This window comes from cyanobacterium endosymbiont of Epithemia clementina EcSB (genome assembly GCF_029919255.1).
Lineage (GTDB): Bacteria > Cyanobacteriota > Cyanobacteriia > Cyanobacteriales > Microcystaceae > Rippkaea.
This window is the reverse complement of sequence record NZ_CP123991.1, coordinates 2,883,579-2,998,921: the sequence shown is the minus strand read 5'-3', so window position 1 is coordinate 2,998,921 and position 115,343 is coordinate 2,883,579. Positions and strand designations below refer to the sequence as shown.

Annotated in this window: 71 protein-coding genes, 1 tRNA gene and 7 pseudogenes (1 of these 79 only partly in view); 34 read left to right on the top strand and 45 right to left on the bottom strand. The window is 34.7% G+C overall.

Features of this window, described 5'->3' with window-relative positions:
* Positions 1-2,101: the 5' portion of an alpha-mannosidase gene (locus tag P3F56_RS10025; RefSeq protein WP_281153800.1), read on the bottom strand. Its footprint begins 965 nt before the window's first position; 2,101 of the gene's 3,066 nt are visible here — the first part of the coding sequence; it begins with the start codon at positions 2,099-2,101; its stop codon lies beyond the left edge, outside the window.
* Between the two features lie 588 nt (positions 2,102-2,689).
* Between P3F56_RS10025 and gloB the strand changes: the two genes are divergently transcribed.
* Positions 2,690-3,469, top strand: a complete 780-nt coding sequence (gloB, locus tag P3F56_RS10020) for a hydroxyacylglutathione hydrolase (RefSeq protein ID WP_281152703.1) — start codon at positions 2,690-2,692, stop codon at positions 3,467-3,469.
* 441 nt (positions 3,470-3,910) lie between these two features.
* On the opposite strand, the pseudogene P3F56_RS10015 reads toward gloB, so the two are convergent.
* Together P3F56_RS10015 and sir are read right to left on the bottom strand one after the other, a co-directional pair.
* Positions 3,911-4,147 (bottom strand): annotated as a pseudogene (locus P3F56_RS10015) (AIPR family protein); the annotation flags it as partial.
* A gap of 1,546 nt (positions 4,148-5,693) precedes the next feature.
* On the bottom strand, positions 5,694-7,628 hold the full coding sequence (gene sir, locus P3F56_RS10010; protein WP_281152702.1) for a sulfite reductase, ferredoxin dependent: 1,935 nt from the start codon (positions 7,626-7,628) through the stop codon (positions 5,694-5,696).
* A 381-nt stretch (positions 7,629-8,009) separates the two neighbouring features.
* On the opposite strand from sir, the gene aroC reads away from it, so the two are divergent.
* The 6 genes from aroC (at position 8,010) to P3F56_RS09980 (ending at position 13,608) form a co-directional block, all read left to right on the top strand.
* The gene (gene aroC, locus P3F56_RS10005) at positions 8,010-9,098 is read left to right on the top strand and encodes a chorismate synthase (RefSeq protein WP_281152701.1); all 1,089 of its coding nucleotides are present in this window, start codon (positions 8,010-8,012) and stop codon (positions 9,096-9,098) included.
* 36 nt (positions 9,099-9,134) lie between these two features.
* Positions 9,135-9,869, top strand: a complete 735-nt coding sequence (locus tag P3F56_RS10000; protein ID WP_281152700.1) for a nucleotidyltransferase family protein — start codon at positions 9,135-9,137, stop codon at positions 9,867-9,869.
* The gene (locus P3F56_RS09995) at positions 9,863-10,843 is read left to right on the top strand and encodes a GHMP family kinase ATP-binding protein (RefSeq protein ID WP_281152699.1); all 981 of its coding nucleotides are present in this window, start codon (positions 9,863-9,865) and stop codon (positions 10,841-10,843) included. Before P3F56_RS10000 ends, P3F56_RS09995 begins: the two co-directional genes overlap by 7 nt.
* A gap of 55 nt (positions 10,844-10,898) precedes the next feature.
* On the top strand, positions 10,899-11,219 hold the full coding sequence (locus tag P3F56_RS09990) for a hypothetical protein (protein ID WP_281152698.1): 321 nt from the start codon (positions 10,899-10,901) through the stop codon (positions 11,217-11,219).
* 205 nt (positions 11,220-11,424) lie between these two features.
* On the top strand, positions 11,425-12,204 hold the full coding sequence (locus P3F56_RS09985) for a photosystem II S4 domain protein (protein WP_281152697.1): 780 nt from the start codon (positions 11,425-11,427) through the stop codon (positions 12,202-12,204).
* Between the two features lie 519 nt (positions 12,205-12,723).
* Entirely contained in the window at positions 12,724-13,608 is an 885-nt protein-coding gene (locus P3F56_RS09980; RefSeq protein ID WP_281152696.1) for a sigma-70 family RNA polymerase sigma factor, read from the top strand.
* A gap of 298 nt (positions 13,609-13,906) precedes the next feature.
* Here the strand turns inward: P3F56_RS09980 and P3F56_RS09975 are convergent, their stop codons facing one another.
* The 3 genes and pseudogenes from P3F56_RS09975 to P3F56_RS09965 all read right to left on the bottom strand — a co-directional run.
* Positions 13,907-16,441 (bottom strand): DUF3769 domain-containing protein, encoded by a 2,535-nt coding sequence (locus P3F56_RS09975; protein WP_281152695.1) that lies wholly within the window; start codon positions 16,439-16,441, stop codon positions 13,907-13,909.
* 131 nt (positions 16,442-16,572) lie between these two features.
* Positions 16,573-16,689, bottom strand: a complete 117-nt coding sequence (locus P3F56_RS09970; RefSeq protein WP_281152694.1) for a photosystem II reaction center protein I — start codon at positions 16,687-16,689, stop codon at positions 16,573-16,575.
* A 1,389-nt stretch (positions 16,690-18,078) separates the two neighbouring features.
* Positions 18,079-19,398, bottom strand: a pseudogene (locus P3F56_RS09965) (arginine dihydrolase); the annotation flags it as partial.
* Positions 19,399-20,062: 664 nt separating this feature from the next.
* On the opposite strand from P3F56_RS09965, the gene acnB reads away from it, so the two are divergent.
* On the top strand, positions 20,063-22,642 hold the full coding sequence (gene acnB / locus P3F56_RS09960; protein WP_281152693.1) for a bifunctional aconitate hydratase 2/2-methylisocitrate dehydratase: 2,580 nt from the start codon (positions 20,063-20,065) through the stop codon (positions 22,640-22,642).
* Between the two features lie 1,557 nt (positions 22,643-24,199).
* Positions 24,200-25,100 (top strand): annotated as a pseudogene (locus P3F56_RS09955) (protochlorophyllide reductase).
* An 81-nt stretch (positions 25,101-25,181) separates the two neighbouring features.
* On the opposite strand, the gene P3F56_RS09950 reads toward P3F56_RS09955, so the two are convergent.
* From P3F56_RS09950 to P3F56_RS09935, 4 genes are all read right to left on the bottom strand, one after another.
* Positions 25,182-25,367 carry a hypothetical protein gene (locus tag P3F56_RS09950; protein WP_281152692.1) on the bottom strand — a complete coding sequence of 62 codons (186 nt, stop codon included), beginning with the start codon at positions 25,365-25,367 and terminating at the stop codon, positions 25,182-25,184.
* A 288-nt stretch (positions 25,368-25,655) separates the two neighbouring features.
* A complete protein-coding gene (locus P3F56_RS10630; RefSeq protein WP_405054754.1) occupies positions 25,656-25,877 on the bottom strand; it encodes a hypothetical protein in 222 nt (73 codons plus the stop codon).
* Between the two features lie 975 nt (positions 25,878-26,852).
* Complete coding sequence (locus P3F56_RS09940; protein WP_281152691.1) at positions 26,853-28,142, bottom strand: O-antigen ligase family protein; 1,290 nt, start codon at positions 28,140-28,142, stop codon at positions 26,853-26,855.
* A gap of 66 nt (positions 28,143-28,208) precedes the next feature.
* Positions 28,209-29,039, bottom strand: a complete 831-nt coding sequence (locus P3F56_RS09935; RefSeq protein WP_281152690.1) for a YaaW family protein — start codon at positions 29,037-29,039, stop codon at positions 28,209-28,211.
* Positions 29,040-32,277: 3,238 nt separating this feature from the next.
* Here P3F56_RS09935 and argC point away from each other — a divergent pair.
* The 3 genes from argC (at position 32,278) to P3F56_RS10625 (ending at position 35,456) form a co-directional block, all read left to right on the top strand.
* Positions 32,278-33,336 (top strand): N-acetyl-gamma-glutamyl-phosphate reductase, encoded by a 1,059-nt coding sequence (argC, locus tag P3F56_RS09930; protein WP_281152689.1) that lies wholly within the window; start codon positions 32,278-32,280, stop codon positions 33,334-33,336.
* Positions 33,337-33,561: 225 nt separating this feature from the next.
* Entirely contained in the window at positions 33,562-33,720 is a 159-nt protein-coding gene (locus tag P3F56_RS09925) for an alpha-amylase family glycosyl hydrolase (RefSeq protein ID WP_281152688.1), read from the top strand.
* A 1,547-nt stretch (positions 33,721-35,267) separates the two neighbouring features.
* The gene (locus P3F56_RS10625) at positions 35,268-35,456 is read left to right on the top strand and encodes a biliverdin-producing heme oxygenase (protein WP_405054753.1); all 189 of its coding nucleotides are present in this window, start codon (positions 35,268-35,270) and stop codon (positions 35,454-35,456) included.
* 1,240 nt (positions 35,457-36,696) lie between these two features.
* Here the strand turns inward: P3F56_RS10625 and P3F56_RS09920 are convergent.
* Positions 36,697-37,602, bottom strand: coding sequence for a J domain-containing protein (locus P3F56_RS09920; protein WP_281152687.1), 906 nt, complete (start codon positions 37,600-37,602; stop codon positions 36,697-36,699).
* A gap of 500 nt (positions 37,603-38,102) precedes the next feature.
* Here P3F56_RS09920 and crtH point away from each other — a divergent pair, with 500 nt between their 5' ends.
* Together crtH and P3F56_RS09910 are read left to right on the top strand one after the other, a co-directional pair.
* Complete coding sequence (gene crtH / locus P3F56_RS09915) at positions 38,103-39,620, top strand: carotenoid isomerase (RefSeq protein WP_281152686.1); 1,518 nt, start codon at positions 38,103-38,105, stop codon at positions 39,618-39,620.
* A 1,521-nt stretch (positions 39,621-41,141) separates the two neighbouring features.
* On the top strand, positions 41,142-42,830 hold the full coding sequence (locus P3F56_RS09910; RefSeq protein WP_281152685.1) for an ABC1 kinase family protein: 1,689 nt from the start codon (positions 41,142-41,144) through the stop codon (positions 42,828-42,830).
* Positions 42,831-42,872: 42 nt separating this feature from the next.
* Here the strand turns inward: P3F56_RS09910 and P3F56_RS09905 are convergent, their stop codons facing one another.
* From P3F56_RS09905 to rpsB, 3 genes and pseudogenes are all read right to left on the bottom strand, one after another.
* Positions 42,873-43,730, bottom strand: coding sequence for a hypothetical protein (locus tag P3F56_RS09905; protein WP_281152684.1), 858 nt, complete (start codon positions 43,728-43,730; stop codon positions 42,873-42,875).
* Positions 43,731-43,994: 264 nt separating this feature from the next.
* The gene (tsf, locus tag P3F56_RS09900) at positions 43,995-44,666 is read right to left on the bottom strand and encodes a translation elongation factor Ts (RefSeq protein WP_281152683.1); all 672 of its coding nucleotides are present in this window, start codon (positions 44,664-44,666) and stop codon (positions 43,995-43,997) included.
* A 638-nt stretch (positions 44,667-45,304) separates the two neighbouring features.
* Positions 45,305-46,105: pseudogene (gene rpsB / locus P3F56_RS09895) on the bottom strand (30S ribosomal protein S2); the annotation flags it as partial.
* Between the two features lie 1,215 nt (positions 46,106-47,320).
* Between rpsB and map the strand changes: the two are divergent.
* Positions 47,321-48,082, top strand: a complete 762-nt coding sequence (gene map / locus P3F56_RS09890) for a type I methionyl aminopeptidase (protein ID WP_281152682.1) — start codon at positions 47,321-47,323, stop codon at positions 48,080-48,082.
* Between the two features lie 651 nt (positions 48,083-48,733).
* A complete protein-coding gene (locus P3F56_RS09885; protein ID WP_281152681.1) occupies positions 48,734-49,618 on the top strand; it encodes a carbohydrate ABC transporter permease in 885 nt (294 codons plus the stop codon).
* Positions 49,619-49,629: 11 nt separating this feature from the next.
* Here the strand turns inward: P3F56_RS09885 and rnc are convergent, their stop codons facing one another.
* On the bottom strand, positions 49,630-50,325 hold the full coding sequence (gene rnc / locus P3F56_RS09880) for a ribonuclease III (RefSeq protein ID WP_281152680.1): 696 nt from the start codon (positions 50,323-50,325) through the stop codon (positions 49,630-49,632).
* 163 nt (positions 50,326-50,488) lie between these two features.
* Complete coding sequence (locus P3F56_RS09875) at positions 50,489-50,740, bottom strand: hypothetical protein (RefSeq protein ID WP_281152679.1); 252 nt, start codon at positions 50,738-50,740, stop codon at positions 50,489-50,491.
* Between the two features lie 183 nt (positions 50,741-50,923).
* Between P3F56_RS09875 and P3F56_RS09870 the strand changes: the two genes are divergently transcribed.
* Complete coding sequence (locus P3F56_RS09870) at positions 50,924-51,211, top strand: DUF6439 family protein (RefSeq protein ID WP_281152678.1); 288 nt, start codon at positions 50,924-50,926, stop codon at positions 51,209-51,211.
* Between the two features lie 19 nt (positions 51,212-51,230).
* On the opposite strand, the gene P3F56_RS09865 is transcribed toward P3F56_RS09870, so the two are convergent.
* Positions 51,231-51,680, bottom strand: a complete 450-nt coding sequence (locus P3F56_RS09865) for an ATP-binding protein (RefSeq protein WP_281152677.1) — start codon at positions 51,678-51,680, stop codon at positions 51,231-51,233.
* Positions 51,681-52,162: 482 nt separating this feature from the next.
* Complete coding sequence (gene rlmD, locus P3F56_RS09860; protein ID WP_281152676.1) at positions 52,163-53,527, bottom strand: 23S rRNA (uracil(1939)-C(5))-methyltransferase RlmD; 1,365 nt, start codon at positions 53,525-53,527, stop codon at positions 52,163-52,165.
* A gap of 132 nt (positions 53,528-53,659) precedes the next feature.
* Between rlmD and P3F56_RS09855 the strand changes: the two genes are divergently transcribed.
* Positions 53,660-55,030, top strand: a complete 1,371-nt coding sequence (locus P3F56_RS09855; RefSeq protein ID WP_281152675.1) for a DEAD/DEAH box helicase — start codon at positions 53,660-53,662, stop codon at positions 55,028-55,030.
* Positions 55,031-55,229: 199 nt separating this feature from the next.
* Here the strand turns inward: P3F56_RS09855 and pdxH are convergent, their stop codons facing one another.
* Positions 55,230-55,868, bottom strand: coding sequence for a pyridoxamine 5'-phosphate oxidase (pdxH, locus tag P3F56_RS09850; protein ID WP_281152674.1), 639 nt, complete (start codon positions 55,866-55,868; stop codon positions 55,230-55,232).
* A 127-nt stretch (positions 55,869-55,995) separates the two neighbouring features.
* Between pdxH and P3F56_RS09845 the strand changes: the two genes are divergently transcribed.
* Positions 55,996-56,778 carry a sulfite exporter TauE/SafE family protein gene (locus P3F56_RS09845; protein ID WP_281152673.1) on the top strand — a complete coding sequence of 261 codons (783 nt, stop codon included), beginning with the start codon at positions 55,996-55,998 and terminating at the stop codon, positions 56,776-56,778.
* 90 nt (positions 56,779-56,868) lie between these two features.
* Here P3F56_RS09845 and glgB read toward each other — a convergent pair whose 3' ends face one another.
* The 3 genes from glgB to P3F56_RS09830 all read right to left on the bottom strand — a co-directional run bounded on the left by glgB (position 56,869) and on the right by P3F56_RS09830 (position 63,436).
* Entirely contained in the window at positions 56,869-59,175 is a 2,307-nt protein-coding gene (gene glgB / locus P3F56_RS09840) for a 1,4-alpha-glucan branching enzyme (protein WP_281152672.1), read from the bottom strand.
* Between the two features lie 396 nt (positions 59,176-59,571).
* Entirely contained in the window at positions 59,572-60,258 is a 687-nt protein-coding gene (locus tag P3F56_RS09835; RefSeq protein ID WP_281152671.1) for a tetratricopeptide repeat protein, read from the bottom strand.
* Positions 60,259-61,267: 1,009 nt separating this feature from the next.
* Entirely contained in the window at positions 61,268-63,436 is a 2,169-nt protein-coding gene (locus P3F56_RS09830) for a recombinase family protein (protein ID WP_281152670.1), read from the bottom strand.
* A 75-nt stretch (positions 63,437-63,511) separates the two neighbouring features.
* On the opposite strand from P3F56_RS09830, the gene P3F56_RS09825 reads away from it, so the two are divergent.
* Positions 63,512-64,870 (top strand): proton extrusion protein PcxA, encoded by a 1,359-nt coding sequence (locus P3F56_RS09825; protein WP_281153799.1) that lies wholly within the window; start codon positions 63,512-63,514, stop codon positions 64,868-64,870.
* A 431-nt stretch (positions 64,871-65,301) separates the two neighbouring features.
* Here the strand turns inward: P3F56_RS09825 and P3F56_RS09820 are convergent, their stop codons facing one another.
* The gene (locus P3F56_RS09820) at positions 65,302-65,625 is read right to left on the bottom strand and encodes a DUF760 domain-containing protein (RefSeq protein ID WP_281152669.1); all 324 of its coding nucleotides are present in this window, start codon (positions 65,623-65,625) and stop codon (positions 65,302-65,304) included.
* A 182-nt stretch (positions 65,626-65,807) separates the two neighbouring features.
* Between P3F56_RS09820 and petG the strand changes: the two genes are divergently transcribed.
* Positions 65,808-65,924: a cytochrome b6-f complex subunit V gene (gene petG, locus P3F56_RS09815; RefSeq protein ID WP_281152668.1), complete on the top strand. Its 117-nt coding sequence runs from the start codon at positions 65,808-65,810 to the stop codon at positions 65,922-65,924.
* Between the two features lie 128 nt (positions 65,925-66,052).
* On the opposite strand, the gene tsaE is transcribed toward petG, so the two are convergent.
* From tsaE to P3F56_RS09800, 3 genes and pseudogenes are all read right to left on the bottom strand, one after another.
* A complete protein-coding gene (gene tsaE / locus P3F56_RS09810; protein WP_281152667.1) occupies positions 66,053-66,517 on the bottom strand; it encodes a tRNA (adenosine(37)-N6)-threonylcarbamoyltransferase complex ATPase subunit type 1 TsaE in 465 nt (154 codons plus the stop codon).
* Between the two features lie 12 nt (positions 66,518-66,529).
* Positions 66,530-67,906 (bottom strand): gluconeogenesis factor YvcK family protein, encoded by a 1,377-nt coding sequence (locus P3F56_RS09805; RefSeq protein ID WP_281152666.1) that lies wholly within the window; start codon positions 67,904-67,906, stop codon positions 66,530-66,532.
* Positions 67,907-68,150: 244 nt separating this feature from the next.
* A pseudogene (locus P3F56_RS09800) lies at positions 68,151-69,328 on the bottom strand (Coenzyme F420 hydrogenase/dehydrogenase, beta subunit C-terminal domain).
* Between the two features lie 442 nt (positions 69,329-69,770).
* Between P3F56_RS09800 and P3F56_RS09795 the strand changes: the two are divergent.
* The 3 genes from P3F56_RS09795 to P3F56_RS09785 all read left to right on the top strand — a co-directional run bounded on the left by P3F56_RS09795 (position 69,771) and on the right by P3F56_RS09785 (position 73,086).
* Entirely contained in the window at positions 69,771-70,643 is an 873-nt protein-coding gene (locus P3F56_RS09795; protein WP_281152665.1) for an aldose epimerase family protein, read from the top strand.
* A 147-nt stretch (positions 70,644-70,790) separates the two neighbouring features.
* Positions 70,791-70,862, top strand: a tRNA-Lys gene (locus tag P3F56_RS09790).
* 1,021 nt (positions 70,863-71,883) lie between these two features.
* On the top strand, positions 71,884-73,086 hold the full coding sequence (locus P3F56_RS09785; RefSeq protein WP_281152664.1) for an amino acid ABC transporter permease: 1,203 nt from the start codon (positions 71,884-71,886) through the stop codon (positions 73,084-73,086).
* Positions 73,087-73,180: 94 nt separating this feature from the next.
* Here P3F56_RS09785 and P3F56_RS09780 read toward each other — a convergent pair whose 3' ends face one another.
* The 6 genes from P3F56_RS09780 to tmk all read right to left on the bottom strand — a co-directional run bounded on the left by P3F56_RS09780 (position 73,181) and on the right by tmk (position 79,888).
* Positions 73,181-73,645 carry a hypothetical protein gene (locus P3F56_RS09780; protein ID WP_281152663.1) on the bottom strand — a complete coding sequence of 155 codons (465 nt, stop codon included), beginning with the start codon at positions 73,643-73,645 and terminating at the stop codon, positions 73,181-73,183.
* Between the two features lie 81 nt (positions 73,646-73,726).
* Entirely contained in the window at positions 73,727-74,776 is a 1,050-nt protein-coding gene (locus tag P3F56_RS09775; protein ID WP_281152662.1) for a glucokinase, read from the bottom strand.
* A gap of 209 nt (positions 74,777-74,985) precedes the next feature.
* Positions 74,986-75,519 carry a deoxycytidylate deaminase gene (locus P3F56_RS09770; protein WP_281152661.1) on the bottom strand — a complete coding sequence of 178 codons (534 nt, stop codon included), beginning with the start codon at positions 75,517-75,519 and terminating at the stop codon, positions 74,986-74,988.
* A gap of 80 nt (positions 75,520-75,599) precedes the next feature.
* A complete protein-coding gene (gene dut / locus P3F56_RS09765; RefSeq protein WP_281152660.1) occupies positions 75,600-76,028 on the bottom strand; it encodes a dUTP diphosphatase in 429 nt (142 codons plus the stop codon).
* A gap of 432 nt (positions 76,029-76,460) precedes the next feature.
* Positions 76,461-77,966 carry a thymidylate synthase gene (locus tag P3F56_RS09760; protein WP_281152659.1) on the bottom strand — a complete coding sequence of 502 codons (1,506 nt, stop codon included), beginning with the start codon at positions 77,964-77,966 and terminating at the stop codon, positions 76,461-76,463.
* Positions 77,967-79,255: 1,289 nt separating this feature from the next.
* Complete coding sequence (gene tmk / locus P3F56_RS09755) at positions 79,256-79,888, bottom strand: dTMP kinase (protein WP_281152658.1); 633 nt, start codon at positions 79,886-79,888, stop codon at positions 79,256-79,258.
* A 271-nt stretch (positions 79,889-80,159) separates the two neighbouring features.
* Here tmk and P3F56_RS09750 point away from each other — a divergent pair, with 271 nt between their 5' ends.
* Both P3F56_RS09750 and clpB read left to right on the top strand, forming a co-directional pair.
* A complete protein-coding gene (locus P3F56_RS09750; protein ID WP_281152657.1) occupies positions 80,160-80,366 on the top strand; it encodes a hypothetical protein in 207 nt (68 codons plus the stop codon).
* A gap of 1,223 nt (positions 80,367-81,589) precedes the next feature.
* Positions 81,590-84,208, top strand: a complete 2,619-nt coding sequence (gene clpB, locus P3F56_RS09745) for an ATP-dependent chaperone ClpB (protein ID WP_281152656.1) — start codon at positions 81,590-81,592, stop codon at positions 84,206-84,208.
* 1,187 nt (positions 84,209-85,395) lie between these two features.
* Here clpB and fabG read toward each other — a convergent pair.
* On the bottom strand, positions 85,396-86,151 hold the full coding sequence (gene fabG / locus P3F56_RS09740; protein WP_281152655.1) for a 3-oxoacyl-[acyl-carrier-protein] reductase: 756 nt from the start codon (positions 86,149-86,151) through the stop codon (positions 85,396-85,398).
* 1,446 nt (positions 86,152-87,597) lie between these two features.
* Here fabG and purL point away from each other — a divergent pair.
* Together purL and purF are read left to right on the top strand one after the other, a co-directional pair.
* The gene (gene purL, locus P3F56_RS09735) at positions 87,598-89,904 is read left to right on the top strand and encodes a phosphoribosylformylglycinamidine synthase subunit PurL (RefSeq protein ID WP_281152654.1); all 2,307 of its coding nucleotides are present in this window, start codon (positions 87,598-87,600) and stop codon (positions 89,902-89,904) included.
* Between the two features lie 405 nt (positions 89,905-90,309).
* Positions 90,310-91,803: an amidophosphoribosyltransferase gene (gene purF, locus P3F56_RS09730; protein WP_281152653.1), complete on the top strand. Its 1,494-nt coding sequence runs from the start codon at positions 90,310-90,312 to the stop codon at positions 91,801-91,803.
* Between the two features lie 1,331 nt (positions 91,804-93,134).
* On the opposite strand, the gene P3F56_RS09725 is transcribed toward purF, so the two are convergent.
* From P3F56_RS09725 to folB, 5 genes are all read right to left on the bottom strand, one after another.
* Positions 93,135-93,275 (bottom strand): hypothetical protein, encoded by a 141-nt coding sequence (locus P3F56_RS09725; RefSeq protein WP_281152652.1) that lies wholly within the window; start codon positions 93,273-93,275, stop codon positions 93,135-93,137.
* Between the two features lie 1,508 nt (positions 93,276-94,783).
* Positions 94,784-97,810: an exonuclease subunit SbcC gene (sbcC, locus tag P3F56_RS09720; protein ID WP_281152651.1), complete on the bottom strand. Its 3,027-nt coding sequence runs from the start codon at positions 97,808-97,810 to the stop codon at positions 94,784-94,786.
* A 106-nt stretch (positions 97,811-97,916) separates the two neighbouring features.
* Entirely contained in the window at positions 97,917-98,126 is a 210-nt protein-coding gene (locus tag P3F56_RS09715; protein WP_281152650.1) for a hypothetical protein, read from the bottom strand.
* Between the two features lie 376 nt (positions 98,127-98,502).
* On the bottom strand, positions 98,503-99,117 hold the full coding sequence (locus tag P3F56_RS09710) for a DUF3318 domain-containing protein (RefSeq protein ID WP_281152649.1): 615 nt from the start codon (positions 99,115-99,117) through the stop codon (positions 98,503-98,505).
* Positions 99,118-99,516: 399 nt separating this feature from the next.
* Positions 99,517-99,882 carry a dihydroneopterin aldolase gene (folB, locus tag P3F56_RS09705; RefSeq protein WP_281152648.1) on the bottom strand — a complete coding sequence of 122 codons (366 nt, stop codon included), beginning with the start codon at positions 99,880-99,882 and terminating at the stop codon, positions 99,517-99,519.
* A 128-nt stretch (positions 99,883-100,010) separates the two neighbouring features.
* Here folB and P3F56_RS09700 point away from each other — a divergent pair, with 128 nt between their 5' ends.
* Both P3F56_RS09700 and pgsA read left to right on the top strand, forming a co-directional pair.
* Positions 100,011-100,604, top strand: coding sequence for a rhomboid family intramembrane serine protease (locus tag P3F56_RS09700; protein ID WP_281152647.1), 594 nt, complete (start codon positions 100,011-100,013; stop codon positions 100,602-100,604).
* Positions 100,605-100,672: 68 nt separating this feature from the next.
* Positions 100,673-101,260, top strand: a complete 588-nt coding sequence (pgsA, locus tag P3F56_RS09695; protein WP_281152646.1) for a CDP-diacylglycerol--glycerol-3-phosphate 3-phosphatidyltransferase — start codon at positions 100,673-100,675, stop codon at positions 101,258-101,260.
* A 438-nt stretch (positions 101,261-101,698) separates the two neighbouring features.
* On the opposite strand, the gene rpsJ is transcribed toward pgsA, so the two are convergent.
* From rpsJ to P3F56_RS09665, 6 genes are all read right to left on the bottom strand, one after another.
* On the bottom strand, positions 101,699-102,013 hold the full coding sequence (gene rpsJ, locus P3F56_RS09690) for a 30S ribosomal protein S10 (RefSeq protein ID WP_044107444.1): 315 nt from the start codon (positions 102,011-102,013) through the stop codon (positions 101,699-101,701).
* 105 nt (positions 102,014-102,118) lie between these two features.
* Complete coding sequence (gene tuf, locus P3F56_RS09685) at positions 102,119-103,348, bottom strand: elongation factor Tu (RefSeq protein ID WP_281152645.1); 1,230 nt, start codon at positions 103,346-103,348, stop codon at positions 102,119-102,121.
* Between the two features lie 124 nt (positions 103,349-103,472).
* Entirely contained in the window at positions 103,473-105,560 is a 2,088-nt protein-coding gene (gene fusA / locus P3F56_RS09680; protein ID WP_281152644.1) for an elongation factor G, read from the bottom strand.
* Positions 105,561-105,670: 110 nt separating this feature from the next.
* Entirely contained in the window at positions 105,671-106,141 is a 471-nt protein-coding gene (gene rpsG, locus P3F56_RS09675) for a 30S ribosomal protein S7 (RefSeq protein WP_281152643.1), read from the bottom strand.
* Between the two features lie 275 nt (positions 106,142-106,416).
* Positions 106,417-106,791: a 30S ribosomal protein S12 gene (gene rpsL / locus P3F56_RS09670; RefSeq protein ID WP_119260200.1), complete on the bottom strand. Its 375-nt coding sequence runs from the start codon at positions 106,789-106,791 to the stop codon at positions 106,417-106,419.
* A gap of 118 nt (positions 106,792-106,909) precedes the next feature.
* Positions 106,910-107,341 carry a HesB/IscA family protein gene (locus tag P3F56_RS09665; protein ID WP_342637149.1) on the bottom strand — a complete coding sequence of 144 codons (432 nt, stop codon included), beginning with the start codon at positions 107,339-107,341 and terminating at the stop codon, positions 106,910-106,912.
* 165 nt (positions 107,342-107,506) lie between these two features.
* On the opposite strand from P3F56_RS09665, the pseudogene P3F56_RS09660 reads away from it, so the two are divergent.
* A pseudogene (locus P3F56_RS09660) lies at positions 107,507-107,997 on the top strand (Hsp33 family molecular chaperone HslO); the annotation flags it as partial.
* 148 nt (positions 107,998-108,145) lie between these two features.
* Here the strand turns inward: P3F56_RS09660 and thiL are convergent.
* A complete protein-coding gene (gene thiL / locus P3F56_RS09655; protein WP_281152642.1) occupies positions 108,146-109,144 on the bottom strand; it encodes a thiamine-phosphate kinase in 999 nt (332 codons plus the stop codon).
* Between the two features lie 1,029 nt (positions 109,145-110,173).
* Between thiL and P3F56_RS09650 the strand changes: the two genes are divergently transcribed.
* From P3F56_RS09650 to P3F56_RS09645, 3 genes and pseudogenes are all read left to right on the top strand, one after another.
* Entirely contained in the window at positions 110,174-110,278 is a 105-nt protein-coding gene (locus tag P3F56_RS09650) for a DUF3120 domain-containing protein (RefSeq protein ID WP_342637187.1), read from the top strand.
* 490 nt (positions 110,279-110,768) lie between these two features.
* A pseudogene (locus P3F56_RS10620) lies at positions 110,769-110,825 on the top strand (FHA domain-containing protein); the annotation flags it as partial.
* Between the two features lie 1,606 nt (positions 110,826-112,431).
* Entirely contained in the window at positions 112,432-113,475 is a 1,044-nt protein-coding gene (locus P3F56_RS09645; protein WP_281152641.1) for an adenosine deaminase, read from the top strand.
* Positions 113,476-115,343 lie beyond the last annotated feature (1,868 nt).

Below are 115,343 nucleotides of genomic sequence, written 5' to 3'. Positions count from 1 at the left end.
CTATATTGCCAGTTTCAGAATTTATAGTGACTTTTAAGTATTGATTTTCAAGACTGTAATCCCTATTATTAATTTTATCAGTATTTTCTAGAGTTTTTTCAGTAGGACATAACCAAAAAACGCGGTATCCAATTGATGGAATATTTTCTGCCAAGAATAAAAGTTTATTATTAGCTGATAGTTGAGAAGTTAATTTATTTCCTTCTAAATCGTAAATTTTATAGTTATCCTCTGTAGTTGAACATTCAATTACTTCTGATCTATGCCAATTTAGAGAGTTAAAAACTATCAGTGGAATAGCATTAGTTTGAGGTGATTGTGGCAAGGAAATTTTAAAAATTATTGCTTGCAAAGAATCGTCTAATAAAGATTGACTAATTTTTAATGCTTTCTGCCAATCTTTATTAGCCTGAGTAAAAACTTCAGGAATAGAAGTTCCAGGTAAAATATCATGAAACTGATTAAATAAAACTTTTTTCCAGGCTTTTTCTAAAGATTTTTTATTGTCAATATTTACATTTTTTCTTTGAACAATTGTTGCAATAGAAAACCATAATTCAGCTTGATATAGTAAATCTTCACAGCGACGATTATAAAATTTTTGATCAGCATGAGTTGTATAGCAGCCGCGATGTAAATCTAGATAAAGTTCATTATCCCAAACCGGAATATAATCAGAAGTTTTTACTAACTTATCTAAATAATCAATAGCTTTAGTAAAACTGATCTTAGGAAAAAAAGGAGACTGTCTCCAGCGATTTTGAACCATTAACATATCGCGAGTTGGACCTCCTCCATGATCTCCAACTCCAGGCAACCACAAAGCATCTTTTAAGCCTGTTTGTTGCTTCCATGAGATAGAATAATCAGTCATTCTCAGAGGATTAGTATTCATAACTCCAGCGACGTTTGGAGGAGAAATCAGAGTTAATAATTGGGTTCCATCGGGAGATTGCCAATAAAAAAAACCATAAGGGAATTTTACACTGGTATTCCAGTGAAGTTTTCCAGTTGCAAAATATTTAATTCCGCTCTGATGAAAAATCTGTGGTAATTGCCAAGTAAAACCAAAACTATCAGGAAGCCAAGCTACTTGGGTTATTTTTCCAAATTTTTTCTTAAAAAAACGTTGTCCATACAACAGTTGTCTAACCATTGATTCCCCCGATGCTAAATTTACTTCTGGTTCAACCCACATTCCTCCTAAGATTTCCCATTTTCCTTGTTTATATACTTCTAGAATTTCTTGAAAAAGCTGAGGGCGATGTTTTTCTATCCATTCATAAAGAACAGGAGTTGTATGACCAAAGATAAGATCTGGAAACTCTTTCTGTAGGTTTATGACAGAAGAAAATGTCCTCTCTCCTACATACCAAGTTTCATCAACTAGCCATAACCAAGCCATATCTAAATGAGCATGTCCTAACAAATTTAAAGAGTGTTCTTTAATATTTTTCGCCAAAGGTTTAAGAGTATCACGCAATTCTGATAAATGGCAATCAAATTTTTCTTTATTATCGACAATATTCCAGTCAATTTGATAAATTGATACTTTAAATATATTTATATTTTGAGGTTCAAAAGCAGATAAGTAATTATATAATATGGTAAACTCATCAGCAACAAAACCAGGATCTATTAAACCTATATCTGTTTCATAAATGAGTCTAGAACTCATCAGTCCACCAATATCATGACTAGGACTAACTAAACGTAATAAAATTAAGAATTCCTCTCCAGGTTCAGCAGATGGACTTACTAAAATCCTGGCTGAAGAGTCAAATAAGTCTCCCTCTTGCACTAATTTTTTGTTAATAAAAATTTCTGCTTTTTCTGCCCACCAAGTTAAAGCTAATTTTACAGTTAGTCCTGATAGAGGATACTCTCTAATTTGTTTAGGAATTATAAGCCTTTTAGCTAACCATTTAACCTGTTTTCCTGCAGTCCAAACAATGTAACCTTTTTGATTAAGACTAACAGGTTCCCAAGCATCTATGTCAATAGAATCAAAAGAGATTTCATCAGAAATACTAAGCCAAGAAGATTGGATATCAATCTGTGTTAATTTACGGAGTCTATCAAGTATTTCTGTAATAATCATAAATTTTTCTCGCATACTTTTTCCAAATGAAACTTGAAAACTATAAGATAAGCAAATTAAAATAGTTGTCTTGAATAAGAGTATATTAATGTATCCTTGCTTACCCTAGAAAACCTATACTATGTGTTGAGAACAATAAGAATAACTAAAATATTTATTAAAATTGGTCCAGTAATAGTTAAAATTTTCTAAAAATTTATTGGTTAAAAACGACATAATTTTGGTGGTAAATAAGACAAGAAACAACTTGTAATATAAAAGTCCTTAGAAAAAAACACAACAGCTTAAGTTTATTTAACCAATAATCTAACGAGTACAGTTAAATTAAAAATAAGTCATATATTATCCATAATTTGTCAGTGAATAATAGTTTAACGTCAAGGAATTGCATCGGACCCTAAGATACTGAACTCTAAAAATATTGCCAATATGGATAAGTCTTTCGTAAGATAATAGAAACGCAAGAATTTCTAAATAAATTATTGTCCATGTGTGTGAAACTAAATTTCTGACGATTTCCATCATGTTGGACAAATCTGTCTCGGACTAAAAAACATAACCCATCTTAGCTCAATTTACCCCTCATTTATGGATATTAAACGACTTTCGGCCCTATCTAACAACTATATTTTTGTGCTTCATAATCCTACTGATAATACTACGGCTGTAGTTGATCCGGCTGAGGCGACTCCCGTTTTACGATGTTTAGATCAGCTAAAAGCCCGACTAATAGCCATTTTTAATACCCATCATCATTACGATCATGTTGGGGCAAATAATATTTTAATTGAAAAGTTTCCTAACCTTTGTGTCTATGGAGGAATAGAAGATAGGGGTAGAATTCCTCACCAACAGGTATTTTTAAAAGAAGGTGATCGCGTTGAATTTGCTAACCGGGTTGGAGAAGTTTTCTTTGTACCTGGACATACTCGGGCTCATATTGCTTACTATTTTTTCCCAGAATCGGATCAAGATACCGGAGAATTGTTCTGTGGCGATACTTTATTCTCGGGAGGATGCGGACGGTTGTTTGAAGGGAATTCAGCACAAATGCTTAATTCATTAGATAAGTTACGGAATTTACCCGATAAAACTCGTGTTTGGTGTGCTCACGAATATACCTTAAAAAATCTTCAATTCGCAGTAACAGTTGATCCTGATAATGCGGTCTTAAAAAAGAGATTTAATCAAGTAAAAAAAATTCGTCAACGACGACAAGCAACCGTTCCTTTTTTATTAGGAGAAGAAAAACAAACTAATCCCTTTTTGCGATGGGATAGTGTGAGTTTGCAATCAATAGTAGGTGTGAAAGACCCGGAACAAGTTTTTAGTAAAATTCGAGCTATGAAGGATAATTTTCCAGAATAGAACTATGAGTATTTCAGTAATAGTTTGTGGCAATATACATAATATGTATATTCAATATTTTTATATTTATAAAGTCAATTGTATGTAATTGATTTAATAGATAAATATATTTATCTATTTTTACTGTTTTAAATTACTACGTATCCAGTTTTTGTACTTCTATTTTGGTAGAAAGAAATACGGTTATCACGGTCTAAGTATTTTTACTTCAGAAAATAGAATTAGGTTTTGGTCGGCTAAATTTAAAGTACGATTTATATCAGTGTCTATTCTTAGATTGATTGACCAGTAATTTTACTCTTATTTATTAGTCTAATTGATATTGATATTGATATTGATATTGATATTTTATTCTGTATTAGTGTAAGCTAATCTTGAATTACATGACAGGGAGACTAATAAAATTTAACGAGTAAAGAACCTAGTCTAATATAGTTTTTATTACCAAACTGCCAACATAACTTTAGCAGCAATACATGACGTAATATCTGTAGATTTTGTGCTAGTGTCAGAACGTTTACGGCGATAATTAAACCCCAATTCTTGAATATCTTTTTCTAAACTTTGTTGACATTCATCATGAGCACTTAACTCAGCAAGATCTATAGGGCTTTGACTATTCATTGAATAGGTTATTTTCTTAGCCAAGTCATTCGGTAACTGACAAAGTGAAAGTAGAACATTGGTTTGAGTATTTTTTTATTATAAATTTTGTTTCTACAAGGGTTTAAACATTGTTATACAAATCTAATATTCATTAATAATTTGTAAGTTATAAACTCTTACTTTATAATCACTGTTTTACAGCACATTATTTTAATAATGGTTGTTATAATTCAGTTTAATTACATTTAATTAACAATAAAAATTGCTTTTATCATCGTTTGACTAACGTATCGCGGAGAGCCTAATTAACAATGTTAATTTGTAATTTCAAATAGTGGCGGACATTAAGTTCTAATAAATATCCACCATGTCGTTTAAGAATATCTGCAATTTTGGTAACAGCAATTTATCCTACTACTACCTAATTAAAATTTATATCTTCAACAATTGCTTTGCCACTTAGTTGCAAGATATCTTTAACATGTTCCCAGGCAACTTAATTACCAAATTTAGCTACTTGGATGGTTTTTTTCATACCTAGTTTCATTTTATCCTATAATTATAGGCCAGCGTCTGTAATTGAGAAATATATCCGCCCTCAATTAAGCTATGAACTTGTTCTATCTGAGCAAGAAAACGTTGATTAATATGTTCTGGTTGTAAAGTCAGCTTGAAGAAATAATTAATTAAAAGTGTTTGTTAAGGCGATTACATAATTTTTAGACAAACTACTCTTCTTTTTTAAGTTATTCTTATACTCTTCTTGAGATAAATTAATAGTCAATTCTTCGTTGTGTTCTTAAGATATATGGATAGCGTTTAGACAAATATTGCCCCTTTTTTTGTTAGATAATCAAAACTATCTTTCCCTTCTAAATATTAAATCACTTTAGCCCATAAATTAAGAGTTAAGCTGACTGTTATCTTAAATTTCTAGTCCTTCAATAGTCCGTTATTGAATAGATTTGCAACTAATACCAATTGTTGATCAATAATAGGGGCCTTAATATATAAGATTCTTAATTCTAAGATACTAGAAAACTGCTAAACTAAAACATATTATTATATGATATTGCAAAATTTATTGTTAACCGATAATGACCAATTTAACGAATAATTGATAATTAGTTATATGTTGATAAAAACTATAAATTAGAGATTTAGAAATAAGATTTAATTCTGTAATCAGTTTGATTTTTATCTCTTTAATAAGACCGTTGACAACCTGCTTCATTTAAATACCATTTACCTTTTGAGTGATGGCACTAAAACTGAAATCAGTAATGTATTTTCTTGATTGAGTCATCAGAGAAATTTATTTTTAAGAAAATCCTCCTCACCTTATTCTTTTATCTCAAATAAACCTAATGTCATAGTTCAGAATCATCTCCTGTTAACTCACCTTCTATATTAGCTAGATTTAAGGATTGACAAAGAATTTATTAGTTAGCATTATCTTGAGGAGTATATCTCATAGTTATTAAACTATGACCAAAACCTACCTCGTAAAGTTGTAAGCTAGATTGTTTATTTATAGCATTTTGAGTGGTCATGAAACACGGCAGGATCAATTTTTCAATCGACCCCACCAGTAGAATTCTCACTTAAGTCTTGTAATTTAATCTTCTGTCTCTATTGACTCCAATTTTTCTTGACTAAAATAAACATCTAACGCTTTATGAACAATCTGATTCATCGGTCGTTTGTCTGTCTCTGATACAGCTTTGAGTTGAACAAACATCTCATCAGAAATACTTACCCGATGTTGATTTTTGCGAATACGACGCGGTTTTATGGGCTTATAAGTTTTACTAAACGCTCTTAGAGACTCAAAGCCAACTCGACGACAAAATTGACCAAAACTTTCTTGTCCTATCTTCTCTTGCTTAAAATAAACAAATAGAGGCTCTAAAAATTTCTCTATGTCTTTGTCAAGTAATTTTTGGAGGTAAGGTTCAGCTAGGTTAGTTTGATTAGGACTTCCCCCTAACCAAATTTGGTAAGTGTTTGGCGCACTTCCTACAAATCCCAATTCAGCCATGTAAGGACGGGCACAACCGTTGGGACATCCAGTCATCCGAATGACAATTTCCTCTGATGCCATGTTTAATTTAGATAAAACTGTTTTAATCCGCTCAATAATCCCAGGTAGAACGCGTTCTGATTCAGTAATGGCTAACCCGCAAGTTGGTAAAGCTGGACATGCTATCGAATAACGGGTTAAAGCATCAATTTCTTGAGAATTAGTAATTACGCCGCAATCTTGTAGAATCTCTTCAATCGCCTCTTGATGACTTGGGTCAATCTCATAAAGAATAACGTTGTGGTTAGCTGTTAACCGCATAGGTAATCTAAATTGTTCGGTGATGTGGCGTAAGGCGGTTTTAAGTCGTAAATTTCCTTCGTCTTTCACTCGACCATTTTCAATTGAAATCCCCAGGAATAAATGACCATCTCCCTGTTCATTCCAGCCCAAAAAGTCTTGATATTTCCATTCAGGAAGTGTTTTAAACGGATGTAAGGACTTACCAAAATATTCTTCAACTTTAGCGCGGAATTTTTCTACTCCCCAGTCATTAATCAAATATTTCATGCGAGCGTGACGACGTTGAACTCTATCGCCGTAATCCCGTTGAGTGGCAACAATGGCCTTTAATGCATCATAAACATCTTCTTTAGCTACATAGCCGATGGGGTTAGCTATCCTTGCAAAGGTGTCTTCTTTATTATGGGTGCGTCCCATGCCACCTCCCACCAGGATGTTAAATCCTTGCAGGGTTCCCTCATTGTCCGTCATCACCACTAAACTGACATCATGGGTGTAGACATCAATGGAATTATCCCCTGGAACAGTGACGCTACATTTAAATTTACGGGGCATATAATGTTCCCCATAAATAGGTTCCTCTTTGCCAGCAAAAATGGCTTTATTGCTATTAAATTGACGGGCAGCCACCACTTCGGGGGACTCTTCCACACTGAGGATTTTTTCTCCATCAAGCCAAATCTCATAATAGGCTTCAGTCTGAGGTCTGAGCAAATCAGCAATTTTCTCAGCGTATTCCCAGGTGTATTGGTACTCAGGGCGATTTTTAAACGGTGCAGGAGGAGCCATAACGTTGCGGTTGAGGTCTCCACAAGCTCCAAGGGTTGACCCCATATTTTTTACAATTGCTGACACTGCCGCTTTAAGATTCTTCTTCAAGATACCATGAAGTTGAAATCCCTGGCGTGTTGTCACCCGTAAGGTATGGTTTCCATATTCATCACTGAGGCGATCAAGGGTTAGATAAAGTTCAGGTGGGATAAACCCTCCAGGGTTGCGAGTCCGCAACATCATTTGATAGTCTTTTTCTTGTCCTTTAACTCGATTATCTCGGTTATCCTGTTGATAGGATCCATGAAATTTGAGAATTTGAACAGCATTTTCTGTAAAATGAGTCGTCTCTTCTAAAAGTTCTGTAGCTAGAGGTTCTCTTAGAAAGTTACTCTTTTCCTTAATTGCTTCTAGCTTAGATATTTTCCCGGTGGGTGAGACTGAAGTATTGACCATTTCTATAAAATTAAACGAGGAACAAATTTGGAGCTTCTCGCCCTTAAGCTAAGTTAGATTATAGTTTATATACTTATATTTTAACGTTATTAATACCTACTAATTCTTTAAAAAAGATGACGGTTTTTATGCAGACATTACCTTGAATTACTTATATAATTATTTTCCCTAAATTAGGGGAAATTTTCTAATAGAGAAGCAACTATTTTTTAAAATAAAAAATATTTTTAGACTCTTTATTCTCTGTAATATTTACCATAAATTAACTTCTCTTTTTTTACTTTTACCTTGCTTTACCTTGCCTATTGGCTATTTCCTACTTTAGACTAGAGAATAAGACCATCAAACTTAACAAACACTAGTTAACAGGCATTACATTACATGGGTAATACCTTTGGACATTTATTCCGCATTACCACCTTTGGCGAGTCCCACGGTGGAGGGGTTGGAGTTGTTATTGATGGTTGTCCTCCACGCTTAGAAGTATCCGAAGCTGACGTTCAGGTTGACTTGGATCGTCGTCGTCCTGGCCAAAGTAAGATTACTACCCCTCGGAAAGAAACCGATACCTGTGAGATTATATCAGGAGTTTTTGAAGGGAAAACCCTAGGAACCCCCATAACTATTTTAGTTCGAAATAAAGATGCGCGATCGCAAGATTATGATGAAATGGCCATGAAATTCCGTCCCTCCCATGCAGATGCAACCTACGAAGCGAAATATGGAATTCGTAACTGGCAAGGAGGAGGAAGAGCTTCAGCAAGAGAAACCATTGGGCGAGTGGCTGCCGGGGCAATCGCAAAAAAAATTCTCAAACAAGTAGCCAATGTGGAAATTGTCGGTTATGTTAAGCGGATAAAAAACTTCGAAGGTATCATTGATCCGTCAACAGTTACACTAGAAGAAGTAGAAAACAACATTGTACGTTGTCCTGATGAAGAAACCGCAAAAAAAATGATTGATTTGATTAATCAAACTCAACGAGATAAGAATTCTGTCGGTGGAGTAGTTGAGTGCGTTGCGCGCAAGGTTCCCAAAGGGCTAGGACAGCCTGTTTTTGATAAGTTAGAAGCAGATTTAGCCAAAGGAGTGATGTCTCTTCCAGCGAGTAAAGGCTTTGAAATTGGCTCAGGGTTTTCCGGGACCCTATTAACCGGAAGTGAACATAACGACGAATTTTATACCGACGGAAGTGGAAGTATTCGCACTACTACTAACCATTCTGGTGGAATTCAAGGGGGAATTAGTAACGGAGAAAATATCATTATTCGGGTGGCTTTTAAACCTACAGCAACTATTGGAAAAGAACAAAAAACGGTGAGTAAAATAGGCAAAGAAACTACACTGGCTGCAAAGGGAAGACATGATCCTTGTGTGTTACCTCGCGCTGTTCCGATGGTGGAATCAATGGTCGCTTTAGTCTTATGTGATCATCTCTTGCGTCAACAGGGACAATGTGGAGTGATTTAGTTAATGGTTAATAGTCAATATGTTGATGGTTGAAGCATGAGGAAGATTACATCAGTTATTCTAGCCGGAGGGTATGGAACGCGAGTTAAACATTTGCTTCCAAACGTGCCTAAACCTATGGCTTCTGTCGCTAATAAACCTTTTTTAGAATGGATTTTAAGATATCTTAAATCTCAAGGGATCACCAAAAATATTATCTCAACAGGTTATTTATCAAAAGTAATTGAGGAACATTTTCAAAATCAGCCTGTCCTAGACATAGAGGTTTATTGTTGCCAAGAAAAACAACCGTTAGGAACTGCAGGCGGTTTTCTTAATGGAGTTGAGCAAACTAACATTTCTTCTGATGCATGGTTAGTGATGAATGGAGATTCTCTAATCGTTGCCCAATTCAACAAAATGATAAGTTATTTAGATAAATATGAAGTTGATGGAGTGATTTTAGGGGTATCTGTAGAAGACACTTCTCGTTATGGTTCCTTAGTGATTGATAAATCAGAAAATCTTATAAGTTTTGCTGAAAAATGCCAAGGTGCAGGAATTATTAACGGCGGAGTTTATTTATTTCGTCATCAAGTTTTAGAGAAGTTTCCATCAAAGCTTCCCCTAAGTTTTGAATATGACGTTTTTCCGGCATTGCTCAAGAAAAAAAAATCAATTAAAGTACATCAAATTAAAGCTCCTTTTTTAGATATTGGAACTCCTGAAACTTTACCCAGAGCAGAAGCTTTTATCTTAGAAAACTTTAGCCAACTACTTAACCCATGCTAATTTCACGCGCACCAGTTAGAATTAGTTTTTTTGGAGGCGGAACCGATTATCCTGAATATTTTTTACAACATGGAGGTGCAGTGTTAGCGACTTCAATTGATAAGTATTCTTATGTTACAGCAACTCCATTTCCTAGTCATTTGTTTGATTATTTGATTCGTGTGTCTTACCGAAAAGTAGAATTGGTTAAAACTGTTGATGAATTAGAGCATAATGTTTATCAACAATGTTTAAAATTCTGTGGTTTAGAAAAGGATATTGAGTTGCATAATGTAGCTGACTTACCGGCGTTTACAGGGTTAGGTTCCTCTTCTGCTTTTACGGTATCTTTACTCCAAGCACTACATAGTTTTAAAGGGGAATTTGTAAAGCCATTAGATTTAGCTTATGAAGCCATTTATGTAGAACGCTATTTAGTTAAAGATCGTGTAGGATGTCAAGATCAATTAATGGCAGCGATGGGGGGATTTAACTTAATAGAGTTTAGAACTGAAGAAGATATAATTGTTACTAGAATTCCTCTATCTTCCCAAAGATTAGCAGAGTTTGAATCTCATATTTTTATTGTTTTTACTGGAATTAAACGCAAAGCATCCCAAGTGGTGGCTAAGCAGTTAAAACGGGTTGCTAATAATATCGATATTCTAAAAAAAATGCGGAAAATGGTCGACCAAGGATGGGATATTTTAACCACTAATCAACCTTTATCAGCTTTTGGAGAATTATTGCATCAAGCATGGATAGCTAAACGCAGTTTAGATACTATAATTTCTAACCCAGAAATTGATAATCTTTATAAATTAGGTCGAGAATCAGGGGCTTGGGGTGGTAAACTATTAGGGGCAGGGGCAGGAGGGTTTATGTTGTTTTTTGCACCTCCGGAATCGCATGAAAACCTAAAGCAAACTTTTACCCACCATGAGGTACTTTCAGTCAAAATCAATGCCCCAGGTTCTCAAATTATTTTTTCATAATTTAGATTCGTTCTATGTTTGTTGAATTTATTTTTGACTGGATCTTACATTAATCGTGAACTATTCCATTGTTGTTGTTTCAGATTGGATTAAAGCCGAAGAGACCAATACAGTCATCGATAAAGCTAGCATTCCCTTTGGTCAACTTGCTCTTTTGGGAAAAGGAAACGAAACCGTCGATGAGTTTATTTCATTGATACACAATCGTAAAGTTAAAGAACAAGCGATTATGATTGCATGTTGGTTAGTTTCCTTCGTTTTTTTGAAGGGTATTTGTTTGATCTTATTACCAAAGTGGATCTCTTGGGATGTACAAGAAAACCAGCTAATTCCATTTTGGGAGGCGTTGCTATGCAATGAAGTGGGCAACTGGTAACGTTTTTTTGGGGTTAAATTGGCGCTTATCCATTGCTAGCAAAGACACTTTGCCGTATCGTGGTCGATCAATTGAATTAGAGTGAGTATATTATCTTGATTCAAAGATCTTTAATTACTCAGAAATAAGAGCACCTCAATTCTAGAAAAATGTAACTCTAAAAATACCTAAGGATATAGCTAATATAGTGAATGGTTAATGGTTCATGTTACCCAGAGAAAAATTATTAAAAGGGATCAAAAATCGAGAAGCGATTACCCGTATTGTTGATCAAGCGGAAATAGCCTTAAAAACTTGGGAGGTCGTAGTCAGTGACTTTCTTTGTCCTCCTGTCATCGCTGAAGTTCAAGGACTGTTTAAAAAATTGACTGAAGTCGAAATTGTAGCATGGGGAGGCTATCCTCAAGCAGAACGGCAACGAGTGGGTATAGCTCGTCCTGAAATTTCTCTGAATACTTCCGATATTCCACTAGCTGCTCTGTGTGTTGCCGGAAACTTTTTATTTGATCCTGCTAACCATCGAGACTTCTTAGGGGCGATTTCAGGAGCAGGAATTGTCCGCGAAAAGGTTGGAGATATCATAGTACTAGGAGAACGGGGAGCACAGTTAATAGTAGCTCCAGAAATGGCGAAATTTCTTGAAATTTCCCTTGTTCAGGTGCGTTCAGTTCCGGTGACAACCGAATTAATAACATTAAGTGAATTAAAAATCCATTCCCCCAAAACCAAGACAATGACGACTGTAGAAGCGTCTATGCGCTTAGATGCGATCGCCTCAGCAGGTTTTGGGATGTCTCGTAATAAAATGGCTAATGCAATTAATTCAGGAGATGTACGAGTTAATTGGAAAGACATTACTCAGGCAAGCCATACTGTTGAATCTGGGGATTTAATTACTGTCCGAGGTAAAGGCCGTTTAGAAGTTGGGGAAGTTGCTATTACTAGAAAACAACGTTATCGGATTCAACTAACCCGATTTCAATAGGGGTAAATCTAATCCAATCTCTATTTTTGTAGAGTAAATAAAAGTTGTTTATATTATGTCTTTCTAAGAGCTATCTTTTGTCTTAGGAAGATTTTAAAGTTACTTGATTTCTGTTTTCTTGCCATAATTGATTGCTCCCCTCTTTCTCTTTATTTGAGGAGGATGATGTTTTGATAAAAATCTAGGATATTCTCTTTGACTTCTGTACAAAACATAAAAAATTTGCTAAGTTATGTATATATGATTAGGTTAACGCGAGAATTAAGTTAACGCAGGGCCGAGCCGTTATCTCAACGGCTTGATTCAAGTCTTCGAATTAAATCGTTGATCGTCGAGATAAACATTACTCAAAAATAAGTTGGGAATGGAAAAACGATTTAAAGTGACTCAGGAAAATACATATCATCATCAAGTATTCAGTTAAGACAATAGAAATTACTTTCATCTCCAGAATTAAACCAACTCTCCAGGTATCAGATTTAATATTTTCTGACGTATCCTAACTAAACTAACCATAAAATGGCTAAATCAATTGACAGCATCCGTATCTATTTGCAAGAAATTGGACGAACCCCTTTACTAAGTCCTGAAGAGGAATTTAACCTCGCTTCTCAGGTGAAAGAAATGGTGTATTTTTTAGACAAAGAAAAATTAACTCCGGAAGAACAAAAAACAGTCAACAGAGGAGAACAAGCTAAGCAAAAAATGGTTAAAGCCAACTTGCGTTTAGTGGTTTCTATCGCTAAAAAGTATCAAAACCGTGGATTATCTTTATTAGATTTAGTTCAAGAAGGAAGTATTGGGTTAATGCAAGGGGTTGAAAAATTTGATCCTGATCGGGGTTATAAATTTTCTACCTATGCTTATTGGTGGATTCGTCAAGCTATTACACGAGCGATTGCTCAACAAGCACGAACCATTCGTCTTCCTATTCATATCACCGATAGTCTCAATAAAATCAAGAAAACACTGCGGGAACTTTCTGTTGAATTAGGACGGAAACCTACCGAAGAAGAAATAGCTCAAAAGCTAGAAATTCCTCTAGAGAAATTACGAACTGTCAGCCAAGCTGCTTATAAAACGAACTCTCGTAGTTTAAACATTGTTCTGGACGAACATAATACAGAATTAGAAGATATTCTACCCGATGAAACAAGATCACCAAATGATTTTGTAAATAAAAAAGAACTTGAATCAAAAATTGATGAATTATTAAACAATCTACCTCCTAGTCAGAGAGAAATTATCACTTTACGTTATGGTTTACAAAATGGAAGACGAATGAGTTACAAAGAAATTGGCCAACAATGCGGGTTAAGCCATGAAAGAGTACGACAATTAAACAATCGAGCCATGAGAACCTTAAAACGGAAAGCCGTTCCCTTTCAAGAATTAACAGGATGAACAGCATTGTAGGGTGGGCAATGCCCACCTGGGGCTCTCATCTCATATAGAGTAAATTGTGACTCACATATTGATATCAGTTCCCCTCTTAATCTCATTTAAAATGTGATAATGGGTAATGTTAAGTCTTTCTAAGGTTAGAATCTCATTGATTAAACTTAATTGAGCATTTGATTCTATAGCTATAAATCAAGTTAGAATGCTCAGCTTAGCATAATTTGATTCAGACACGACACCTCTAGAAAAATCTCATGACAAAACTTTTTGATCATCATAAACACACTGAAAGTGAAAAGTATTAGCGAGGAACTCCTTGAATAACTGGACGAATTCCCGTCCCATCAAATGGACCTGGATCACCACTCCAATTAAAGTCGCTAATTCGTAAGCTGATAGAACCTACTTGAAGACGGCTATTGTAACGGAGGAGAATACTATAGGTACGGCGACTATATTCAAGAAATAAATCCGTGTTAATTTCATCATCAGTATCGATATTTAAAGCGCTTTGAACTCCAAAGCGTACAGGCCCATACAGCTGTTGGGTTAATGCCCAAGAGATAGTTTTGAGATCGGCAAAACGATCAAATAAAAATGGAGAAGGATCTCCGCGCAATGCCTGACTAAAGGAAAGATTAAACCCTGTATAATCGAAAAAGGGACGGGAAAAATTGCCCAATTGTCCTGAGACTCCAATACTGCCTGAAATCGAAGGTTGAGAATCACCATTACCATAAAGACTGGCCACTCCTGTCACACTAGTGGAAAGCTGAACAAAAGGTAGCACAGGAGTAGAAGTGTAACGCAGCCCTTCTCCAGAAGTTGGGGGTAAGGCTTTCCCCACCCACAACATAAATGGTCGGCTTACCGATGCAGCCCCTTGAGTACGAAAGAGGGTAACACGATTATTCTCTCGAATTGGGGAAAGTAACTTTAGTTGATCCGTGTCAGCATTGACATTTTGCAGAGATGCTTGATAACTCAGCAGCAGTAGCCCTTTCTGATCGAGAGGAATTTGAGGAGAAACGAAAAGCACCCCCAAACTATCCCGGACAGTTTGAAATCCCAAGGAGCCATTAAAGAGACGTTCACGATAATTATATTCAAACCGCAAATCATTATCCATGCTGAACAAGGGAACTTTCTGTTCAAAATAGGTTTTCGTTCGGATATGTTCTTCAGTGCGGTTATTAAAATCCAGACTCGTCAGTGAGGTTCGGGAAAATAATTTAGTGTTCTCACTAAAGTTAGCCTCAATTCTGTTAATAAGTCCGAATGTTGGGGGACTAATAGCATCAATGTCGTCTGTGTCCGCATCAAATAGATCAGTATTGGGATTATCTGTAGTAATACTGTCTGGAAATAATCCTTTTTGGATGTAATATTGCGGCTTAAGTTCCCAACTGACTGTATCATTATCAACTAGATTAAAGCCCCGTTCCACATACAATCCTCCGCGATCGCGGTCATCATAGCCAAAAGAAATTACCCCAGGTTGGCGATCACGTCGATCTAAAATCAACCGATCTTGGGTGGGAAAGGAATTTGTTTGATCGAGCACTACTCGTGAGTTAGTCAATTTTACTTCATCTACCAAAGGGGCAATATTGCGAAATGTTGCTGTTTCTGCTCTAATTTCTAACTCAGGGGGGGAGAAGGGATCATTAGTTAAACGAGCATTAGTGGCACTCCATCCATCTCCATCAAATTCCATTCGTTCGGCTTGGAAGCGGATGCGATTGATTTGTCCTCCTTTAGGCGGCACTTGGGCCGCTGGTAAATTAGAAACATCAGTTCCTAGTCCTAAGGCTTCCTTTCCAAAATCAAAAGAAGTTCCGAAACGAAACCCTTCAGTAGTGGTGATTCGTTGTAGAGGTTGATTGACCGCGAGGCGTTCATTTAAGGTTTGGTTGGGAATAAGATCATTAGTGGAATCGTTGGGTAATCCTGGCGAAAAGTCTTTCCCTGTTGTAGGTTGATAAATCTCTCCATTGGCGTTGAAGACCACCCCTTGATCCTGCACAAAATAATACTCAAACTTTTCTCCGCGTAGGGTTTGTTCTCCCCGTTCAAGTACCACTTCTCCCTCGGCGACAACAAATTGATCGGGGAGGTTAACGCGCAGGCGCTTTGCTAATAGAACCCCATTAGCAAAGCGCATTACCACATTGCCTTCGGCGTAGACTACCTGTTGTTTAGAATCATATTCCTGACGATCAGCAATTAATTCCACCACCCCTATGGCTTCTTCTGGAATTGAGGAGGTATCTAGCTCTGGTGAGAATTCAGGAATAATTTCCAATGCTTGTTGACTTATAGAGGGTCCTTGTCCTTTCGGTGTAGAAGAGGTTAGAATCCTAAATTCTCGTATTGGTCCTCCTCGTTTACGGGTAACGATACGATGGACTGTATTTGAGAGGCTGTCATGACTTCGATTTAGCCCAAAGACTAGGTCAACAACTGGATTAACCGCTGTTGATGTAATTTTTGTTGAAGAAGGTTGACCAACAGAAATCGGACCTCCTAATGCCCCAGCATTATTGTCTTCAGATGAAGGATTAGGGAGTAAAGACTTAGTAGGAATCTCTTTGGGGTCAGACAGATAAAATTCAATAACTCCAGGTGGTTTTGTCGTTGGGATTTTTTCAGACAACTTCAATGGTGGAGGTTCGAACATTAAAATTGGGATTTGAGAAATAAGGGGGGGACGTTTCCCAAGGAGGAGGTGAGTGGACAATCCTTCAGTCAGAATCTCCAGGCGATTGCCTTGGGAGTCAAGGGCCATAGGTTGGATTAGCGCGGGCGGATTAGGTGGCGGAACGAATGGGGGCATCTTGTTCGATAAAAATCAAGCTTAAGGGGTCAATTGCTACCTGCAGCGTGACTCAGCAGAAGAACGCTCGGGACGAGCCGTACCTCGCCCCTGTCGTCTTAATCACCTAAGTTAACACAGTCAAATTATGCTTACTCGGAATCTTTCCGTCTAGGGTTACGAGTTGGGTCACTCGATATAAAGCCGAAGACAAACACAGAAATGAATAAGGCAACGACTATATAAACTGCAATTTTTATGGTTAGCATCTTATTTGAATCTCCTGATTAAATATAGACTCCAGTTCCAAAATAAACGTTTCATCCTGCTAACTTTATCGCATTTTGTGATCGAGTTGGAAAGGATCAGAGGGGAACGGACTGATGAAGTCACGCAGTGACACAGTGATAGAGTGGTCAAACTTAACCGAGGTTGTTGAGATCACAAGATACCAACAACTTTTATTTAACTTCAAAAAAATTCCTAATTTTACCAATTTTAGTTTTTGGTTAATTAGATATTTTTTTTATTGAACTATACCAACGCTTTTTCAGTTTAACGCTGTTTTTATTTATATATATCAATATTCTTAATATGTATGCGATTTTTTCAAAAAAACCTATGATTCAAACTTGATTTACTTTTTATTTCTTTTGTCAAACATCAATTTTATATATAAAAAATATTAATTATAATGAAGTTTATTAAATATTAGATATCTTATTTTTTTGTTAGGTTAATTAACCAGTTTTCCGCAAAAAATAGGCAAAGATATGTATTGCTAATTTAGATAATTAGAATATGCTGCTGTTTTAGATATTAAGAACTCATAGGTTAATATATTAATGTTTATTAATTAATATTTATTAATTTCTGGTTTTAAATCAGTAAAACTATATTTTTTGTGGTTCTATGTAATTTTCTTGTTCTGACATTAAAGATCATAAAATCAGCGTCATTAAGCAATTCAACACTACTATTCTAGTAACAAAATATTATATCTAACTATTAAATAGGTCTAATATATTTAGGTATATATAATTTTAATTGCTTGTAATAAGCTTACAATAATTATTGTACTTTACAATTGAATCTAATAATTGTTCACACTTTATACATCATTTTAATCTGCTACTTATTTTCTGCACTACATATTTAATTATGGTAGATTTAATATTAATTATTTTTCTGATTTTTTAAACCTAAATTTAAATACAAATCTCACCTAGATATCTTCCAGCACATTTTTTATAAAAAAATATACATTACCTAAAACAGATATGATAATTATCATTTTTTAGGTTTAAAAATTGTTCAATAATAAGCCACGTGATAAACAAATAGATATTCTCAAAAATAGAAATCTAAGCTGAATTTTAAATTATATATTTTATAATTAAATTTTCTTATAAGAGGTGATTACAGGAAATTACCGTTGTTTATTAACCCATAAAGGGGTTCCGAGCTTGTTCGACGATGTATTTCATTACATCAGTATGAATCACTGTATTACCTTGATTTAACGTAAATTTACGATTTTTATACCGTATTTAATGCATTTACAATTCGACTAACAATTCTACCTAGCGTTCACTCGAGACACCCGCTCTTATCAAAATAAATTCCTATTTTGTGCTGCAGGTTTCCATTTTTTAGGTTTGACAGACTGTACGAATACCATCGACCTCTACCATAACGTAATCGCCAACTTTGAGATCCAGTATTAACTTACATTTAGTAATAGCTCCAATTTTGATGGACTGAACCACAATAGCAGCATCCATCCATCAATGTTTGAATCCAATCTATTCATACTTAATCTACAATTGGGTGGGATAGATAGTACTGATATAAAAGTCTCAGGTGCGACTACCTCTTGAGTCACAATTTCCATATTAACCTCAAAAATTTCTTGAGGATAGACGACTGCACCGAAGTCGATTTACCCTATCATAATTTCTTATATGATCTCACGGCAAGGGACTGAGTACTCTCGCACTTCAGCGTTCGACTTCTCAATTAAAGTTCATAATCTTGAAGCTGCCCAAATTTTCCACAATTCAGTTAATAGGGTTATCAATCACCCCTGCATCGAGAAGACAACCTTGCAGTTAAATAATACAGTTTTCGATAAGTTGGTTAGCGTAAACGTAGTTTAGGACGATTCTGTTACTCTTAGTGTCAAACATTTAGCCGCTCCCCCCGCTTTGAGAAATTCTGTTAAAGAGGTTTGCACAACTTCAAAACCCACATCTGTTAAACGTTTTTCGAGTTCATCACTAATTCTATTCATAATGATGCTTGAATTAATGTCAACTGCGTTGCAGGCATAGGTTATCGCATCAGGATCTTCAACAAGAAGACGGTTTTGTGCAGGTATTCGCGTCTCTATGAGGGCGGTTCGAGTAAGCATCAAAAGCAGGGGGATAATAGAGCAAATAACCGCCACTGAGAGGACAAAAACAAATATTTAGATGGTAGAATCTCTCGTCCATCAAGTGTAGAGAGAGGACTTCTGTATCCAACCATTCGGCGATATAAGGGTGTGAGTCGAGTTCAGATCGAAAACCGTATCCCGCCCATAACCAGCGTCCTTTACGGTCAAAAAGAGCATCTCCTGCCCCTTCAAAGGGAAGATCGGCCGGTATTTCATGCACGGTGAAACCATTCTTCTCGAACCATTGTTTGAAGTAGGGTTCTTCTCCTTGGCGTTCTTTGTGATAGAATCGACTCAAGACAACATTGTCACCTAAAACTAACCCTACATTAGCAGTGAATACCATGTCTGGCCAACCTTTTTCGGGAGTCATTAGATTAACGATTGCCCGATCTTTGATGATTCGGTAGAGATTTTGCCACTGTTCTACAGCACGATTACGGATTGATTTATGAATGTTCCCTTCCATCCATGGATTAATAACATAATCTACGTCATAATGGTCGGGATCGTACATAAGAAAACGAATCGAATCAATCATACAATACTTCCCAAAAGGTAATCAGTAAATGAAATACCGCCCGCCGCAATGACTTAATATCTTTGTTAACTAGCTTGTGGTTGTGGCCAGGACCACGTTTTTACTCTTCACAAAAAGCTTTACTACATTAATGCAGTTATTTTATAGACCGAGTTTTTATTCTGCCTTACTGAGTGACTTTTCTTCAGTCTATTTCTATGATATTGTTATCAATTACTTTAAAAATTAAACAACATCAAATATTTATATTATTTAGTTTTTTTTAAAAAATAGCCTTTTAAAATTGAAGATATTTAGTTAATTTTTTTTAAAAAAATACCCAGATTGCCACTGTATATGAGTAGATATTTTATATCATAAAACAGTGTCGTAAAATCATGTCAGGTTACATGTGAGCGTTACCACTTTTTGTATCATTTGTACATGAGCATCTCTATTTAATAAATATTGTTAAAATAAGTGCTCAAAATTACTCAGCTTTTCAAAAATAAGAATTGGTTGTATTAAACAGTAATGTTTTACTACAAAAAAATATAGCTCAATTTTACAGATTTTTTAATAAAACTATTTATATTATAACAGAATAAAATTGATACCCTTAAGGGTATCACCCTTAAGAGTTTCCATCAAAACATAAAGAATTAAATCGCAGGAGAACAACTGAATGTTAGAAAGTTATCATAAACATGCGGAAGAACGCGCAAAACTTGGAATTCCTCCTTTACCCTTAATAGCAGAACAAACTTCGCAACTATGTAAACTTTTAAAAAGTCCTCCCGAAGAACTCAAAGAAGAACTGTTAATGTTACTACGAGATAGAATTCCCCCTGGTGTAGATGAAGCGGCTTATGTTAAAGCAGGATTTTTAACAGGGGTGGCTAAAGGTGAAATAACCTGTCCTATAATCTCCCCTCAAGGAGCAGTGGACTTATTAGGAACCATGATGGGGGGCTATAATGTACAATCATTGGTCGGCTTGCTCAAATCTCCTGACAGTAACTTAGCATCAGCAGCAGTCACCGCATTAAGTAAAACTATTTTAGTCTTCGATGCGTTTAATGAAGTCTTAGAATTATCAGAAACTAATTCCTACGCTAAACAAGTCATCGATGCTTGGTCTAATGCTTCCTGGTTTATCAATAAACCTAAAGTCCCTGAAGCCATCATTGTCATTGTCTTTAAAGTCTGTGGAGAAACCAACACCGATGACCTTTCTCCTGCCCCTCATGCAACCACAAGACCGGACATTCCTTTACATGCTTTAACTATGCTAGAATCTCTTGTCCCAGAGGGAATAGAAACTATTGTTAGACTCAAAGATAAAGGCCATCCTGTTGCTTACGTAGGGGATGTTGTTGGAACTGGTTCCTCCCGTAAGTCTGCCATCAATTCTGTTTTATGGCACATTGGAAATGATATTCCTTTTGTCCCCAACAAACGTTCAGGAGGATACATTATTGGCGGAAAAATTTCCCCTATTTTCTTCAATACGGCTGAAGACTCCGGTGCATTTCCTATTGAATGCAATGTCAGCGAGATGGAAACCGGAGACATTATCATTATCCACCCCTACAAAGGAGAAATTACTAACGGAGCAGAAAAAATTATTGCAACCTTCATGCCTAAACCTGAAACCATTTTAGACGAAGTACGCGCAGGGGGACGTATTCCCTTACTTATTGGACGCGCGTTAACTGATAAAACTCGTCATGCATTGGGACTTGAACCTAGCACTATTTTTATTCGTCCTCTCCCCTCTATTGAAGACGGGGAGAAACCAGGGTTTACTTTAGCACAAAAAATAGTGGGTAAAGCTTGCGGTTTACCCGGGGTTCGTCCAGGGGATTCTTGCGAACCCATGATGACGACTGTAGGTTCTCAAGATACAACAGGACCTATGACCCGTGATGAATTAAAAGAGTTAGCCTGTTTAGGATTCAATGCAGACTTAACTCTACAAAGTTTCTGTCATACTGCCGCTTATCCCAAACCTGTCGATGTCAAAATTCATAAAGAGTTGCCGGACTTTTTCTCAACCCGTGGGGGGGTTGCGTTGCATCCTGGGGATGGTATCATTCACTCTTGGTTAAACCGAATGTTATTACCCGATACAGTAGGGACTGGCGGTGACTCCCATACTCGCTTCCCCTTGGGTATATCTTTCCCAGCAGGTTCAGGGTTAGTTGCATTTGCAGCCGCATTAGGGGTGATGCCCTTGGATATGCCAGAATCAGTGTTGGTTAAGTTTACCGGGGAATTACAACCTGGGGTAACCTTACGGGACATTGTTAATGCTATTCCTTGGGTAGCCATGCAAGAAGGTAAATTAACCGTTGATAAAGAGAAAAAAATTAATGTTTTCAATGGCCGTATTATGGAGATGGAAGGTTTACCGGATTTGAAGGTTGAACAAGCATTTGAATTAACAGATGCTACGGCAGAAAGGTCTTGTGCAGGATCTACTATTAAGTTAGGAAAAGGGACTATTACTGAATATTTACAGTCCAATGTTGCCCTAATTAAAAATATGGTTGCGCGAGGTTATCAAGACTCTAAAACTTTGGTGCGTCGTGCGGAAAAAATGGAACAATGGTTGAAAGACCCTGTATTGTTGGAAGCAGACAAAAATGCTGAATATGCAGATACTATTGAAGTCAATCTAAGTGAGATAAAAGAACCTATTGTTGCTGCACCAAATAACCCAGATAATGTTAAATTAATGTCCAAATGTTCAGGGAAAAAAATAAATGAGGTATTCATCGGTTCTTGTATGACAAATATTGGACATTATCGCGCTGCTGCTAGGATTTTAAAAGGAAAAAAAATAGGAGGAAATAGCGGTTTACACGTGCGTCTATGGATTTGTCCCCCAACTCGAATGGATGAAAAACAGCTACGGGAAGAAGGTATTTATGATATTTTTACAGCTGTTGGTGCGCGAACAGAAGTACCTGGATGTTCTCTCTGTATGGGAAATCAAGCACGTGTAGAAGATAACACAACGGTGTTTTCTACTTCTACCCGCAACTTTAATAACCGTATGGGTAAAGGGGCTCAGGTTTACCTTGGTTCTGCAGAATTGGCTGCGGTGTGTGCCTTGTTAGGAAAAATTCCAACAGTTGAGGAATACATGACCATTATCACAGAAAAAATTGAGCCCTTTTCTAGTCAATTATATTGTTATTTAAATTTCAATAAAATTGAAGGTTTTGAAGACGAGGGACAGGTTATTCCGTTACAATAAATACCCAAGATTGAAGATATTTTAGGTATTCCAGAAGGAGCTTTAAGTTAGAATAATAGGGCGGGTAATGTCCGTCTTATTATTAAGATATATAGGTGCAACATTAATCAACATAAGTTTAAAGAAAATTTGGGGATAGACAAATAAGCAGCAGATCTATCCCAGGAGCAGCATTTGTTTAGATTCGGTGCTATGAATATAAAATCACGTCTCGATCTTGATTCAAGTATTTTGTGATCTATATGATTTGTATCAAAGATTTGAATAGTATTGTCATTCTGTTCCTTGATTGACAGTATTTATTGGAGAAAGAAGATGATTTTTTCGTTTAAGAGAAGGTCAGATATTATGACCATTAAAATTATTTAAAGGTTAAAATATCTGACCTTTAAATAATTTTAAACATTACAGAACATATTTTTTCGTTGCAAAAAAAACATTTTCTAATCTAGTCAGCAATAATCGTATTGTGAATATAATAACTTTGTTCATACTGTTAATGTCCTGTTTTTTACAGACTTGCAAATGATAAATAATAGAAATTAGTTTATAGCAAATAATTAGCTTTACAATTAATTTTAGTCAACATAAATGACCGTTAATTTGTTCTTTAATTAAAGCAAAATTTAATTTTTAAACTGTTTGGAGACCGAGGATGGATTTTTCTTTGAAAGATTAAATCAACAATAACTCTAAATAATTCTTTCTTATAAAAGAGGCTAAAAAAGATAAATTTATGAATAAAATTCTATCTTTTAAAGGTTATTTAATTAACCCAGTTAATGACAAATTTGAAAATCTATTTCAGATAGAATATTTTTAAAAATTTAAGTTTTTCTGACTTTTTTGTTAACTTCTCTTTACTAGAGTTAAATAACTTCTGATTGCTTATCTATATTTACTTACTAAACCTTCTCTAAATTTAGGGTTAGAAGGTAGATCTGATTTACGCTTTTCTATTATTAGATAATAATTTAAGGATTTTTTTGTAGCTACAATATTAGGTAATTGTAATTTTCTAAAAAATAATTATTTTTTAATAAAAATTATTATTAATATAAATAAACATCTTTACTTAAATAACAATTTAACCATTTAAACTAAATAAAAAAATATTAAATTCTATGTTAAAAAACAAAGTTTAATGTAAAAATAGTTTCTCTCAATAGAGATATTAGTGTTAAGTATTTTAGGTCAAGAAATAGTATAAATTAATAGTTTATTTAATTTCTAAGTAATGTTTGATATAGCATTACTTATTTATGTCTAACTACTAAGGTATTGCAATTAAATTATTAAAATAAGCTATCCCTAAAGACAATTTTTTAGACTTTTATGATTCTGAAACTCGTAAATATACTGAATTTACGAGCAAATAGTGTGCCTTTGATATTTTCTAAACCACTAAATAAATATACTTGTTAAGCTGATGAACATTTGTCCCAACGATCACCCTAGAATGAAGACCTATGGTTAAGTGGTATAAGATTAGCTGTAAAAGAACAACTTTCAATTGACGAAGTGTCAAAGTAAACGAAATAAACTCAAAAAACTGTAATTATCATAGGGGCTTCGTCAGGAATCGGGTTACACGCAACGAAAGCCCTCACTCAAAAGTGGAATTGCCACGTTGTCATTGCCTGTCGTAATTTAGAGAAAACCTATAAAGCAGCCCAGGAAATAGGCATCCCTCAAGACAGCTACACCGTCTTACCTATTAACCTAGAAAGCTTGGGGAGTCTTCGATGGTTTGCAGAAACTTTTTCGGATACTGGGCAATCTTTAGACGCTTTATTGTGTAATACAGTCATTCAGATGCCATTAGTCAAAGAACCCTTGCGATCATCTTAAGAGTATGAGTTAACCATGACTACCAACCATTTTGGACATTTTCTCCTATCTAACTTGATGTTAACCCATCTCAAGCACTCACTATCTTCAGAACCCAGACTGGTTATTTTAGGAAACGTTAGCCACAATCCCGATGAATTAGGTGAAAAATTCTACCACGACTCGACTTAGGAGAGCTTCAAGAGTTTATACAATGCTTTAAAGAACCATATTCCATGATTGATGGGAAAGCCTATAAAGACAGTAAAGTGTGTAATGTTCTGAGCATGCGAGAATTACATCGACGGTATTATTGAGTCAACTGAAATTACTTTTAGTTTTCTTGATTCTGGATGTGTGACTACTACCGCTCTTTTCCGTAACCATTATCCCCTGTTTCAAAAACTTTTCCCTTTGTTCCAAAAATATATTACTAAAAGATTTGTTTCTGAAGAATTAGCCGGAGAACGGGTAGCCAAAGTTGTCACTGCTCCTGAATATAATCAATCAGTAGCCTATTGGAGTTGGGGAAAAACCTTTTGTCCAAAAGGTTTCTCCCCAAGCTAAGGACAATGAAAATGCCGAGCGTTTTTCGGGTTCTAGTACAAAATTAGTAGGACTTACTTGATTTTCGATAGGGAGGGTTTTTGGTTGGCTCTATTTGGCTAGCCTCTAGGTCTCATTAGTGAGCTAACGAGATTCTAATCGATTATGGTAATGGCTGAAAATTTTCTATAGAGGTTTCTGGTATATATCGACGATTTTGTGGAGAATAATAAGCAATGGCAAACATCGGTAAGGTAAGTGTTAACAAAGCGATCGTGGTTCCTATAATATAAGCCCACCTGCGAGCCGGAGGCTCTACAACCTTCCCTGACGAGGTACTATTTTCCATAAAAATGGCTAATTGACCTTAACTCAATAAATTGTTATCAATGAGGTTTGAATTATAACCTCGTTACTCTCATTGTAATAATTTTTTCTTGACAAGTGTTAGTGTTGTTAATTCTTAATTAAATTTCGATGAAATCTATAAAAAAAATACAACTAAACGGTGGGCAGTCATCCTAAGCAATTGGAGGCTAATAATTGACTTTATGTCTTATTACTTAATAAGTGATGAAACCTGCAATCTGTATGTAACTAATTGGACAGTTAGTTCTCCAATATGCAACAGTCCTAATTATTTTCCTGAATAGACTTTAAGGGGTTCTTGAAAAAAGCGAATGGAGAAATGTTTCAAAGTAGAATGGAGAACCCTAGGTAAACCAACATCAATAGGCATCAATGTCCCTAGCAACTTCCAATCAATGACTTTTAACTGCCCTAGAGAAAGCAGGGAGAAGGTGAACGAGATCAGATATGAACAGAGGCTAAAGTATGTTTGTGCAGCGACAGTAGACACAACTGAGAGGTAAAACCCCAAAATAAAGAAAAGCTTGCCTCCCATCTTTGACCAACTCAGCCATACAGTGAACTATGTCAGGGCAGATAATACATTCCTTAGTGAGGGTTGCTGTTTATAAAACTTGTGCTGATGAAATGATTCCTTGTTGGTTTATCAGTTATCAATGTCTTAATAAGAATTATCATTATTTTATGATAAATAATGATAATTCTCGTTTATAAAGGAGACAACCCACTCTTAAGAGAATTAGAAACTTGGAAAAGTTAACCTATACGCCATGTTAATCGTGAATTCGATGGAAAGTTAGGAGCAACAGGAAAGTGGTAGTTTTATCCTAAAAGCAGTATTTATTAAGGTCTGATGGAAAGGTTCGAACAGCACTGCAACACTGTTCCCCAGTTGACAGCTATTTGAGAAAAAGATGCTATTCTCGTTTGGGCAGAGGTGGAATTACCGCCATCATAATTACTTTTCATGGTTCATAATATTGGACATTCAAATAATTTTATATATCAAGGATTCCTCCCCATGACAAAAAAGCATTTCCTGCTCGCAGTAGAGTATCCTAAGTTTTTGAAAGTCTAGTTGGACAGGACTAAGTTCTGTAGTATACTACTTTTGATTCAAACTACATTTGATTATAAACAACTGCGATCAATTATTGACTTTTAAGTTGAATTTAGGCGGCAATGACGGTGGACTTATTTCAGAGTTGAGGTCAGATTTAATTGATAAATTATTTAGATACCGAGAATATATTATTCAATAACTTTTTGAAAAGTCTATCAACAGGGACTTAAAATAATCAATTACCATTAACAGGATATGAAGTACAAGTTTGTAAAACTTGTTTAGATCGTTATGGTTTAACTTGTATATTGAGAATAATAATTGTGTTTTAAATTTTTTATGACTCACATTAATAATTATATTTTTTAGTAATTTAAGCCTAAATTAGGACAGCTTGAAAAGCTAACGTCTAACTTTTGTGATACCAGTGATAGCTGATAACAAAAACCATCCTAATAGATTGACCCGAACATCAAAAAGAGTGACATCAAATAGATTGAATAAAATACAACTACAAAAACTTATTAAATAAGTAAACAGTAGTAAATGTTCTTCACGCTTTTCTTGCTTATTAGACCATTGAACTAAATTTCTTACCGCTCGAAATATCACATTCCCCACAATGGCACAAAAAAGTAAGGTTCCAGGGATGCCAATTTCAGCAAACAACATTAAAAATAAGTTATGGGGATGTCCCATCCACACATTCATTTCAGTTTGGTAGACTGGGGTAAAATTCCGCAGTCCCCATCCCAACCAAGGCTGTTGTAATATCATTTCTGTAGCGACTTTCCATTGGGTAGTCCGTAAAGCAGTGACGTAGCGATCATCATATAATTCATCCGTCAATCTCGTCCAAAAATAAGCAGGAACTAGTTCACGCATAGTTCCCTGTCCCCAAGGAGCCCAAGCAGCCCAAACAACCATTCCAACAGCGATAACCGCTAGGTAAATGACCCAATACCGACGTAAATAAACGGCAAAGGCCATCACCCCTAACAAGGCTAATCCCCAGGCACTGCGAGAATTGGTAAAAATTAGTCCCAGGCTATTTCCTACCATCGCAAGACTTAGAATAATTAGTTTCCCAACTATCTCTGGTCTGTGTTTCTCTTGCCAGTGACGATAGATATCAATCCATAACCCCAAAGCCAATAAAAAAGAAATTAGAAGATAAATAGCTAAAGTATTAGCATACATCAAAAAAGAAGACATTCTGCCGTCAGGGTTACCATAAGCTAGTAATTTAATCCCAATACTGCTAAAAATGGGGGGACTTTCCCAACCCCACCCTAGTTGCATAAACCCAAACCCAGTCAGAAGAATAGACGTTAAAACCAACCACCAAGCAAATTGATACAGTCGACATAAATTAGCAAAAAAAATGGGGAAAGCGGCTAATAAGAGAATTCCTGGCAAAAAATTCGGTAATCCTTGGAAGGCAAGAATAGGTTGAAAGGCAAAAAATGTTGTAATAACTAGCCAAAGACTAAATAACCCTAAGAGCCAGGTAAACCGCTCAGAAACAATTTGGTAAAAACGTTGCTGCCACAGGCTAAACAAGGCAATCGTTAAACCTACACCCCCGATAGTGGCAGAAAAGGGGAATAAAAAGACCCCAAATTTGAGAGAATTCTCTACCCATTGAAGATCAATATATCTTGACTGAGGACTCGACAACAAAGACTTCACAATATCAATTGAATAGTTGACAATATTTAGAGTATAAACGATAAATATTGACTATTTTTCACTTATTTAAGTGGTTTCCCAACATTCGGTACGAGTAAGGCGAATCTGAGCTAAAGTAAAAATGACTGGAATAATGCGATTGTAATTAGTAGCAATTGCCCGCCATCCTAAATCAGCCAGTAACCAACCCCATAACACTGGACCAACAAAGGCAAAAACTCCACGAAACGTCCCATAACGGGCAGCCGTCGTAACCATCCCTAGTCTAGCAGTGTTAAGTACAATTCGATTAGTTGCCACTGCCCCACCCCCAACTACAGCTTGTTTGGCAACTTGGTAGCGAGCAAAATAAAGTACAAATTGTTGAGCAATATGTTTAAGTAGCCAGGGTTTTACGAAAGAGTTTATGGCAATCACGCTGCTACCTTTTAACAGAAGACTAAGGCGATTGTTGTGAAAGTTAGCATGGCGGAGTTCGCCCCGGTTAGAGTTAAGCAATGATAGCTCTATTTCTTTAGTCAGGATCTTTTGTTCGCAAAGAGGAAGTTTTTTCCAAGCTTTACTGACCAAATAAAGAAAAATGTCTGCTTCGATATCGGTGGTAGTCATCTGGTTAGAATAAGTAATCTTTAAATACTGGCAAACACGAGTAAGAATTTGACGGTAGCTAACTTGATTACTCTTTTTTCGCAGGACTGTGATGCCATCAGCTCCGAGATAACGAAACCGTTTTTCTACCGCATCTATCCAACTTCTCCAGTCTTGACTTTCCACTTCAATGGGGTCAGGGGTTTGCCAATAATCGAGGGGATTAAATTTACGACAAAAAAGAATTTGGGTTAAATGACGTAGATCGTCTTCTGTCGCTAATTCTAGCACTGTTCGCAGTTCATCCAATGTTGGTCCCTCCATCAAGGGGTTTTGAGATTTACTTTATCTTATTGGTTTTTAGGTTTGCTGTGGGTTAGTATATATCACAAGTAGTGAGACAGACTGATATACTAGGCAACTTTCTAAAAGTTCTCTCAGCTATCTAGGTCTTTTAAATTCAAGTCTACGACTGCCAACTGAATATTGGTATGTCATCAGGGACAGGTAAGGAGGAGTTGACTTACAAACTTCACAGGGTGAGCAATGGGTGATCACACAGTAGGATTATGCATTTCTCCTTGGAGTAAATAAGCCGTTGCGAGATCTTCTCCTTTCCAGTCAAAACACACTTCATAATCAAGAATTTACCCCCATCATTCACTCACCAGTTGCAAGACTTTGTAGATAGATTCGAACAAGGCAGATGCCGCAAGCAAATAAAATTGGTTTTAATAAAGCAGAATTATATCAATCATCCCTTTGTTCAAAACTTATCTACTGAATAGTAGAATTAACAGGTCGGTGTAGCATCCATATCCACTACTAGAAACCCTAAGGGACAATGTCCAAATATTCCCAGACCTCTATTTCTACCTGAGGAATATTCTGTTTAGAAATAAATTCCTCCATAATGGTTTGATGGAAATGTAAGCCTTCTTCTCATCCCACCGGATTTAATGTTTATATGAACATACCAAAATGTATTATGTCTTCTATTTTAATGCTTATACTTCCATGAATATAAGTTGATTAACAAATCGTCTTTGTAAGAAATTTGGAGTAGTCGGGTTGTCATGGATAGGTTACGGTCACAACGAATCTAAGAAAATTTGGAAATGTATTTCTCCTTGTTCTCATAAAATCATCTTTTTACTATCTCAATACTGTTTCTAATACAAAGATAAGTCTTTTTCAACTAATTACTCAACGTCTCAGTCAGTTTAACTTTATCTGGAGGTAATGGCTAAGACAAAAATATAAACTTGTTCTAGGACATCTGCTTTTGGCAGGGGTTCCAAAAGTTGGGTTTGACTCGATAGATTAGTCCCTATAGAAATCCTTTCTAAGTGCTTAATAGCCAGAATTACTTCAACATAAGCAGACTAATATAGACATTTTATTATTATCCTAATCATGGCATAAGTGAGGTTTTATTTTCAAACTTTTACCGAAGAAAGTTGTCCTCTCTATTGAGTAAAATTAGTTTTGAGAACTTGGACTAGGATTTCTTCTGTTTATGTGGCAGTTATTTTCCGACATTCTCTGTTAATCATAAGAAGAAAGAGCTTCTGTTATTAAAATATCTACAAGGGGTCTTACCCCATAATGTTGTTCAACGATGCTGAAAAAGATCGAAACAATTAAACCTACACTTAAACCTTCAATAATTTGCTATTGAGGCGGTTCAGTCTATTATTCTCTGAGTTTATGAGTTTTTCTAGGAGATGGTCGTCAAGGTCTATAAGGACTTCTACTATTAGACCCAATTGCCATACTATCCTAAAAAAAAATACAGAAAATTTAATTTATTAAAATTGGTTAGATTCTCGATTTTTCTTTGATTTTATTGAGTAAATAATAACGATTCAGCAAAATTTTTTTATTGATCGTTTCAAAAGACTCATTAACTGAAGGTTCATCTACTAACGTCTATAATCTTTCTGCCAACTCTAATTATGGAGAATAATCTAGAAAACATTTTTTAAGGATTTATTCAAGTTTTTTTTATGATGCTATCTTTCATTACATTGAATCTATTTTTTTTAAAAAATAGATTTTTTTGCTAGAAATCCAATAATTTAATTTAACTATTTCGCATTTATTTCTGATGCTAGATATTATAATATTTATATTTTTTTAGTTAGTAATTTTATAAATATATATACATATTGCCATTCATAGCCTTGGCTTACCATAACAGTTTATATTTTTTAAATGAGACTCTGAACTTCTCTTTAAATTGGCTTTAATCATACTCTAGTTTTATCAAACAACCATATGTATACTTCGGCTTACGGATATCTTTTTTCTGATTTTTAGAATTTTAAAAGTAGATTTTAAATAAATCTTTCTTGTTCAAGAGGCTCTCTATTTTTAGGTTTTAGTGTCAGACTCTAACAAAAGTAGATGAGCTTTTTAAGTAAAATCATTTTTTTGTTTAGTCCAAAACTTTTTCAACACAATTCTCTTTTTCTATTCAACGAGCTATTCTCATTCCTTTCCACATTCCTCTATCTGCATAGTCTTGATTTTATTAATTAAAAAATTAGATTATATTCCTATATATAGGTAATTAAAGTTATATATTTAATACTTGAATCTATTTAAAGATTAATTATTTTTAGCAGAAAATTTAAAAAATAGCTAAATAATATTTTTGATAAAATATGCTCATAAAATTATTATGAGTATGTTTTATACTTTTTTTCTGAAAAATTTAATCCTGGACTATAAGTCAATAAGAAATATAGATATTTTTTATTGACTTATAGTTTTAGCTTTGGTTTAACTAAACTACGTATATATACTGAATTATTGTCGAGAATTATCACTGGATTAATTCCTTTATTTTCTTGCATTATTTTTGGTTTTGTCTGAAAATTTTGATATTTTTATTTTTTTAAAAAAAATCTAGTAAATTTATACTTTTCAAATTCTAGTTTTTTAATTAACTTACTTTTTTTAAAAAAGGAGTTAATATTTCTATTTTTTATAGGATAAAATTTAAATACAAATATTATCTTATTGTTCTGATTTTATAGAGAAGTTAACTTTTATACTTATTGACTATTTAATTAGACTAACTTTTTTGGCAGATAAACTATTATCTGTAATATTTGCTTGTTTTAAACAATATTTCTATATTAGACTGATTTAAACTTACCTGCTTGGCTACCCATCTATCATATTTAGTTTAAAAGAGCTATCATCTAAAAGGACTACTTATAAAGTTTATTTTCAGAGAACTCTAGAGTGTGTTAAAGCAGTACAACACTTATGTATCGTAAAAATCCATAAAGAACTTGAAGAACAATTTCAAGGAAATAAAAATAAATTAGTATCGTCGATTTTCATGAAAATTACCTATTATCTATAGAATGGTACTCAAAATAAATTTATTGATTTAATTTTTATTAAAGTGATGTATTTTCTCTAAAGACTAAGCGAGAAGCTTCAACAATTTTTTCGATTCAAGAGGAAGATTTGAGACTACAATAACCAAAGTGAGATAGAGACGGTGGCTTAACTCTAGGAAGTAGTATTTATGGGCGAATTAGAGAAAATACCAGTCGGGATTATTGGAGCTTCAGGGTACGGTGGTATACAACTGGTGCGGATATTACTGGAACATCCAAACATAGATATTGTCTATCTTGGAGGGAGTGAAAGTGCAGGGAAACCCTATTGGAATCTCTATCCTCATTTAGCACATCGCGTTGATCTGATTATTGAACCCATTGACATAGATGTAATAGCTACCCGTTGTAAAGTAGTATTTTTGGGACTTCCAAATGGGCTGGCTTGCGAGCTAGTTCCTCAATTACTGGTAAAAGGCTGTAAAGTTCTCGATCTGTCTGCCGACTATCGTTTTCGTAATTTGGATACCTACACTGCCTGGTACAACAAAGATCGCACTGATCACGAAACCGCTATTCAATCTGTCTATGGGCTTCCTGAATTGTACCAAGAAGAAATTAAATCTACTTCTTTGGTGGGATGTCCTGGATGTTATCCTACAGCAAGTTTGATGGCTTTGTCTCCCCTCCTCAAACAAGGCTTAATCCTTCCTGAGACTGCCATTATTGACGCTAAGTCAGGAACATCAGGGGGAGGCCGTCAAGCTAAAACCCATCTCTTACTTTCAGAAGCAGAGGGATCATTTATGGCTTACGAAGTCGCTAAACACCGCCACACACCAGAGATCGAACAAATTTGTTCTGATTTAGCTGGGCATGAAGTTAGGGTTCAGTTTACTCCTCATTTACTCCCCATGGTTCGAGGTATTCTAGCAACAGTTTATGCATCTCTGCGAGATCCTGGGCTAGTTAGAGATGATATTCTGACCATTTATAGTGCATTTTACCGTTCTTTCCCTTTTGTAAAAATTCTCCCTCACGGCATTTATCCTCAAACTAAATGGGCCTGGGGAACTAATCTTTGTTATATTGGGGTTGAAACAGATCCCCATACTGATCGCGTCATCGTTATGTCTGCGATTGATAACCTAGTCAAGGGTCAAGCGGGACAAGCAGTGCAGTGCTTAAACTTAATGATGGGTTGGGACCAAACCCTAGGATTACCTCAATTGTGTTTTTATCCTTAAATAAGAAACAGACAATAACAACAATTTTAGTTTTCCATTGATTTTAACTATGTCGATTCGTACTCTAGATTGAGTTAAAAATGCTGTTTTTTACGAAGTTTATACTGATAGTTTTGCTAAAACAGTCCTTCTAATCAACAATGGTTGTTGAATCCCACCCTGGAAGACTTACCCCCTTATAACTTTTAAAAAGATATAAAGGGGTAAGTCTTTGGGGAGTTTTTGATGGACTTGATTCTTGATTATTTACAGGATTTAGGTATTACTGCCTTATGTTTTAGTCCTGTTTTTTATTCTGCGAGTAATCATCGTTATTACTCGCATAATTACTATACAGTTGCTCCTCTTTTAGGTAGAAATAAAGCTTTTGAAAAACTATTTTAAAAAACATCTAAGACCACTTTAAAGTCATCTTGAGATGGGGTTTTCAGCATACTAGTCAGGGCTTTTTTTAAAATGAAATCTTAAAAAACGGACTCAATTTACTTTGGTTAAATTAATTTAAAATCATCGATTGGCCATTGTCTAGGTTATGATGGCGATTTATTGGTAAATAACCTCTTCTGGATTAATTATCATGCTTTATCCCAATTTAACCACAATAATACCGCCATTAGAGAACACAGAGTGCAGGTGGAGAATGTTGACTTCATTATGGGATTGACAGTTGGCGGTCAGATATACCAGATTGTGTCAAAGTTGAAGGATTTCGATAGAAATTTAGAACACGAGTGAAAGGTCAACTCTGAGGCTTATATTTTTGGGAAAATTGTTATAGATGCTAGTCATTAGTTAGATGGAACGCAATTTGAATGAATTATATTTTTGCTAGGGCGACAACCACTTTTATCGCTGGTGATCGCGTAGCTAAAAAGAGGTTTCTTCTTTTCATAAACACTATTCTACTATTGATGCAGCTCAATATGCTAAAGAAACTAACAACTTATTAGAATGTCATCTTTGGAAAATAGGATTGACCCAATTCAACTTATTTAATAATCATAACACGGCTCAATTATTAACTATTGCTGGAAGGGATCATACCACATTCAAATTAGCAACCTTACTATTATTTATCTTCCCAGGAACCCGTAATATCTTTTATGAGAATTAGATTGGCTGATCTGGAAGTCATGAACCTGTAAGCTAGGGTTCACCAAAAAAGATCAATGGAATCAATAAGTTTTAAATTATCATCGTCAATTAATTAGATTACGTCATACTCATAAAGCTTTACGCATTGGAGAATATCATACCCTATATTCAAAAGAATCGGTTTATATTTTTGCTTTTATTTTAGGAAATAAAGCATTAATTATTGGGGTGAATGGTAATAGAAACCATAGAGAAATTCAGATCTCTTTAATCGAGAAAGCTGAATCAGTTTTCTCGATTAAACCTGATCAAGTTGTTTATGAAGAAATAACTCTCAAGTGGAATGATTCTGATATTATTTTAAATTTTCTGTCCCGTAGTCGTCTAATGGTTACGCCCTCATCTTTTTTTGAAAGAGAGTTTCTTGACTTCACTCCTACTTTCTATCTAGTAAGAATCTTTATTCAACGAGTTTTTAATCGTTATAAGTTTAGCTGTGCCGCTGCAAAACTATTATTAAGTAGGTTATAAACCCTAATCATAAAAAAACAGTAATATTCTTGTAAAACTTTTGAAAAATTACAATATTGAATTATTTTTAGATACTTAACTACAAATTCTATTCCAGAAAGTATCTTAATAAGGATTATTCTTAATACAGTTTAGTTTACACAGTTAGGAGTTTTTTAGTGTTTGCAATGAGTGACTAATTTACTGATCTAGTATTCACTTTTAAGAAACATAATAATAACATGAGCATAAATTTAGCAACCATGTTACAGAAAGTGACAAATTAATTCCACACTTTTACTGAAAGGATTAGTTTTGTCAAGTGTTTGTTGAAAGGAGTTGTTGAAAGAAACTCATACCAAAAATTGATAGTAAACTTCTACTTTGTTTACTCAGCAATAGAAGAAGAAATAGACAAACTTCGCGACTATGAGATGGTCTCTAAAATTTACTTTTACCAATCAAATTGTAAACAAGCTTTAGAGCAAGATTTATACTATGCTCACAGAGCATGAGGTGATGAGATTACTCTCTCAATCTGGACGAGCCTATATACAGCGTATTCAGGAATTAGCTACCCCTTTATTTAAATTATTAGTCGTCTAAGAGCTATGAATTTAGGTGAAGATAGGGATACTGCTTTGTATTAATTTCTCACAATTCCAGATAAAAAAGTTTTTTAAAACAACTATTGTCAAACATGTAATGACTTGCGCATTTTTTGAGCAATGGGCAAGTCATTCTCAATAGAGCCAATGTTATTTTTGTAATGAATATGAAGTGTTCTAAGAATTAGAGGGCAATCTTATCAAAGCTATTAAAAAGCGACGTATTACGTTGCAAGTTTTTAAAAGAAAACTTAATTCTTTAATAAACAATGTTATTGCACAACGTTTATTAGATTCCTGGCAATCTTGGAATCTCGATTCTGATTAGTTAACTTTATTACTATCAAGTGATCAGGATTGTTGAGGTTTATTAAAGAAAAATAAAAGTCTAATACTAAAAATATGCGTCTCAAATTTATTCAGAAAATCCCCTTGTTTCGTAAATCAAACTTAGAGAACTGTTTGTTTTAGATCTGAATAATATATTTATTATTCATAATTATTGAGTAATAAAATCAATAAAAGCTATTTAATAAAATTTAATATCAATCCAGTAATTGAATTATGACTCCGTAACGCAAGAATTGTTTTAACTGTAGTTTTCTTTTCAGAGGCACAGTCTCCCCCTAAGAAAGAAATTACATTCGATGTCATATAATTTAAAAGTCTTCATAGAGCGTTCAATTAACATAAATTAGAGTAAACTTTGGCTTCTCCGCGGAAGTACCATACTACAAATAATGGATACACATCGAACATAGCGAGGCTCGACAGTGTCTTGGTGCAGAAATAAAAAAGTAGTCAGGGTTTGAGACAAAACTATAAAAGCCGGAGGAATAGAATAAATCTAATCGGCGTCTGGAAACGGGCTAAGAAATCAAAGGGCGAACCTCAAGTTTAGGACAGTGAGGATACGTATCCCTAGATTGTGCCAGACAGTCGACAATGTTAAGAAGCCAGAAAGGGGTGAAAGAGTTTTTCTGGTAGTTAAAAACCTATATATTGACAGCTGCTCAATAGCTTGTAGTTTTAACTGTGGAGGTGTCTAGACAAGGGTGGATAAAGAGATAATTTCTTATCTAGAAAAGACCAGTGGAGCAGCTGGGAAGTCTATACTGTATGCTTGGGTAGCTCCTCGGGCGGAATATCAGGAATAAAATTGTGATTTGAACCATTGTTGAACTAAACTAAGTTTTTGAGAATTCCTCTGCTGACGCAGTTGATATTCTTCGTAAGCGCCATTAAGACGGGCTGTGACATAATGAGCTAGGGGATGTTGAGTTCGATCAGGATGCCAAAGACGAATTAAACTCTTATAAGTTTGCTCAACTTGCAGCGAAGTGGGAAAAGGATGAAGGTCTAGAACTTTCCACCAAGGAGACGACTCATCAAAGAGCGCACGGTTAAGGGGGAGAGGGTGTTCACTCACAATAGGTTGCAACCGTTCCCAAGACATTCCATAAAACACCTGATAAATAGTCTGAAGGTTACTTAACCCTAGACGTTGGGTAGCTTGATGGTGCCATTGCCGAAATCTATCGATAGTTTCTTGGTTCCAAAAAGACTGATCCTCTTTGGCCAAAGATTCTAGGATCAGCTTTGGAGTTCTTTTAGGTTCAGGCAAACTCCATAACCAGAATAATTCTGGGACAACTTGGGTGGCAAGGGGAAAATTTTTCCACTCCCAATAATTAACCCCAGGTTTGGCTAATCTTTGATGGTAAAAAATATACCATCCTTTATCCCAGATACACGCGAAAGGGGTCATAAGAGGGGTTGCCAATGGATAAGCTTGTCCACGCAAAGAACTTTGGGGAGCATCTTCTAATAGACACGCGAAAGGGGTCATAAGAGGGGTTGCCAATGAATAAGCTTGTCCACGCAAAGAACTTTGGGGAGCATCTTCCAATAAACAAGTTAGTCGTCTAAATTGGCCCTTAAGCTCTTTGTTTGAAGACTCAGACGGAGGTAATAGCCAACAAATGCCACAGAAAATAAGAGTTAAAAGCAACAAATCCTGGAGTAAATCTCCAACAAACGTTAGAAAATTCATGATTCAGATAATCAATAACCTTCAACGCTCGTAAAAAAAGACGAGCAGAAAACATCTTTAACTTTATATCATAAATAATCTTGGAAAATAATCCAAAATATAATCAACAAGGATTACGAAATATTAAGTTTAAACCAAATTGTTATCTCCATTCTTGATGAGAATCCCTAATATCAATTTTTTTAAAAAAATTCTAAAACTACTAATATATCTTTTTAAGAAAACTACAGTTGAAGTTATATTGCTATCTTTAGCAATAGTTCTAAAGCCAGCATAAGCAAGGTGATAAAGTAAGTTTCTGTAGATGTCTGATGTGTTCTCTTCTCAAAGCTCTGCAGGTGGAATTGTTCAAGAAATTGAGGACTTTTCCCCTGTTTTTTAACACTTAATCTTTTTATTATTCGACAAGATACACTAGAAAAGTCAATCAATAAGTTGTTATCCTAACTAAGGATATGGATGAAAGAAAAAAAATGATCGTACAAAGCGAGTCTTCAATAATGATGTCTACAAGCATAGGGAAGACTCCAGACTATGATGTCATCGTGATTGGCTCAGGAATCGGAGGGTTAGTCACTGCTACTCAATTAGCAGCCAAGGGAGCAAAAGTCCTAGTATTAGAACAGTATTTAATTCCTGGAGGAAGCGCGGGATATTTCGAACGGGAAGGATACCGCTTTGATGTGGGTGCGTCTATGATTTTCGGGTTTGGTAGCCAAGGAACGACCAACTTACTCACCCGCGCTCTAGAAGCCGTTGATGTTAGCCTGGAAACAATTGAAGATCTTGTGCAGATTCATTATCATTTACCTCAAGGATTAGACCTAAAAGTCCATCGAGACTATGAGAAATTTTTAGAAGAATTAATTACTAAATTTCCGCAGGAAAAAACAGGAATTCGCCGTTTTTACGGCGAATGTTGGAAAGTATTTAATTGCCTTAATACTATCGAGTTACTTTCCTTGGAAGAACCTCGTTACTTAACACGGGTCTTTTTTCAAAATCCCGGGGCTTGTTTTAAGTTGATTAAATATTTACCGCAAAATGCGGGAGAAATTGCCCGACGCTACATCAGTGATCTACTTTTATTAAAGTTCATTGATATGGAATGTTACTGCTGGTCAGTGGTTCGGTCCGATCTCACCTCGATGATCAATGCAGGGATGGTATTTTCTGACCGTCATTATGGAGGAATTAATTATCCCAAAGGGGGAGTAGGACAAATTGCCCAGAAATTAGTGGAAGGACTTGAAAAAGTTAAGGGAAAGGTTCAGTTTAAGGCTAAAGTTACTAAAATTTTGCTAGAAAAGGGAAAAGCGGTAGGCGTAGAATTGGCCAGCGGACAACAATATTTTGCTAAGCGTATTGTTTCTAATGCCACTCGTTGGGATACTTTTGAAAAATTATTGGACCCCAAAGTAATGCCGGCTAAGGAAAAACGATGGAGGAATCGTTATCAAAAATCCCCCAGTTTTCTCAGTTTACATTTAGGGGTTAAGGCTGATTTATTGCCTCCTCGAACTGAATGTCATCATGTTTTGTTGGAAAATTGGGATAAGATGGAAGCTGAACAGGGGACGATTTTTGTTTCTATTCCTACTCTTCTTGATCCGAGTTTAGCTCCTCGTGATCATCATATTATCCACACCTTTACTCCAAGCTGGATTAAAGAATGGCAAGGACTCTCTGCTAGGGAATACCAAAAACAAAAAGAAAGATCTAGTAACGACTTAATTGAAAGGTTAGAAAAGATTTTTCCAGGTTTAAACCAAGCTTTGGACTATAAAGAAGTGGGAACACCCCGCACTCATCGACGGTTTTTAGGACGAGATGACGGAACCTATGGCCCTATTCCAAAGCAGAAATTAGCAGGGTTGTTGGGAATGCCTTTTAACCGGACTGAGATCACTGGTCTTTATTGTGTGGGAGACAGTACTTTTCCCGGACAAGGGTTAAATGCAGTTGCCTTCTCTGGGTTTGCTTGCAGCCATCGTATTGCCGTTGATCTAGGTTTGTAAAATTTTTCCCATATTTGAAGTGCAAATACAATTGAATCTAACCAAGTGGTGCAAAAAACATTTTAAGTCATCAGTAAATGGTTAACAGCCAATAGTGACTCGTTAATGATAAATGTTTATCTCCTGATTGTTCATTCAATTTATAGAAACAGGGTATTATTGAAATGCCAGATTCTAGACAATTCTATTGTTTAGAGTAATGCACTATTCATGCTATTGAAACCATTGCTAATTAAAAGGTTATACCATCAAGTACTGGTCCCATTGTTACTGAGATAGATAATTAGCTACTATTCAAGTTTATTAGCTGGACAGCTAGGGATATGTCTTAAGTTTATAAATAAATCCTGTTATAGTTAATATTTTAACCTTGGATCAATAAGTCAATCTAAACCACTTAAAGTGAGGGCAATTTTTAGTTTCTCTAAAACTATCAACGAGATCTTAATAATACAATTATACTTTTACTGAGATTTTTGAGGGATTTTTTTTAGAAAAAGATGATATTCAATAGGAAAATAAATGTGATTTTAATAGAAAAAAATTGAATCTCTATTTAATTAGATAGTAATCGCTTGTAGCTTTAGTCATTTCAAATTATCTATCACCAATAATTTATCTGAACAAAGATTATTCTACTAATTACTCTTTAGTCGGAATATCTGCAGTCCTTAAAATAAAAGTATATATTTAAACTTTGGTGGATAACAACCCGCCAACAACTTGTATGGAACAAACAACTAATAATATTGATTAGTTGTTATGAGGTATAATACTCGCAATTTTTTGACTTTTATTAAAATGGTAATCGCGATTCTATGTCACAAAGAATTTATACATGATGTTCTTAAAGAACAGTTATTTTTTATCGAAAGAAAATGGGTAAACCTAAAACTAGATAAAACAAAAAAATCTACACTTAGAATATAAAATGTTGACATTAGAGAAATTAAGGTTTTATTTTGACTTTAACTCCTCTCAATAGATTAATTGAAGAGATGATTTTTTTAAAAAAACAAAAAAATACAAACTTAAATATATATAAAAATATAAATTCAAATATATATATCAACTTTGATAAGCTCCTATCGGAGAGTCAAACTATTGACTTGACTTCTTGTAAGTTTACAAGAGATACTAATTTAATGAAAAAATGTTCAAGATATCTAGTATTACTGAGTATTTTGAATAATTCTGTTTCCATAAAAAATAAATAAGAAATCCGTATGAAAACTTCTTAGACTATAATTATCTTCCAGGATTTTAGTATATGTTTTTTTTAAAAAAAATGTCATCGTCTTGACAGTCAAATTTTATTATACTTTTTTGAGCTTTTTTACGGATAACAATTGAGTATTTGTACGGCGATTCCTAGTATTAACTTAAGGTTGACTATCTTCAAAGAAGTAGTAGAATCACTTAATGACATAATTAAAATAATTTATGAATTAATAGGTAATTTTGAATACGGTATAATTGTTGTAGGATTAAGTTATTACTTAATAGCTATTTTTGATTTTTATGCTTACCCAGAGAGTATTGTCTAAGTCGCCGCGTTGGCAACGTTCTAAACTTTCTCCTATGATGCGTCAATGGGATATTTTTGGGGTTATTTTTAAATTTTTTTTAGGGTTAGGATGGGATAAACTAATTCGAAATAATTCCTCTAAACGTAGACACAAACGTGCAAGATGGTTGGTGAAAAACTTGTTAGAATTAGGTCCAACATTTATTAAAATTGGTCAGTCCCTTTCTACCCGTGTTGATATTATTCCCTTTGAATATATTCAAGAATTGAGTCAATTACAAGATCGAGTTCCTCCTTTTAATTCAGATGAGGCAATCAACGTAATAGAAACTGAACTAGGTAAGTCAATTGATAAGTTATTTAAGGACTTTGAGTCAATCCCCCTGGCCTCAGCAAGTTTAGGACAAGTTCATCGCGCTAAATTGTATACAGGACAAGAAGTTGTTGTTAAAGTTCAACGAACTGGATTAGAAAAAATTTTTAATTTAGATTTTGAAATTCTACATCGTTTAATTTGTTTACTTAATCGCTATTTTTCTAAATTTAGACAATATCAGCTTGAAGCAATTTACAAAGAGTTTTTTGAGCTTTTATTTCAAGAAATAGATTATATTCGCGAAGGAAAAAATGCAGATCGTTTTCGAAAAAACTTCAAATGCTACTCGCAAATTAAAGTTCCTAAAGTATATTGGAAATATACCACTAAAAGAATCTTAGTGTTAGAATATCTCCCTGGAATTAAAATAGATGATCGTACCACTTTAAAGGATAATGGAATTAATTTAGATAGTATAATTCAACTAGGAATTTGTTCCTATCTAAAACAATTATTAATTGATGGCTTTTTTCAATCCGATCCCCACCCTGGAAATATGGCTGTGAGTCAAAGAGGAGAGTTGATTTTTTATGATTTTGGTACCATGGCAGAAGTTAAATTGATGGCTAAAGCACAAATGATTCAAGCCTTTTTTGCTGTCTTAAAAAGAGATACAGATAAAGTCGTTGAAACTTTAGTCTATATGGGGTTAATTGAACCATTAAAAGATATGAGTTCCATTAAACGGATTGTTGGATTTATCTTGGAAAATTTTCGAGATAAACCGGTAGACGTTAAAGCATTTGAGGTGATTGGTGATGAAGTGTATTCAATGTTCAAAAAACAACCATTTCGTTTACCGCCTCAGATGACGTTTATTATTAAATCTTTGACTACTCTCGATGGTATTGCTCGTGCACTAGATCCTCAATATAACTTGTTAGCAGCAAGCAAACCTTTTGTTAGAAGTATTGTCTTAAGTAAGGGGCAAGGAATAATTATTAGTGCCACAGCTAAACAAGCAAAAGACTTTATCAAAAAAAACTGGCAAAATCCTAATTCAACCAATCGATTAATGCAAAGGCTGGTCCAAAAAATTGACCAAGGGGAACTGCAATTTCGGATTTGTTCTCTAGAAAACAAAAGAACCCTTAAACTTATTAATTTAGGGATTAAATGCTTAATTTATGCCTGTTTAACAGGATTTACTTTGTTATCAACTTTTATGTTAGTCATCACCACATATCTTAAATTGGCTGTGATTGGTTTTGGATTATCAGGGTTATTTGGTTTGTTTTTTTTGGGTTCCATAATTACTTTGATGAATCAGGAAAAAATCAATAATTCTTTTGATCAAAAAAGTTGATTATCTAACTTTTTTGTTTTGTATTTTTCTTATGTAGAAAAACTATTCATGCCAACTTGAACGCCAGGCAGTTTCGGCCTCTACTTTTGCGTATTCCTGTTGCGCTTGACGATAGCTTTGATGTATTTTTTTTAACTTTTCTAAAAACTTACGAATCTCCTTCCGTTTCAAACTTAAAGTCGCATTAGCAAAGACGATTTCTGATAATTGTAACTGAATAGCAGAAAATCTAGTAATTTCTGATTCAGATTCTTCTCCTTTTTCCTTTTTTTCTCGATTAGTCTCCACCAACAAATTAATTATGTTAGGTGTTCTCCCTGCAGACAGTTCTCCTTCTTCGGCTTTAAAAGCCATTTCTAATAACTGAGGAGGTAAATTAGGAGGAATAATTTGAGCTTGCTGCAAATAATTATTAGTTTTTTTAGAAAGACTTTCTAAAGTATCATTAATTCTCTGTTCTATCATCTTACACCAGTTCACTAACTCTTCAGGATTTTCAATTTTTAAAACTTGAAATTCTGGATCTACTTCTGAATCATTTATCTTAGATAAAGGTTCTTCTAACTCAGATAACTGGAATACTATTTGCTCAGTAACAGTAGTCTGTAGAACAGAAGAAGGGGGTTTTGAATAAAATAAAAGTTGGTCCTGAATTTCTTGACCTAATTGACGTAAATTATTTTGTAACTTTTCCCTTTTACTAAAAGATAATTTTAAAAATTGTTCAGGATAAATTTGAGTACAAATATGATAGCAAGCTAAAATTAGTTGTTGTTGAACTGATTGACTCAAAGATTCTAAGTAGTTACTATAAAGTCGACTTAATTCAAGTGCAAGTTCCTTAGTTTTCTCTTCAAAGACTGTCAGATCCTGTCGAATTTGCTGGAGAGATTTGGGCATAATTTTAAGTTCGATTTCGATTACTTTCTAACTAACAGTTTACTTAGTAGATTTACGATCAATGTTAAAAAGGCAAAAGTTTAGCAATATCGCTCTTTCTTTTGCCTTTTACAAAAAGTCTATATAAGAAGAAGACTATTTTTCTTTTTCCCTTTTTTACAGAGGATCTTTAAGGGGATTTCAGCCTTGGCTGACGGAGCCAATTATTTCTACAGAAGTTCCAGTCTGAGGGGCAACTCCTTCCACTTTCTCTTCTCCCTTAATTTATAGATCAGAACTTATTTGACCAGTTTGTTCCGCTACTTCTTTGGCAAAATTGGTTTCCAGCTTTTCAATCCCTTCTCCAAGAACAAAGCGAGTAAAACGGCGGACTTGAATATTTTCTCCTAGTTGAGAAATAGTTTGTTTAATCAACTCTTCAATATCAATGCTTTGGTCGCGAATATAGGGTTGATTCATCAAAGATAATTCTTTTATCCGCTTTTCAATCCGTCCTTGAACAATCTTTTCCTTGATGTTGTCAGGTTTACTGCCTAAATCATCTCGCCCCATCTCAATTTCTTTTTCCTTAGCGATGACGGCTTCCGGAATATCTGCCCCTTGAATGTACTCTACATTAGGACAGGCGGCAATTTGCATAGCCACATTACGAACAAGATTTTTAAATTCATCTCGGCGAGCAACAAAGTCAGTTTCGCAGTTAACTTCTACGAGAACTCCAATGCGGCCTCCTGTATGAATATAACTTTCTACCAATCCTTCTGCCGTTTGTCGTCCAGATTTTTTCTCGGCTGAGGTGATCCCTTTTTGCCGTAGCCATTCTATAGCTTTAGTCATATCGCCTCGGTTTTCTCGGAGTGCTTTTTTGCAATCCATCATGCCAGCACCCGTTTTTTCTCGAAGCTCTTTAACCTGTTTTGCTGAGATTTCCGCCATGTTAACTTTATGTTCCTAATGCTTTAACTATAATGACTTGAACCGCTAAGATTAAACTGTAGTTGCCGTCTTAGATTCTCAGCAACATCACTTCTGCCACATCCCTTCTATCGAAATTAGTGTTTCGACAGAAGGGATTTCCAGGCTTATTAGGTTTTCCTGATCATCTTTCCAAAATTACCCTGTTGGCTTGAGTGTTAGGCTTAACTTGTTGAGTGACCCTCAGTAGGTGTTTTTCGATTCATCTTAGAATCCTATCACAAGTTATACTCTACAGTTCCCCTTCAATGATAAGGAAACTTAGTCGTGGTTATTTTATTTAACCAGAAGGGTGGAAGATCTCTAGACATTACAAAGACATCTCGTTAACTTAGACCACCTAAAATGAGGCGAATTTACTCCTCTTCATGATTAGTTTCTTCATGATTCGTTTTGTCGTTAATGATTTCCTGTGAGTCTAGACTTTCTGTCTCATCCTCTTCTTCCTTAATGATTTCCTGTGAGTCTAGACTTTCTGTCTCATCCTCTTCTTCCTTAATGATTTCCTGTGAGTCTAGACTTTCTGTCTCATCCTCTTCTTCCTTAATGATTTCCTGTGAGTCTAGACTTTCTGTCTCATCCTCTTCTTCCTTAATGATTTCCTGTGAGTCTAAACTTTCTGTCTCATCCTCTTCTTCCTTATAATCATAATAGTCCTCATAATCATCTCCTTCGAGGTTTTCTTCAAACTCTTCGTAATCCACTTGAGAGTCAAGTTCGCCATGACGACCTTCGTAAATAGCATCAGCTAATTTACCCAGAATCAGCTTAATTGAACGAATAGCATCGTCGTTAGCTGGAATAGGAATATCAGCGAAGTCAGGATCACAGTTAGTATCTAGAAGAGAGATAATGGGAATTCCTAGTTTTTGGCACTCAGAAATGGCATTGTATTCCCGTCGCTGATCGACAATAACTACCACATCGGGAGGCTTGCGCATGGTTTTAATCCCACCCAGGTACTTATCGAGTTTTCCTAGTTCTCGTCGTAACATCGATCCTTCTTTCTTGGGACGGCGAGCTAGGTTTCCACTAGTTTCCATAGACTCTAATTCTTTGAGGCGTTCAACTCTGGTTTTAATGGTTTCCCAGTTGGTGAGCATTCCTCCTAACCAACGTTGGTTAACGTAATTTGCTCCACAACGAGAGGCTTCTTGAGCAATAATCCCAGCTGCTTGACGTTTAGTCCCCACAAAAAGAAACCGCTTCCCTTTACTTGAAGAGACGCGTACATATTCGTAAGCATCTTCCATTAATTGGGCGGTTTGTACTAAATCTATAATATGAACCCCATTACGAGCTGTGTAAATATAGGGGTCCATTTTTGGGTTCCAGCGGCGGGTCTGATGACCGAAGTGAACTCCAGACTCTAGCAATTCTGCAAGGGAAACAACTGACATTTTAATTTTCTCCTATTCGGGTTTATCCTCCATTCAGATGGATTTCTCACAAGAAACACCCGAAGTCCTGAATGTGCGATATGTTGACTGCATTTTAACTATATCACATTTAGTCTCTAAAATTTTGAGTGTACTTTCAAAAAATGTTAAGTCTTAACTTTAGTAAAGTTACAGACTAAATAATGGTGGTGATCGCGAGATCAGTAGGGAATTAAATTTTATTTATTAAAATGAAAAAGTAACTCTAAATAAATATTCAAGAAAGCTAATTATTTTGTATCTTTATATTCAAGCTAAGCAATTAGAGCTCAATTTATATTAATTTAATTGGTATTTCTCAGGGCAACTCTTTTGAGTAATACCTTGTTTTTCTTATTTTTACTAAATTAAATTTATCTTCAAACATACCTTCAGCAATTTCCTCAGTTAGATCTGATATCATCCCCCTCCTATTAAATTAGTTCCTAGACCATAAATTAGTAAAAATTATAGATATAGTTATTTTCTTTTGTTGTTTAATTAGGATTTAAACAAGTAGCTTATTTGTAGACACTCAATAATAGTTAATTGTTGCAAAATGGAGTATCCACGATTTTTATATACCTCTTAATTTAAGATAGTTACTATTTTTTAAATTTTTATGTAAGATGTAAATTAATTATTTTTTATATTCATTTTTTTACAAATATTTTTAATTTTTTTTGTAAAAAATTATCTTTACTTATAGAAAAAAATGAATATTTTCTCTATTTTAAAACACATAAATATTAAGTCCCTGTAACCACTAAATATCAATATACTTGGCATATTTTTATATAGAATTAGATATAAATGCCATGATTATAAACCTCCTAAACTATGATAAATTAATAGTAAATACGGAACTAGAATTGATAATCATGGAAAAATAACTTCTTTAATGGATTAAAAATATTTAGATATTCTGGAAAAATTTTAAACTAAAAATACTTTAATTTTTTCCTCGTTGTTTGTTCCCAGAATAAATATCATCTTCTTATCAATGTAAAAAAAAATGTTAAATAATTCCTACCCCCATGCCTCTAATTATTCTTAATCTAAGAGAATTAATTTTGTAGTGTAGAGCAAGTAATAATAAATATGCCTCAAATCCATTTTTTTATTTTTAAATTAATGTCCTTTGTTCAAAAAGATGTTAGTATCAAAGTCTATACATTATAATTACTGATAGAACTGATGGGAGAAACAATCACCCTATTATCAAAACGAGAAATAGAAAAAATGCGACGGGCTGGACGTTTAGCAGCCCAGTTATTGGATTATCTAGCCCCAATGGTAAAGTCAGGCGTAAGTACCTTGTACTTAAATGACGAGGCCGAACGCTGGACTCAATTGCACAGTGCTACCAGCGCGCCCCTAGGTTATCATGGCTTTCCTAAATCAATTTGTACTAGTATCAACGAGGTGATTTGTCATGGTATTCCTAATGCTAGGCAAATTCTTAAAGAAGGAGACATTATTAACATTGATGTTACACCTATTCTTGATGGTTATCATGGTGATACATCCCGTACTTTTTTTGTCGGAACCCCTTCCTCAAAAGCTCGACAATTAGTAGAAGTTACAGAAGAATGTTTAAGAAGGGGCATTGCTGCGGTGAAGCCTGGAGCTAAAATTGGGGATATTGGGGCTGCAATTCAAGAATACGCCGAATCTTACGGTTTTTCAGTAGTTAGAGATTTTGTTGGTCATGGGGTTAGCAATATTTTCCATACACCTCCCCAAATTCCACATTTTGGACAACGGGGGAAAGGAAAACGCATCCGTCCGGGGATGGTATTTACGATTGAACCCATGATTAATGAGGGAACTTGGGAGGCAGTGATGTTAGACGATGGCTGGACAGCAATTACGAAAGACGGCAAACTTTCAGCCCAATTTGAACATACTCTAGCGGTAACAGAAACAGGGGTAGAAATTTTAACTTTACCTACTTAATAATTTTACTTAGGATTTTGTGCTCTATTTAAAATTAGCTAGTACTGTTTTAAATTAATTTCCTTTACATTTTTTATTATTTTTTTTGTGCTACGGGATAAGTTATGCTAAACTATCTCAAATTATTAATTTAGACTCTGAAAAGTATACAAACAAGGCTTGAGTTTTTTATTAGTTATTAGTCGAGTATAGTAAATGGAGCAGGAATAATTTTTGTGTTAGTGCAAGATCTTTGTTTAAATTATCAGACGGCATTTATTACTATAGCTACTGTAATTTTTGGTACGACAGTTAGATTTTAGCAGCAACTTTCGGGCTAATCTCCTAACTTTCATTTTCCCAAACGTTATGCTGAATTTTAGCTATCTAGATTACGATTAGGAATTTTTTATCCTAAATTAAGTCATCAAGAAAAGTTTATCAGCTCTGTCAGTGGTAGTATGAGTTTCCATTTAGAATATAGAAAATTTAGAAAATGCGATTACCTGTTTGAATTCATTGAGGGCTAGGCTATCCAATTCTATTACCATTACTATTACTTCTCACGGCAGGAAAATCTAGGCTTACGACCCTGCGGGGAATTGATTGACGTTACATCAGTCGGTTTCTTAATTAGCTATATAAGTTACCTGATAGATAAGAGCATAATTAATGCTAACAAGCAAATTAAAAATTATGTCTAGAATTACTCCCTATTTATTTTTATTTCCAGCTATTTTAGTGTTGGTAATGACTGTTCTTTTTCCAGCATTGCAAGCTTTTAGCTTGAGTTTTACCCAGTACGACTATGATATCACCCAAGCACCAAAGTGGATCGGGTTAGAAAATTTTCAACATTTGGCTAAGGATCCTGTGTATTGGAAAACTCTCTACAACACTTTTTTGTACTTAATAGTCGTTGTTCCTGTTTTAGTAACTGTCCCTCTAGGATTGGCAATATTAGTTAATAAAAGAATACGAGGAATTAGTTTATTTCGGGTTGCTTTTTATACTCCTGTTGTTATCTCTATGGTAGTAGCTGGTATTGCTTGGAAAGCCCTTTATCTTTCTAAGGGATTGCTTAATCAATTTCTCAAAGAATTTGGATTTTCTGAAGGAATCTCCTGGTTGACAAGTCCCCAAATTGCTATTTTTAGCGTCATGGCAGTTACTATCTGGAAAGGACTAGGTTATTACATGGTTATTTATCTAGCCGGACTACAATCAATTCCTAATGAGTTATATGAAGCTGCTGCTATCGATGGGTCAGATAGTTTGCGTAAACACTGGGATATAACTATTCCTTTAATGCGTCCTTATTTACTATTAGTTGGGGTCATTTCGGCTATTGCGGCGACTAAAGTATTTGAAGAAATTTATATTATGACCCAAGGAGGCCCTATAAATAGTACTAAAACTGTTGTTTATTATTTGTATGAAAAAGCTTTTCAAGATTTAGAGATTAATTATGCTTGTACTATGGGATTAATCTTATTTTTGGTAATTCTTATACTTTCTATTATTAATTTGAAAATCTCTCAAAATTCTACTTTGTAAAAATTAATAATTCATCTTAACTCATCAAAAATTGATAATTTATTTAAAGCATCTTGGGCGGCGGCTTTAGTCGCCTCCTGTTTACGGCGACCTTTTCCCGTCCCTAATAGTTGTTTATTAATCTGTACACCGAAAATAAACTCTTTTGCATGATCAGGACCTAATTCCTCAATTAAAAAGTATTTAGGGACTTTTTTATAGTTAGCTAATGCCCATTCTTGAAGACGATTCTTGACATCAATAATTTTACTAGAAACTTTTTTTGACTCAGGGATTATTAGAGTATCAATTGCATCTTTAAAAAGTGATCGCACAAACCTCTGTACCGCTTCTATTCCTGCATCGAGAAAATATGCCCCTATAATAGCTTCAAAGGTATCACTCAATAAAGCGGGATTCTTCTGTCCCCCATCTTTGATCGCCCCTTGTCCAAGATACATAAATTCTCCTAAGTCTAAGACCTTTGCAAATTGAGCTAATTGAGGTTCATCAACTAATTTTGACCGCAAACGAGTCAATTGTGCTTCGTTTAATTCAGGATGGCGTCGATAGAGTTCTTCACTTACGACAAATTGTAATACTGCATCACCCAAAAATTCTAAACGTTCATTATGCTCTGTAACGTCACGATGTTCGTTAACGTAAGAGCGGTGGGTTAACGCACAGTCTAACAACGCTTGATTTTTAAACCGAAGAAATATAGTCATAATTAACTGTAAACTATTAACTAACTAACCCAAGTTTTTAATAACCATCCTAAAATAACTCTAACACCACTAGAATAGATAAATTGCCCAAATTTTCCAAAATTTTAACAAATAAGACTTTCTAAAAAAAATTAATGCTTGATTTTCTTTTTTAGAAGACAGTCTACTTTTTAAGATAAGCGATAATTCTTTTAATTCCTCTTGTAGACTTTTCAATTGTTTGTCTAAATAAATGAAGAAAAGGTTTTCTTGAAAAGGAATTTCCTACAAAGTATTGTTGAATTTTTACTGGGCAAATTCGTTGGCAGCTTTCTTTGAGTTCTATGAGAGATAACTGTGTGTTCTTGAGAACCGCTTCAAACAATTCAAAATTATCATACTCATCTTCTGGCTGTTTTAACTTAGCTAAAGGCATACTAGAGACAATTATTGGTTACACTAAAGAATAAGGCATAGCAGTCGCGCCGTCGGGATTGACCAATTAAAGTTAGGTAAACAGCTAAAACCTTGGTTTAACAGGCAACCTGGTTGACTTGTGTTTTTGCTGACCGACCACGCAATAGTTCTATGCATTCTAATTCTAAACCCTAGACTTCCTATGTCTCAAATCACTCAGGTTTATAACTCTGGACAAGCTCGAACTATCAGTTCTATAGAACTTGCCCAGGCATTAGCTGAACAACTTGCCATTACACCCAATGATTGGCATCGTCTAAAAAATGACCGTAAGGCACAGGCTCAGCAACAAATAGCCTCCGCACTGGTTTTTTTAATCAAAGATCAATCACAAGAAGCCCTAGACCATTTGAATCAAGCAGTTGGCTGGTTAGACCGTTCTATTTCTGCTTTTCCTTGTCCAGGTCATGGGACTTCAACTAGAACTTGACCTGGAAAGCTCCAACTATCTAAGTCAGCAAGGGTTTAGTTGTTTTTTTAATCACTTGCTTACATAATTTAACGCGAGTTCCATCTTGATCCCAGTAAACTTGATCAAAAATTTCGTGGAGCAGACATAAACCTCTTCCATGTTCAGCTTCTTCGGGCGGTAGATGTTGGGATGTTAGGTTGTGACAATTGCACCCACGGGTAAACCCTAGTCCTTCGTCTGAAATTACCCAGGAATAACCTTCTTCAGTGACCGAAAAGTTGACTACAATTGATTTACTGGGATCTAATTTATTGCCATGTTTAGCAGCATTAACTAATGCTTCTTGTAAACCCAACCTAATTTCTGGTCTTAAATAGATAGGGATATTAGTTAATAACAAGTCAAGCACTGGACATAAATAAAGAGTAGATGTAAAGCTCATTGTTGTCCAGCTTTTCTTTGTCGGAGGCAGTGAAATAGAAATCACGCGTTTTACCTCAGTTGTTAATCTTTTAAGGATCTCATCTGTTTGAAATGCTTGTTTGTGTCATATTTATCAAGTCTTAGCTAGAGTCAGTTTTGGCAAATGCCACGTCAAGCTTTTACAAAAATCTAATTCATATATCAAGATGTAATTTATATAAGTCATAGTTGAGAATTAGAAAAAAATTAATCAACCCTAATTTTAGGGACTACCATCACTATAGTCAGATCGTAATGTTAATTAATAAAATACTTTTTGGAAAAGCCATTAAAAAATGAACCGCTTCCACTACTATAATAAACTCTTAGTTCATGGTTGTCTAAAATAAATTGATTTAATAAGGCTACTAAATAAATGACAAGTAATAAAAAATTAGATTCTCCTAAAATTGAAGACTATAAAAAAATAGGCTAAAACTACGAACTACCATGGAAAAATAGCTAAAAATACTTTCATAAGTTAAAGCTAGTATTATCATAGCATACTTAAGAATTGAGTCTTAACAAGGCTGCACATTCAATGTGGACAGTCTGTGGGAAAAAATCACTCGGTTGTACCCAAATTAACTCATAAGCTTTTCCCTGACATAATTTTTGGAGATCTCGTGCTAGAGTTGGTGGTTGACAGCTAATATAGACGATATAAGATGGTCGAACGTTTCTAAGAGTTTCGATGACTGATTGATCGCAGCCTTTACGAGGAGGATCAAGAATTACAATATCAGGTGAGAATGATAGTTGAGGTAATAAACTTTCGACAGTTCCCACCAAAAACGAAACATTGTTGATATCATTAAGCCGGGCATTTTTCCGCGCCTGGGTAACCGAATTGGAATTAACTTCTAGACCAATAACTTGTTGTACCTGTTTAGCTAAAGGTAAGGTAAAAGTCCCGATGCCGCAGTAAGCATCGACTAACTGTTCTGTTCCAGTTAGATCAAGTTGCTCAATAATTTTGTTTATCAGGTTTTCGGCCGCTTCGGTATTGACCTGAAAAAATGTATCAGACCCTAAGTGTAGTTCCAGTCCTACAAAGATTTCCCGTAAATAGGAACGACCAGCAATAGTTATAGTTTCTTGTCCGGAAATGACATTGCCCCGATGAGGGTTATGATTCAGGGAAACTCCTACTAAATCGGGATACTTTTTTAACCATATCTGTGCCTGTGTATCAACATTTTGCAGTTTTTTTTCTGTACTAACCAATGTCAAAAGTACTTCTCCGGTGTGCCGTCCTATCCTTAGAGAAAGATGGCGCAGTCTTCCCTGATGACGTTTTTCATCATAAATAGACCACCCTTGTTCTTGAATATCTTTTTTTACCTCGGCGAGGAGAGGGTTAAGGCGAGAATCTTGGATAGGGCATTGGTTAAGATTAATGATTTGATGACTATTTCTGCGAAAGTAGCCTCCTTGAACGTTGCCTGCGGCTGAACGTCCCAGGGAATAGGTGACTTTATTACGATAGCCCAGCACCGTTTTCTGTGCCAAAATAGGGGCAACAGGAGGATTTTCAAACCTACCAATATGTTCTAGAGATTTGATGACGTGGTTCTGTTTAACGATGCGTTGGTAATTCTCATCGATATGCTGCCATTGACAACCTCCACACTTATCAGCCACGATACAAGAGGGACGAAGACGATGTGGGGAAGGAGAGAGAAGTTTCTGTAATTTTCCGTAGGCATATTGTTTTTTGAGGTGAACTAATCGGACTGAGACGTGATCACCCGTTACTGTATCAGCAACAAAAATAGCACGTCCTTCAAAATGTCCAACGCCATCACCACTGTTACTAAGATCGGTAATTTCTAGTTCAATGAGACTTCCTTGTTGGTAGCCTTGGGTCATGGCAATGAAGCGTTTAATCTTCGCTAAAATTTAGAATAATTTCATTTTAGCTTGTCCTCTCTCACCCTTGGAAAAAGTGTTCGATTATTCCTAACCATTTCATCTTGAAAATCTCATCTCCTCTTTCAAAAAATGTCTTGTCCCCCAAAACTCAAATATGATCGCGGAACTCTAATTCTTCATCCTCCCCCCAAGGGAAAAGCTTGGATCAAATTGGCAACTTGGGATGTTCGCATCGGAAAGTTCCGTATTCAAGCCATTCACTATCACCTTTTGGTAAAGACTCTACAAGCTGATAAAGTTTACTTTATTGATGAAGCGAAAGCCTTTATTTCATTAGAATTAAAGCCTAGTTTCCAACGAACTCCCTATCCCCATCAACTTCAAGCCCTTGCTGCTTGGAAACAACATAACCGTCGAGGGGTAGTTGTCCTTCCCACAGCAGCGGGAAAGACTTATTTAGCCCAATTAGCTCTAGAGTCTACTCCCAGGACTACTTTAATTTTGGTTCCTACCTTGGATTTAATGCACCAATGGTATACTCAGATCATGGGGGTGTTTCCTAATGTTGAGGTGGGGTTATTAGGAGGGGGCTCGCGTGATCGCACTCCAATTCTAATCGCTACTTACAATAGTGCAGCTATTCACGCGGAAATTTTAGGAAATCAATATGCTTTTCTGATTTTTGATGAATGTCATCATTTACCGACGGATTTTTTCCGAGTTATTGCTGAATACGCTATTGCACCCTATCGGTTAGGGTTAACAGCAACGCCAGAAAGGGCTGATGGTAGTCATCGGGACTTGGAAACTCTTATTGGTCCGGTAGTTTATCACAAAGAGGTGAAAGATCTCGCGGGAGAAACTTTAGCGCAACATCAAATTGTTCAAATTAAAGTTAAATTATCCGAATTAGAAAGAGAAAAATATAAACAAGCAATCATTATTCGTAATGAATTTTTAAGAAAGTCTAATATTTCTTTGGGTAGTTTAAATGGTTGGCACTTGTTTGTTAAAACAAGTGCTAGATCTTCTTCAGGAAGACGGGCGATGTTCGCTCATAGAGAGGCTAAAGAAATCGCAGCAGGAACCGATGGAAAGTTAAGAATATTAACGGACTTAATTTGCCAACATTCCGAAGAATCTATCTTGATTTTTACTAAAGATAACGCCACCGTTTATCGAATTTCCCAAGAATTTTTAATCCCCGCCATTACCCACCAAACTCCTGTGAAAGAACGTTACAATATTTTAACTCGATTTCGAGAGGCAATTTACACAACTTTGGTCACTTCTCATGTTCTCAATGAAGGTGTAGATGTTCCTGAAGTTAAGATTGCAATTATTTTATCGGGGACGGGTTCCGTACGAGAGTACATTCAAAGATTAGGTCGAATTTTACGAAAAGGAACCAGCAAAAATAAATTAGCTATTTTATATGAGGTCGTAGCTGAAGATACTAGTGAGGAAAGAACATCTCAACGGCGACGAGGAGAAAATTAATATATCTCTCAACTAACTAAGTGAAGTTCCAAATAAAACCTAAAAACTAGAATTGCTCCCTAACAATTATTCCTAATAATATCGCTTTTAATTTAAAGTATGAAACCGCAGAGTATAAATTCTATCTAGACTAGAATTTTTGAGTTTTTTCTAATTAAATCAGTTAATTTTAACAATTCTCTTTATAAGAAGTAAAACTTTAAGGAGCTAAGCGGTCAATCTCCCAAGTTTTATTATCCTGCAAATTGTAACAAAAGCGATCATGTAATCGATTAGGTCTACCCTGCCAAAACTCAAAATAATGAGGAACAATTCGATAGCCACCCCAAAATGAAGGAAGAGGTACTTCTCCTTGAGCAAACTTACGCTGTATCTCATTAAATTTAATTTCTAAAAGTTGTCTAGAAGAGATAACAGAACTCTGAGAAGAAGACCAAGCACCTAGTTGGCTTCCTCTTGGCCGAGTGACAAAGTACTTAAGAGATTCTGCCGTTGAAACTTTAGCGGCTTTTCCTTTTATTTTGACCTGACGTTCCAGAGGAAGCCAAAGAAATAAGAGAGCGACAGAGGAATTTATTTCTATCTGTTTAGCTTTATTGCTTTCATAATTCGTAAAAAAAACAAACCCTTGAGAATCAAAGTATTTTAAAAGAACGGTTCTTAATGATGGTTCACCTTTAGCTGAAGCAGTTGCTAAACTCATGGCGTTTGGTTCAGGCAGTTCAGCTTTAACAGCCTGTTTAAACCAGGTTTCAAATTGTTTAAACGGTTCAGTTTCAAGGTTCTCACGAGATAAACCATTATGGGTGTATTCTTCTCTTAAAGCTCCAATGTCCATGAATTTTTGAATATGTTGGTAGCCGATAGTCCATTTTAAACTAATAACTCAGCTAATAACTATTGATGCTTACAATCAATTGTAAAATACCAGAGATTGTAAAATACCAGAATGCTAAAATCGCCAGATGTTAGATAATTTATTAATTTTAATTGTTAGTGGTTTATTTTCGGGTTTTTTGGCTGGACTATTAGGCATTGGGGGAGGAACTGTATTAGTTCCTCTATTAGTAACCCTTGGTTATATTCCTGTACAGGCTGTTGCTACAAGTAGTTTAGCTATTGTTATTACCTCTTTATCAGGAAGTCTTCAGAATTGGCGTATGGGTTATTTAGATTTACAGCGGGTCATCCTTTTAGGGTCTCCGGCCTTAATTACAGCTCAATTTGGAGTATATATTTCTAATTTACTTCCTGATTATATGTTGTTAACCAGTTTAGGGATTTTACTAATTATTAATGTTTTCTTAGGAAATTTACGTCAACGGTTAGCCACCAGACCAACTTCTACTTCTACCAAAACTGCCAAAATCTTTCCGATAATAGCTCGTTTAGGAACTGGAGGAACCGCCGGATTTCTGGCAGGTTTATTCGGTATTGGTGGGGGAGTGATTATAGTTCCGCTACAAATATTATTTCTAGAAGAAACCCTTAAAATTGCTATTCAGACTAGTTTAGGAGTGATTGTTATGACTACCGTATCTGCTACTATAGGCCACGCCTCACAAGGAAATGTTTTATTCCCTATTGGACTTATATTAGGAGCTGGAGGATTAGTTGGCTCACGAATCAGTACCAGTCTTCTACCGAAATTACCCAATAGAGTGGTTCAATTTTGTTTTTGTGGACTATTGGCCATTTTAGCCGTTTATACTTTTTGGCAAGCTTGGCAAAGTTATAGCAGAACGTAAAATTTAGAATAAACGACTTTCTAAAATCAGGAGAAATAAACAACTGTTGACCCCTAGATTAGTTGTTGGTCTACTATTGATGATTCATGATTAACCTGATAAATCCTTAGATTCTACTATCGTTTGAGTCTTGGTTCGATCTAACTTCAGAATTAAAGTACCTAAAGGCGGTAAACATAAATCAAGAGAACAGGGAAGGCTATGGAATGACCATTTATCAGTCCATTTACCGCCTAAATTCCCCATGTTACTGCCACCGTATTTCCTAGCATCACTATTAAATAACTCAGTATAAAATCCCTCTTCAGGAACACCAATTCGGTAATGACTATGAGGTTGAGGGGTGAAATTGCAAACTACAATCACAAACTCTGTAGGTTTCTTACTCCATCGAATGAAAGACACTACACTATGACGGTTATCGCTACAGTCAATCCACTGAAACCCTTCTTCTTCAAAATCACGGTCATAAAGGGCGGGTTCACTTTTATAAAGGGCATTCAGTTCAGCAAAAAACCGTTTAAGCTGTCGGTGGGGGTTATATTCCAACAGATGCCATTCTAAATCTTCCCAAACATTCCACTCACTCCACTGGCCAAATTCCATGCTCATAAACATGGTCTTTTTCCCAGGATGGGTGAACATATAGCTAAATAATGCGCGTACGTTAGCATATTTTTGCCATTCATCCCCTGGCATTTTTCCTATCATATTGCTTTTGCCATGTACCACTTCATCGTGGGACAACGCCAGCATATAGTTTTCACTGTGGTGATACCACATACTAAAAGTGATATTATTTTGGTGAAATTGGCGGAACCAAGGGTCTATCCCAAAGTAATCGAGCATATCATGCATCCACCCCATATTCCACTTGAGGTTAAACCCTAGTCCCCCAACATAAGTAGGCCAAGAAACCATTGGCCAAGAGGTAGACTCTTCAGCAATAGATAATACCCCTGGAAAATAGCTATAAAGAACACTGTTGACTTGTCGCAAGAAATCAGCGGCTTCTAAGTTTTCCCGTCCTCCATATTCGTTGGCTATCCATTCCCCGTCCTTTCTTAGATAATCACGGTAAAGCATAGAGGCAACCGCGTCTACTCGAATGCCATCAACATGATACTTATCGAACCAAAACAGAACATTAGCCACTAAAAAGTTACGAACTTCGTTACGGCCATAGTTAAAGACGAGAGTCCCCCACTCTTTATGTTCTCCTTCACGAGAATCAGCATGTTCATATAGGTGAGTGCCATCAAAAAAAGCTAACCCATGACCATCTTTAGGAAAATGACCCGGAACCCAGTCTACAATGACACCAATGCCATTTTCATGACACTTGTCTACGAAATACATGAAATCTTCGGGACGGCCATAACGCGAGGTGGGAGCATAGTATCCGGTGACTTGATACCCCCAAGAACCATCAAACGGATGTTCAGCAATGGGTAATAATTCAATATGGGTATACCCCAATTCCTTAACATAGGCAATTAGCTTATCTGCAAACTCATAATAGCTAAGAAAACGCGCCCCTGTATTCCATTCTGAGACTTGGACAGGGTCTAATTCTCCATTAAGGACAGAAGTCTTTTCTTCCAAAGAAGCGTGTAACCATGAACCTAAATGAACCTCATATACTGAAATTGGTTGACTAAGGGGATCTTGATTGCGGCGATTTTCCATCCAGTCAGCATCTTGCCATTGATAGCTTTCGAGATCGGCAACAATAGAGGCAGTTTTTGGACGAACTTCCTGAAAAAAACCATAGGGATCAGATTTTTCATAAATATGGCCTTCCCAGTTTTTAACTTCATATTTATAGTGTACTCCCACACCAATTCCGGGAATAAACAATTCCCAAACATTATTAAGGCGTTTACGCATTTGGTGTTGACGGCCATCCCATTGGTTAAAATCTGCCAAAATAGAAACATTACGAGCATTGGGAGCCCACAAGGCAAAATAAACTCCCTTTACCCCGTTAACTTCCGCTAAATGTGCCCCTAATTTTTCGTAAATGCGGTGGTGGTTTCCTTCAGCAAACAAATGTAAATCAAATTCGGTTAATTTAGGAGAACAGAAACCATAAGGATCATATATAATACGCTCGTTTTCTCCTTCTTTTACCCGCAATTGATAATTGTTTAATTGGGAAGTTTCAATAATGCACTCAAAAAAGTTAGGATGATGAACCGCTTCCATCTCATATTCTTGGCGTTCAGTAGGATATACTATCCAAGCGGCTTGAGCGTTTGGTAGATAGGCGCGGACAACCCATCGAGGAGAAGAGCTATCGCTACTGAGAGGATGGCAACCCAACACCTCAAAGGGATCATGGTGTAGGTTGTAGACAATTTGATTAACTTGATCAGGGGAAATAGTTGGGATCATTGAGTTACCAATCTTAACAAACTCCGAAGGCAAAACTGCCCTAGTGAATCTTACTACTTACTTTACAATTAGCTGAAAAAAAAGCATACTAGCCCTAGTTATACTGATGCAGTTTGCCCTGATAGGTAAAGGTCTGTAGGACGGTTTAATATACTCCTTCTTGAGTGAATTGTTCCGAATTCGCATCTAGGTATCACTGACCTATTCAGACCGCTTAACTATCTCTACTTTCACAGTAGTTAGCTAGAGGTGGAGCTTCCTCCGTCGTCCGATCAAACCTAGTTTTCGGACGTCTTCTAACATTGTTTAGCGAAATTCGTATATTTTTTTGTATATGTTATTTAAGTGATTAGTCTAAGTATAACGGTAAGCAACCGCTCTAAAGTAATCGGTACCTTAAAAGTTGAGGAGTTCTGATAACCGCCGTTGAACTTTACTAATGTAGGGATCACCGGTCAATAATTCTGATAAAGCGCGGCAATAGTCTGCGGTTGCACAATTCCAATCTCCACGGAGATAGTACGTATATCCCCTTTCCCCATAAATTCTTCCTTTAAGGGGTTTTCCAATCACTAAGGAAAAATCAAAGGTTTCCAAGGCCAGATCGTGCCATTCCAATTCTCGCAAGGTAATTCCTTTGTTAATCCACGCTCTTTGATTATAAGGGTTTAAGTCTAAGGATATTTCGTAGTCTTCTAACGCCTTAACTAAATTACCTAAATTAGCATGACAGTTACCTCGATTATTATAGGCTTTGTCGAGGTAGGGGTTAAGGATAATAGCTTTTTCAAAGTCTTCCATGGCCCTGAGACAGTTCCCTTGTTTACAGTACATTAACCCTCGGTTATTGTAGTCTATAGCACTATTAGGATGACGGTTAATCAATTGGTTAAGCAGAGCAATAGCTCCTCGATAGTCTTCTTGTTTAGCTTTTTCTCTGATATACGTCCGTAACCCTTGGTCTGAGATTTTCTGATGCTCTATTGAACAACCTAGAATTATAGAACGCCAATGATTCCCTTCAGTTTGTATTGGTAGTTCAGATCTTCTTGAATTAGAGTTGTAAATTGTATTAATTTCCATGATTTACTCTCTTTATCTATTTTAATATTCACCGTACTCGACGATTTTTACGATAACTAGTTACATTGTGTCAATCTAATAATTGTCTTAAATTAATAAGTTAGCTTTTATAGAACAATCATAAAAAATAAAAATAAATAATAGCTAAAAGCCTTACTAAATAAATATCATAAGTCTATAAATAAATATTTATACAGTTTTTAAAAAAAAATAAAATAAGATTCAATAAATAGTCATTGAAGTTATTAGTTATAAATTTATCATACCTAGCTTAAAATAGCCAATATCCAATATTTTTTAAGCTAAAAGACTTTTTTGAACACTACATTAGCCTGTTTTAACAATTTCCAAATTTTTTCTAAAATTTTGGTTTATTCTGTATGTTTACAGAAAATAGGAAATAGAGAAACAAGAAATTCTACACCATGTAAGATGATGTTTTCCTTAGTCTTCATTCACTTATAGTATCATGACCAGCTTAGGAAGAAAAGTATCAAGATAAATATTAAATTATAGTATAATTTTATGTGTAGATTTAGAGTGTATTTTACATTTTATGTTTAAAGCATAAGAAACTATTTTCTGTATCTTAGATGTAAAATCAAGATTTTTTATTTTAGCAAAATTATCAATAACTCTTGTATAAGAGTTACATAAAAATATATTTTCACAATATTTAGTTATTTTTTACTTTTATAAAAAGAATAATAATCTTGGTATAAGCTGGTCTGCTCTGACTATTTTATTTACACGAATTAATTATTGCTTTTTTTAGTTATTTCTTATTTTCTTGAGAGGCAATTTTATAAAACTATTAAATCATTCCAGGTTATATCATTGCAATCAATTATCGTGTATATATTAATAGTATTATCCGTTTGATTATCTTAGGTCTAAGAAAGTACAGGATAATTTTAGTTAATTACGAAATCCTTAATTGTAAGTAAATAGTTAAAAGGTTTTTAACTTCTAACAATTACTATAGTCGACATTTCTTTCTCTACTTCTTTCATATTTTTTCCTCGCTCTCTAACCACTCCCCGACAAACTCTAAAGAACTATTAACCAAAGTTAATAAAGGGCCAGTTTGTTCGGTTCCTTTTACGCTGAGATCGCTATGACATAAAATAATTTTTTCTTCAACGCGTCCCAACAAATCCTTTAATATTCTTTCTAGACGAGCTTTATCGGCTTTGAATTCATCTTCAGGAATTAACCTTCTTCTTGGCCATTCTCGTGCAAATAAAGGTGCACCAAATAACACTGATGCCCCCCCTTTTTCCCATAAGATTGAAGACGCATCTAGCCAAAATTGCCAACGGTGGGAATTACGTAATGAACGGTACTGAAAAATCGTTGCCAATGTAACAAAACCAGGTGTTTTACCTAAATAACGAACTGGTTGAGGATTGGCTGTAATAGTTCCCCGACACAACAATTCAATAAACTTGGTCAGGGTTTCGCGGTGTGGTGGAGGTGTGACATTATGTTGACGTAAACGGCGATCAACTTCCCAAAAATGTTGGGCAGTTTCCATCAATTTCCGTAATGCTGCAACTTGCTCGTAAGGTATGTAACTCCTGATCATCACAAAGCGTTTAATTGCCAGATCTAAGATAGTCACTGGAGTGGTTAATGGTTTCTTTTGTAACAGGGTTTTACTGTCGGTGATCCATTGACAAATTGCTTGATAAGCTTCGGTAGCACGATGTCCTAGGCGATCCCAACGAGAAAAAGTTTCAATAGATAATAATTTAGGGCATTCCGGATCGATATGGTAGCAATAATCTGCAATCAAGCCCGCCCTGACTGGATCGATCGCCGAAACTAAAGTTTGAGTTTCATCTATGATTTGTTGACTCAATACCGTTAACATTTGGGCTACATCATCAGTCAAAATCAGTCTTCCTAACCCTGGATATACCAACCCCAATAAGGATAATAAAGCACGGACTATCGAACAACTAATTAAAGATCTTTGTTCATTTAGGGGTTGAATAGGAATTCCGGCGTTTGAAACAATTGAAATTAAAGTATAACGGGCAATTTCGTCTAATCCTGGGGCGATAATAGCGATATCTTCGGGAATAACTCGGTTAACTTTAATCGCTTCAATAATCAATTGTGCAGTTTTACGTAATAAGTCCGCACGGGAGATAGTTTGAATTGATGAAATATACTCAGGCAAATTACTGATTTCTGAGGGATCAGTGGCTAATTTCACTAATAATTCTCCACAGTCTGCAACTAGTCTTGAAGGTGAGGGTAACACTTCTACCCGGCAGCGAGAGGCTAATTTAGATAGATATTGAGGATCAGCGTCGAGTCCTAGACGAACTTGTCCATTATAATTATATGTAAATACCCCAAATACCCCATTGTCAAGAAGAAAGTCGAATAAATTTTTAGTTATCGCTGGATAATCATCAACATCATCGGCAAAAACACCTTGATAGCGATTAATTAAATGTTGTTGATACCTGGAGTTAGGGAGAAGATATCGCCAATAGAGAGTATAAACTAATCCATAAGTAAGTAAACCTTTATCCAAACACCAATTCTGCCATTTTAAAATCAACTTTCCTCTCAATTGCCAATTTGATTCTAAAGAAAGTTCCGGGTTATTTAAGGAATCATTATAGCGATCGTCTTCGAGTAAACCCTGTTTTAGAATATAGGGGATATCTTCGATCGGAATACCACTAGCCCCTGCAAGCTGTAATAAATCTAAGGTTTGACGGACAAAGCGAGACTCACTGGTTTTAGTTAGTTGAACCTTGGCTGGCTCTAAATGCGACCGCCATAGCTGGAGAGCTAATTCCTGTTCTGTTTCTGGACGCAATAGTAGGGGAAATTGAGCTTCCAAGGTTAATTCTTCAAATAGAAGTGGCCAAAAAAGGGTGACCTCCTTGGTGATAAATCCTAAAGGAGTTTTACAGATAATGGGATAGCTACTCTGAATAGATAAAGAAAGTTTTTCGGCAAGTTTTCGAGAATTGTCACTGTTTGCCGATAAAACCAAGAGTGAAGACGCTAAATTTTTAGGAACGAAATCAGGAACCGAAATTGTTTGAAGGGAATCATGTTTTTGGTTAAGCCAATGACAAAATTCCTTAGCAAGATAAGTTGTTTTCCCACTGCGGGTTGTTCCTTCAATCCAAAGGGGTTTACTATTCACACAGACTCCTTAATCCAATTTGTTAACATAACATAATACAATCTCCTTATTTTAAGAATGCAAGTTCCTATTCCCATGAAACTTAAATCCTTCATTCAAAATACCTCAGATTGGTTCTTAGCAATCCCAGAAAAATCATTAAGTAGCGCTTATAAATCTGCTTTGAAAATCAAAGAGATTGAAAACAAACATTTTGGAGGAAAAAAAGTATCTGTCGAAAATTCTAACTATGGAACAAGCATTATTACTTATTTTGAAACAGAAGTTAATGGCTATTTACAAAAAATAAATACGGGATTAGCTTTTTTTAAAGCTAGTCGTTTTTTTTTAAAAATATCCGATCTGCAAGATAAACAACCTTATTTAAGAAATCAACAAGATAACCAGTATCAAGATACAAATACTTCTATTATTTTTGACAAGCTTGAGTTTATTGATGAGGTAACAAATCACTATCAAACTCCTAATCTTCATCCGAAAATAGAGTCTGAGAGTGAAACAATAACTCCTGGAGAAAAAATAAATCAAAGTAAGTTAAGTTCTACAAATAATGAAAACTTAAGTGAATTTAAAAATACTGGCGTTAGCCAGAAAAAAAATAATGATAATTCTAACTTAGCCTCTGCTTCAAAAAAAACTGGGGTACTTCCGAGATCTTTTATTAATACACTCAACCGAATTAAACAGGAAATTGATCCTAAATCAGGAGAAACTGAAGAAGAGGTTTTGGTTAAATACCGTAAATCTCGTTACCGAACTGCTTTATCAATTAAGTTTATTTTGTTGTTGATTATTGTTCCTTTACTTACTCATCAATTAACTAAAACTTTTTTCTTAACACCTATTGTTGAGAGATATTTTACAAGTCATGAACAAGTTATATTCATTAATAGAGATTTAGAGGAAGAAGCATTAAGTGAATTACAGCATTATGAAGAAACTTTAAGATTTAGAGGGCTAATCGGATTAGGACCAGAATTTACACCCGAAAAAATCAGGGAGGAAATTAAACATAAAGCCGAAGAAATAACCGATGAATATCGACATCATGGAATTGATTCTATTGCCAATATTTTTGCAGATATTTTCTCTTTTGTTTCTTTCTTTGTAGTCATAGTCACTAGTAAAAAAGAAATAGAAGTGGTTAAATCTTTTCTTGATGAGATCCTTTATGGGTTAAGTGATCCAGCTAAAGCTTTTTTAATTATTCTCTTTACTGATATGTTTGTGGGGTTTCACTCTCCCCACGGATGGGAAGTAATTCTACAAGGAGTTTCTCGTCATTTTGGACTCCCAGAAAATCAAGAGTTTAATTTTCTATTTATTGCGACCTTTCCCGTGATATTAGATACGGTCTTGAAATATTGGATATTCCGTTATCTTAATCGTATATCACCTTCTGCGGTGGCGACTTATAAAAATATGAATGAGTAACGGCAATCTTTTTCCTGCTTTTATTGGAGGATATAGTTGCTTAAATAATAATCAAAATCAACCAAAAATATAATATTTATACTAGCAAAACTAATAGAATTCAATTTTAATAAAATTGACTAGCAACTCAGTTAAAGTTGAGCTTAAAATATAATTAACAGGCGAAAATTTCTAAGAAAATAAGTTAGATTTACAGAATAATACGTTAAACTAGAGGAAACAAACAATGACAATCGATCAACTCGCCTTACTGATCGCCTTATTATTCCCTGGAATCTTATTATCTGCCTTAGTGATGGGAAGTTTTGCAAAAGGAGGATAGTTAGCTATCAGTCAGCAGTCATCTGTTTAAAAAACTTATGTCTATTGACTGTTGACTGTTGACTGTTGACTGTTGACTGTTGACTGTCCACCACCGTTTAACTACTCGACTACAAAGAGTCTGTATTAGACAAGTTGGCTTCTAGGTTTTTTCGTTGTTCCATCTGGCCTAAAAAATAGCCTGTCATCATAGCAGAAGCTAAAAGATTAGCCAAACTTTCCCGATCTGTTGTTACTTGAATGTTAAAATCATCAGAGGGAAGCATTCCCACTAATCCTTGCACGTTTTGGGTGATGATCTGCTTGATTTCGGGACTAGCAGATTGGGCGATACGAGCTAATGCCTCCGGGTGTTGTTGTCGTAGATATTGAATAAGGGCGTTAGCGTCTTGTTCTCCTTGTTCAGAAGCGAAAAAATCAAAGTTAAATGCCATTAGAACTCCAAAAATGGGGGTTGCCTGTTTTTCAGGGTTACATGATTTTCTACTTTAACACTCTTAGTGATTACACGTCAGTGGGTCTAGAAGCTTAATAATTATCTATTTCTGGTTTTATGATTTGTCAATTACCAGTACAATGAAAGACAATCTATTAAGTCTGATTAAGGAGAAACACTGTGATTGAACCCTTACTGATAGGTATTGTTTTAGGACTAATAACCATCACCTTAGCCGGTTTGTTTGTTGCGGCTTATTTACAATACAAACGCAGTAATAAAATTAGTCTTGATTAAGAGAATTTAAATAATGTGTAAAAGATCTTTAGAATAAGTTAAAAACAAAAGTGCGGGTCAACATCCGTTGACCTTCGCAGTCGATTGTCCTGATATCTCATTTATTTACTTGCTCAGTCTTGTAATAATTACCTTAAGCTTTCCCAAAAACTAGCTTTTAAAGAGAGACTTCCTACCTCTTTGAGGATAGCTTGACGGCCTAATTTAGGTAAGTTAACTAACTGAATTTCTAAATAATCCGATGGTTGATAGGGAAGTCGTTGCGCCCATTCAATTGCAGTAATTCCTGGAGCAACCTCTTGATATTCCCAATAAAGTTCAGGATATAACTTCTCAACCTCTTGGGGTTTTAGACGATATAAGTCTAAATGATATAATCGTAATCTTCCCTGAGTATATTCGTTAACGAGGGTGAATGTAGGACTAACAATTGGTTCTGTTATGCTCAACCCCTTCCCAATTCCTTGTACTAAGGTAGTTTTTCCTGCTCCTAAATTCCCTTTTAGTAAAAGAACTGTTCGAACTGGTAATAATTTTCCTAATTGCTCTCCTAGATGTAGGGTCGCCTTTGTTGAGGGTAACTCAATAATCACTGTTAATTAACATCACTTACTACTATACCAACGTAACAACACTTTAGCCAATCGCTGAGGGTCATGGCTAACCTTTCCGGTAATCTCGTCTTCGGTCATCACATTACTTAAAATGATGCGACAGCCTAATTTAGCCACCTCTTCACGATCAGGAAAAACAGGATGACAGTTTTCTAGAGCATAACGTTTTAATGCTTTCGGAGACGGAGGTCTACGTTGAATCAAAACCGCATCAAATAACCGTTGCTCACAAACGTGATCAATGGCTTTTAGGTGATCACTAACAGTATAGCCGTCAGTCTCTCCGGGTTGGGTCATAATATTACAGATATAGATCCGGGGAACCTTCGCTTCAATCAAAGCCTTTCTAATGTCTGGAACCAAAAGATTAGGAATCACACTTGTATACAAACTCCCAGGCCCGATAATAATGTAATCTGCATCTTTAATAACATTCATAGCTGCTGGTAAAGCTAAAGGATGAGCTGGAATGCAGCCAATACGTTCAATTTTTCCCCTGGCTTCGGTAATATTAGATTCCCCTTCAATGAACCGTCCATCACTTAACTCTGCCCAGAGACGGACATCATTGAGGGTAGCGGGTAAAACTTTCCCTCGTATAGCTAAAACCTTAGAACTAGCTGCGATAGCCTGTTCGAGATCTCCAGTAATGTCGGTTAAAGCCGTAAGAAACAAGTTCCCAAAACTGTGTCCAGTAAGGCCATCCCCAGCCTGAAAACGATATTGAAATAATTCCGTTAAAAGTTTTTCTTCATCTGCCAAAGCAGCAACACAGTTGCGGATGTCTCCTGGAGGAAGAACACCAATTTCACGTCTAAGCCGCCCAGATGAGCCGCCATCATCGGTTACGGTGACGATAGCGGTCATATTGCTACTGTATTGTTTAAGTCCTCTTAACAGAGTTGAAAGGCCAGTTCCTCCTCCAATGGTTACTATTTTCGGACCTCGGTTTCGACGACGGTGGGCTAGAAGACGATCAACAAGTTCTTGATTTCCTTCAGGATGGAATGCTTCGGTAATTGATCCTACGGTACGACTTTGCCCCCATAACAGTAAAAATAGCCCTGAGAGAATCGCTAACGGGCCAGAAATATAATTGGGAACATAAGTAGTCAAAAATTCTAGTAAGGTAGAGATGAACTCTAGCAAGCGATACACTGGGGTTAACTTAAGAAAAACAGCTAACCCTAAAAAAGTTAAGATTAAACCAGTGATACTGATCAGTAACCAGCGTTTGACTAAGAGGCCAGGAGATAACCATTTAAACCATCGATTCACCTGTTTAGGCGTATATTGACCGACAGCCGCCCATTTTCTCCGTTCTGACTGAAGTCTATGTATTGCCTGTTTTAAAGGACTCTTGGGCATAAGATAATGACCAAATAAATCTTTTTTTCAGAATTGTTATTTTAGGCATTGTAACGGATGTCAATACTTAAAAGATATGCTTGTCAGTACAGATCTGAGTGAACGGGTAAGGCTGGTGCCAACTAATTTTAAGTCCTTAACGATGGTTTACTAAGTTAAAATACTCATGTCATCACTGAACTTTGAGTGCGATCTAAGCAGTGGGATTAGTAACTAAGTTACTGAGTGACTGAATCAAATATTTTCAATTTTTTGGCAATATCAATTGCCCAACAATTCGCTTAGCGAATTCGGAACATGCTCAGGTTTTTGGGGATAGTTGCGTTTAACATAAAGATAATTACGGGTGAAATGGGAGTCTATAGAAAAGCGGGCATACTCTAATCTTTTTGGACCGACTTTTTCTACGACTATCTCTATTAACTTTGCTGCCCACATGGGCAGAGTAACTTCTTGAGTATAGGCGAAAATACTTTGTTGTAATGTCTGTTTTCTATCACCCTTAGAAATTAGAGCTTTAGTATCTAGTTGGTTTTTGAGTAACCCTAACATTTCCCGTCCAGTTTCATTAAGAACGTCCATTGCCAATTAAATTATGCCCCCATATAGCCGACTATTAAATTGGCTAAAGCATTAACATAATCCAAACAACTCATGCAAGAGTGAGCAAAAACATCTTTCAGTTTATTAATTTTTAAGCAAAAAAAAGGTGCTTTTTAAATTGACCCATTTTGGTGTTTGAAATGAATACGAAAGTCCTGCATAAATTCATAGTGAACAATGGTTTCAAAAGATCTGCCAGTGGTCTCAAGGAACTTTCGTAATCCGTCGCGGGTTACATTATCAACACAAGGAGTGCCCAAAACATAAAGCTTTTCCAAAGATAATTTTCTTTCTACAGCTCATAACGCTTGAATTTGATAACCAATTCCAATTACTAATAACAATTTTATTCCTGATTGTTGTATTTGTTCCAAAATGGAAAGCTCTGGGGATAAGGTGGATTTATTGGACCTAGCGGCTAAAATTTTTTCGGTCATCCTAGCAATCACAGGCATGAGTTGAAAACGGTCTTCTATGGTATTTTGAACACAAACAACCCCCCTCCCCATCCTTGAGTCAACATTTCACAAGCAATGGGACTAACAATGCCGATCCATTGTGCTCCCTCGATGGGCTGTTTTTCACACTGCTGTCATAATTTTGATAAACTCCAAAATACCAGTCGTTTTTGTCATTTAAATTACGACTACGACCATGAGCTATCTATTCAAGTTTGTTGACTTGTTGATTAAGAAAGGCACAAGCTTCTTTAACATAGTGGATATAGTGAGTATCGCATAATCCACACTCACTACAGAATACTTTAGCCGGACGGCTATTCCTTGGTTTGAGAGTTTTACTGTGGGGGATAATGGGAATATAGGGTGTGAAGAAATATCACCAATCATTGTTTAGAGTACGACAAAAACAATGATTAAAGGTGATAAATTTTAGAGTAATGTAACGAGATTTTGATTATATTTGTCGTTTGACTGCTTCTAAACAGACTGTACAATCAAGGTTTTTACTCGAGGAGCTTTCACCATTATCACCGATTTTTTTAAGCGTTTATTCAAAAGTAATTCTTAAAACTCTGTAACAGGATGTTTTTCCAACTTCCCATTTAGTTAACTTAAATAAAGGGTGTAAATACTAGAAATGATAATAGTTTATCTCTCAAATTATAAAATCATAAAGACATCACATTATTATGATCTTATTTACTCTTTATCTGTTCTTATCTTTTATTTATTCCCAGTTTATTATATAATGAAGTTCTTGACATAAGTCTAGTTTATAAAGTGAGTCAACAAAAAAAGTTATGGCATTTTCAGTTGCTTTCAAAAAAGAGCAATATTTAACCTATATTCTCTCAGACTCTGAAGCTATCTCTCAAATAACAGTTGTTCCTGAACGAGGAGGTATTATTCTTCTTTGGAAAATCCAAGGTCAAGATATTCTCTACTTAGATAAAGAACGGTTTTCTAACCCAGAAATGAGTGTTCGGGGTGGAGTTCCTATTCTCTTCCCTATCTGTGGAAATATTCATAATAATACCTATACTTATCTCGATGGAACTTACAGTCTTAAACAACATGGGTTTGCTCGAGATTTACCCTGGGAAGTAACTCAACAAGGAACAGATAACTGTGCTAGTCTAACTGTAACCTTAAAAAGTAATGAACAAACCCTCATAGTTTACCCCTTTGAGTTTCAATTAGATTTTACCTATGAACTTAAGGGAAACTCTCTGATTATTCGTCAAAAATATGCTAATAAGTCTGAGAAAACAATGCCCTTTTCTTTTGGCTTTCACCCTTATTTTTATGTTCCTGATAAAAGCAAAGTTATCTTCGATATTCCCTCTTCAGAATATCAAGATCAAGCGACCAAAAAGATTTTTTTCTATGACGGAACCTTTGACTTTAACCAAGACGAAATTGATGCGGGGTTTCAGTCCTTAACTCGTCCTTTAGCTACCATGACTGATAACCACCGAAAGTTAAAATTAGTCCTCAGTTGGTCAGATATCTATTCTACCTTTGTCTTTTGGACTCTCAAAGGAAAAGATTATGTGTGTCTTGAACCTTGGACAGCACCCCGTAATGCCTTAAATACAGGGAAAAACCTAACGGAACTTGACCCTGGGGCAACTTGCGAGGCGATGTTCGAGATGAGTGTCGAATTAATTTAAATCGGTTTTAAAAAGTCACAACTTCCTAGTGTCTTCTAACCCTAACTTTGTTAATCCCCTAGGGGTTTTTAGGTGAGTTCTTCAATAGGGCTTGCCCTTCTCTAAAATCAATGCTATCATAAGTGACGGTGTGTAAAAATACACAGCGGGTCGCTAGCTCAGCGGTAGAGCACTCGGCTTTTAACCGATTGGTCTTGGGTTCGAATCCCAGGCGACCCATTGATTGTGCACAAACAATAAATATTTATCGACTGTGACGGATATTTATCTCAGAGATAAGTTCATTGTCAATATGATAAGTTGACATAAGCAATGTGTTTAGATGTTCCCGTTGTTTCCTTGACTATAAAAAGTCTTGTTGAGGCTTTTTTCCTTTGATAAAAAATCCAAAATTATTCTTGTAATCAAATTATTAAAACTCAGCAATTTTATCAGAAAAATTATTTTTATTTTAAATCGATTCCCATATAGTGAAATAATATATCCTGGTCAATTCAGGCGAAGTAATCATACTTTAATTAACAAAAAATAACATAATGTATTGATAATACCTACCTCTTTGATTTATAAACTAAAACTTAGTTGAGTGAGAAATCATATGTAACTATTGTTTAATTTCGGTAACTATACGGAATGAAAACTATATATATGACTACAATTAAATTAATAATTTATAAATCATTTAAAGTTAACAATGTCTATACATCTTACCAAATCCCGTCAGGCTAAAACTAATGCTTTTAGAGGAGGTAACAGGAAACATATTTTAATTTTCTTATCTTCTGATAGAACTAATAATTATTCTATTTTTCTCTTTTAAGAAAGTACGAATTATTTCCACCTCTTTTGTTGATTATAGTTCTATTTTTTTAGACTAAATGAGATTAGTTTTTTTTACTCCGTTAACTGAACTTTGCGCTATGTAGAAAAATATAACGCATTATCTAACACATTCTCCCCTATATTGTTTTCTACATCCTTCTCCTAGTAAAAGCTCCAATCGAGATAGCACTCTTTTTTGTTGGCTTATACTATGTATCGACCTTTTGAAAGGTTTTTAGTGAGGAGACAGCACTGTCGGGTAAAATCCTAACCTTTTTACTAAATTTTTAAGTCTTTAAAATCATTAATATCTGACATTTTTCGAGCTTTTACCTTATACTATTCTCTGTTTCCGATTCCCAACCATCAGTCTACTATCCTAAGTTTGGTAGAACAGATTCATATATAATACTAACCTATGCCTAATCTTGTTTTATCTCCTGTGTATCATATCAATCTCTTAATTTGGATCAAGAAGAATCTTTTTAGTACGTGGTATAACATTCTTCTCACTGTCATTAGTATTCTTTTTTTATACTGGATTAGTTCAGGTTTAATTCATTGGTCTTTTAATCAAGCACAATGGGAAGTAGTTAGAGCAAACTTACGGTTATTTTTTGTAGGAAGATATCCCATTAGTTTGTTGTGGCGTGCTTGGTTGAGTCTGGGAATAATCATTACTTTAGTTGGGTTTTCCTGGGGAATTCTATACTGCAAAATCAAACTGTTTAATAGGAATACTCTTGGTTTACTTTCTTTTTTAGCAGTGTCTTGTTCTCTACTAGCTATTCCTGTGAGTACCCAATCTAGCTTATCACTTCTAGGATTACTAATTTTATTGATTATCAGTAGTTGGGAGGGACAAAAATTAGGACAAGCATTTCCTACTCTAAAAACTTGGTTAGGACTAATTTGGTTATCAACCTTTTTTGTTGTTCTCTGGGTACTTCAAGGAGGACTATTTTTGCGAACTGTTAGGCTGGATGATTTAAGTGGATTAATTCTAACTTTATTAACCAGTATTGTAAGTATTACATTGTCTTTCCCTTTTGGAGTGTTATTAGCTTTGGGACGACAAAGTAATTTACTTGTAATTCGATGCTTATCTATTGCTTATATTGAAATAATTCGCGGTTTACCCCTGATTGGTATTCTCTTCATGGTTCAGGTTATGTTACCTTTGGTTTTACCTATGGAGGTACGTCTTGATCGGGTAATTCGAGCGATTGCAGGGCTAACGTTGTTTAGCTCGGCCTATTTGGCAGAAAATATCCGAGGGGGATTACAATCGGTTCCCAAAGGACAAATAGAAGCAGCCAAAGCATTAGGATTCAATACAATCTTTGTATCAATATTAATTGTCTTACCCCAAGCATTGAAAGCTGTTATTCCTACTATTGTTGGTCAATTTATCAGTTTATTTAAGGATACTTCTTTATTAGCTATTGTTGGACTAGTTGACTTATTAGGGATCTCTCAATCAATTCTAGCGAACCCTAAGTTTATAGGTCGTTATGCAGAAGTTTATTTATTTATTGCCGTAATTTATTGGGTATTTTGTTATTTGATGTCCTTAGCGAGTCGTCAATTAGAACAAAAACTAAGCACAAGTAAAACTTAGATTTAGTTCTCTAAAACCAGACCGACGAATCTCCTGTTAACATCGCTAATTTGACAGGAGATTGTGCTTGTTCCTGATCACCATACTACTCTAATTAAAGTATTTGACGTGCATGAGAATGCTGTTTCACATTATCTTCTTTCCGTACAACATTAACTGCATTAAGAACTCGCTTTCTTTCTAATGAATAGTTAAAATCATCTCTGAAAGTTCCTTCAGGAATATGAGATTGTACTTCTATTTGTGTCTTATAAGTTCGTACCGTTGCTGCAACTCTTTCAGCAAAATTGAAACAGAATTGGGCGTTATCAGGAAAATATGAGGGTTTGTGTAATACTTCTTTTTCTATAACTTTCCCTACTGATTTTGCACAAGCTAATTCATAGGAAGTGGGAACACCTTTCCAAATAGCTTCTAATGCAGCAGAAGGAATAGGTTCTATTACTTGAATTTCAAAAAATTCTCCATCTTCTTTTAGATAACAGGTTGCTAAGCCAAAAACACAGTAATCATCCTTTGAAATGTCAGGTGCATTAAAAAGTAAAGTTAAAGTTGCCATAAACGCAAGGTAGAATTTCGTAATGAAGAGTAACTCAAACAATCCTATCGGTTATTGGCAGTGGTGATGGTGTCTATTAATTCATCTCGCCGCATATAAAGCCGCACCAATTAAGCCAACCTTAGGGTTTAAAACAATATACACGGGAATTTTCTGCATTAACGTTCTCATCCGTCCTTTGGCATAAAATGCTTCAAGAAAGTCTCCCTGTCGCATCAGGGGTAAGATTTTTGACGCAAAACCACCAACAACATATAGTCCTCCGTACGGTAATAATTTTAGGGCTAAGTTTCCTGCTTCTGCACCGTAGGCTTTAACAAACAATTGCATCGCTTGCTGACAAAGGAAATCATCTTTGTTGATGGCTTTTTTAGAAATTTCAGCAGATAAATCAGTATTTTTGTCTGGGTCATCTTGCCAAATGTTATAAATCCGAGCTAATGTTTCTGATTCTTTATCGGGATAGCGATCACGTAAAAATTGATAAATAGTGGCAATTCCCTTTCCAGAAACCACCCTTTCTACCGATACCCTCTCTAAATTATATTTTTCACTGATATAGTTAAGTAGTTCAAATTCTAAGGCGGAACGAGGCGCAAAATCTGCATGAGACCCTTCTGAGGCAAAAACACGAGGATTTCCTACGGTTGAAGGGACTAAAAAGCATTCTCCTAAACCAGTTCCAGCTCCTAAAATGGCGATTGGGGCTTGGGGATCAGACTGAACATCTTGTAAAATGTACAAATCGTCAGAACTTAATCCCAAAATGCCATAGCCGATAGCGGCATAGTCATTGATTAGGGTAACCTTATTTAAGAATAGATCTTGTCGTAAGCGATCACCGTCTAAATACCAATTTAAATTGGTTAGTTCTGAAATATTATTCACCACAGGACCTGCTATCCCAAAACAAGCTTTTTCTACCTTAAAAGATTGATTTAAGTTCTCCGTTGCCTCTTGCACAAACTCTTGTAACATCGGCACGAGATCAGAGTATTTTTGACTTGGATAAGTTTTTTCATACAAGGTTGTTTGCTCTGGGAGGTTATTTGTATTATCAGAATATTCTGATTCAACTACACGTAAACTTGTTTTGGTTCCGCCAATGTCTCCAGCTAATAAAATAGTCACGACAAGACTTCTCTCCGATTTAAATTAGAGGTAAGGGTTAAAGAGGGAGCAGTATTACTTACAATCTCTTAGGACTTAATCTAAAGTATATTGTAAAAATGTAATTTGGGGAAGAGTAGAGCAATAGAGATTACATTGACTATTCTGTTAATTAATATGTGTTTTTAACATTAATAAATCTTCCTTGATAATCGCTTAGTTTTTTATTTTTAATTGGCAATTGATATCGGATTTAATAGGAATAATGAGGCTCGTTGTGCCATTTTTTTAGAAAGTCCAATTTGAGTTAGAGTCACTAAACCATCTTTAACAAAAGAATCTCTAACCAAAAGTTTATCTCCACTATTGAATCCGGTTTCGTAGAAAACTTTTTTTATACCAGCAGAAATGATTAATTTTAAACAGGCAATACAGGGTTCTAAGGTAATATAAACAACTGAGCCATCGGTGGTAATCCCATGTCTTGCTGCTTGAGCGATTGCGTTTGCTTCTGCATGAACTGCACGGGATGGTAAACTACTAGAAGTATTACAGCTACTTAATTCGCTATAACAAAATCCTTGAGCAGTACAGTGAACTGATCCTGACGGAGAACCATTATACCCTGTAGCTAATACTTGTCGATCTTTGACAATAACTGCACCGACAGGGAATGCTAAACAGGTCGATCTCGTCGCTGCTAGTTTAGCGATCATTAAAAAGTATTCATCCCAGGTTGGTCGTTGTTCTTCTAATAGTTTCATTAGCTATTCTGGAGTTATCCTTTATACTTAACGTCTTTATTTAGAAATTAGTTATTGATCTTAATTACCTAGAAAATGACTTAAAAACCAGTTGAACCAAACCCTCTATGTCCCCTGCTTGTATCACTCAAACTATCTACTTCTTCAATTTTAACTCGAATTACTGGAGCAATAACCATTTGAGCAATTCTCATTCCTTGTATGACTTGAAAAGATGTTTCCCCATGATTAATCAAGATAACTCCAATTTCTCCTCGATATCCCTCATCGATAGTCCCTGGCGTATTTAAAACGGTAATTTTATGCTTTAATGCTAGTCCACTTCTGGGACGTATTTGTGCTTCAGTATTCGGAGGTAATTCAATAGAAATTCCTATTTTAACTAATTGACTTTTTCCTGATTTAATTTCTACATCTTCTATAGAAATTAAATCAAGACCCGAATCATTGTTATGTTCATAACTGGGAATCACTGCTTGTTCTCTTATTTTTATAATTTTAAGTTTCATGTACTCATGTTTCCTTTTTATTTTTGATAGATGTCTTTGTCCTTTAGAAGGATCATTGTCGAAAAGAATAAATAGTTAATTTTTGAAAATTACATTATTTTTTACTCTTGTGTATTTTACTACACTTTAATAATTTCATCGAATTCATCGAAACTTTGAGGCAAGGTTTTAGAGCTGGACTATTTTTAAAAATTTCTTAAGTACTATTCAAATGTTTAAGACCATAATATTAACAACTATTTATACTTTTATCTAGCTACTACTTTTTTTATTTAAAATACACTATACTATTTAGTATGAGTTACTAGAATTTTTTTTTGACTTTTTCTATTACCTTGATTTATTTAGTTAAATTTTATTTAACTTTCTCTCATTTATTCAATGTCCGTTATACATATTTTTAATGATTATAGCATAATACATTTTTCTTGATTAAAAGCTTAGTGGTGTATCTTGTTGATAACAGTTTAGTTTATTAACTAAACACAATTCTGCTTTTTGTAATTCTGTCCCTAAATACATCGCGTGTTCAATTTGAATACTAGGAGAATTTAAGGCAATTTTTTGATATAGTTGACGAGCAAGTTTACCTGAATAACAGTTAACAATTTCTCCTGAACCTGGGGTTATATGTTCAACAAAAATACGATTATCTTTGACTGAAATTAAAAAGCTGCCACTGGGGTCATCAAAATTTCTTTTTTGATTTATTTTTGTATATTCTGTATCAATAATTCGTTGTGTATGTTCCCAGCAGTCACTATAAATATGTGCGCTTTGACTAATAATAATTAAAGGACCTAAAATTAGACTATCATTTGATTTTTTGATAATTTCATCTTGGATAAATTGTTGCAAAAATCTTAATCCCATTGCATTAGCTGGCCAAGCAGAAAACATATCATTACTACGAAATGTAGCAGTTAAGGATAATTCATTATCAACAATTCTTACCCAAATATGATTGAGACAGGGAGGACTATCACTATCTTCATAATCTCTTACATCCCACAATGACATGACGGCTCTTGATGAGTTAATATCTCCTACCAATTTATTAATTAGTTGTTCAATTTGGTCTTGTCCAAACCATGATCTTAACCGTTGTCCATATGTATATTTTACTCCTTCTTTTTGGGGCGCATCGTCTAATATTTGTTCAATGTAATCTCTAAGAAAATTTCTTTTAATAGGTAAATAATTAGGCTCAGGAAAATAAAACTCTGGTGGTTCATCAGTAACAATAGCTATTAGATCAATTAATTCTTGCCATTGTCCATAAATTGTTTGTCTAATTGTTCCTGTTGTTTTAATTCTATGTAAAACTTTAACCCAAGTTTCTGCAATAGTTTTTCCTTCAATTCGATGACCATATCTAGGACCTGGTAAAACTGTTGGGTAACTTTCTCTTTCAGGAAAAGTTAATGGTTTACCCCAGGGTTCTATTTTAAATTGATTAAATTCTTGGATTATATTCATTGCTTCTTCAATTGAACTTGCTTCTTTATACTGTAAAGATTGACGTAAATTTTCTGAGATATCAGCAGGGATTTCAATGTCAATATATCCAGTAATCTTAGAATTCACTACCCATATATTTTTACCTGTATCACTGATTCCCTGTCTAAAACCTTGTTGTAAAAAATCCAACAAACATTGACATCCTCCCGCATTTTTATCTTCTTTTGTTGCCTGCAAAATAACTAAATACCGAACATGAGGGTTAGCTAATAAATTACGAATTAAAGGACTAATTCCCCTAGTAGGACTATACAAATTACCAATAACTGCATAATCTTCTGGGTTTAAATGTTTAGCTACTGACTGTCGAAGTGTCCATCCAGTAATGATAGCAGTCTGTCCATAACCACAGATCAGTTGATTGGGTTGATAATGAGGAATATATTCAACTTTATATTTTGATTGAGTTATTCTCATGAATTAATTACTCATAATTAATTTGCTTTTAACAAACTTGCCATATGAAAACTTATAACACGAAGACAAAGTTTTATTACCAACAATCGCATTATAAAAAGATGTAATTATTATACAGCTAATATTCTAACAAGCTTTATATTTAAGTTAAATTATATTAAGCCCAATATTCTAATTTTACTTATACCTATAGTATTAAATACGCAACTTAGTTGAAGAAATAGACTCAATAGCAACTTATATTTATTGGAGTTTAACTAGCAAGAAATTTTGCCTAAATAATTAATTAATAACTATAAAATTGTCTTCTGTAGAAAATTTGTTTCTCTTGAAATAGATCGTTCTTAAATTAGATGCAATCAATATGTAAATAAATTTACAGAAAATTTTAACTATTGTTTTACAGATAGATAATAAAATGGTTAAAACAATAATCATTGAAGAAGTCTTAAATAGGAACATTAAAAATATAAATATAAAAAGTGAAGTTAGTAAACAATAAATAAAGACAATTTTGAAAAATTAAGAGAAAGAATTGTAGCTTTTAAAAAATAGATATAAAAACAGTGTAAATTGAGATAATTATTACTTTCAAAAAAAACTATTCTGTTGCGTCATTAAACTCAAATAAAGAAGTGAGCTTAATAATCATAGAAATAAAAGAATTAGGAGAGATAAATTGTAAAATCTCTAAGAGTTTTTGGGAAATATGTTTTTACTAAAATCAAAAATATAAGTATATATCTGAGAAAATTTTTTTCTCTAAATAGATTAGAAATCAATTAATGTCACAAGCTGAAGTAGTAGTAAATATATTACATGTGATTAAACAAGTCAATGCTCAATTAGTCGATCAAGGAAAAACCATTATATAGAAAATTTGAAGAGCTTTAAAATAGTGGTAAAAAAGAAAATTAAGAAAAATAACAAAAAGTTAAGTCAAAATAATTGAATTAAATATTGCAAATATTTAATATGTAAACGAACATAAATAGTAATTTATAACGACTTTTTTTTCAAAAAAAAGTAAGTGTTAGGTTTATTAGAACTAACTTTATAGCTCTTAAAACTTATTAATTATAGCTCAAAAATAGTGGATAGTTAGGTATCAAATTGGATAAAATATCATTTTTTTTATCAAAAAGTAGAAGGTATTCATAATAAATTGAAGTTTTCTAAAAGAAGAGATTATGGATTTAGAGAATTTTAGAATTTTAAACTTCAAAGTGTTTTAGTTTGGCGCTTTACCAGTTAATTCTATAATATTCAGATAGATATAAATTTTTAGGTTAAAAACTACTAAAAGTTTCTTTAAGATAAGTTAAAATTTTCTTATGTATTTCTTCTATGGATTTACTTCCATCTAATTTAAATATTTTTCCTTCATAAGTTTTAAAAATATTTTCGTAGTTATGTCTGACCTTTCTGAGCTTTTTTTCTGTCTCATATATTTCTCTCATAGAATGATTGTTAAGTCTAGATAAAGCGATTTTTAAGGAAATATTGATGTAAAAAACTACATCAGGATCAGGAAATCTTTGGTTTAGTTTCGCTACAAAACTAAACTCATCTTTGGTATTGCAATTATAAGCTAAAGATGAAAAATAATAACGGGTTGCTATGACATGAGTATGGTTTTCATTAATTAATTTATAAACTCCATTTATGTCATTAAATAAATGATAATATCTATCTGCTGTAAATAAATAAGCCATTTGTTCATCAAAGCTTTCTTTCTGTTTAATCGCAATAATTTTACTTTGCATAGCTTCACGAATTAATCTACCAATTGGCCCATCAGTAGGTTCAGAGCTAATAACAGCTTGCTGCTGGTGAGTAAGAAAATAATTTTTTAATAATTCTGCTTGAGTTGACTTCCCTGCCCTGTCAATTCCTTCTAATACAATGAACAATGATTTCATAGTCATCTTAATATTAAATCAGTATAGTAGTACAACCTGCTCCGATGACAGCAATACCTTCATCTTCAACACTCTTTGTCAATAGGAGACTTCTAAAACCCTTTATGTAGGTAGAGTAATTATATTGAGAATAGAAAAATTTCCACTTAATTCCACTTCTAAGGAGAAAAATAGAACGACTACAATCCCCAATATACAGGGTTTTGGGACTGACATCACCAATTTGTTTCCTATATAGTAAAGGCGTCGACACAAAGGAGAAACCACCAAGATGTTTACCAAAACAACTACTGTTAACGAAAACGTCATCGTCATTCGTAACTATATCATTCTTGCGGCTACTGTCATGATGATGAGTTCTGGCTTAGTTGATACTTTTCTATCTCCTTTTCGTGCTGCTCAACAAGATCGTCTCGATAGTTACGGACGTTATGTTAGTGCCGGACTGGTTGCTCAAGCTCAAAAATTTAGCCGTTAATTGATTAAAATGAGTCTAATAATTTAAAAAACTGACAAAAACTTAATAACTACAAAAAAAATACAAAAATAAATAATAATTAATTTGAAATTAATAGTCGTACCTGATTTAGGATATAGAGTCAACTAGTTAAACACTAAATTTAAAACTTAGGGGTTAAAAACTCACAATATTTATTAACTCATAAGCTCTCCTCTTCATGAGCTTTAATTTATTATTAATATTTTTTACTATTTATTGAAATTTTCTTTGATTAGAATGGGAAAAAGTTTTTCCAATTCAATACCTGATTATTCCACATTTAGGTACAATAAATAATATTTTTAATACTAACTAGCTCAGTTTAATAATACCAATATCCAATTTAGTTTTTTATCAAAATTCTTCTAAAATTGTTTCTTACTTAGTAAATTTTTGATAAAACTGACGATATTCTATACACTTGGTTTAATTTAGGTTTTACTCTTCATGTAAATCTTTTTTGTCTCTAAGTAAAATAAATAGCTTTTTTAGAATAAGTACGAGAAATTAATAGTTGATGACTCCTAAAACTCTTGTTATCAATGCCTCCTTTAACTTCACAAACTTAATTTGTATTTTTGTATTGAATATTAGAGACTTTGCAAGGTAAGAATTTAAGCTTTTTATTTAAAAACTAATTTAGAATAAACCAATATATCTACTCTTATTTAGATTTGATATTTTCTCTTTGTCCATAACCAGTAATTTTAATATTTTTGCATTTTTAGCTTAGTTTTTTTGAGTAGTAATTAATTCAATAATTTAGTTACACAGATAAGTTTTTTTTGGAATTTCAGATTTTTTGCATAAATCTATTCAAAGTATTTATGCAAAAACTTCAAGAAAAGACTAACTTTTTTATGTTTTTTTAGGTATTTTTTTCTTCCTGTTATATTAGTTATTTTTAATAACTAGATGGAGTTGTCTTGTCTAAGACAAATAACATATTTTAGATATAAAATAACTAATTTCTATCTTTAAGAAGAAGAGTTTTATATTTTATATTTAAAATGTGTGAACATACCATCTCGAAAAATAAACTAATTACTTCAGCTGTTTAAACGTCAATTTTTTTGATAAATTACTCTTTTAATATCGCTCATACACACCCACAAATAGTAGGGTTAACCGTCTTAACCTAAAAATTGATCGCACTTACAATATTTTATATGACCTTACTGTACTATACTTACTCGTGAATAATGCAACCGACCAATCCTAATCAATTTACCGAAAAGGCATGGGAGGCTATTGTCCGAACTCCCGATATTGCTAAACAACATAGTCATCAACAAATTGAAAGCGAACACCTGATGGCATCTCTTCTCGAACTAGAAGGGTTAGCTACCAGCGTCTTTAATAAAGCGGATATTAGTATTCAACGTCTGCGAGACAAAACCGAAGAATTTATCCGTCGTCAACCCAAAGTGTCTAACCTTGGCCAGTCTATTTACTTAGGACGGAATCTGGATAGTCTTCTTGACAGAGCTGAACAATTTCGTAAAGATTTTGGAGATGATTATATTTCTGTTGAGCATTTGCTGTTGGCTTATGCTAAAGATGACCGTTTTGGTCAGGTTTTACTAAAGGAATTTGGTCTCAATGAAACTCGATTAAAAGAGATTATTCAACAAGTTAGAGGAAATCAAAAAGTGACTAGTCAAAACCCTGAAGAGACATATGAATCGTTAGAAAAATATGGTCGAGATTTAACTCAATTAGCGCGAGAAGGTAAACTTGACCCTGTTATTGGACGGGATGATGAAATCCGTCGAACCATTCAAATTCTTTCTCGTAGAACTAAAAATAACCCTGTATTAATTGGGGAACCTGGAGTTGGCAAAACTGCTATCGTTGAAGGATTAGCTCAACGAATTATTAACCGTGATGTCCCTGAATCTTTGCGAGATCGAAAATTAATTGCCTTGGACATGGGAGCATTAATTGCCGGGGCAAAATATCGTGGAGAATTTGAAGAACGTCTTAAAGCAGTTCTCAAAGAAGTTACAGATTCCCAAGGGGAAATTGTCATGTTCATTGACGAAATTCACACCGTCGTTGGAGCAGGGGCAACCCAAGGGGCTATGGATGCAGGAAATCTCTTAAAACCCAAGTTAGCACGGGGAGAATTGCTCTGCATTGGGGCAACAACCCTCGATGAATATCGTAAATATATCGAAAAAGATGCTGCTTTAGAACGGCGTTTTCAAGAGGTCATAGTTAATGAGCCAAATGTAGTCGATACTATCTCTATTTTACGGGGACTTAAAGAACGTTATGAAGTTCACCACGGGGTAAAAATTGCTGATACTGCTTTAGTTGCCGCAGCCATGTTATCTAACCGTTATATTAGTGATCGTTTTTTACCAGATAAAGCTATTGACTTAGTAGATGAGTCAGCTGCTAAATTAAAGATGGAAATCACTTCTAAACCCGAAGAATTAGATGAAGTGGATCGCAAAGTTATTCAGTTAGAAATGGAACGATTATCCTTACAAAAAGAAGTAGATATTGTTTCTCTAGAAAGATTAGAAAAAATTGAAAAAGAACTTGCAGATCTAAAAAAAGAACAATCCCAACTTAATGCTCAATGGCAATTAGAAAAAGAAGCTATTGATGAAATTAGTAAAATAAAAGAAACTATCGACCAAATCAACTTAGAAATTCAACAAGCTGAGCGAAATTATGACCTAAATAAGGCAGCAGAACTGCGATATGGAAAACTAACAGATTTACAACAACAGGTTAAAGAACTTGAAATAAAAATTGCAGAACGTCAAACTACTGGAAAAAATTTATTACGGGAAGAAGTTTTAGAATCAGATATTGCTGAGATTATTTCTAAATGGACAGGAATTCCTATTAGTAAGTTAGTGGAATCAGAAAAAGAGAAACTACTTTATTTAGAAGATGAAATTCATAAACGATTGATTGGACAAGAAGAGGCTGTAACGGCTGTTTCAGAAGCTATTCAACGTTCTCGCGCTGGACTTTCTGATCCTAGCCGCCCTACTGCAAGTTTTATTTTTCTCGGTCCTACAGGGGTCGGTAAAACGGAATTAGCCAAGGCATTAGCCGAGAATCTTTTTGATACGGAAGACGCCTTAGTTCGTATCGATATGTCTGAATATATGGAGAAACATACAGTATCCCGTTTAATGGGTGCGCCTCCGGGGTATGTTGGCTATGATGAAGGGGGACAATTAACTGAAGCCATTCGCCGTCGTCCTTACTCTGTAATTCTTTTTGATGAAATCGAGAAAGCCCATAATGATGTTTTTAATGTCATGTTACAGATTCTCGATGACGGGCGATTAACTGACGCTCAAGGTCATGTGGTAGATTTCAAAAATACCATTATTATCATGACTAGTAATATTGGATCGCAATACATTTTAGATGTGGCTGGAGATGATTCTCTTTATGAAGAAATGCGTTCCCGTGTGATGGATGCAATGCGTCATAGTTTTCGTCCTGAATTTCTTAATCGTATCGATGAAATTATTATCTTCCACGGATTACAAAAGTGTCAATTACAAAAAATTGTTGATGTGCAGATTCAGTTATTAAAAACACGATTAGCTGAGCAAAAAATTGACCTAAAACTATCGGAATTAGCTTTAGATTTCCTGGGAGAAATAGGCTATGATCCAGTGTATGGTGCCAGACCATTAAAACGAGCAATCCAAAAATACTTAGAAACTGCGATAGCCAGGTCAATTTTACGGGGAGAATTTAAAGCTGGAGATACTATTTTTGTAGATCTAGAAAATGAACGACTGACGTTTGAACGCTTATCTCATGAAAAACCAACAGTCTAACTTATAGAGTGGGTAATATTTACCATACATAATAAAAACTAGAAGCTAGAAGTTAAAATAGATATCTATTTTTCTAGACTAAGAATGATAGATTCAGTATCTGATGACTTGTAAAACTTTTAGTGCTGACTGCAGAATGCATTCTATAATTCCAAAAACTTAATTTTTATGAGAATTAAGTTTTTGGAATTATAGAAGTTTTGCTCGACAAAACTTCTATAATTTTTTTTGTCAAACTTTACCTAAATTTTTGTATAAAAATATAAAATATACAGACAAGATTTAATTGTCAATTATAGGTTTATAAAAAGCCATAGTTTTTATATAGAAAGTGTTATATCAGTTTTTTTATTTTAGTTAAATTAAGTCAAAATGTTGACTTTTACTTAAAAGTAATACTACACAAAAACATTAGGACAGTTTTAAAAAAGGTTTCTGCATATTCTCTAATTGTTCCAATTGATTAACCATTTGATTACTTCTTTTTTGATTAGAAAACTTTTCTAAAATCTTTGTATGGTTCTCTAAATTTTTAAAAGGTTAAGTTTTTTAAACAAGAAAAGAACATATCCTGGAAATATGTAGTAACAAGAAATTAATTGAGTAAAGAAGAAATGGAAATGATGTTTAAAAATCTAGGTCAATAATTACAGATATAAAAAGCTCAGACATGGAAATGATTCGTAATCGATAAAATTGCTGTGATTAAAAGACAAGAAAGTTCTAATAAATAAGATTTCAGATTTTTTTCTCTTTACTATTGCGCCGTCCATAATAATATTCTATTGATAATACTTTTTTCAAATGATCATTTATAAGCTTGGCTTGGCATGGCAGTTTTTCTGAATAGAACTCTAAATTTTATCTTTGGCTTCTGGACATATTTTGTCTAGGCATTTAATTTTTTTGAGATTAAATTTAAGTATTTTTTTATTGCTTAATAAGCTTGATATTTTTATTTTTTTTCGTATATAAATTAAAGCAATGTGTCCGTCATCTTTGATGAAGCGTTTAAATTATGCTGTTTTTCTTTTTCTATCATTTATTATCAATTAACTTAGTTGTACTTGTATCATATCTATGATACAAGTATTAAAAATTAGATATAATTATTTATTGTCTAATATATTAAGTTGACCAGTCACAGCATTACTGACAACTGGTCACTATTAACTATCAATCATTTCTTAAGCCATTACCATCCCACCATCAACATTAAACACCTGTCCAGTAATATAAGAAGCGGCTGGATCAGTGGCTAAAAAACGGACCATTCCGGCTACTTCTTGAGGCATTCCATAACGACCAAGGGGAATAAATTTAACGATTTCTTGAGACTTAACATCTTTAGTCATATCCGTTGCAATAAAGCCTGGCGCAACCGCGTTAATCGTCACACCACGACCAGCTAATTCTTTGGCTACAGTTTTTGTTAATCCAATTACGCCAGCTTTAGCTGCGCTATAATTAGCTTGACCTGGATTACCCATCTGTCCGGAAACTGAGGTTATATTAATAATACGTCCCCGCTTCTGTTTTAACATTAATTTAGTGACCGCTTTTGTACAGAGAAACACCCCTGTTAAATTAAGATCGATGACTTGTTGCCACTGTTCAAGTTTCATCCGTATGAGAAGATTGTCTTGGGTAATTCCAGCATTATTTACTAAAACATCAATCCTTCCGAATTGATTTAAGGTAGTTTCAACTAGAGTATCAACCTCTTCAGTTTTGGAAACATCTGCTTGAACTGCAATCGCCTTTCCTCCTTTATCAATTATACTTTGTACTACTTCTTTCGCGGCTGTGCTAGAACGAGCATAATTAACCACCACTTTTAGACCTATAGATCCTAAAGACAGAGCAATCTCCCGACCAATTCCCCGTGAGGCTCCTGTAATGATCGAAACTTGTTCAGTTAAATCTACTTGACTATCTGCCATAATCACTATCTCTAGTTGTATCTTGCTAAACACTATCTTACGGGTTCAGGGAACATTTATTCGAAAGTGGCTAGAGTATCACAGATACTTTCCATCAAAAGTTACTACTTTTCTTTCTGCATTTAGTTTCTCGGACTTCAAGTATTCTATTTCCTTCTGAGAACTTATATTGACGTAAATATAATTAATCTCTAAATATTTTCGTAGATTGTAAGCCTGGTTCTAACTGTTTAAATATCTTCACTAATTCTTATCCGCAAACAATTTAAATAAAAACAAAACTACCTCTTTTGTTTGAATCTGTAAAGTGCATGGACTGGTGTCAATTATAATTACTTTTTTCCCTTATTCTAATTATTGCTCTACAAAAATTTCTAACTTATGTGATAATACTAAATTATGAAATATTTTAGCAGAAAATTTGATCTTAAAACTAACTAGTTGATTTATTTGCAAAATCTCGTCATTTTCTATTGAAACACCTCCATTTATCCCAGCACAAACGATATTTTAAAACCTGATTTATTTCAATAGTTTTTATTTTAGTTTTTTTAGATACACTAAATAATGAACTTTATACTAAATTTAGTAGTCCAACTATAATACTCTTGGCTCTGCTGTGTTACTTTTGTAGTTAATTATAATTTACGATCTTATTTTATCTAACGTGGTAGACGATGTTAAAAACAACTCACTAATAATCTGTTTTTAAATAGTCAAGTAACTAATTATAGAACCATCTGTATTAAAAACTTTTCTTATTAAACTCTAGACATCTCCTTAGATAAATTTAAACAATTAATCTTTACATTTTTTTTTAAGCTTGGTCAATATCCGACTCTTAAAATTCATTTTTTTAACACATACTTATTGTTATTCAATTCCTAGTATCTTATTTTTACAATTACTAATTTTGTTGTTTATTGTAAATTCTAAGAATACTAATAGTACTTAAAACTTTAATAAATAAAATTACAAATATAAAAAAGTAATTTTATAGAGGAGTGTCGCTTAACTAACACTCACGAAGTAGCAACAGCACAGTATACATAACATATTTTTATGTTTTAAAAAATGTTGGCAGATTTTATTTTTTTTCAGTTTATTTATTCCTAGACAACAAAAAACATTAGTAGTATCAATATTAACATTAGTAGTATAGAGTTTTGCACTACTAATAGTAGGAATAATTATAATGTAATTGCGGTAATTGATGATGTATCATATAAGATACATCATCAGTCATACATTGTTGTAATTCCTCTTGAAAGAATTCTTACTACTTTTATTTCAAACAGAGTAATGAAAATTTTGAAATAGAAAATTAAGCAACAACGAACTAATGAGTCTAAACTATATGACCAGTGATTAATCCGGCTGGTAAATTCTAAACGGTAACCACTATTTATCTTACCTTATTACCCCTGTTATCCTAAGCAATCCTCTATGATTAACCCCTTTGACTTAGAAGAAATCGCCGCAGAAGGTATAAAACCCGAAGAATATGAAGAAATTGTTCGAAGACTAGGGCGCCACCCTAACAAGGCCGAATTAGGAATGTTTGGGGTCATGTGGTCAGAACACTGTTGTTATAAAAATTCTCGCCCCTTGCTCAAACAATTCCCCACAAAAGGCGATCATATTCTCGTTGGGCCAGGAGAAAATGCAGGGGTAGTATATTTGGAGGATGGACTACAATTAGCCTTTAAAATTGAATCTCATAACCATCCCTCTGCGGTCGAGCCTTTTCAAGGGGCAGCCACAGGGGTCGGTGGTATCCTCAGAGATATCTTTACCATGGGAGCGCGTCCCATAGCTTGTTTGAACTCTCTACGTTTTGGTAATTTGGAAGACGCCAAAACTAGAAGATTGTTTGTCGGGGTAGTTGAAGGAATCTCTCATTATGGTAATGCGGTTGGAGTTCCCACTATCGGAGGTGAAATTTATTTTAATACTGCTTATAGCGGCAATCCTCTAGTTAACACTATGGCCCTGGGGTTGATGGAAACTTCCGAAATCGTTAAATCTGGGGCATCAGGCATCGGCAACCCAGTTTTATACATCGGTTCAACTACTGGAAGAGATGGCATGGGAGGAGCGAGTTTTGCTAGTGCGGAACTTACGGTCCAGTCTATGGACGATCGCCCGGCAGTACAGGTGGGAGATCCTTTTTTAGAAAAATCCTTAATTGAGGCCTGTTTAGAAGCCTTTAAAACTGGTGCAGTTGTCGCCGCCCAAGATATGGGTGCAGCAGGAATTACTTGTTCCACCTCAGAGATGGCAGCTAATGGAAGGGTGGGAGTTGAATTAGACTTAGATAAGATTCCTGTAAGAGAAACCGGTATGGTTCCCTATGAATACTTGTTGTCGGAGTCCCAAGAAAGAATGTTATTTGTTGCCCACAAAGGTAGGGAACAAGAATTAATTGAGATTTTTCACCGTTGGGGACTTCAAGCAGTGGTTGCTGGAACCGTTATTAGTGAACCCATTGTTAGGATTTTATTTAAAGGGGAAATTGCTGCTGAAATTCCAGCCACAGCCTTAGCAAATGATACCCCTATTTATCATCGAGAACTACTAAAAGATCCCCCTAAATATGCCCAGAGAGCTTGGCAGTGGACGGCTGAAAGTTTACCTGATTGTACAGTAAATGGGATTGAGATTAACAATCAATTAAAAACCTGGGATGAAATCCTTTTAGACTTATTAGATACTCCCACTATTGCTTCAAAAAAATGGGTCTATCGCCAATATGATCACCAGGTTCAGAATAATACTGTGATCTTGCCTGGAGAGGCTGATGCGGCAATAATTCGTATTCGTCCTATTGAAGCAAACCCCAACACTTGTAAAATTGGGGTTGCGGCTACCACCGACTGTAATTCCCGTTATGTTTATCTTGACCCCTACGAAGGGGCGAAAGCCGCTGTAGCTGAGGCTGCGAGGAATTTAAGTTGTGTGGGAGCAGAACCGTTAGCAGTCACGGATAATCTCAATTTTGGTAGTCCTGAAAACCCTACTGGATATTGGCAATTAGCTTTAGCTTGTGAAGGTATTTCTGAAGCTTGTCGAGATTTAAATACTCCGGTTACTGGGGGGAATGTTTCCCTTTACAATGAAACCCTTGATTCTGCCGGAAAACCTCAACCTATTTATCCTACTCCAGTCATAGGAATGGTGGGATTAATTCCTGACATCACAAAAATATGTGGTCAAGGCTGGCAAAAAGTAGGGGATTTAATTTATGTTTTGGGAATAGGAAATAGGCCTACCTTAGGAGGGTCAGAATACTTAGCAAGCTTACACGGGATAGTAGCAGGAAAGCCACCTAAAGTAAACATTAATACTGAAATTCTAGTCCAAAAAGTATGCCGTAATGCCATTCGTCAAGGTTGGGTAAAATCTGCTCACGATTGTTCAGAAGGTGGACTAGGTGTTGCCTTGGCAGAGTGTTGCATTAGCGGTAGATTAGGAGCAGAGATTTTTCTACAAGTGGAAGATAAAAAACGACTTGATGAGTTATTATTTGGAGAGGTAACTGGACAAATAATTGTTTCTACTAGTCCCATTAATCAAGATAAATTGGAAAACTATTTAAATCAAGAGTTAAACCAAGATTGGCAAAAAATAGGTCGAACTTCTGCTAAGAGTTTAAACATCACTATTTCTGACAACTTATCTTTGATTAACTTAGATATCGAACCAATGCTTGAAACCTGGTCAACAGCAATTGAAAAACAGTTGAAAATTTAAATTTCAATTAAAGTATAAACATCTCTAACAGAGATTTATGCTTTGATTTTTTAGGTGTTTATACAAAACTTAACGTTCTCATAAACTAAATTAAATATCATAGAAAATTTTAAAAATACACATAAACATAATTAATCGTAGATTTTTGATTAACGTTACAATGGTTTTTGTAAAAAACATTGGTCATTTTGAGCATCCAATGTTAATTTTAAGTTAGAAACAATTTAAATCAATATAGCTGGTCTATACAAATTAGATGGCCACACCTTATAATCGTTTAACCCTAGATAAAAACTTTGGTAAGACTAGGTTAAAAAACTATTAAAGTCCGTTCGTAATATTCTTAACTAGACCAATTTCAGCTAAAATCGCCAGACCGCCTCTTTCAGGAGCAAAATCCTATCCATGACTGCTAACGACCAGATTTTTAATGATCATCAGCAAATAACTGACACCATTGACTCTCTCTATCTAGCCTCTGAAAAACCAGAAGAAGCCTGTGGTATTTTTGGACTTTATGCCCCCGAGAAAGTCGTTGCAAAATTGACATATTTTGGACTTTATGCCCTGCAACATCGAGGGCAAGAATCAGCCGGAATTGCTACTTTAGATGAGGATGGTGTTCACATTTACAAAGACATGGGGTTAGTCTCCCAAGTTTTTAAAGAATCTATCTTAGATGAATTGACTGGGAATATAGCCGTTGGACATACCCGCTATTCAACTACAGGATCTAGCCAAAAAGCTAACGCTCAACCAGCTGTTCTCAATACCCGTCTAGGTCACTTATCCCTGGCACACAACGGCAATCTTGTCAATACCATAGAATTACGTCAAATCCTAAAAAAACGAGGCTGCCACTTTGATACTAGCACCGACTCAGAGATGATTGCAGTAGCCATTGCCCAAGAGGTCAATGAGGGCAAAGACTGGTTAGAAGCAGCTATTAGTTCGTTTCAATTATGTTCTGGAGCCTATAGCTTAGCCATTGGAACTCCAGCGGGATTAATGGGGGTAAGAGATCCTAACGGTATCCGTCCCTTAGTCATCGGTATTTTAGAAGGAAATCCTGTTCGTTATGTCCTTGCCTCGGAAACTTGTGCCTTAGATATTATTGGAGCAGACTATCTACGGGATGTAGAACCAGGAGAATTAGTTTGGATTACCGAAAATGGTTTATCATCTTTCCACTGGGTAACTCAACCGAAACGGAAATTATGTATTTTTGAAATGATTTATTTTTCCCGTCCTGATAGCATAATGCACGGTGAAACTCTGTACAGTTATCGGGTACGTTTAGGGCAAAAATTGGCACGAGAATCTACTGTTGAAGCTGATTTAGTTATGGGAGTTCCTGATTCTGGTATTCCGGCAGCTATTGGATTTTCCCAAGTATCAGGAATTCCTTACGGGGAAGGATTAATCAAAAATCGTTATGTAGGAAGGACGTTTATCCAACCCACTCAACAGATGCGAGAGTCGGGGATTAAAATGAAGTTAAATCCCCTTAAAGATGTACTTGCAGATAAACGAGTAATCATAGTGGATGATTCTATTGTAAGAGGAACCACCAGTCGTAAAATTGTTAAAGCCTTGCGTGATGCTGGTGCTAAAGAAATACACATGAGGATTTCTTCCGCCCCTGTCACTCATCCGTGTTTTTATGGCATTGACACTGACAACCAAACTCAGTTAGTGGCAGCCACCAAGTCTATTCCTGATATTGCAAGACAAATAGGAGTGGATTCTTTGGCTTATCTGAGTTGGAGAGGAATGTTAGAAGTAACGGGCGAAGATCCCGATAGTTTCTGTTCTGCTTGTTTTACCGGAGACTATCCTGTTAGCATTCCCGAAAGAATTAAGCGCTCTAAGCTCCTTTTAGAAGAAGCAAAAGTGTGAGTCTTTTTACCTAAGAGAAATTAGTAAATTTATCCTATTCTTCTAAATGATTAAATAAGACTAAGAAGTTTTGAAATTTTATATGTAAAATTTCCTTTAGGTTTGCTACAAAGAATCAGTAGGGATATTGTTAAATAGTTAAGCAGATGAGCTTGAACGAATGTGGTGCAAAAAAATAGTTGAAGAAAAGCGCTCACTAGATGTCAGCCTGCTAAAAAATTAAGCTAATAAAATTGGGAAAGTCAAGAAACATCAAAGTTCACTAACAATCTAAAAATAATCTTCAAGAAAAATGGCAAAAATATTATATTTAAATCCAAGAGGATAAGAAGGTAAGGGGATCACAGATTTGAGAAATCTATCAGAAAATATTTTTTAGGAAAATAATTCCTAGATCAATTTTTCAAAGAAAAGAAGGATTGTTGGATTATCCAAGAAGTAAAAAGAAATAATTTAGAAAAAAAAGACATAAAATCCCTTAAAGAGAGAGCGCTCAGAAAAAAAATAAAAGAACTAATAATAACCAACAATTTTATAAAATAAAGGCAAATTTTGATTGTCAATGATGAACTTATCAAAAAATATAATTATAGTATAGACTACATTGTAGCAAATCTTATTTCTTAAAAAAGTCAAACTAAACTCAGTTTAGTAAATTAGATTTTAAATTTAGAAAAATTTATTATTACCTTTTATAAAATAAAAAATGATATAGGAATAGTTTGATTTATTGAAAACATAGACCAAATAGAAACTCGTATTGATTGTAGTTCAGCCACCATTCAATTTTATTAAAATTAAAAATTAACTATCGAAGATTTACCTTGAGAAGAGGAAGCCGTCTATCTCAGGATTAATCATCGTCAAATGAATTGTAATCAATGTAAAAATAAGTTTACAGAAAAGTAAGGTTTTTTTTTAAAAAAAAGAATATCTTCAAAAAGATTAAATATAAAAATCATCGAAGAGGTCTTAAATAATGACGTTAACGATGTAGCCAAAAGAAATGGAGTAATTGAACAAGAAAAAAAGATAATACTGGAATATTTAGGTCAAAAATTACAAATATCAAAACCTTAGAAGTTTACTTAGAAGTTTAAAAAGTTTACATTGTATTAAATTGCCATGATTAAAAGACAAGAAAGTTATTAAATTGAATCCAATTGCCATTTTATCTGTATAAAACACAGGATATTTAACTTAAAATCATCGATAAAATTTTTAATTTTTTGTATTTGACTGAGAATCTTACCAAAATCAAACAAGAATTTTTCCATTTTATTAATTATTTCAAAATACTCATAACCTCAAAAATCATCTGCTAACGTCTATCATTTTTCTGCTGACTCTAATTCTGGAGAGCAAGCTAGCAAGTATTCTCTAGTAATTCCTGAAGAAATTTTTCTCTTTTTGCTACAACGCCGTTCGGCATTATCTTCTCTTAATAAAACTCTTTTCAGATAGTTTGACATCTTTAGCCAAATATTCATCAACTAAATTCGACCATTTTATATTTTTTATTGAAATTTAATTTTATAAGGTTTATCATGTTAGTTATTTGATAAATATATAGATATACAACTAAATATTGATAGCTCTAGGTTACCGTCGCAGTAAATCTTTCTATGAGAGTACTAAAAACTTTTCTTTTATGAACTTTAAGTAGACTTAAAGTTCATAAAATAGCTATATATCTATTTCTACTTCTGAAGATATTTCATATAGTTTTTTAAAAAGGTTGATTTGCAATAAATATTTCTTGTTTAAAAAGTTCTATATTTTGATCTTAGAATCTGATAGGAGTATCTAAACTTTTTTCAGGAATCTCATTTTTTTACCTGTCCAACTGGCTGCTGTCGATTATGTCCATATTCATCCATTTGCTGGTTTTAATTTTAACTTATGAGTTAATTTTTTAGAAACTTTATTCACTAATAAAGTTTGTTTAGTCTCTTTGCTTTTAATTCTTATCTTGAAAATTTTTAATTATTTATTTTTTAAAATTTTCTTGTTATTAAGAATAAAATATGATTATAGCAAGATTTTTTTATAGTTTCTTTCCAAGATTTTTTCAAAAAAAAGTACTATTTTTTTGATTCCGATAAACTATTTAGTGAAACTAAATAATATTTTAGATATATCATTTATATTGAGAATATTACCCTCTCATTATAAATTAGTTTTCATTACCATATTTACTATCATATAGTGTTGGTAAATTTACATAAAGGAATGATGGTAATAATTACAAAAGTAAGAAAATTTTAAAAAAGAGCAAAATAGTCAGAAGTTTGGGAGAAAGAGATTTTGAGGAAGATTAAATAGATTAGTCTAGATCTCACACCATCCTATTAAATCTTTTTAATAAATAAATGTTATAAGCTAAAGTACTAGCAACTATGTTTTATGTCATCAAACAAGTAAATGCTTAATTAGCTTATTTTAAAACCTATTAAATAAAAAGCTACAAAACTTAAAAATTAAATTAAAACCTAAAAAATATAGAATCAAATAATAGTAAATTTTCTTAAAAAGAAATAAGCAAAAAATTAAAAATTAAGTTATATATAGATTTATGTAATGTTACTTTTTTTCTTTTAAAACACCAATTTTAAGAATAATTTAGAACAATTTTCAAAAAAGACTCAAATTTAGGTATCAGGACTGTAAAAATTAACTAATTTATGTTTTTAAGAACTCACTTATTACAGCTAAAAGGCTGTTTAATTGGTATTAAATTAGAAAAATTATTTCCTTTTTTTGGAAGGAACATTAGAAGGTATTAACAATAAATTTAAGTTGATTTAAAGGAGAGCTTATAGATTAAGAGATTTTGCAAATTTTCAACTCTGAAGTTTTTTAAATTGGTATTTAACTAATATATTCTATATGAGCAGTTTAGTAGAACTACATTTATCAAATAAAAGTTACTTTTAAAGATATCAATTCAAGTAATATATATTAAATTATTTATATCTACTCAACTAACTAACTCTAATTGAGATCCTTGATTGTCTTTATATACTTCAATACGACATTGAAAAGCTTCTTTGAATCGTGGCATATGAGTGACACTTAAAATACAAGAAAAGTCTGAAGCAATAGCATTAATTGCTGCAACTAATTGCTCACAACCTTGAGCATCTTGGGTTCCAAATCCTTCATCAACAATGAGCATTTGTAAAGAAGTTCCTGCCTGTTGTGCTAGTAACTTTGCTAAAGCTAAACGAATAGAAAAATTAATTCTAAATGCTTCCCCACCCGAATAAGTTTCATATGAACGAGTTCCTTGAGAATCAGAAATTAAAATATCTAAAGTATCAATAACTTTTGTAGTTTTCTTCCGAGAACTACCACTACGTCCTTTTCTTTGAGTAAAGAATTGAATATGAAGTTGATTATCCGTTAAGCGAGCAAGAATTTGATTAGTTTCAGCTTCTAATTGAGGTAAAATATTTTCGATCATTAATGCTTGGATGCCGTTTTTCCCAAATGCTTGAGCTAATTCTGTGTAAACACGATATTTCCTATAGATATCTTTAAGCTGTTTTTTATCATCAGTAAATTGTTGTTTAACACTTTCTAATTGAGAAATAGATTGTTCTAATCTTCCTTGGTTTGCTAACAACTCATCTAATTTTTGTCGTTGAATTTGGATGCTTTTTTCTAGGACAGTAATTATTTCTCTTTGATCCATTGTGGATTTTATCTTAAAAGATAAGATATCAATTTCTTGTTTAATTTTATTTTGTTCAGTAAGGTTATCGTTTAGTCGTATTTCTACAATTTCTAACCGTTTTTGTAATTCGGGATATTGTTGTTTTGCTTGTTGCAATTCTTGAAATTTTAGTTCCCAAGACTGGGACTCACGAAGAGACTTTAGTAATTCCTGGTGATTTGAATTTTGATAGCCTAAATTTTGAATTGATTGTTCTATTTCCTCAAGCTCTTGTTTAATCTTTGAGGTTTGATGTAAGTTTTTTATTTCTTGCTTAAGAGCAGATATTTTTTGAATAAGTTGGGGTTTTTGTTGTGAAATAATTGACTGACGGCGATTCGCATCTTCTAGTTTAGCTTGTCTAATTTCTACTTTACGCAATCGTTCGACTTCTCCTCTAACTAAAGCATGGGTTTGCTCGTCATAATTGAGATGTTTTAGTTCTTGATTTAGAGTATTAAGTTCAGATTGTAAATCTATACAATAGCTATTTTCAGTCAATTTTTGTTCAATTTTTTGAATTTTTTCTCTAACTTGTTTAAGTTTAAAATTAACTTTTTCAAAAGTTTCTAGTTGTGCTTCTAATTGTCCAATTTTTTTCTGTAATGAAGGATAATCAGCTAAGTCTTTATTTAATTGAGTATATTCTATTCTTAGTATTTTCAATTCTTTTTCTACAAGAGATATCTGTTCTTGTAACATCCAAATTTTATCTTTAATTTCTTGTTCCTGCAACTGAGTTTTTCTAAAAATTTGATTAAGATGAGTGTCATTTAATGGCTGTTCACATAGAGGGCAAATTGAATTTGGAACGTTTAGTTTTTGTAGTTTTTGTTTTAATTCTTCAATTTTTTCTTCAAAGTGTCGCTGATTTTCTTTGAGTATTTTTTGATACTCTTTTTGTTTTTGACCTTTTTCTTCCACTCGTTTTTGATAATTTTTTTTATTGTCAAGATTTTGTATTTTAGTATCAAGATCTGATACAGATTCCCGTATTTTTGGCATTTTTTCTAGTTGTTCCAAACAATCAGTTTCAGCAATATAAAGCTGTTCTAGCTGGGCTTTTAAATTAGCCTTAACTTGTTCAATTTCAGAGTGTATATTGTAGTATTTTTGTTGAATTGGTGTAACTTTATGCTGTAACTTATCTAATTCGTATAAGTGTCTACGATGATTAGATAGATGTTGCAAAGCAGTTTTGACTTCATCGGAATTCTTAAGAATATACTGCAGTTCTTTTTCTTCTCGCTCTAATATATCTAACTGAGTTTTAGCTTGATGAATTTGTAACTCAATTACATTATGTTTTTTATTTAGCTTTTGGGTTAATAATTGTTGTCTTTTAGTATTATCTTGATGAACTTTAAACTTAAGAGATAAGCTTTTTTCTTCCTTTTGTAATTCTAATAATTTCTGGCAACCTTTAAGAATATTATCTTCTTGATTTGTAATTATTATAAGACGATGCAGCTGTTGATTAATTTCGTTCTTTTCCTTTTGTAATCTTTGTTTGTCTTTTTCTAGTTTTTTATATTGTTGTTCTTGCCAATCTAATTGGTTATACCAAGTTTTTCTCTGCTGTTCTTCTCGTTGAAGTTGCTGGAGTTGATTTTTTTGCTTTTCTTGATTAAGTTGAAGTTTTTGTATCCGTTCGGATAGAGTTAACTGTTGTCCTTGAATATCTTTTTTCTTTTCTAATTTTTCTTTTATAGGTACTAGACTTAATTCAATGTGTTGAGCTTGTCCTTGATATTGTTTAGATAAATCCTTAGCTCGATTAGATAATTCTTGATACTGTCCAAGCTTTAATAAATCTGCTAATATTTGTTTTCGTTCTATTGGGCGACGTAGCATAAATTCATCAGCTCTTCCTTGACGTAAATATGCTGAATTAATAAACGTTTCATAATCCAGTTTTAAGGAGAAAACTATTTTTTCTTGAGTAGCTCGTATTCCTTTGCTAGTCAATGAACGAAATTCTCCTGAACTTTCTATTTGAAATTCTAGATGACTACTACGTCCTCGATGACGATTACGGATGATTCGATAAACTTCTTGATTACTAATAAATTGAAAATCAACTCGCACATAGTTACATCCTGTATAAATAACATCATCATCAACTACGGCGCGACTTTTACCCCAAATCACCCAGGTAATTGCTTCGAGTAAAGATGATTTTCCTGCACCATTTGCACCACAGATACAGGCTGTATGTAACCCTCTAAAATTTAGGGTTGCTTCTCGATAGCTAAGAAAGTTTTTCAGGCTAAGTTCGAGGGGAATCATTCAAATCCTTATCAGTGGACAATTTCCGATAATTCTAGGAATCATCGGGGGTATTTTTTTATATCAATAATTCTTTATCACTTTTGCTCAGTCTATCTAATAGCTACTAAACGATTATCCCTTTTGCATTTAAAACTTCACAATTATTTATCTTATTGTTGACAACTTCATGAATTGATATCTGTTTATTATTGAAGTTTGAGCCAGGAATCGTTTCCCCTCTAATGTCTAGTAATTGTACTAGAATAAGATAAGCAATCGCTAAAAAAATAGAGACTGTTCCTGTAATAATAGCAACTATTTTTCCTGAGTTCATTAACATTTCCCCAATAACGTGATTTTATCAATCATAACTTATTAATCCTGATTAATGATCAATGTAAAACTAGTTAATCTTTAGAATTGATTTAATAAAAAACTTCAATTGTGTAAATTTAATTACACAATTGAAGTTTTTGGTAAAAATATCCAGTTTAATATTTCTCAAATTGTTTTAGTGATTTTCCATCTAATTCTCAGAAAATTCGTCTAGTTTTTTAGGAATGATTCAGAAAAAGAGTCAGTTAAAGAAACCCAATATAGCAGTCTCTATCCCGATAAGATACAGTTTAGTTTATCATTAAGTCTTAAAAAAAATTATCTGCTCAATTGAGTAACTTCAATTTATATATGGAGCAATTGATTGTAACTAATCATTTTCTTGTTTTTACCATTTCAGGAACGCCAATCGGGGAGATATTTGCGAGTTCCTTAAGATGTTGGCAACGAATTAACTCCGTAAAACTGAGACTGAAACGTCTTTCCAATTGCGAAGATGCTTCAAGCCCATTAAGTAGATTTTTCGAGGCTTCTACCGAATTATAGCCTCGTCTAAAAGCAATTTTAATAGCTTCTTCATCAGCATCGAGTTCCCGTTGCATACTTAGGTTATTGCGCCAAATTTGATAAGCGGAGATTGCGGTTAATCCTCCAGAAACTATCATTCCTAAAATATCCCCTTGAGCCGTTTGAACTGTCAGTCCTACTAATCCGGCTGCAGTAATTCCTTGATATAAATTAGGCTTAAGCCATTTAATTCCAATTAAACTGGTAGTTGCTCTTAAAAGTAGTAAATCTCGTTGTCCTTGTGGTAATTGCCACCATAAATTAAAGTTAATATATATAGGACGGTTATTTCGATTCCAAGGAGGAGAAAATGGCGCATCAATTACCTTTGATTGCTGAGGTTTGCTAATAATTTTGGTTAACATTCGTCCAGAAGCTGGCATAAGATCCGATAATCGTCTAATCTCAGACTCAACACTCATACAAGAACTCTATCTAAAAGAAACTCTTTATTGAGTATAATCTCTCCAGAGATTAGCTATTGTTTTTTAAACACTTTTCTAGTAGTGAGATTTTAATTGAGAATATAACTAAGCTATTTTTTATAGTCTCTTGTTATTAAGATGACAGATTCTATTATAACTGCATCTGCTTGAAAGTGCAGGATATTAGCCTTATTTTAGCCAAAACTAGCATATTACTATAAATTTATTGAATCTTTTTATAAAAAATCGTTATAATCTTTGACATAACTAGATATTTTTGGTGAAGAGAATCTGGCTGTTGTGCCATTAACTTCTACCCTAGAATCTAAGATTTTTCTGTAAATTTTATGATTAAACTTCATATTTATACTTTACCTTACTAACAAAGGTAAAGATTTAGATTGTTTTTCGTCTTTTTGTCATATCAATGGTAATTTTTCCGTTATAATCAGGAATAGGAGCTGCCAGTTTACTTAAACGAACTCTAACTAGTTGAACCTTGTTCAAAATTAATATTTTTTGAGCAATCACCTCAGCCAGTTTTTCAACTAGGGCAAATTTTTCGGTGGCAATAAGACGTTTAACGATGGCGATCACTTGACGATAATCCAATGTATCTTTAATTTGATCGCTGTTTCCGGCGGAGGTTAGATCAAGTCCTATGATTATATCAACTTCAAACCACTGACCTAATACCTGTTCTTCTGGCAAATATCCCGTGTAGCCGTAGGACCTAATTTTAGTAATTTCAATGAATTCCATAGTTTTTGGCGATTTAATCGATAGTTTTACCGTGAAACTTTGATTTTAGAATCTATTATCGTTAATATATCTTAGCTTGGTCAGATCAAAGTTGACTTGAAGTGAAAACTTCCTCAAATATAAGCCCCATGAATTACCTCAAAGATAATAGCATTTCCTATAAAATAAAAAGCCGTGTTAATCTCCTAGGGAGATTTCTTAGCGTTTTTTGGGTTTTAGAGCTTTTAGATCTGTTAATCTTTAAAGGAAGTTTAGACCGATTTGGCATTATTCCCCATGACTTAATTGGATTACGAGGAATTTTGTTTGCTCCATTTTTGCATGGTGGATTAAGTCATTTAATTGCCAATACTCTTCCTTTTGTGGTTTTAAGCTGGTTTGTAATGTTACAAGAAACCAGTGATTTTTGGGTGGTTACTTTACTAACAATGATAGTAGGTGGTTTTGGGGTCTGGTTATTTGGGGTTCCTGGTTCAGTTCATATTGGGGCTAGTATTCTTATTTTTGGCTATTTGGGATTTTTGCTATTACGAGGATATTTTCAACAGAACTTCGTCTCAATTTTTTTGTCCATTATTGTTAGTTTTCTGTATGGTGGATTAGTGTTAGGAATGTTACCTTCTCGCCCTGGAATTTCTTGGGAAGGCCATCTATTTGGGTTTCTCGGCGGAGTCTTAGCTGCTAAACTAATAGCTAATGAAAAGCAGAATCGCCCAAGTTAGGTGGGTAATTTTAATGATCTGTTTATTTAGGTTTCTATAATTCAGTTGAAAATGCTTGCCAGATAAAGATGAATCTCCCCACCTTAGTTACGTTATCGCGTTTATTAGGATTGCCATTTATGTTTTATTTCCTACATGATCCTACCCCATCTCATCGCTGGATTAGCATAGCAATTTTTTTAGTATCAGCAGGGACAGACTGGTTAGATGGCCACTTAGCAAGGCGATTAAATCAAGTTACAGAATTAGGGAAGTTTCTCGATCCCTTAGTAGATAAATTATTAGTTCTCGCCCCGTTATTAAGTCTAATTGAATTAGAAAAGGTTCCCTCTTGGGGTGTTTTTTTGATTATGGGCCGGGAATTAGCAATTACTAGCTGGCGAGTCAATCCGAGTTTAACTCAAAATAGAAAAGTTCAAGAGGCAAATTGGTGGGGAAAATTAAAGACCGTCAGCCAAATAATAGCCATTGCTCTATTAATTGCTCCTCTTAGTCCTCAGTGGGGCACTCTGTGCTCAATTGTATTTTGGGTGGCTGTCGTTCTAACATTAATTTCTGGGGTCAGCTATTTGTTACCACAAATATTATCAAAAACTCAGTTATCCAAGTCTTCGAAAGAGATGAATCCCAGAAATAAAGCAAAAAATGTTAGTTAGAATTAACTTAATTAAACTTGTAATAAGTTGATAAGTCCACGGGAAACAACATTGTACTAATCTGCCAAAATTTCACTAACTAGTTGTAGTTATTGAAAAATTTATATTCTAACTGCCTGTTACGCCATTATTAAATATGAGTTCCACAAGATTTAATAATGTATCATTGACTTCTCTCTTCTTTATAAAGAAGAACAATGGGCTTAAAAATAACAATGATTTTTTGAATATGCAAAAAATAGCTAAACACTACTTTTCTTTGTAAGAGTATTAATGATGAACTATTGTCAAAATAAAAAAGAGAGATACCCGTGTGCTCTCTCTCTCAAAACTAAAGTCAATATTATCAGTAGCTATACAATAGCCCTAGATATCATCGGTTTGCTAAGTACAACGTTTTTTATCCTCTATCAAAAGGATAGGCTCAATCGTTGCATACTATAGTTTAACTTCAATCTCAACCCCTGCCGGTAAATCCAATTTCATTAGAGCATCAATAGTTTTGGAAGAAGGCTGATAAATATCAATAATTCTTCGGTGGGTTCTGGTTTCAAAGTGTTCACGAGAATCTTTATCTACGTGAGGTGATCGCAAAACACAATAAATCCGACGTTTAGTGGGTAAAGGAATCGGGCCTATTGCGGTTGCATCTGTTCGGTTAGCTGTATCAACAATCTTCTCACAGGAGGTATCAAGTAAGCGACGATCAAAAGCTTTCAAGCGAATCCGAATTTTTTGTTGCAGTGTAGCCATAATTTTTAGTTGTCAAGGTTCGGTTGTGATTGATAGATTAATCCGTTATTCGGTCAGCGACCAGTCAAGAATTGATAACTGGCCGCTAATCAAGGTTAAGTTGTCCTACTTGAGAATTTTCGAAACAACACCAGCACCAATAGTACGGCCACCTTCGCGAATTGCAAAACGCATTCCTTGCTCAATAGCAATAGCATTGATAAGTTCCACAGTCATTTTAATCCGGTCACCAGGCATGACCATTTCTACTGCACTGCCATCATCGGCGGTGTAGTCTTGGATGGTTCCGGTTACATCGGTGGTACGGACATAAAACTGAGGGCGATAGTTCTTGAAGAAAGGCGTGTGACGACCCCCTTCTTCTTTTGTTAATACATAAACTTCACCTTCAAATAGGGTATGGGGAGTAATCGAACCAGGTTTAGCTAAAACCATTCCCCGTTCAATGTCTTCTTTTTGGATACCCCGTAGAAGCAGACCCACGTTATCCCCTGCTATTCCTTCATCAAGAGTTTTCTGAAACATTTCTACCCCGGTAACAGTAGTGTTACGGGTCTCTCGAATACCAACAATCTCAACGGTTTCACCTACTTTAACCTTGCCCCGTTCAATCCGTCCGGTAGCAACAGTTCCCCGACCAGTAATGGAGAAGACATCTTCAACTGCCATCAAGAAGGCTTTATCGATTTCTCGCTCGGGTTCAGGGATATAAGCGTCTATTTCTCCCATTAACTTCAGGATTTTATCTGTCCATTCATTTTCCCCGGCAGCAAGCTTAGGATTTTCTTTTAGAGCTTCTACGGCCATCAAAGCAGATCCAGTGACGATGGGAATGTCATCTCCAGGAAAATCATACTCACTAAGGAGTTCACGGACTTCAAGTTCTACCAGTTCGAGAAGTTCTTCGTCGTCAACTTGGTCTTCTTTGTTTAAGAAGACCACTAGGCTAGGAACCCCAACTTGTTTTGCTAACAAAATATGTTCGCGAGTTTGGGGCATAGGTCCGTCAGCTGCCGATACTACCAAGATGCCCCCGTCCATTTGAGCAGCTCCGGTAATCATGTTCTTAACGTAGTCAGCGTGTCCTGGGCAGTCTACGTGAGCGTAGTGGCGGGTTGGTGTTTCATATTCAACGTGGGCGGTATTGATGGTAATACCCCGCGCTTTTTCTTCAGGGGCTGCATCAATATCCTCGTAGTTACGAGCTTTAGCACTACCTGCAGCAGCCAAAGTCATGGTAATAGCTGCTGTGAGGGTGGTTTTCCCATGATCAACGTGACCGACGGTGCCGATGTTAACGTGGGGTTTTGTCCGTTCAAATTTTGCGCGTGCCATGAGTCAATTGTTCCTTTTTTTGTCTTCTGTTTAAATCACAGTGATAAATTTCAGTGATTAGTAATCAGTTACCCGTAGTTCATTATTAACCATTAAGGGTTGACTATCCACTTTTCACCATTTGCTATTCACTGTAGTAGGCGTTCCCTGTGTTTTTTGCTATGATCGCTTCGGCGACACTGGACGGGACTTCGGCATAATGGCTAAATTCCATCGAGAAGATTCCCCGACCTTGGGTTTTTGACCGAATATCGGTCGCGTAACCAAACATTTCTGCCAGAGGAACATGAGCAGAAACTTTGGCAAGGCAGTCTTCAGATTCCATCCCTTCGATGCTGCCACGACGAGAGTTTAGATCTCCCATAATCTCTCCTAGAAAATCTTCAGGGACTTCTACCTCAACTTTCATCATTGGTTCTAGCACAACGGGGGAAGCTTTAGTGACCGCATTGCGAATGGCCATTGAACCGGCAATTTTGAAGGCCATTTCTGAAGAATCAACATCATGGTAGGAACCATCAACCAGCGTTACCTTAAGGTCGATGACGGGATATCCTGCAATAATACCTGATCCACAAGCTTCTTTTATCCCTTGTTCCACAGGGGCGATGTACTCTTTAGGTATGATTCCCCCGACAATTTTAGAAATAAATTCAAAACCGCTTCCCGATTCTCCTGGTTCAACGTGAATGATGACATGCCCATATTGACCTTTTCCCCCACTTTGACGAATATACTTTCCTTCCGCGTCACAAGGTTTACGGATGGTTTCACGGTAGGCTACTTGGGGTTTACCCACTGTTGCTTCTACCTTATATTCTCGCAACATCCGATCAACAAGGATCTCTAAGTGTAATTCTCCCATCCCAGCAATAACTGTTTGGTTGGTTTCAGGATTGATACTCACTCGGAAGGTGGGATCTTCATCAGAGAGAGATTGAAGGGCTTTGGAAAGCTTCTCCATATCCTGTTTGGTTTTGGGTTCGACAGCAACCGAAATAACCGGTTCTGGGATGAATAAAGATTCAAGGATTATTGGCTTATTCTCATCACATAGGGTATCCCCCGTAGTAGTATTTTTTAAGCCAATGGCAGCGCCCAAGTCTCCAGCTCTGAGTTCATCAACTTCAATGCGATCATTGGATTTTAAGACTATCAAGCGTGAAAGCCGTTCTTTACTATTTTTGGTTGAGTTATATACATAAGTTCCTTTAGCCAAAACCCCCGAATAAACCCGCATAAAGGTCAGACGGCCATATGGATCAGCGGCAATTTTAAAAGCCAGTGCGGAGAATGGTTCATCGTCTAAAGCTTTTCTCTCGTCTTCAGTTCCATCAGGCAATAATCCTTTAATTGCTGGCACTTCCAAGGGGGAGGGTAAATAGTCAACTACAGCATCGAGAAGCAGTTGCACCCCTTTATTTTTGAAAGCAGAACCACAAAGGAGAGGAATTATAGAACGGTTAAGAATTCCTAAACGTAGTCCCTGTTTAATCTCAGCCTCAGTTAATTCTTCTCCCTCGAGATATTTTTCTAAAAGATCTTCATTATTTTCGGCTACCGCTTCAATGAGTTTACTTCGATATTCAAGGGCTTGCTCTAAAAATTCTTCAGGGATATCTGTATCTTTGATATTTCTACCTAAGTCATCTTGATATATTTTAGCCCGCATCCGAACCAAGTCTATAATGCCACGGAAATCGTTTTCACTCCCAATAGGAATTTGAATCGGCACTGAATTAGCTCTGAGGCGATTCTTAATTTGTTCGCAAACCCTGAAGAAGTTAGCTCCGGTGCGATCCATTTTGTTCACAAAGGCAAGGCGAGGGACTTGGTAGCGCTCCGCTTGTCGCCACACTGTCTCCGATTGAGGCTGGACACCTCCAACAGAACAAAATACGGCTATTACACCATCTAATACCCGCATAGAGCGTTCCACTTCAATGGTAAAATCTACATGACCTGGAGTATCAATGATATTAATTCGGTGGCCAAGCCAACTTGTACTAATAGCAGCAGCAGTGATGGTGATGCCTCGTTCCTGTTCCTGTGCCATCCAGTCCATGGTGGCAGTCCCTTCATGAACTTCGCCAAGTTTGTGAGCGATTCCTGTATAGAACAGAATTCGCTCGGTCGTAGTAGTTTTGCCTGCATCTATATGGGCTGCAATGCCTATATTTCGTACCTTCTCCAGTGGAATAGTACGTGCCACAGCTACCTCCTTGGTTTTGTATAAACTAGTTTCATCGGTTATCTGTTCACACTATAGGAGAATGGGCGTTCTATCAGACCTTAGCCACTGCTCCCTGGCAAAACTAGCCCTTAATAGCGATAGTGGGCAAAGGCTTTGTTCGCTTCAGCCATACGGTGAGTTTCATCCCGCTTCTTCATTGCCCCCCCGGTTTCGTTAGCTGCGTCCATAATTTCACTGGCTAATTTGCTCGCCATGGTACGACCTCCTCTAATACGAGCATAGTGGACTAACCAACGTAAAGCTAGGGTTGTTCCTCGTGAGGAACGAACTTCCATGGGAACCTGATAGGTAGCACCTCCGACCCGACGTGCTTTAACCTCTACTAAGGGAGTCAGATTTTTAATGGCTTTTTCAAAAACTTCTAAGGGGTCAGCTCCCGTTTTTTCACTGATGGAGGTCATCGCATTATAGATAATTCCAGCCGCTACGGACTTTTTCCCGCTTTTCATTACTCGACGGATTGTCATGCTGAGTAAACGGCTGTTATAAATGGGATCGGGGGGAACCGGTCGTCTTTTTATGTTTCCTCTGCGAGACATAGTTGGGTTTTCCTCTTTAATTTAAGATAGTGATTATAGTTTCCCCTTCTTCCCATGAAGAGGATAGATAGTATGCTTGGGAGATATTCGTCGTCTATGGCCTTACATTATTTAGCATTGCCTTTGAATGTGATTTCTCTCTAAGAAAATTACAATCGTTTATCCTTCAAGGCAAGACTAGGTGGGACTAAAGTATATGATGATCGCCTAACTAAAGAAAATTATACTTCTAGACTTAGGGATAATTAATAATTAGATACACCCTATCTATAATCCTATCCTTTGGGTCGTTTAGTTCCATATTTAGAACGTCCTTGTTTGCGATCTTTGACCCCTTGCGCATCTAATGTTCCGCGAATGATATGATAGCGCACTCCAGGCAGGTCTTTGACCCTACCTCCACGGATAAGGACAACGGAGTGCTCTTGTAAATTATGACCAATCCCAGGGATGTAGGCGGTAACCTCAAAGCCGGAGGTAAGACGAACCCGTGCTACTTTCCTCAAGGCTGAATTGGGCTTTTTTGGGGTAGTTGTGTAAACCCTGGTACAAACCCCCCGACGTTGGGGACACTGTTTGAGTGCTGGCGATTTCGTCTTCTTTTTCAGTTTTGAGCGTTCGCTGCGAATGAGTTGTTGAATAGTTGGCATGAGTAAACTCAAATAAGGGTTACAACCAACCCTAAATCATTAATATAATCGTTGACAAATTACCATGATACCTATCTAGGAGATAGTCTGTCAACTCCTGAAGGTGTGTTTTTTTAGGTTAATGCTTGATAGTAAAGGATAGACCACAACTACAGGTCGCAGCAACCTGGGGGTTAGAGAAGCGGAAACCCCCACCCATCAAGTCTTCAGCATAGTCCAAACGTAACCCTTTAAGATAAGGAAGACTGGCCTGATCAATCAGCATTGAAATTTCTTCTAGTTGGTAGAGATAATCACTTTCTTGTCGGGTTTCAGACAATTCAAAAATATAGCATAGTCCTGAACACCCTCCCTTTTTCACCCTTAGTCGAAAGTAATTGTTGACTTTCTGACGGCTACTCTGCATTCGTTGGACTTCTTTAACTGCGGCTGGTGTGATTTGAATCATAAAAACTCCAAAGTATCGATTTTCAGTAATTTTGATACCAGTCATGGCATCCGTAATTGGATGTTGGTTGACTAGGCTAGAGTTGTGGAATGGAATGTTCATTCAAGACGTTATCCGCTTTCTAACAAATTACTCATAGGTAATATTTTCGGAGGAAGAAACTCTCTACCTAGAACTATTGTTTCTTCTCTTAGAATATAGACCCTTAGATTGGGATAAGAAAATAGACATTAAGAAATGTAAGGATATTCATAGCAAATATTATGAATCAGGGTTGCCGCAGCAGAAGACGGAATTAGAGCCGTCGGTGTGATCTAGACTTGATTAACCGAAAAAGTAAGAGTAGGATCAAACCTTTCTTATATCGCTACAGCAGCTCTGGGACCGGGAATCACATCGGAGTTATTACTTACCTCAAGTATGAAGTGAAAGGGGTCTCGTATTAATTTTCGTATTAAAGGCGATGGACCGTTAAAAGGTTTTTTAGTAGATTTGGGGTTAGATGGAACCGTACGAGGTTATGTAGACTGTCCCCATATGGAATTGCCCCCAATGTGATTAGTCAACTTGATGTTGAGGGAGTTATTGGTTGAAAATTGGTTCTTTATGCGGTACGTGATGTAGTATGTGGTTATCCCCATACAACCACTATGAAACTGGTGTCTAGTGAAGTAGGAAATGATGTAGTCTACTATTTGGTGAGTTCGGAGCAAACCTCTTCAGCGTTCAAAAATAGACTTTTTTTAGCCAAAAATGGGAAATAGGCAACAGACAATTTTTAGAAAAGTTGCTCATTTATTCATCACTAATTTATTTTTTTCATGTTTCTTGTCAAATTTTTTCGTGCTGATGGAGGATGTCACTATTAGTCTTTTCCCCTAACTTCAACTAGAAAATTGGCAACAATCAAAAATGTTGAAACCCTTGAGTTAGAGTTAATTTTTGGGGGGGATATCGTTCTTGATTATCAACTAAAATCACGTTTGGTTCTTCTGTAATCGTTCCAATAATAGCAGCCCCATTTCTTAAGCGTTTCACCAATTTTTTGGCTAATTCTAGGGGTAAACAGAGAACTAATTCGAAATCTTCTCCTCCATACAAAGTCCAATATAAAGCTTCTTCTGGTGACATCCATTGTAATAAACTTGGAGGAGGCTCAATTTGCGAGCGCTCTAATCTTGCTCCTACTCCACTCATACGGCAGATTTGCAGAACTCCATCGGCTAAACCATCACTGCTGTCTATTCCCGCTACCGATGTTGTTTCTACTATTTCCCAAAGCAGTGGAAGGACATCTAGGCGAGGTTTGGGGTGTTGATGGGCTTCGATTAAAGTGTTTCGTTCAGATTGGGAGATATTTTTACCTAATTCAGGATTAAGCAATAATTGTAATCCTTTATAGGATTTCCCATGAGTTCCTGTCACCAGAATAGCATCCCCAGGTTGGGCTGAGGAACGACGAATAATACGGTGAGGTACGGCAGTTCCAAAAGCGGTAATACTTATGGTAGTGACTGGAGAACGACAGATATCGCCACCAACAATGGGGGTTTGATACCGTTGCAAACAATCGGTTAATCCTTGATAAAGCTTTTCTACCCAAATTAGTTTCAATTCCCCTGGTAAAGATAATCCTACCGTAATGCCAATTGGAGTGGCTCCCATGGCTGCTAAATCGGATAAATTAGCCGCAGCAGCACGCCATCCTACAGTTTCAGGAGGAGTAGTGTGATCGCTAAAATGAACCCCATCTACTAAAACGTCAGTAGTTATTACTAATTGTTCTTGAGAGTCTACCGATAAAACCGCTCCATCATCGCCGATAATATTTCCAGGACAAAAGGACTGAAGTTTCTTTAATAACCCCTGTTCACCAATGTCGTTGACAGATTGGTTAGATTTCATTATTTTTACTCAAAAACGATTATAGTGTAAATATTACAAATATTTAGAAAAAAAATAATAGCCATCTATAGCTTTCGCTCAAGACGAAACAGTTTAGAGTAAAGATATTTCTTATTAACAATCAGAAAAGCAAGGAAGTTGATTAACTAAAACTAAATAGAAAACTTTAAATATTATTAAACTAGGTTAAAAATTACTGTTAAATTTAAGTTAACTGATATTTCTATTGGTTTTGAGCTTTGTTTGAACTTTTTATCTTAAGAAGTTTCCAATTTTTCCAGCATGAGTTGACAGTTTACCTGTTTCTCTAATAGTTTTTAACATAGTGTTGTTTATTGTATTTCCGACCACTTATTACGGACGGATTTACTGCAAAACTTTGTAGTCTATGCTGTGCATTCTTATGGATGGGATGTGAGGTGTCCCCATTTCCTGACTGGGAAGCAGATTAGGAGGATTAGACTGTGTCGCAGCTACAGTACTGTGCTTAAGGTAAAAGCTTATTAAATATTTCAGAAATTATGGTGTGGAGTTCTTCGTGCATGGCTGCTAAAAATCCCTTGAATCTTTGAAAAATAATTTAACTACTGGGTGAATTGATTCTCCCCGTAATATTCGTTACGATGAATTGTATACCCCCTAGGGGGATATCTACGAGGAAAAACTTGGCGTTAAGTTAAGTAAAAAAAATTCTTACAATTGATAGTTGTATTAGGTTAACGGAATATTGATTTCATCTCCTTCCGATCTGCCCCATGACTGTCTTGATGATTCACACCAACAGTTCCTAAGCCTAATCCCCAGGAGTTCACAAGTATTCTTAGGATGGCAAATATTTTGGGCTGCTGGATTTCTGGCGTCTTTTCTAGTTTTTATTCAAGCTCCTTTAATTCGTTTATATTCCTAATTTAGTTTATTAATGACAGGGGGATGGCTTTGGTTGGAAATTATCTAATGAGACACTAATGCACCCATTACTGGGGAGATTTAGTATAGGGGCTTACTTGGAGTTAGCTAGCTGGTGCTTCTATTTATTGGGGTTGGTTACATTGGGAATCCTTAATTCATCTTTCTATTGAGTCAATTGAAGTTTCGGTATCAATTTGGGACTCTAGTGTACTTGGGGTAAGATAGAAAATCTTTTCTATTTGGGGTCGTTGTTAGGGTCAGAAATTACAGATTTTTATTTTTAAGCAGCATTAGCCTAAGTCCAAACCCTATGGAGGATGAGTTGGGGAGTCTTTTTTTTAAAATCCTCTTATGGATTGGCTTATGGGCAATGCAACAACTCTATTATCATTAGTTAACTCTAGCAGGTGCAATATTGAGTCCAATTTTAGTGGATAGTCTATTTTTACTAGTAGATTCTTTTGCTTAAGAGAATTAAGTCTAAAATAGATTTCCAAATTGTGCAATTATCGTTATCCTATCGTCCCTAAAAAATTCATGGAAAGTCTAGCTCATCTCCCTCACATACTTTGATTCACCAAAAAAGATAAATGTTACCTAATTTTTAGTGAGGAAGAGCTATTAGGATATTAAACTAAGTAAAGATAATGGTTGTATGGTCAATGATAACCGTGTTTTTCACAATTACGCGATTTTGCAGTCAACATAGACAGAAGAATTCATTCTCATCGATTTAAAAAGTAGTAACGGAATTTTTGTTAATGAGCAATGAGCGTTGTGTCAGTGTTCTTATTGCTACTAAAAATGGGAATCCATTACTTTTGGTAGGATAAAAGTTTAATTTTTTCTCCTTCAATACGATTGCCTTCTTAAGATAAATGAAAAACCTAACAAAGGGACATCACACTCTTACATCAACGTCGTTTAATCTCGGTGAAGGTGGTAGATCTGAGAAGTTTTATAGCCTTAGCTGGGCAACTTGCTTATAAACTACTATCTTCTCTAATTGGAAATTTGTTCTGTCAAGCTGGGAGTTGAGTTGATAAATAGATTGGGGATGCAGTTATGGTTATTTGGTTTCATGGACACGAAGACGTGAATTGAGCTAATCTGAATCAGATTAGCTCAGTCCGTTATAAATCTTAACTAGAAGACAAAAAAGTTTAGTAAGGAATCTCCCATTCCTTTCGGAATATCTATTGGTATAAGGATTAATACTGAGTATGCTATTGTTAGAGATAATGGGAGTAAAAATCGTCCTAAATTATACGGTGATCAGATACGCAGTTAAAACCCTTTTTCGCTTGAGGTCGGCCACCAAAGAGTTGGGGTTATATATTGCCGTCGGCAGACAAACTTATAAATTATAAATATTTTAAGTCCCTACCACAGTAGGATAACCCGTAAAATAATCAATGAACAATAGCTAGAAACTAAAGAAAACTGGTTTTTAAAAACTTTTCAAACTATTGTTATGTTGAAGTTTGCAAAATATTTTAATAAATTGAATCACTAAGACTACTAGAAGAAAGCAGCAAAAGCCTTCTGTTTCGATAAATAAAATTAATTTTGAAACAAACTTACATAATAGTTTAGCTTTAAAGATGTTAATCTCTTTTTTAAAAAATCATATCTATAAGAATATTATCAATTAATTCATATTAGAGGCTGAGGTAGTAATATAAACTTCATGTGGTAAAATCTGTTAATGTCTAACTTAGATTTTTTAAAAAATATCTTTATAAAATAAGTTCGAAAGTTTTAGGATGCTAGTTAAAAATAAAAAAATGTCAGCATTAAGTAAAAGCAAATATTTTTTAGTTAAATTAATATGAAATACGTTTTACTACAATATGCTTGATATTTAAGTAAAGAACAAAAGTAAAATTAAATCAGGAGTATAAAAAGCAACCATTTTTCTCAAAAATGCACCAATTGTGAAAGAAATTTAGAACATTTTTTCAAAAAACTAGACTAGATGTTCGGACTCTTAGAATTATCCAGTTATTAAAATACATTACTATCTCCTCTTTGAGGAGACGAAAAAATCTTCATTTTGAAATAGCCTAGAATTTATAAATAAATATTTTTTTAAAAAAAATAAAAAAAATTTATTTATATTTAACTTTATCCATAATTAGTGTTCTACCACAAACAATCCGTATAACTTTGTAGTATAATTGTCTGAGGTTTCAGAATTAATAATAATGTCTAATACCGAAGATTAATTTGGGATCAGCTTTTATATTTTTAGTTTTTTTTAGTTGTAGAAATTAGGAACATTGTAGTAAAACCGTCTGAAGAATTTGGCAGAAATTAATCTCATATAGCCTTAGACACACTAAAATAATCTTAACACAATCTATCAGGAGGTTTCTGTGGCTTTATACGCGGACTTACATCGTCATTTAGGAGGATCTGTGGTTCCTCGCATTCTCTGGCGATATTTTAAACGCCATGACGTAGAGATGGCACGACAATTTCCTGAATATCCAGGATTTGAAAAATTTTACACTCGTAAACGTAATACTCTCGATGAATATCTAGAGTTACACACTCTCGTCGAAAAGGTTCAAACCGAACAAACCCTTCCCTATTTTATTTATCGATTGATTCGAGGCGCTTATATTTTTGAGAATTTAGCCTATCTAGAATTACGCTACACTCCTTATTTACGGACTTCCGACCATCTGAGCCAATCGGAACGTATTGACAGTATGACAAATATTGTTGAAATTGTTGGAAAAGCGACTCAAGTTAAAGAATATCCGATTATTATTAGCCAGATTCTTTGTATGCACTCTCGTTTACCCTATGAAGTTAATAAAGCGATTATTGATTTAGCAGCTAATATAAAAGATTATGTCTGCGCTGTTGATATAGCAGGAGGAGACTCTCATTACGGAGAAAGATTAGAAGAGTTTACTAGTTTGTATCAGTATGCCCATTCTTTAGGGTTAAAAACTACTGGACACCTTTACGAAACTCCAGATGGTTGTTATCGAGAACTTCTACCATATCTAATGCGCATTGGTCATGGGATTCAAATACCTTTAAGGTATCCTGAATTATTACCAGAAATTGCTCAATCAAAACAATGTTTAGAAGTCTGCCCAACTACTTATTTAAAGACAGGAACACTAGAAGATTTAAAAGAACTAAAAGTTGTTTTTGATCGTTGTTTTGAAGCAGGGGTCGATATTGCAATTTGTACAGATAATGCTGGGTTACATAATGTCCGTCTTCCCTTTGAATACGAAAATCTATTGACTCAAGATGTTATTGATTTTCCCCAATTACAAGCTTGTCAAGATTCAGCTTTTCGTCATGCGTTTGCTTGGCCTTATAAAGAACCTCCTGCTTCTTTACTTATTGGATTACTCCAAGATAATTCTGGAAAGAGAGATTTAGTATCGGTTTAACTTCCAATTAATTAGAGAGTTTGTTAGACTCATGAGATAAACTTTGATCTATTCTTTGTTCCCGCGTTCCCAAAAACTAAAAAACTTCATATCTCATAAGTATGGGAGTTGCTATAATATAACTATTAAGTACGAGAAAGTTAGATTTTATCTCAATGGAGTTAACCCAAATTTAGTTTAATTTACTCTTCTAGACTGGCTATAAAGAAATCATAACAAACAAAAGCTAAAATTCTTACTTTGTAGAGTTTTTGGTCTTCATAAAAACTTAATTTATGTAGTCATTAAATATGCTTAAAGTAAGAGTTTTAGAAGTTATAGCTACTAATTAATAGTACTCAGTCTAGAAGAGTTAGTTAATTATAAGTTATTGGATTATCCAGGTAATAACAAGGTTAATTTAATTTACCTATTACAGTGATTCTAAAAATAATTAAAATTATTGATGGCATGTCAATTCTGAACATTTAGATTATTCATTCAATAAAATATGTAAAAAATAATTTTTATTTATTATTTATATAGTCTTAACAAAATTGCCTGATTTTAAATTGATTTTGAAAACCATATTTAGACTTTGATTAACTTTATTAAAAGTTAAAAATTTTTTAGTTTAATTTCTTTAAAAATTACTTGGTTTTGACCAAATTATTGTCTTCATAGCAATTTTTCTACTGGACTCAGCTGAGGTAATAAATTAATGACAATTGAATTTATTCATTTAAATAAACTTAAAAAGTCAATAAGTTTTATGGCGATTTAATATTTCTATTTTTCCATTAGTTTTAAATGTAAGCATATCAAAGCATTCTTTTGTTTACTTTCATTGAAGGAGTTTTTAATTAAATTCAAGGAACAGTTAAATATTTTACATTAGATTTTTTTAAAAAAAATTAAATATTGTTAGTCTAGCTATAGACTTTTATGACATAGTCATTGACTATTGCTGTTTAGTAAGAACTAAAATTTAAAGACAAATCGTATTAGTTTTAAATAACTTCTATATTATAAGTTTGGACATCAGTAATCTACAAACCATGTTTTTCTGTAAGTTCATAATATAGTTACGGTGAACTATATTATGAACTTACAGAAAAACTGTTATATCTTTGTTTCTTGAGTAAAATTCAGTTAGTTTATACCAATCACTAAAAGAATATTATTGTTTGTCTAGTAATAGTTTGATTATTATCATAATTGGAGGTTAAGTCTACTCTTTCAGCAAGCGTGACAACAGCAATTTTAATAAGAAAAGTTAATAAATAAAGTTTTTAAAAAAAATAAAATCTTCTAATAATTTCTTGAATGTGATTTTTGCATAAAATATCTGTCATTCTGTTCTAGATCTAGAATCGTAATTTCTAAAATAAAACCTGTAAATTAGAGATAGCTGTCTATATCATTAACCCCCAAACTAAATTAAACTAAAATTTATAGAACTAAACAGATTATGAAATTAAGCTTGGCAATAATATCGTTTATAAGCAGGCTTGATTTATTTCTATAATTTTTTTTACTAATCCTAAATTAATATTTAACTATTAGGTTTCAGAACCTACTTGATTTCACTTGAAGCTACTAAAAGATTATTAAAATAATGAAAAATACTTGCTGATATCAATAAATTAAAAGTATTTCTTCTAAGGGGAATACTTTTACTTAAACTCTACAAAATTTGATTTATAAATAAAACTAATGCTTTTGTTTAGCTATTTTCAGTTAATTCTATATGAATATCAATTATTTTCTTACTAGTTTTATTTATAGGGTGATATATATTTACAACCTCTGTCATAGAGCCAGCACTAAGTACAGTAGTTAAAAAATAATTTTTGCATTATTTATTGATAAATAACAACGCAGTAGCT

Coding starts and splice junctions, on each gene's coding strand:
- gloB (WP_281152703.1), top strand. CDS start 2,690: ATGGATATTAAACGACTTTCGGCCCTATCTAACAACTATATTTTTGTG.
- sir (WP_281152702.1), bottom strand. CDS start 7,628: ATGGTCAATACTTCAGTCTCACCCACCGGGAAAATATCTAAGCTAGAA.
- aroC (WP_281152701.1), top strand. CDS start 8,010: ATGGGTAATACCTTTGGACATTTATTCCGCATTACCACCTTTGGCGAG.
- P3F56_RS10000 (WP_281152700.1), top strand. CDS start 9,135: ATGAGGAAGATTACATCAGTTATTCTAGCCGGAGGGTATGGAACGCGA.
- P3F56_RS09995 (WP_281152699.1), top strand. CDS start 9,863: ATGCTAATTTCACGCGCACCAGTTAGAATTAGTTTTTTTGGAGGCGGA.
- P3F56_RS09985 (WP_281152697.1), top strand. CDS start 11,425: ATGTTACCCAGAGAAAAATTATTAAAAGGGATCAAAAATCGAGAAGCG.
- P3F56_RS09980 (WP_281152696.1), top strand. CDS start 12,724: ATGGCTAAATCAATTGACAGCATCCGTATCTATTTGCAAGAAATTGGA.
- P3F56_RS09975 (WP_281152695.1), bottom strand. CDS start 16,441: ATGCCCCCATTCGTTCCGCCACCTAATCCGCCCGCGCTAATCCAACCT.
- P3F56_RS09970 (WP_281152694.1), bottom strand. CDS start 16,689: ATGCTAACCATAAAAATTGCAGTTTATATAGTCGTTGCCTTATTCATT.
- acnB (WP_281152693.1), top strand. CDS start 20,063: ATGTTAGAAAGTTATCATAAACATGCGGAAGAACGCGCAAAACTTGGA.
- P3F56_RS09950 (WP_281152692.1), bottom strand. CDS start 25,367: ATGGAAAATAGTACCTCGTCAGGGAAGGTTGTAGAGCCTCCGGCTCGC.
- argC (WP_281152689.1), top strand. CDS start 32,278: ATGGGCGAATTAGAGAAAATACCAGTCGGGATTATTGGAGCTTCAGGG.
- P3F56_RS09925 (WP_281152688.1), top strand. CDS start 33,562: ATGGACTTGATTCTTGATTATTTACAGGATTTAGGTATTACTGCCTTA.
- P3F56_RS09920 (WP_281152687.1), bottom strand. CDS start 37,602: ATGAATTTTCTAACGTTTGTTGGAGATTTACTCCAGGATTTGTTGCTT.
- crtH (WP_281152686.1), top strand. CDS start 38,103: ATGATGTCTACAAGCATAGGGAAGACTCCAGACTATGATGTCATCGTG.
- P3F56_RS09910 (WP_281152685.1), top strand. CDS start 41,142: ATGCTTACCCAGAGAGTATTGTCTAAGTCGCCGCGTTGGCAACGTTCT.
- P3F56_RS09905 (WP_281152684.1), bottom strand. CDS start 43,730: ATGCCCAAATCTCTCCAGCAAATTCGACAGGATCTGACAGTCTTTGAA.
- tsf (WP_281152683.1), bottom strand. CDS start 44,666: ATGGCGGAAATCTCAGCAAAACAGGTTAAAGAGCTTCGAGAAAAAACG.
- map (WP_281152682.1), top strand. CDS start 47,321: ATGGGAGAAACAATCACCCTATTATCAAAACGAGAAATAGAAAAAATG.
- P3F56_RS09885 (WP_281152681.1), top strand. CDS start 48,734: ATGCTAACAAGCAAATTAAAAATTATGTCTAGAATTACTCCCTATTTA.
- rnc (WP_281152680.1), bottom strand. CDS start 50,325: ATGACTATATTTCTTCGGTTTAAAAATCAAGCGTTGTTAGACTGTGCG.
- P3F56_RS09875 (WP_281152679.1), bottom strand. CDS start 50,740: ATGCCTTTAGCTAAGTTAAAACAGCCAGAAGATGAGTATGATAATTTT.
- P3F56_RS09870 (WP_281152678.1), top strand. CDS start 50,924: ATGTCTCAAATCACTCAGGTTTATAACTCTGGACAAGCTCGAACTATC.
- rlmD (WP_281152676.1), bottom strand. CDS start 53,527: ATGACCCAAGGCTACCAACAAGGAAGTCTCATTGAACTAGAAATTACC.
- P3F56_RS09855 (WP_281152675.1), top strand. CDS start 53,660: ATGTCTTGTCCCCCAAAACTCAAATATGATCGCGGAACTCTAATTCTT.
- pdxH (WP_281152674.1), bottom strand. CDS start 55,868: ATGGACATTGGAGCTTTAAGAGAAGAATACACCCATAATGGTTTATCT.
- P3F56_RS09845 (WP_281152673.1), top strand. CDS start 55,996: ATGTTAGATAATTTATTAATTTTAATTGTTAGTGGTTTATTTTCGGGT.
- glgB (WP_281152672.1), bottom strand. CDS start 59,175: ATGATCCCAACTATTTCCCCTGATCAAGTTAATCAAATTGTCTACAAC.
- P3F56_RS09835 (WP_281152671.1), bottom strand. CDS start 60,258: ATGGAAATTAATACAATTTACAACTCTAATTCAAGAAGATCTGAACTA.
- P3F56_RS09825 (WP_281153799.1), top strand. CDS start 63,512: ATGAAACTTAAATCCTTCATTCAAAATACCTCAGATTGGTTCTTAGCA.
- P3F56_RS09820 (WP_281152669.1), bottom strand. CDS start 65,625: ATGGCATTTAACTTTGATTTTTTCGCTTCTGAACAAGGAGAACAAGAC.
- P3F56_RS09805 (WP_281152666.1), bottom strand. CDS start 67,906: ATGCCCAAGAGTCCTTTAAAACAGGCAATACATAGACTTCAGTCAGAA.
- P3F56_RS09795 (WP_281152665.1), top strand. CDS start 69,771: ATGGCATTTTCAGTTGCTTTCAAAAAAGAGCAATATTTAACCTATATT.
- P3F56_RS09785 (WP_281152664.1), top strand. CDS start 71,884: ATGCCTAATCTTGTTTTATCTCCTGTGTATCATATCAATCTCTTAATT.
- P3F56_RS09780 (WP_281152663.1), bottom strand. CDS start 73,645: ATGGCAACTTTAACTTTACTTTTTAATGCACCTGACATTTCAAAGGAT.
- P3F56_RS09770 (WP_281152661.1), bottom strand. CDS start 75,519: ATGAAACTATTAGAAGAACAACGACCAACCTGGGATGAATACTTTTTA.
- dut (WP_281152660.1), bottom strand. CDS start 76,028: ATGAAACTTAAAATTATAAAAATAAGAGAACAAGCAGTGATTCCCAGT.
- P3F56_RS09760 (WP_281152659.1), bottom strand. CDS start 77,966: ATGAGAATAACTCAATCAAAATATAAAGTTGAATATATTCCTCATTAT.
- tmk (WP_281152658.1), bottom strand. CDS start 79,888: ATGAAATCATTGTTCATTGTATTAGAAGGAATTGACAGGGCAGGGAAG.
- P3F56_RS09750 (WP_281152657.1), top strand. CDS start 80,160: ATGTTTACCAAAACAACTACTGTTAACGAAAACGTCATCGTCATTCGT.
- clpB (WP_281152656.1), top strand. CDS start 81,590: ATGCAACCGACCAATCCTAATCAATTTACCGAAAAGGCATGGGAGGCT.
- fabG (WP_281152655.1), bottom strand. CDS start 86,151: ATGGCAGATAGTCAAGTAGATTTAACTGAACAAGTTTCGATCATTACA.
- purL (WP_281152654.1), top strand. CDS start 87,598: ATGATTAACCCCTTTGACTTAGAAGAAATCGCCGCAGAAGGTATAAAA.
- purF (WP_281152653.1), top strand. CDS start 90,310: ATGACTGCTAACGACCAGATTTTTAATGATCATCAGCAAATAACTGAC.
- P3F56_RS09725 (WP_281152652.1), bottom strand. CDS start 93,275: ATGTCAAACTATCTGAAAAGAGTTTTATTAAGAGAAGATAATGCCGAA.
- sbcC (WP_281152651.1), bottom strand. CDS start 97,810: ATGATTCCCCTCGAACTTAGCCTGAAAAACTTTCTTAGCTATCGAGAA.
- P3F56_RS09715 (WP_281152650.1), bottom strand. CDS start 98,126: ATGAACTCAGGAAAAATAGTTGCTATTATTACAGGAACAGTCTCTATT.
- P3F56_RS09710 (WP_281152649.1), bottom strand. CDS start 99,117: ATGAGTGTTGAGTCTGAGATTAGACGATTATCGGATCTTATGCCAGCT.
- folB (WP_281152648.1), bottom strand. CDS start 99,882: ATGGAATTCATTGAAATTACTAAAATTAGGTCCTACGGCTACACGGGA.
- P3F56_RS09700 (WP_281152647.1), top strand. CDS start 100,011: ATGAATTACCTCAAAGATAATAGCATTTCCTATAAAATAAAAAGCCGT.
- pgsA (WP_281152646.1), top strand. CDS start 100,673: ATGAATCTCCCCACCTTAGTTACGTTATCGCGTTTATTAGGATTGCCA.
- rpsJ (WP_044107444.1), bottom strand. CDS start 102,013: ATGGCTACACTGCAACAAAAAATTCGGATTCGCTTGAAAGCTTTTGAT.
- tuf (WP_281152645.1), bottom strand. CDS start 103,348: ATGGCACGCGCAAAATTTGAACGGACAAAACCCCACGTTAACATCGGC.
- rpsG (WP_281152643.1), bottom strand. CDS start 106,141: ATGTCTCGCAGAGGAAACATAAAAAGACGACCGGTTCCCCCCGATCCC.
- rpsL (WP_119260200.1), bottom strand. CDS start 106,791: ATGCCAACTATTCAACAACTCATTCGCAGCGAACGCTCAAAACTGAAA.
- P3F56_RS09665 (WP_342637149.1), bottom strand. CDS start 107,341: ATGAACATTCCATTCCACAACTCTAGCCTAGTCAACCAACATCCAATT.
- thiL (WP_281152642.1), bottom strand. CDS start 109,144: ATGAAATCTAACCAATCTGTCAACGACATTGGTGAACAGGGGTTATTA.